99 protein-coding genes (2 of these 99 cut by a window edge) are annotated in these 113685 nt (G+C 63.3%); 66 read left to right on the forward strand and 33 right to left on the reverse strand.

The window, feature by feature from the left end; genetic code table 11:
• Positions 1-58 carry the final stretch of a hypothetical protein gene (locus tag CDPAHKCJ_RS08595; RefSeq protein WP_166019431.1) on the forward strand. The gene continues 164 nt to the left of window position 1, outside the view, so 58 of the gene's 222 nt are visible here — the last part of the coding sequence; its start codon lies beyond the left edge, outside the window; its stop codon occupies positions 56-58.
• 516 nt (positions 59-574) lie between these two features.
• Here CDPAHKCJ_RS08595 and CDPAHKCJ_RS08600 read toward each other — a convergent pair.
• A complete protein-coding gene (locus tag CDPAHKCJ_RS08600; protein WP_166019432.1) occupies positions 575-1744 on the reverse strand; it encodes a glycosyltransferase in 1170 nt (389 codons plus the stop codon).
• A gap of 282 nt (positions 1745-2026) precedes the next feature.
• On the opposite strand from CDPAHKCJ_RS08600, the gene CDPAHKCJ_RS08605 reads away from it, so the two are divergent.
• Positions 2027-2968 (forward strand): methyltransferase domain-containing protein, encoded by a 942-nt coding sequence (locus CDPAHKCJ_RS08605; RefSeq protein ID WP_166019433.1) that lies wholly within the window; start codon positions 2027-2029, stop codon positions 2966-2968.
• Between the two features lie 80 nt (positions 2969-3048).
• Positions 3049-4104 carry a methyltransferase gene (locus CDPAHKCJ_RS08610; RefSeq protein WP_166019434.1) on the forward strand — a complete coding sequence of 352 codons (1056 nt, stop codon included), beginning with the start codon at positions 3049-3051 and terminating at the stop codon, positions 4102-4104.
• Positions 4105-4164: 60 nt separating this feature from the next.
• On the opposite strand, the gene CDPAHKCJ_RS08615 is transcribed toward CDPAHKCJ_RS08610, so the two are convergent.
• Positions 4165-4704: a GreA/GreB family elongation factor gene (locus CDPAHKCJ_RS08615; protein WP_166019435.1), complete on the reverse strand. Its 540-nt coding sequence runs from the start codon at positions 4702-4704 to the stop codon at positions 4165-4167.
• A gap of 194 nt (positions 4705-4898) precedes the next feature.
• Between CDPAHKCJ_RS08615 and CDPAHKCJ_RS08620 the strand changes: the two genes are divergently transcribed.
• The 6 genes from CDPAHKCJ_RS08620 (at position 4899) to cysN (ending at position 11043) form a co-directional block, all read left to right on the forward strand.
• On the forward strand, positions 4899-5582 hold the full coding sequence (locus tag CDPAHKCJ_RS08620; RefSeq protein WP_064503367.1) for a hypothetical protein: 684 nt from the start codon (positions 4899-4901) through the stop codon (positions 5580-5582).
• A gap of 333 nt (positions 5583-5915) precedes the next feature.
• Positions 5916-6554, forward strand: a complete 639-nt coding sequence (locus tag CDPAHKCJ_RS08625) for an NUDIX domain-containing protein (protein ID WP_166019436.1) — start codon at positions 5916-5918, stop codon at positions 6552-6554.
• A gap of 338 nt (positions 6555-6892) precedes the next feature.
• Positions 6893-7339, forward strand: a complete 447-nt coding sequence (locus CDPAHKCJ_RS08630) for a DUF1249 domain-containing protein (protein ID WP_043337025.1) — start codon at positions 6893-6895, stop codon at positions 7337-7339.
• A 120-nt stretch (positions 7340-7459) separates the two neighbouring features.
• Positions 7460-8206 carry a metallophosphoesterase gene (locus CDPAHKCJ_RS08635; RefSeq protein WP_166019437.1) on the forward strand — a complete coding sequence of 249 codons (747 nt, stop codon included), beginning with the start codon at positions 7460-7462 and terminating at the stop codon, positions 8204-8206.
• Positions 8207-8507: 301 nt separating this feature from the next.
• Positions 8508-9419 carry a sulfate adenylyltransferase subunit CysD gene (gene cysD, locus CDPAHKCJ_RS08640; RefSeq protein WP_166019438.1) on the forward strand — a complete coding sequence of 304 codons (912 nt, stop codon included), beginning with the start codon at positions 8508-8510 and terminating at the stop codon, positions 9417-9419.
• Positions 9420-9591: 172 nt separating this feature from the next.
• Positions 9592-11043 carry a sulfate adenylyltransferase subunit CysN gene (cysN, locus tag CDPAHKCJ_RS08645; protein ID WP_166019439.1) on the forward strand — a complete coding sequence of 484 codons (1452 nt, stop codon included), beginning with the start codon at positions 9592-9594 and terminating at the stop codon, positions 11041-11043.
• Between the two features lie 165 nt (positions 11044-11208).
• On the opposite strand, the gene CDPAHKCJ_RS08650 is transcribed toward cysN, so the two are convergent.
• Positions 11209-12426 (reverse strand): globin domain-containing protein, encoded by a 1218-nt coding sequence (locus CDPAHKCJ_RS08650; protein WP_166019440.1) that lies wholly within the window; start codon positions 12424-12426, stop codon positions 11209-11211.
• 193 nt (positions 12427-12619) lie between these two features.
• On the opposite strand from CDPAHKCJ_RS08650, the gene norR reads away from it, so the two are divergent.
• On the forward strand, positions 12620-14383 hold the full coding sequence (norR, locus tag CDPAHKCJ_RS08655; RefSeq protein WP_166019441.1) for a nitric oxide reductase transcriptional regulator NorR: 1764 nt from the start codon (positions 12620-12622) through the stop codon (positions 14381-14383).
• Between the two features lie 153 nt (positions 14384-14536).
• Here the strand turns inward: norR and cmoB are convergent, their stop codons facing one another.
• Positions 14537-15565: a tRNA 5-methoxyuridine(34)/uridine 5-oxyacetic acid(34) synthase CmoB gene (gene cmoB, locus CDPAHKCJ_RS08660; RefSeq protein ID WP_166019442.1), complete on the reverse strand. Its 1029-nt coding sequence runs from the start codon at positions 15563-15565 to the stop codon at positions 14537-14539.
• A 31-nt stretch (positions 15566-15596) separates the two neighbouring features.
• Positions 15597-16343 carry a carboxy-S-adenosyl-L-methionine synthase CmoA gene (gene cmoA / locus CDPAHKCJ_RS08665; protein WP_166019443.1) on the reverse strand — a complete coding sequence of 249 codons (747 nt, stop codon included), beginning with the start codon at positions 16341-16343 and terminating at the stop codon, positions 15597-15599.
• 204 nt (positions 16344-16547) lie between these two features.
• On the opposite strand from cmoA, the gene pgi reads away from it, so the two are divergent.
• From pgi to CDPAHKCJ_RS08695, 6 genes are all read left to right on the forward strand, one after another.
• Entirely contained in the window at positions 16548-18251 is a 1704-nt protein-coding gene (pgi, locus tag CDPAHKCJ_RS08670; protein ID WP_166019444.1) for a glucose-6-phosphate isomerase, read from the forward strand.
• 273 nt (positions 18252-18524) lie between these two features.
• Positions 18525-19277, forward strand: a complete 753-nt coding sequence (locus tag CDPAHKCJ_RS08675) for a YqiA/YcfP family alpha/beta fold hydrolase (protein ID WP_233593451.1) — start codon at positions 18525-18527, stop codon at positions 19275-19277.
• A 214-nt stretch (positions 19278-19491) separates the two neighbouring features.
• Positions 19492-21372 carry a DNA topoisomerase IV subunit B gene (parE, locus tag CDPAHKCJ_RS08680; protein WP_043335172.1) on the forward strand — a complete coding sequence of 627 codons (1881 nt, stop codon included), beginning with the start codon at positions 19492-19494 and terminating at the stop codon, positions 21370-21372.
• 143 nt (positions 21373-21515) lie between these two features.
• Entirely contained in the window at positions 21516-23792 is a 2277-nt protein-coding gene (parC, locus tag CDPAHKCJ_RS08685) for a DNA topoisomerase IV subunit A (RefSeq protein WP_166019445.1), read from the forward strand.
• Between the two features lie 63 nt (positions 23793-23855).
• The gene (gene serB / locus CDPAHKCJ_RS08690) at positions 23856-25067 is read left to right on the forward strand and encodes a phosphoserine phosphatase SerB (RefSeq protein ID WP_166019446.1); all 1212 of its coding nucleotides are present in this window, start codon (positions 23856-23858) and stop codon (positions 25065-25067) included.
• 267 nt (positions 25068-25334) lie between these two features.
• Positions 25335-25583 (forward strand): TIGR02647 family protein, encoded by a 249-nt coding sequence (locus tag CDPAHKCJ_RS08695; RefSeq protein WP_043335179.1) that lies wholly within the window; start codon positions 25335-25337, stop codon positions 25581-25583.
• 178 nt (positions 25584-25761) lie between these two features.
• Here CDPAHKCJ_RS08695 and CDPAHKCJ_RS08700 read toward each other — a convergent pair whose 3' ends face one another.
• Complete coding sequence (locus CDPAHKCJ_RS08700; RefSeq protein ID WP_166019447.1) at positions 25762-26121, reverse strand: 5-carboxymethyl-2-hydroxymuconate Delta-isomerase; 360 nt, start codon at positions 26119-26121, stop codon at positions 25762-25764.
• A gap of 144 nt (positions 26122-26265) precedes the next feature.
• Positions 26266-27393 (reverse strand): EF-P beta-lysylation protein EpmB, encoded by a 1128-nt coding sequence (gene epmB / locus CDPAHKCJ_RS08705; RefSeq protein WP_166019448.1) that lies wholly within the window; start codon positions 27391-27393, stop codon positions 26266-26268.
• Between the two features lie 91 nt (positions 27394-27484).
• Between epmB and efp the strand changes: the two genes are divergently transcribed.
• Positions 27485-28051, forward strand: coding sequence for an elongation factor P (efp, locus tag CDPAHKCJ_RS08710; protein ID WP_043335182.1), 567 nt, complete (start codon positions 27485-27487; stop codon positions 28049-28051).
• A gap of 162 nt (positions 28052-28213) precedes the next feature.
• A complete protein-coding gene (epmA, locus tag CDPAHKCJ_RS08715; RefSeq protein WP_166019593.1) occupies positions 28214-29284 on the forward strand; it encodes an EF-P lysine aminoacylase EpmA in 1071 nt (356 codons plus the stop codon).
• 503 nt (positions 29285-29787) lie between these two features.
• Here the strand turns inward: epmA and asd are convergent.
• The 3 genes from asd to CDPAHKCJ_RS13475 all read right to left on the reverse strand — a co-directional run bounded on the left by asd (position 29788) and on the right by CDPAHKCJ_RS13475 (position 32235).
• Positions 29788-30705 (reverse strand): archaetidylserine decarboxylase, encoded by a 918-nt coding sequence (gene asd / locus CDPAHKCJ_RS08720; RefSeq protein ID WP_166019449.1) that lies wholly within the window; start codon positions 30703-30705, stop codon positions 29788-29790.
• 250 nt (positions 30706-30955) lie between these two features.
• Positions 30956-31819, reverse strand: coding sequence for a rhodanese-like domain-containing protein (locus CDPAHKCJ_RS08725; protein WP_166019450.1), 864 nt, complete (start codon positions 31817-31819; stop codon positions 30956-30958).
• 293 nt (positions 31820-32112) lie between these two features.
• A complete protein-coding gene (locus tag CDPAHKCJ_RS13475) occupies positions 32113-32235 on the reverse strand; it encodes a hypothetical protein (protein WP_277343446.1) in 123 nt (40 codons plus the stop codon).
• A gap of 183 nt (positions 32236-32418) precedes the next feature.
• On the opposite strand from CDPAHKCJ_RS13475, the gene CDPAHKCJ_RS08730 reads away from it, so the two are divergent.
• A complete protein-coding gene (locus CDPAHKCJ_RS08730; RefSeq protein ID WP_153635353.1) occupies positions 32419-33753 on the forward strand; it encodes an NCS2 family permease in 1335 nt (444 codons plus the stop codon).
• A gap of 131 nt (positions 33754-33884) precedes the next feature.
• On the opposite strand, the gene rsgA is transcribed toward CDPAHKCJ_RS08730, so the two are convergent.
• Positions 33885-34895 carry a small ribosomal subunit biogenesis GTPase RsgA gene (gene rsgA, locus CDPAHKCJ_RS08735; RefSeq protein ID WP_043335189.1) on the reverse strand — a complete coding sequence of 337 codons (1011 nt, stop codon included), beginning with the start codon at positions 34893-34895 and terminating at the stop codon, positions 33885-33887.
• 183 nt (positions 34896-35078) lie between these two features.
• Here rsgA and orn point away from each other — a divergent pair, with 183 nt between their 5' ends.
• Positions 35079-35651 (forward strand): oligoribonuclease, encoded by a 573-nt coding sequence (gene orn, locus CDPAHKCJ_RS08740; protein WP_107335235.1) that lies wholly within the window; start codon positions 35079-35081, stop codon positions 35649-35651.
• Positions 35652-35669: 18 nt separating this feature from the next.
• Here orn and queG read toward each other — a convergent pair whose 3' ends face one another.
• Positions 35670-36740, reverse strand: a complete 1071-nt coding sequence (gene queG / locus CDPAHKCJ_RS08745; RefSeq protein ID WP_240916733.1) for a tRNA epoxyqueuosine(34) reductase QueG — start codon at positions 36738-36740, stop codon at positions 35670-35672.
• 288 nt (positions 36741-37028) lie between these two features.
• Between queG and CDPAHKCJ_RS08750 the strand changes: the two genes are divergently transcribed.
• The 19 genes from CDPAHKCJ_RS08750 to CDPAHKCJ_RS08840 all read left to right on the forward strand — a co-directional run bounded on the left by CDPAHKCJ_RS08750 (position 37029) and on the right by CDPAHKCJ_RS08840 (position 60203).
• Positions 37029-38834 carry an NAD(P)H-hydrate dehydratase gene (locus CDPAHKCJ_RS08750; protein WP_166019452.1) on the forward strand — a complete coding sequence of 602 codons (1806 nt, stop codon included), beginning with the start codon at positions 37029-37031 and terminating at the stop codon, positions 38832-38834.
• Positions 38815-39300, forward strand: a complete 486-nt coding sequence (gene tsaE / locus CDPAHKCJ_RS08755; protein WP_166019453.1) for a tRNA (adenosine(37)-N6)-threonylcarbamoyltransferase complex ATPase subunit type 1 TsaE — start codon at positions 38815-38817, stop codon at positions 39298-39300. The genes CDPAHKCJ_RS08750 and tsaE overlap by 20 nt, the downstream gene beginning before the upstream one ends.
• Positions 39301-39421: 121 nt before the next feature.
• Positions 39422-40876, forward strand: a complete 1455-nt coding sequence (locus CDPAHKCJ_RS08760; RefSeq protein WP_166019454.1) for an N-acetylmuramoyl-L-alanine amidase — start codon at positions 39422-39424, stop codon at positions 40874-40876.
• A 184-nt stretch (positions 40877-41060) separates the two neighbouring features.
• Complete coding sequence (gene mutL, locus CDPAHKCJ_RS08765) at positions 41061-43334, forward strand: DNA mismatch repair endonuclease MutL (protein WP_166019594.1); 2274 nt, start codon at positions 41061-41063, stop codon at positions 43332-43334.
• A 60-nt stretch (positions 43335-43394) separates the two neighbouring features.
• A complete protein-coding gene (gene miaA, locus CDPAHKCJ_RS08770; protein WP_166019455.1) occupies positions 43395-44378 on the forward strand; it encodes a tRNA (adenosine(37)-N6)-dimethylallyltransferase MiaA in 984 nt (327 codons plus the stop codon).
• 114 nt (positions 44379-44492) lie between these two features.
• Positions 44493-44741, forward strand: a complete 249-nt coding sequence (gene hfq / locus CDPAHKCJ_RS08775) for an RNA chaperone Hfq (protein ID WP_043335203.1) — start codon at positions 44493-44495, stop codon at positions 44739-44741.
• A 15-nt stretch (positions 44742-44756) separates the two neighbouring features.
• Positions 44757-46127, forward strand: coding sequence for a ribosome rescue GTPase HflX (gene hflX / locus CDPAHKCJ_RS08780; protein ID WP_166019456.1), 1371 nt, complete (start codon positions 44757-44759; stop codon positions 46125-46127).
• Between the two features lie 370 nt (positions 46128-46497).
• Positions 46498-47721 carry an FtsH protease activity modulator HflK gene (gene hflK / locus CDPAHKCJ_RS08785; protein WP_166019457.1) on the forward strand — a complete coding sequence of 408 codons (1224 nt, stop codon included), beginning with the start codon at positions 46498-46500 and terminating at the stop codon, positions 47719-47721.
• Positions 47718-48599, forward strand: a complete 882-nt coding sequence (gene hflC, locus CDPAHKCJ_RS08790; protein ID WP_166019458.1) for a protease modulator HflC — start codon at positions 47718-47720, stop codon at positions 48597-48599. The genes hflK and hflC overlap by 4 nt, the downstream gene beginning before the upstream one ends.
• Before the next feature lie 362 nt (positions 48600-48961).
• Complete coding sequence (locus CDPAHKCJ_RS08795; protein WP_166019459.1) at positions 48962-50146, forward strand: ATP phosphoribosyltransferase regulatory subunit; 1185 nt, start codon at positions 48962-48964, stop codon at positions 50144-50146.
• A 202-nt stretch (positions 50147-50348) separates the two neighbouring features.
• Entirely contained in the window at positions 50349-51644 is a 1296-nt protein-coding gene (locus tag CDPAHKCJ_RS08800) for an adenylosuccinate synthase (protein WP_166019460.1), read from the forward strand.
• A 324-nt stretch (positions 51645-51968) separates the two neighbouring features.
• Positions 51969-52475: an SUF system Fe-S cluster assembly regulator gene (locus CDPAHKCJ_RS08805; protein WP_166019461.1), complete on the forward strand. Its 507-nt coding sequence runs from the start codon at positions 51969-51971 to the stop codon at positions 52473-52475.
• Positions 52476-52610: 135 nt separating this feature from the next.
• Positions 52611-54053: a Fe-S cluster assembly protein SufB gene (sufB, locus tag CDPAHKCJ_RS08810; protein ID WP_054557094.1), complete on the forward strand. Its 1443-nt coding sequence runs from the start codon at positions 52611-52613 to the stop codon at positions 54051-54053.
• 74 nt (positions 54054-54127) lie between these two features.
• On the forward strand, positions 54128-54877 hold the full coding sequence (gene sufC, locus CDPAHKCJ_RS08815) for a Fe-S cluster assembly ATPase SufC (protein ID WP_166019462.1): 750 nt from the start codon (positions 54128-54130) through the stop codon (positions 54875-54877).
• Positions 54877-56289, forward strand: coding sequence for a Fe-S cluster assembly protein SufD (gene sufD / locus CDPAHKCJ_RS08820; protein WP_166019463.1), 1413 nt, complete (start codon positions 54877-54879; stop codon positions 56287-56289). Before sufC ends, sufD begins: the two co-directional genes overlap by 1 nt.
• Entirely contained in the window at positions 56286-57530 is a 1245-nt protein-coding gene (locus CDPAHKCJ_RS08825; RefSeq protein ID WP_166019464.1) for a cysteine desulfurase, read from the forward strand. Before sufD ends, CDPAHKCJ_RS08825 begins: the two co-directional genes overlap by 4 nt.
• Positions 57531-57695: 165 nt before the next feature.
• Positions 57696-58271 (forward strand): putative Fe-S cluster assembly protein SufT, encoded by a 576-nt coding sequence (gene sufT, locus CDPAHKCJ_RS08830; RefSeq protein ID WP_166019465.1) that lies wholly within the window; start codon positions 57696-57698, stop codon positions 58269-58271.
• A gap of 256 nt (positions 58272-58527) precedes the next feature.
• Positions 58528-59133 (forward strand): YceI family protein, encoded by a 606-nt coding sequence (locus CDPAHKCJ_RS08835; protein WP_166019466.1) that lies wholly within the window; start codon positions 58528-58530, stop codon positions 59131-59133.
• 152 nt (positions 59134-59285) lie between these two features.
• Complete coding sequence (locus CDPAHKCJ_RS08840; RefSeq protein ID WP_240916704.1) at positions 59286-60203, forward strand: ElyC/SanA/YdcF family protein; 918 nt, start codon at positions 59286-59288, stop codon at positions 60201-60203.
• Positions 60204-60328: 125 nt separating this feature from the next.
• Here CDPAHKCJ_RS08840 and CDPAHKCJ_RS08845 read toward each other — a convergent pair whose 3' ends face one another.
• The 4 genes from CDPAHKCJ_RS08845 to CDPAHKCJ_RS08860 all read right to left on the reverse strand — a co-directional run bounded on the left by CDPAHKCJ_RS08845 (position 60329) and on the right by CDPAHKCJ_RS08860 (position 64279).
• Positions 60329-60787, reverse strand: a complete 459-nt coding sequence (locus tag CDPAHKCJ_RS08845; protein WP_043335223.1) for a hypothetical protein — start codon at positions 60785-60787, stop codon at positions 60329-60331.
• Positions 60788-61096: 309 nt separating this feature from the next.
• Positions 61097-62005 (reverse strand): 30S ribosomal protein S6--L-glutamate ligase, encoded by a 909-nt coding sequence (gene rimK, locus CDPAHKCJ_RS08850; protein WP_166019468.1) that lies wholly within the window; start codon positions 62003-62005, stop codon positions 61097-61099.
• 197 nt (positions 62006-62202) lie between these two features.
• Positions 62203-62712: a RimK/LysX family protein gene (locus CDPAHKCJ_RS08855; RefSeq protein ID WP_166019469.1), complete on the reverse strand. Its 510-nt coding sequence runs from the start codon at positions 62710-62712 to the stop codon at positions 62203-62205.
• Positions 62713-63154: 442 nt separating this feature from the next.
• Positions 63155-64279: a DUF3549 family protein gene (locus CDPAHKCJ_RS08860; protein ID WP_166019470.1), complete on the reverse strand. Its 1125-nt coding sequence runs from the start codon at positions 64277-64279 to the stop codon at positions 63155-63157.
• 777 nt (positions 64280-65056) lie between these two features.
• Between CDPAHKCJ_RS08860 and CDPAHKCJ_RS08865 the strand changes: the two genes are divergently transcribed.
• The 3 genes from CDPAHKCJ_RS08865 to CDPAHKCJ_RS08875 all read left to right on the forward strand — a co-directional run bounded on the left by CDPAHKCJ_RS08865 (position 65057) and on the right by CDPAHKCJ_RS08875 (position 67375).
• A complete protein-coding gene (locus CDPAHKCJ_RS08865; RefSeq protein ID WP_043335456.1) occupies positions 65057-65791 on the forward strand; it encodes an amino acid ABC transporter substrate-binding protein in 735 nt (244 codons plus the stop codon).
• A 148-nt stretch (positions 65792-65939) separates the two neighbouring features.
• Positions 65940-66614, forward strand: coding sequence for an amino acid ABC transporter permease (locus tag CDPAHKCJ_RS08870; RefSeq protein ID WP_043335389.1), 675 nt, complete (start codon positions 65940-65942; stop codon positions 66612-66614).
• Entirely contained in the window at positions 66611-67375 is a 765-nt protein-coding gene (locus tag CDPAHKCJ_RS08875; RefSeq protein ID WP_131431600.1) for an amino acid ABC transporter ATP-binding protein, read from the forward strand. The genes CDPAHKCJ_RS08870 and CDPAHKCJ_RS08875 overlap by 4 nt, the downstream gene beginning before the upstream one ends.
• Before the next feature lie 191 nt (positions 67376-67566).
• On the opposite strand, the gene CDPAHKCJ_RS08880 is transcribed toward CDPAHKCJ_RS08875, so the two are convergent.
• Entirely contained in the window at positions 67567-67833 is a 267-nt protein-coding gene (locus CDPAHKCJ_RS08880; protein ID WP_054556810.1) for a late competence development ComFB family protein, read from the reverse strand.
• Between the two features lie 144 nt (positions 67834-67977).
• A complete protein-coding gene (locus CDPAHKCJ_RS08885; RefSeq protein ID WP_166019472.1) occupies positions 67978-69966 on the reverse strand; it encodes a cation:proton antiporter in 1989 nt (662 codons plus the stop codon).
• Positions 69967-70041: 75 nt separating this feature from the next.
• On the opposite strand from CDPAHKCJ_RS08885, the gene CDPAHKCJ_RS08890 reads away from it, so the two are divergent.
• Both CDPAHKCJ_RS08890 and CDPAHKCJ_RS08895 read left to right on the forward strand, forming a co-directional pair.
• Positions 70042-70407, forward strand: a complete 366-nt coding sequence (locus tag CDPAHKCJ_RS08890) for a YqcC family protein (RefSeq protein ID WP_166019473.1) — start codon at positions 70042-70044, stop codon at positions 70405-70407.
• A gap of 146 nt (positions 70408-70553) precedes the next feature.
• The gene (locus tag CDPAHKCJ_RS08895) at positions 70554-71054 is read left to right on the forward strand and encodes a gamma-glutamylcyclotransferase family protein (protein ID WP_166019474.1); all 501 of its coding nucleotides are present in this window, start codon (positions 70554-70556) and stop codon (positions 71052-71054) included.
• Between the two features lie 137 nt (positions 71055-71191).
• On the opposite strand, the gene brnQ is transcribed toward CDPAHKCJ_RS08895, so the two are convergent.
• Entirely contained in the window at positions 71192-72532 is a 1341-nt protein-coding gene (brnQ, locus tag CDPAHKCJ_RS08900) for a branched-chain amino acid transport system II carrier protein (protein WP_200019312.1), read from the reverse strand.
• Positions 72533-72801: 269 nt separating this feature from the next.
• Positions 72802-74247: a DUF1853 family protein gene (locus CDPAHKCJ_RS08905; RefSeq protein WP_346773911.1), complete on the reverse strand. Its 1446-nt coding sequence runs from the start codon at positions 74245-74247 to the stop codon at positions 72802-72804.
• Between the two features lie 1093 nt (positions 74248-75340).
• On the opposite strand from CDPAHKCJ_RS08905, the gene CDPAHKCJ_RS08910 reads away from it, so the two are divergent.
• The 7 genes from CDPAHKCJ_RS08910 to CDPAHKCJ_RS08940 all read left to right on the forward strand — a co-directional run bounded on the left by CDPAHKCJ_RS08910 (position 75341) and on the right by CDPAHKCJ_RS08940 (position 80028).
• On the forward strand, positions 75341-75682 hold the full coding sequence (locus CDPAHKCJ_RS08910; protein ID WP_107335218.1) for a hypothetical protein: 342 nt from the start codon (positions 75341-75343) through the stop codon (positions 75680-75682).
• 86 nt (positions 75683-75768) lie between these two features.
• Positions 75769-76101, forward strand: coding sequence for a hypothetical protein (locus tag CDPAHKCJ_RS08915; RefSeq protein WP_043335406.1), 333 nt, complete (start codon positions 75769-75771; stop codon positions 76099-76101).
• Positions 76102-76191: 90 nt separating this feature from the next.
• Positions 76192-76524 (forward strand): hypothetical protein, encoded by a 333-nt coding sequence (locus CDPAHKCJ_RS08920; protein WP_166019476.1) that lies wholly within the window; start codon positions 76192-76194, stop codon positions 76522-76524.
• Positions 76525-76648: 124 nt separating this feature from the next.
• Entirely contained in the window at positions 76649-76981 is a 333-nt protein-coding gene (locus CDPAHKCJ_RS08925; protein WP_166019477.1) for a hypothetical protein, read from the forward strand.
• 529 nt (positions 76982-77510) lie between these two features.
• Positions 77511-77777, forward strand: coding sequence for a hypothetical protein (locus CDPAHKCJ_RS08930; protein WP_166019478.1), 267 nt, complete (start codon positions 77511-77513; stop codon positions 77775-77777).
• A 672-nt stretch (positions 77778-78449) separates the two neighbouring features.
• Entirely contained in the window at positions 78450-79136 is a 687-nt protein-coding gene (locus CDPAHKCJ_RS08935; RefSeq protein ID WP_240916705.1) for a haloacid dehalogenase type II, read from the forward strand.
• 208 nt (positions 79137-79344) lie between these two features.
• Positions 79345-80028, forward strand: coding sequence for a carboxylesterase (locus tag CDPAHKCJ_RS08940; protein WP_166019479.1), 684 nt, complete (start codon positions 79345-79347; stop codon positions 80026-80028).
• A gap of 138 nt (positions 80029-80166) precedes the next feature.
• Here CDPAHKCJ_RS08940 and CDPAHKCJ_RS08945 read toward each other — a convergent pair whose 3' ends face one another.
• A complete protein-coding gene (locus tag CDPAHKCJ_RS08945) occupies positions 80167-80733 on the reverse strand; it encodes a DUF6314 family protein (protein ID WP_166019480.1) in 567 nt (188 codons plus the stop codon).
• Here CDPAHKCJ_RS08945 and CDPAHKCJ_RS08950 point away from each other — a divergent pair.
• Complete coding sequence (locus CDPAHKCJ_RS08950; protein ID WP_166019481.1) at positions 80732-81607, forward strand: carboxylate/amino acid/amine transporter; 876 nt, start codon at positions 80732-80734, stop codon at positions 81605-81607. The two genes, CDPAHKCJ_RS08945 and CDPAHKCJ_RS08950, sit on opposite strands and share 2 nt — an antisense overlap.
• A gap of 42 nt (positions 81608-81649) precedes the next feature.
• Here the strand turns inward: CDPAHKCJ_RS08950 and CDPAHKCJ_RS08955 are convergent, their stop codons facing one another.
• On the reverse strand, positions 81650-83356 hold the full coding sequence (locus CDPAHKCJ_RS08955; protein ID WP_166019482.1) for a PLP-dependent aminotransferase family protein: 1707 nt from the start codon (positions 83354-83356) through the stop codon (positions 81650-81652).
• A gap of 156 nt (positions 83357-83512) precedes the next feature.
• On the opposite strand from CDPAHKCJ_RS08955, the gene CDPAHKCJ_RS08960 reads away from it, so the two are divergent.
• Positions 83513-84502 (forward strand): DMT family transporter, encoded by a 990-nt coding sequence (locus CDPAHKCJ_RS08960; RefSeq protein WP_166019483.1) that lies wholly within the window; start codon positions 83513-83515, stop codon positions 84500-84502.
• A gap of 131 nt (positions 84503-84633) precedes the next feature.
• On the opposite strand, the gene CDPAHKCJ_RS08965 is transcribed toward CDPAHKCJ_RS08960, so the two are convergent.
• The 3 genes from CDPAHKCJ_RS08965 to CDPAHKCJ_RS08975 all read right to left on the reverse strand — a co-directional run bounded on the left by CDPAHKCJ_RS08965 (position 84634) and on the right by CDPAHKCJ_RS08975 (position 87560).
• Complete coding sequence (locus CDPAHKCJ_RS08965) at positions 84634-85254, reverse strand: OmpW family outer membrane protein (protein ID WP_240916734.1); 621 nt, start codon at positions 85252-85254, stop codon at positions 84634-84636.
• Between the two features lie 487 nt (positions 85255-85741).
• Positions 85742-86335, reverse strand: a complete 594-nt coding sequence (locus CDPAHKCJ_RS08970; RefSeq protein WP_054556795.1) for an OmpW family outer membrane protein — start codon at positions 86333-86335, stop codon at positions 85742-85744.
• A 361-nt stretch (positions 86336-86696) separates the two neighbouring features.
• A complete protein-coding gene (locus tag CDPAHKCJ_RS08975; protein ID WP_166019485.1) occupies positions 86697-87560 on the reverse strand; it encodes a lipopolysaccharide kinase InaA family protein in 864 nt (287 codons plus the stop codon).
• A 584-nt stretch (positions 87561-88144) separates the two neighbouring features.
• Between CDPAHKCJ_RS08975 and CDPAHKCJ_RS08980 the strand changes: the two genes are divergently transcribed.
• From CDPAHKCJ_RS08980 to CDPAHKCJ_RS09025, 10 genes are all read left to right on the forward strand, one after another.
• Positions 88145-89758 (forward strand): cytochrome ubiquinol oxidase subunit I, encoded by a 1614-nt coding sequence (locus CDPAHKCJ_RS08980; RefSeq protein WP_166019486.1) that lies wholly within the window; start codon positions 88145-88147, stop codon positions 89756-89758.
• Positions 89759-89764: 6 nt separating this feature from the next.
• Complete coding sequence (gene cydB / locus CDPAHKCJ_RS08985) at positions 89765-90898, forward strand: cytochrome d ubiquinol oxidase subunit II (protein WP_166019487.1); 1134 nt, start codon at positions 89765-89767, stop codon at positions 90896-90898.
• 138 nt (positions 90899-91036) lie between these two features.
• Positions 91037-91138, forward strand: a complete 102-nt coding sequence (cydX, locus tag CDPAHKCJ_RS08990) for a cytochrome bd-I oxidase subunit CydX (RefSeq protein ID WP_024951692.1) — start codon at positions 91037-91039, stop codon at positions 91136-91138.
• A gap of 59 nt (positions 91139-91197) precedes the next feature.
• Entirely contained in the window at positions 91198-91503 is a 306-nt protein-coding gene (locus tag CDPAHKCJ_RS08995; RefSeq protein ID WP_166019488.1) for a cyd operon YbgE family protein, read from the forward strand.
• A 541-nt stretch (positions 91504-92044) separates the two neighbouring features.
• Positions 92045-93187 carry a glycosyltransferase family 2 protein gene (locus CDPAHKCJ_RS09000; RefSeq protein WP_240916706.1) on the forward strand — a complete coding sequence of 381 codons (1143 nt, stop codon included), beginning with the start codon at positions 92045-92047 and terminating at the stop codon, positions 93185-93187.
• The gene (locus CDPAHKCJ_RS09005; RefSeq protein WP_166019489.1) at positions 93177-93611 is read left to right on the forward strand and encodes a GtrA family protein; all 435 of its coding nucleotides are present in this window, start codon (positions 93177-93179) and stop codon (positions 93609-93611) included. The genes CDPAHKCJ_RS09000 and CDPAHKCJ_RS09005 overlap by 11 nt, the downstream gene beginning before the upstream one ends.
• Entirely contained in the window at positions 93608-94807 is a 1200-nt protein-coding gene (locus tag CDPAHKCJ_RS09010; RefSeq protein WP_166019490.1) for a hypothetical protein, read from the forward strand. The genes CDPAHKCJ_RS09005 and CDPAHKCJ_RS09010 overlap by 4 nt, the downstream gene beginning before the upstream one ends.
• Positions 94782-95477, forward strand: a complete 696-nt coding sequence (locus CDPAHKCJ_RS09015) for a hypothetical protein (RefSeq protein ID WP_166019491.1) — start codon at positions 94782-94784, stop codon at positions 95475-95477. The genes CDPAHKCJ_RS09010 and CDPAHKCJ_RS09015 overlap by 26 nt, the downstream gene beginning before the upstream one ends.
• Positions 95478-95684: 207 nt before the next feature.
• Positions 95685-96524 (forward strand): mechanosensitive ion channel domain-containing protein, encoded by an 840-nt coding sequence (locus CDPAHKCJ_RS09020; protein WP_233593456.1) that lies wholly within the window; start codon positions 95685-95687, stop codon positions 96522-96524.
• Positions 96525-96668: 144 nt separating this feature from the next.
• Positions 96669-98522, forward strand: a complete 1854-nt coding sequence (locus CDPAHKCJ_RS09025; RefSeq protein ID WP_166019492.1) for a glucosyltransferase domain-containing protein — start codon at positions 96669-96671, stop codon at positions 98520-98522.
• 130 nt (positions 98523-98652) lie between these two features.
• Here CDPAHKCJ_RS09025 and putP read toward each other — a convergent pair whose 3' ends face one another.
• From putP to CDPAHKCJ_RS09045, 4 genes are all read right to left on the reverse strand, one after another.
• On the reverse strand, positions 98653-100134 hold the full coding sequence (gene putP / locus CDPAHKCJ_RS09030) for a sodium/proline symporter PutP (protein WP_166019493.1): 1482 nt from the start codon (positions 100132-100134) through the stop codon (positions 98653-98655).
• A gap of 462 nt (positions 100135-100596) precedes the next feature.
• The gene (gene putA / locus CDPAHKCJ_RS09035; RefSeq protein ID WP_166019599.1) at positions 100597-103776 is read right to left on the reverse strand and encodes a bifunctional proline dehydrogenase/L-glutamate gamma-semialdehyde dehydrogenase PutA; all 3180 of its coding nucleotides are present in this window, start codon (positions 103774-103776) and stop codon (positions 100597-100599) included.
• A 736-nt stretch (positions 103777-104512) separates the two neighbouring features.
• A complete protein-coding gene (locus CDPAHKCJ_RS09040; protein WP_166019494.1) occupies positions 104513-105271 on the reverse strand; it encodes an AraC family transcriptional regulator in 759 nt (252 codons plus the stop codon).
• A complete protein-coding gene (locus tag CDPAHKCJ_RS09045; protein WP_166019495.1) occupies positions 105271-105636 on the reverse strand; it encodes a hypothetical protein in 366 nt (121 codons plus the stop codon). Before CDPAHKCJ_RS09045 ends, CDPAHKCJ_RS09040 begins: the two co-directional genes overlap by 1 nt.
• A gap of 200 nt (positions 105637-105836) precedes the next feature.
• Between CDPAHKCJ_RS09045 and CDPAHKCJ_RS09050 the strand changes: the two genes are divergently transcribed.
• Positions 105837-106502 carry a helix-turn-helix domain-containing protein gene (locus CDPAHKCJ_RS09050; protein ID WP_166019496.1) on the forward strand — a complete coding sequence of 222 codons (666 nt, stop codon included), beginning with the start codon at positions 105837-105839 and terminating at the stop codon, positions 106500-106502.
• A gap of 113 nt (positions 106503-106615) precedes the next feature.
• On the opposite strand, the gene CDPAHKCJ_RS09055 is transcribed toward CDPAHKCJ_RS09050, so the two are convergent.
• Genes CDPAHKCJ_RS09055 through CDPAHKCJ_RS09065 form a run of 3 tightly spaced genes read right to left on the reverse strand, consistent with a single transcriptional unit; the run spans position 106616 to position 109547 of the window.
• Entirely contained in the window at positions 106616-108136 is a 1521-nt protein-coding gene (locus CDPAHKCJ_RS09055; protein ID WP_166019497.1) for a tripartite tricarboxylate transporter permease, read from the reverse strand.
• Complete coding sequence (locus CDPAHKCJ_RS09060) at positions 108136-108573, reverse strand: tripartite tricarboxylate transporter TctB family protein (RefSeq protein ID WP_166019498.1); 438 nt, start codon at positions 108571-108573, stop codon at positions 108136-108138. Before CDPAHKCJ_RS09060 ends, CDPAHKCJ_RS09055 begins: the two co-directional genes overlap by 1 nt.
• Positions 108573-109547 (reverse strand): tripartite tricarboxylate transporter substrate-binding protein, encoded by a 975-nt coding sequence (locus tag CDPAHKCJ_RS09065; protein ID WP_233593457.1) that lies wholly within the window; start codon positions 109545-109547, stop codon positions 108573-108575. Before CDPAHKCJ_RS09065 ends, CDPAHKCJ_RS09060 begins: the two co-directional genes overlap by 1 nt.
• A gap of 603 nt (positions 109548-110150) precedes the next feature.
• On the opposite strand from CDPAHKCJ_RS09065, the gene CDPAHKCJ_RS09070 reads away from it, so the two are divergent.
• Entirely contained in the window at positions 110151-111827 is a 1677-nt protein-coding gene (locus CDPAHKCJ_RS09070) for an MFS transporter (RefSeq protein WP_205700821.1), read from the forward strand.
• 135 nt (positions 111828-111962) lie between these two features.
• Here CDPAHKCJ_RS09070 and CDPAHKCJ_RS09075 read toward each other — a convergent pair whose 3' ends face one another.
• On the reverse strand, positions 111963-113030 hold the full coding sequence (locus tag CDPAHKCJ_RS09075) for a tripartite tricarboxylate transporter substrate-binding protein (RefSeq protein ID WP_166019499.1): 1068 nt from the start codon (positions 113028-113030) through the stop codon (positions 111963-111965).
• Between the two features lie 379 nt (positions 113031-113409).
• Between CDPAHKCJ_RS09075 and CDPAHKCJ_RS09080 the strand changes: the two genes are divergently transcribed.
• Positions 113410-113685: the 5' portion of an adenosine deaminase gene (locus CDPAHKCJ_RS09080; RefSeq protein ID WP_166019600.1), read on the forward strand. 747 nt of this gene lie beyond the right edge of the window; only the first 276 of its 1023 coding nucleotides appear in the window; it begins with the start codon at positions 113410-113412; its stop codon lies beyond the right edge, outside the window.

A 113685-nucleotide genomic window follows, 5' to 3' on the forward strand; every position in this document is an offset into this window, starting at 1 on the left:
GGGGGACCAGATCACTGGTGTGGCGCCGAGCCTGCCGGTGGTGGTGGTCGAGGTGTGAGCTAGCGGTACTATGAGAATGTGAGAAGATCGATTCTCAAAGCCGTGCAGAGATGTCTCAGTCCATAGCTGTGCACCGTGTATGGTGACATGTATGGTAGAGGTATAAATATGCCCTTTAGGCCAGCAATGTCGGGCTTGTGCGACTCCTGCAGGGGGCGCCAGCAAGCCCACCTTCGGGGCGACGTTGTCTGTCCTGCCTTCTGCGTCATCGCCTTGTCGTCTTCTCTGTACCGTTCGTTGTGTGCTCGGCCCTTGCTCTGTGTGCAGCGCCCGTCCTGGCTTCAGGCTTGGATCAAGAACTGCCGCACTTGATCTTCCTATCCGATACTCGATCACCCATGCCCTGACTCTTGGTCTGGACATCGCATCGTCGTGTCTGTCGATTGTCTTTTCACTCAATCGTATTGTCAGCTAATCGTCTTGCCAGCCAATCGTCCTGCCAGTTCAGCGCCGCGGGGAGGCGCAAGCGCAAGCCCTGCAAGGGAGTCTTTCGACAAACGCAGGGCTTCAGGTGTCAGCGAGAATCTGCGGTCACGGCATCAGTGGGCAGGGACAGAAACTCCTGCATGATGCGGGTATCGCGGAAGCGTTCGATCAGCTCCGGGTCCGAGTCGAGTGCCGGCGGGTTGGCGAGGCCTTCGCGAATCTTGGCTGCCAGCGCCTCGATGGAGTCCTCGGAGATCAGGCGCGCCTGGTCATGGATCAAGACATTGCGAATACCGCCGGGGACATCCGGTGCCACGCACGGCGTACCGCAGCACATGCTCTCCACCAGCACGATGCCGAAGGCCTCACTGCGTGAACTGAGCACGAACAGGCGGGCGTGCTTCATCCACGGATAGGGATTCAGGCGGCTACCGATCAGATGGACCCTGTCGCCGATGCCCAGCTCGCGGATCAGCGCTTCGGTGGCTTCCCGCTTGGGGCCATCGCCGACGATGACGAGGTCTTCCTCGATGCCTGAGGCGAGGTATGCCTTGATCAGCACATCCTGACGCTTGACGTCCGATAGGCGACACACCTGTACCACGTAGGGGCGGGAGGGCAGTTCCACCTCTTCCTCTGCCATGGCGGTGATGGCATCCAGATCACAGACGTTGCCGATGGTCGCGAGTCTCGCCGCCTTGATCCCGTGATGGTCCAGCAGGCTTTCCAGTTGCTGGCGCACATTGTCGGTGTTGCACACGACCTGTTTGCCGCTATACAGGCGGCTCAACAGGAAGCGTTGTCGCCAGCCCTCTTTCAGATCGCCGGGCCATGACACCGCCACCTGCCACAGGCGAGGGTCGCGCCACGACCAGAAGGTCTCGAAGGCGCCCTGACCGCGCGTGATGACCCGATCGAGCGGGCCGTATTCCTTTTCCAGGCGCGCGACGAAACGGCGCAGGTAGTGACCCCCGTAATAGCCTCGCCAGACGTATCCTGAGCCCTTGATCCAGGGTGCCAGCAGCAGGCGGGTGAACAGGTCGTAGAACAGGCCGATGCCCGTCTTGCGGAATGCCTTGTCGAAATCGACCTGATGAAGGTGCACACCGGCATCCGGGACGAGCTCCAGTTCGCCCTTCAATACCAGTACATGGACCTCATGGCCTTCGCGGTGCAAGACATTGGCGAGATTGACGGTATTGCGCTGGATACCGCCGATGTTGAGCTTGCGGACGATTAGCAGGACGCGTTGTTTCATGGCTGAGGTCTATGTCGGAAGTGGAGTCGATGTGCTCAAGTCGATCAAGTGTCGGTCTTTCTCTGCCCCATGACCTCTTTCCTTGCCATGTGCCGTTCCTTGGCCCCTCGATGCAGGCGCCATTCTACGCCGATCCATTTGGCGGAGGAAATGCGTGGCGGCGGGCCGTCAGCGGCATCAGCGGGCGGTTCATCCGCACCGAGAAGTGCCTTTGGCGAGTGAGTGAGGCATTATCTGCACCATCGCTTCGTCAGTTCTTTCTCCTTCGCCAAGATATTCTTCATGCCTGAGCCGAAAACCTCGCCCCGCGCTGGCGCTTCTCGCGTTCGCCGTGCCACCGCTGATCGTCATTTCGACGGTCTGGCCGACAAGTTCGAACGTGGTTTCTACACCACGGAGCGCGGCCGTGTTCGTCTTGCGCTCACCCAGCGCCTGATGGATGAGCGTTTCTCGCATTTGCCGCCTTCACCGGTATTGGAAATCGGTGCCGGTCTCGGGCAGACAGCCCACTGGTGGCTCACGCGCGGGCATCATCTCACGCTGGTCGAACCCTCTGGCGAGATGCGTGAGCGCGCGGAACGCTTCCTGAGCACTGTTGCGCTACAAGGCCAGGGGCTGTCCGCTGGTACGACGGCTGATCAATCCTGGGCGGCTCAGGCGGCGTCAGATCCGCAAGTGCCAGGTCACGCCGACGCGTTGTCGAATGATAAGCCGTTCGCTGGGCGGCTGGTCTGGGAGGGGTGTGACCTGCAGGGCTTTGCCGCTGGGACGGACAAACAGTGGCCGGTGGTGGTGTGCCACGCCGTACTGGAGTGGCTGGTCGATCCCCGGGAGGGATTTGCCTTGCTCGCGCAGTTGCTGGCACCCGGCGGCGTCATGTCGCTGAGTGTCTTCAATCGCGATGCGTTGGCATTTTCCAATGTCAGCAAGGGCAATTTCGACAAGGTGCTGGAAGGGCGTCTGGCAGGGTGGGGCACTGGCAAGCGCTTGACGCCCATTTCACCGTTGCGTGATGGCGAGATACGCCAGTGGGCCGCGGAGGCGGGGCTTGAAGTGCGTGAGCTGACCGGGCTGCGCGTCTTCCACGACTATCTGCGTTCACGCGACCCGCTGAGCGAGGCTGATATGCAGAAATTGCTGGCGCTCGAGTGTCAGCACTGGCGCATGTCCCCCTTCGTCTATCTGGGCCGCTATCTGCACTATGAGCTGGTGCGCCCGGCCTGAGGCGGCCCCGCAAAACCGCATTGTTTCGATATCCGGCGCTCTCGCCGGTGTCCGTATCTTCCTACCCTGTTGGAGTCTTCATGTCTGCTCAAACCCCCGCCTGTCAGCTGCTTGAGCGTCAGGACAGTGATTTCCGTGATTGGCTGTGGGTCGCCGCACCGCGTGATGACTGGTGGCTGTCATCGGACCGTCAGCGGCGTGTCTGGGGTCATGATACCGGCATCGTGAATGCCGCGCGGGAAGCAGGGCACCGGGTCAGCCATGCGGTGTCCTTCGCCGATGCGCGAGCTGACGACACGATCGCGCAAGCCGCGGGCGCCATCGTGTTCTGGCCCAAGGCGCACGCGCTGGGCGAGTGGTGGCTGGTGGCGCTGTGCCATGTGTTGCCGGCGGGTACGCCGATCAAGGTGGTGGGCGAGGTCAACGGCGGCATCAAGCGAGCTGAGCGCATCCTCAAGGCGCTGGGGATGATGGCGCGCAAGGACGATACCGCGCGCCGTTGTCAGCTTTGGTCATCCGTTACGCGTGAGTTGACGGCCGAACAGGCTGCCAGCAGTGAATCGCCACTGGCAGTGGCTGGACAATGGACAGAAGGCTGGGGCGAATTCGAGGCGCTGGAGATGCGACTGACCAGCCATCCTGGGCTCTATGGCAATGCCAAGCTGGACCCGGGTACCGCGCTGCTGCTGGAGAACCTGCCGACCCGTGGCTACAAGCGTGCGCTGGATATCGGGGCGGGTGACGGCATCATCAGCTGCTGGCTGGCGCGTCACGGTGCGCGCGTGATGGCAGGCGACGTCAGTGCCTTTGCGGTGGAGGCGACCCGTCGCAGCCTGGCGCTCAACGGGCTTGAGGCGGACGTACGCCTGAGTGATGTCTTCGCGACGTTCGAGGGGGAGCGGTTCGAGGCCATCGTGGCCAATCCGCCGTTCCATCATGAGCGCGATATCGATTACGGACCGGCGGCGCGCCTGATCAGCCAGGCACCGGGTCACCTGATGCCCGGCGGCACTCTGACGCTGGTCGCCAACGCCTTTCTGCCGTATCCCGATCTGCTGCAGGCGGCCTTCGGCGAGTTTGAAGTGCTGGCCGAAACGCGCCAGTTCAAGGTCTATCGTGCACGCAAGGCGCGCTGATTCCCTGCGACCTGAGCCTCTGCGGCCTGATTCCCTGCGACCTGATACTCAGCTCGCCGCTTACGCCTCCGGCGACTGATAGCGGATGGCCGTGATGATGTAAGTCGTCTCGCCACCCGGTGCGGCCACTCTCACCTCATCATCCAGCCCCTTGCCCAGCAATGCCTGGGCAAGGGGCGCGTCGACGCTGATCCAGCGGCGCGGATTGTCGGTCTCGTCAGGGCCGACGATGCGAATCTCCATCTCCTCTCCCTGCTCGTCCTCCAGCGTCACGAAGGCCGCGAAATAGACGCGCTCCAGATCCGCGGGCAGGCGATCGACGACCGTCAGTTCATCCAGGCGCTTTTCCAGATAGGCGATCTTGGCGATGGTCTGATTGAGCGCCTTCTTGTTGTAGGTGTAATCCGCATTCTCGCTGCGATCCCCCATGGCGGCGGCCTCGCCTGTCTTGCGCGATAGCTCCGGGCGCCTCACGCGCCTCAGGTGGTCGGCCAAGCCCTTCATCTTCGCGTGGCCCTGCGGGGTAATCACGTTGCTCTTCTTTTCCTGGCGCGGGTCCGTCTTGGGGTCGCGCCAGCGTGTCATGTTGCGACCTTGCATGGTCTGCTCCGCTGGTTCTGTGGATAAGGCTCAAGCCGCCGTGTACGATTTCGATAGCGTTGAGACCTGCGACCAAGGGTGATTGGCGGCCGATTCAAACGTTCGTTACAGTCAATATGTGCTCGCCGGAGCACTTCGTGTCACCCATGCTGAATCTGCCAACAATAACGAAAATCAGGGAGCTGTCCATGCCCATGCTGCCATCTTCACACCCGTCTTGCCGTGTCATCTCCCGTTGCTGTCGTGTATTGCTCTCCGGGGGCATGGCGCTGGGCATCACGCTGGCCGGCATGACCGGCGTCCATGCTGCTCCGGGCGACGATGACGTCTTCCCGCTCTCCAAGCGTTGGGCGCAGATCAATTATCAGGTCTCCGGTGATGCTCAGGAGAAGGGCATGGAGGCCCTGGGCAAGGAGGTGCGCGCGCTGGCGGATCAGTATCCGGACAACGCTCACGTGCTGACTTGGGAAGGCATCATCCTGGCCTCATGGGCCAAGGCACGTGGTGGCCTGGGAGCACTGGACCTGGCCAAGGAAGCCAAGGCCACGCTCGAGAAGGCGATCTCGCTCGACCCCAAGGGTGACAATGCCTCTGCCTATGTGACGCTTGGTGCACTCTATGACAAGGCGCCCGGCTGGCCGGTAGGCTTCGGGGATGATGAGAAGGCGGGAGAAGTGCTGCGCAAGGGGCTTGAGGTCAACCCGACGGGCATGGATACCAATTATTATTACGCCGATTATCTGGCCTCCGAAGGCCGTGATGAGGAAGCGCTCAAGCATGCGCGGCTCGCTCAGGACGGGCCGCCACGTCCCAATCGTGAGCTGGCCGATCAGGAGTTGCAGAAAGAGATCGCCGCGCTGATCAAGCGCCTGCAGTAAGTTTCCACCACCCGTATCGCTTGCATGGCTGTCAGAGGCGAAGGCTGGCTGGAGCGACCATCATTGCGTCCGGCAAGTGAACGGCAGCGCTGGCGTCAGACGCTGATGTCACATCCCCGAATGAATTCCTGCATGACACGGCCCGAGCGGAGATCCCGCTCGGGCCGTGTCGTTTAGCGCTCTGTGGCTGAGAAGTCGCCCAGATGCCTTCAGGTGGCGCCTTGAATGGCGCTGATGACTGACTCGGTTCGGCGCAGCAAGCAAGTTTGCAGGTGACGGGCTGGCCAGTCTCATGGCAGGACAGGATAATGCCTGTTCAGCCAAGGAGGATGCATGAGCGAGCAACAAGAGCACGTCGCAGGGCAACAGGCCTTCGCACATGATGATGTCGAACTGGTCGAGGCCAGGGTGTTGCAGGACGGCTTCTTTCGCCTCGAGCAGCGCGAATTCCGCCACCAGCGTTTCAACGGTGGCTGGAGCGATGTGGTCCATCGCGAGGTGCATGTCCGTCACGACGCGGTAGGTGTGTTGCCCTACGACCCGGTCAATGACCGCGTGGTCTTCGTCGAGCAGATCCGGGCCGGCATGCTGGAAGACGAACGCACGCCCTGGAGCCTGGAGCCGATTGCGGGGCTGGTGGACAAGGACGAGCAGGCCCATGAGGTCGCGCGCCGTGAGGCGGTCGAGGAGGCCGGATGTGAGCTGACGGACCTGATCGAACTCTACCGCTATTACCCGAGCCCCGGCGCCTGTACCGAGGAGGTCACGCTGTTCATCGGTCTGTGTGACAGCAGTGGGCTGGGCGGCGTGCATGGTCTGGCCGAGGAGAATGAAGACATCCGTGTGCATGTGCTCGATTTCCAGGCGGCCCTGACGCTGCTGGAACAAGGTCGGTTGGGCAATGCGATGGCCATCATGGCCATGCAATGGTTGCTGCGTGAACGTGCTTCGTTGCGCGTCATGCATGCCTGAGGCAGTGAAGGCGAAGCTTGGCAATCCCCCGCGTCTCACGCAGGCTTCCTCAACCTGCGCGTCAGAGCTGCTATTCTAGAGGCTTGCTGAAAACCGGCAGCCAGCAACGATCACTGTCTGCGCCAGTGTCCGTATCAGTCTCGGTTCTCGTCTCAGCTTCAGTCCCGAGAGCTGGACTCGATAGCCGAGAGTCGATAGCCGACAGCTGATCGCCGTCAGCCTGAACGCTGGCGCAGTGCTTGATTTATCGCACGTTGCCCACATCTTGCCACGCACGATGGCGGGCGTGCTTTGACAGACAACATGCCAATGTTCTGAGATTCGCAAGGAGATCGCCCATGCAGGTCAAGAAAGCCTATGTGGCTGACCTAAAAGCACTCCATGCCGAGTGCGGGTCCAATTATCTGCGCCTCACGCGCATCCTCGGCAAGGCCGAGGCCGGTGACAGTTTCGCCTTCCCGCTGGCGGGCAATCAGGGCCACTTCGGCACGCTGCTGCTCGAAGTCGTCGAATGCGCGCCCTATACCACCATGGTCACGGTCGCCCAGACCGGCGTGCTGGACCACATCATCGATTCGCCGCGCATGAGCGTGCATCTGTACCACGACGTGCGCATGGCGGAGGTCACCGACTTTCAGCGCCAGCGTCATTTCTCAGGGCGCAACCGGTACCCGAATCCGCGCATGCACCAGCCGGACGAAAAGCTTCAGCTCAATCGCTTTCTCGGTGAATGGCTGACCCATGCCCGCGCTTTCGGGCAGGCGGATGTGCCGGAATTGCCGTGACGCTCAAAGCTGGCATGGCGCCCGGGCGCTGACACCCGATGTATTTCCCGTCTTGATTGACAGAACCGCGATGGCCCGGCCGTCGCGGTTCTGTTCATTTTCCTGCTGCTCGAGAGACCGATGCGACTGATTCAGATAAGTGATTGCCATCTGCGCGCCGACCCTGATGCGCGTTCACGGCTGGGCTTCCCCTGGCGTCAGCTGGAGGCGGTGATGGCGCATGCCTCGCGGCTTCGCCCCGATATCCTGCTGGTGACCGGTGATGTCAGCCAGGATGAGAGCCCCGCCTCCTATCGCATGGCGGCAGAGCTGTTCGATGGTCTGGGTTGTCCCTGGTTCTGGTTCGCGGGCAACCACGATCACCCTGAATTCATGCAGGAGCTGCGTCCCTTCCATCAGGAGCTGGATCTGGGCGACTGGCGACTGCTGTGTCTGGATTCGCGCGTCACCGGGCAGGCGGGGGGAGAGCTTGGCGAGGAGCAGCTGAGCGAGCTTGCGCGGTCACTGGCGCTTTCCGTCGAGCTGGACCCGCGTCCGATCCTGCTGGCCATGCATCATCATCCGCTGCCGATCGGCTCGGACTGGATGGATGCGCTGGGCCTTGCTGACCGCGATGCGCTGTGGGAAACATTGCGTCCGTACCCGCAGGTGCGGGCCGTGCTGTGTGGGCATATCCATCAGGCTTTCACGCAACTCATGCCGTGTGGGCAGGGTAGTGTGGCCGTCTATGGCGTTCCCTCCACCTCCGATCAGTTCGCTCCGCTGAGCCATGATTTCGCTGTGGATGAGGCGGCACGCCCCGGACTGCGCGTGGTGGACCTCGATGGTGAGCATCTCGAGACCTGGGTGGAGCGGGTCGATCCGTGAGCCACGTCCCACAAGCCACGCCCCGTTAGCCACGGCAAGATATCGAACGTGCTACTGCACGGCCGGTATGAGCTCGATCGTCATGGACTCGGGAGAATCAAATATTCTCTTTTGATCTTAAAAGATATTTTCTGATTCTTTGACGTTATCAAGGCGGCGCGGGTACCGTAATGGTATCCAGCATGCTCCGTGGGACGAGAGAGTGAGTCTCTCCTGGCTCGTCACGACCTTCGGGCATGCCCTGTCTGTCACGGGCCGCCTTTCGGGGCGACTCCCAGCGCTCATGAGGTTGCCGCACGCGATGCTTACCCCCGAACGTCAGACCCACCTCAAGCAGCTCGAGGCCGAGTCCATTCACATCATCCGTGAAGTGGCGGCCGAGTTCTCCAACCCGGTCATGCTGTACTCCATCGGCAAGGACTCTGCCGTCATGCTGCACCTGGCGCGCAAGGCCTTCGCGCCGGGCGTGCCGCCGTTCCCGCTGATGCACGTCAACACCACCTGGAAGTTCAAGGAAATGATCAAGTTCCGCGACGAGATGGCCGCGGAAGTGGGCATGGAGCTGATCGAGCACATCAACCAGGAAGGCGTCGCGGCGGGTATCAACCCGTTCGATCACGGCAGCGCCAAATACACCGATATCATGAAGACCGCCGGTCTCAAGCAGGCGCTCGACAAGCACGGTTTCGATGCGGCCTTCGGCGGTGCACGTCGTGACGAGGAAGCCTCGCGGGCCAAGGAGCGCGTCTACTCCTTCCGTGATCAGTACCACCGTTGGGACCCCAAGAACCAGCGTCCAGAGCTGTGGAACATCTACAACTCCAAGATCAACAAGGGTGAGTCCATCCGCGTCTTCCCGCTCTCCAACTGGACCGAGCTGGACATCTGGCAGTACATCTATCTCGAGTCCATCAAGATCGTGCCGCTGTATTACTCTGCCGTGCGTCCGGTCGTGAAGCGCGATGGCCTCGACATCATGGTCGACGACGACCGTCTGCCGCTCAAGGAAGGCGAAGTGCCGGAAATGAAATCCGTGCGCTTCCGGACCCTGGGCTGCTATCCGCTGACCGGCGCCGTGGAATCTACCGCCGCGACCCTGCCGGAAATCATCCAGGAAATGCTGCTGACCCGTACCAGCGAGCGCTCCGGGCGTGCCATCGATCATGACCAGGCGGGCTCGATGGAGAAGAAGAAGCGCGAAGGGTATTTCTAGGAATCGGTTTCAAGCGCCATTTGCGCGCTGATTCCCCCAGCGACGCTTTGCGGCGTTGAATAACCCGAACGAACAATTCGCCTGATGAATCGGCTCGGAGCCTCACGAGACACTGGCTCGTGATACCGGCTCGCCACCTCATCAGGCCCATGACAGCGGCAAGGAGAAGAGTGTGTCCCACGCGTCAGACAAGATTTCCGCGGATATCGAAGCCTACCTGCAAGAACACGAGCGCAAGGACCTGCTGCGCTTCATCACCTGCGGTAGCGTCGATGATGGCAAGTCGACCCTGATCGGTCGTCTGCTGTTCGATTCCAAGCTGATCTATGAAGATCAGCTGGCCTCCATCACCCAGGCCTCCAAGACCAGCGGCACCACCGGTGACGAGGTCGATCTGGCTCTGCTGGTCGATGGCCTGCAGTCCGAGCGTGAGCAGGGCATCACCATCGATGTCGCCTATCGCTTCTTCTCGACCGACAAGCGCAAGTTCATCATCGCCGACACGCCGGGGCATGAGCAGTACACCCGCAACATGGCCACCGGTGCCTCGTCCGCGAGCCTGGCGATCATCCTGATCGACGCGCGCTATGGCGTGCAGACCCAGACCCGTCGTCACAGCTTCATCGCTGACCTGCTGGGCATCCAGCATCTGGTGATCGCGGTCAACAAGATGGATCTGGTCGACTACTCCGAGGCGCGCTTCAACGAGATCGTCGCCGAGTATCAGGAGTTCGCCGACAAGTTGAATGCGCCGGATATCCGCTTCGTACCGATGTCAGCGCTCAAGGGTGACAACGTCGTCAATCGCAGCCCGTCACTGGACTGGTACACCGTCAATGGCGAAGCGGGCCCGTCACTGCTTGAGGTGCTGGAAACCGTCGAACTGACCCACGACCAGAACCTCAGCGATCTGCGCTTCCCGGTGCAGTACGTCAATCGTCCCAACCTCGATTTCCGCGGTTACTGCGGTACCCTGGCGGCCGGTGTCGTGCGTCCGGGTGACAGCGTCAAGGTGCTGCCGTCCGGCAAGACCTCGACCATCGAGCGCATCGTCACCTTCGATGGTGATCTCGAGATTGCCTATCCGGGTCAGGCCATCACCCTGACGCTCGACGACGAGATCGACATCTCGCGTGGCGACTGGCTGGTGGCGGCGGATGCCGAACTGCCGCTTTCCAATGCGCTGGAAGCGGATGTCGTCTGGATGCACGAGAAGCCGCTGCAGCCGGGCCGCCAGTACGATATCAAGCTGGCGACCCGCGACCTGACCGGTCAGGTCAGCGCCATCGACTACCTCTACGACGTCAACACGCTGGAGCATCACGAGGGTGACAGCCTGGCGCTGAACGCCATCGGTCGGGTGCAGCTCGAGCTGACCCAGGCGGTGCCGGTGGACGACTATCGCTCAAGCCCGGGCACCGGCAGCTTCATCGTCATCGATCGTCTGAGCAACGTGACCGTCGGCGCGGGCATGATTCGCGGCGTGGGTCGCTCCGGCACCCAGGCCACCACCCAGCAGACCGACTGGGCCGCGTTTGAAGCCGACCTCAACGCGCTGGTGCGCAAGCACTTCCCGCACTGGGAAGCGCGAGATGTAAGCGAGCTGCTCGGCCGCACCAACTGATTCCGTCCTGTAGCGACAGCAGAATGGAAGTCAGCGATATACCAACAACAACGCTGGACACGCAATAACAACACGGCCTGCTGGAATGAAGCCGGAGAACGCAAAAGCCCCCATGGCCGCAAGGCGATGGGGGCTTTTTGCATGGCGCGGCTCACCTCTGGCGCATCAGGCGACAGCAGTGTCGATGGCGAGCGGGGCGGAGGGGCCGAAATGCTCGTGGTGACACTGGCTGAGCGGTACGCCGATACGGCTGAGGTGCTGGATCATGCTCTGCATGAAGCCATGCGGGCCGATCACGAAGGCCTGCAGCGACTCGGCGCTGGCACCGGTCGCGGCGATCTGCTGCGCCAGCCAGTCGCGCTCGATGATGCCCAGCTGCGCATGGGGCGGCAGCGTCTCGGCCTGTTCGTAGCAGACCTGATAATGCAGCTGCGTTGGATACTGCGCGACCAGTGCCTTGAGGGTGGCGTCGAAGGCATGCACCTCGGGATTGCGCGCCGCATGCAGGTAGATCACCTGGCGGCCCGCCGCCAGCGCCGCCGTCAGCAGCGGCAGCATCGGCGTCTGGCCGACACCGGCCGACAGCAACAGCACCGGGGCATCGGCGCTCTGCGGGGCAGCATGCTCAAAGGTCAGCTCGCCGGCTGGCGGCAGCAGTTCGATCTCGTCACCTGCCTTCAGCGCATGCAGGTACTGGCTGGACTGGCCGTGGGCCTCACGCTTGACCGAGATGCGGCAGAAGCGCTCGTCCGGCGCGTGGGACAGGCTGTAATGGCGATGGATCACGCCCTGGGCTGTCGTCAGGCGCATGCCGATGTACTGGCCCGGCAGGAAGGAGAACATCGGGCCTTCCACCGGTGCCAGGTACAGCGAGCGAATCTCGCGGCTCTCGTCCTGCGTGCGCACGATGCGAAAGCGGCGCAGCCCCTGCCAGCCGCCGCGGGTGGCGGCGAAGCTGTCGTAGCGGCCCTGCTCGGCGGCGATCAGCACAGCGGCCAGTTCCCCGTAGAGGGCGCCCCAGGCATCGGCGATCTCGGGCGTGACGGCGTCCCCCAGTACCTCACCGATGGCGGCCATCAGGCACTCGCCGACGATGGGGTAGTGTTCAGGCAGGATATTGAGCGAGACATGCTTGCTGACCACGGGCGCCAGCAGGCGGTCCACCGCCTCACGTGAGTGGCGCGCGCCGACATAGGCGAGTACGGCGCCGGCCAGCGCACGTGCCTGGCCGCCACTGGCTTGGTGAGTCTGGTTGAACAGCGGCTTCACCTCGGGATAGCGCTCGAACATCAGCGGATAGAAGCGCGCCGTGATGGCATTGAGGTGCTCGGCGACGACGGGAGCGGTGGCGGCGATCAGGTCTTCCTGGGCGTTGGTCAGCATGACGATACCTCTGATTGATGTCCTCCTGTCCATGGCAAGGGGCGTGCCAACTCTCGAGGCCAGTCGTCATGCACTCTGCAGGCCTGTGATGTCAAAATGACATGGCCATGTGGCGTGTTTCAATGACATCAAGCGTGTCATGATGACATCAATTTTCAGCCCTCTCCCTCCCGATACCCGCAAGGATGACCGCATGCCCGATGCCCACTTGCCCCTGAACGATACGCCGGTCGCGGCCGTGAATGCCTGGCTCACCGCCTGGTTGTCCCGCGTGGAGGGCGGCGAGCGGCGAGCGCTGCCATGGACGCGTCTGCTGGCCGCGATCATGCAGCAGCTGCCCGGTGAGGCGGCGACCCTGATGCGCTACCTGCCCGAGCGTGACGAGCTGTTGCCACTGGCCACCTACGGCCTGCCTGCCGAGGTGCGCGGGCGACGCTTCGCGCTGGCGGAGCATCCGCGGCTCAAGGCGATCGCCGAGCACACGGGAGTGCATCGTTTCGCATTGGACAGCGATCTGCCAGACCCCTTCGATGGCCTGCTGGGGGACGTGCATGGGCCGGATCTGCTGGTGCATGACTGCGCCGGTACCGCGTTGCGTGAGGGCGATACCCTGCTGGGAGTGATGACCTTCGACGCACTGACGCCGGGGGTGCTGGACCCGCTGGAATCGCTGTGCGCCTTTGCGAGCACCGACGAGCTGACACTGCCGCTTAAGGAGTTGCAGGCCTGGTTGTCACTCCCCGCGCATTGTCTGTCGCTGTCACTGCGACAGGAGTGGGCCGCGGGGGCCTCGGCCAGCAGGTCAGGGCTTTCGGCTTCCATAGGCGTGCCACCGACAGGCATGGCATCACAGGGCGCCATGGCCTGCCCGCAGCGTGGCCCGGCGATGGCCAGGCTCGAGGCGCAGCTGGAGGCGGTCGCCGATACCGAGATGACAGTGCTGGTGCAGGGCGAGACCGGCGTGGGCAAGGAGGGCGTGGTCCAACGGCTGCACGACGCTTCCCGGCGGGCAGGGAGGCCGCTGGTGCGCATCAACTGCGCCGCCTTGTCGCCGGACCTGGTCGAGAGTGCGCTGTTCGGTCATCGGCGTGGCGCCTTCTCGGGCGCGACCCATGATCACCGTGGCCACTTCGTGATGGCCGATGGCGGCACCCTGCTGCTGGATGAGATCGGCGAGCTGCCGCTGGCACTGCAGCCCAAGCTGCTGCGGGTGTTGCAGGAAGGCGAGCTGCAGCCGCTGGGCAGCGATCGCGTGGTCAAGGTCGATGTGCGCGTCATCGCGGCCACCAATCGCGATCTCGAGGCGGAGGTCGCCGCCGGGCATTTCCGTGAAGACCTCTATCACCGCCTGAGCGTCTATCCGCTCAGGGTACCACCGCTGCGTGAACGCGGGCGTGCGGATCTGCTGGCGCTGGCCGGCACCTTCTTGGAGCACAACCGTACGCGCCTCGGACTGGGCAATCTGCGCCTGACGCCGGCGGCGGAGCGTCTACTGTGCGACTATCCTTGGCCCGGCAACGTACGTGAACTGGAGCACTGCCTGAGTCGCGCCGCCCTGCATGCCCGGCTCGCGCATGGCGCCCACCCGACTCGTCTGCGCGCCGATGGTCGCCAGCTGGTGGTGATCACGCCGGAACTGCTGGGACTGGAGGTCAACGCCGAGGTGTCACTTGAGCGGGCCAACAGCGTGGCGCAGGAGGTTCGGGGCGCGCAGGTGGGGCTGGTGGATCAGGCGGGAAGAGCGAGTCAGGCAGGAGGAGCAAGTTCTGCACCGCGCACCGCCTGGCAGGACGGCGACGAGACGCTGGGACTGCGCGATGCCACCGAGGCATTCCAGCGCGAGCACATCTCGCGGGTCTGGCAGGCGAGTGATCACAACTGGGCGGAGGCGGCGCGCAGGCTCAAGGTCGATCGCGGCAACCTGTATCGGCAGGCGCAGCGTCTGGGAATTGTCTGAGGCGCAAGGCAGTGTCTGGGGCGAGATGAAGTGTCTGATAAGAGAATACAAGAACGGCGATGCTCATGGAGCATCGCCGTTCTTGTATCTCTGCCGCCGCCGGCCCTGGCGCGACGAGAAGTCCGTGTCTCGGACGCGCGTTCAGACGCCAGCTCAGGCGCGAGTGGCGATCAGCACCGCACGCCGCGGCGCCGGGTGGCCTTCGCGGGTCAGGCTCGGGTCAGCGGGATCGAGGAAGTCGCTCAGCGAGTGGTAGGTCATCCAGTCGGTGGCACGCTGCTCGTCCAGCGTGGTCACGGCTTCATCGACGATGCGCACGTCCTTGAAGCCGGCGCGCTCGCACCAGTGGGCCAGTGCCTGCGAGGAGGGCAGGAAGTAGACGTTGGGCATCACGGCGTAGCGCTCGCCAGGCATCAGCACCGTCGTCACGTCACCTTCCACCACCAGGGTTTCCAGCACCAGTTCGCCGCCGGGACGCAGGGTGTCACGCAGCTGGAAGAGGTGGTCCATCGGCGAGGGGCGATGATAGAGCACGCCCATCGAGAATACGGTATCGAAGGCGCCCATCTTCGCTGGCACATCCTCGATGCCCACCGGCAGGAAGTGCAGATTGCGGCCCTGGGGGTGGTCCGCGCCGATGAAGTGGCGCACGGCATGGAACTGGCAGTAGAAGCGCGGTGAAGGGTCGATCACCAGCGTGAAGGCCGCGCCTGCACCGACCATGCGCCAGCCGTGGTAGCCATTGCCGCCGCCGACATCCAGCACGCGGCGATGGGTGAGATCCGACAGGTGCGGCGCGAGACGCTGCCACTTCCAGTCGGAGCGCCATTCGGTGTCGATATGGATCTCGTCGAGCTGATAGGGGCCCTTGCGCCACGGCATCATCGCACGCAGCAGGTTCTCGCTCTGGCGCAGCTGGCCGCTAGTCAGGCCAGTCGGAAAGCGTGCACCGACCCGGTCGGCATCCAGCTGCACATCGCGCGTGTCGGGCAGGGCGGGCAGCTTTTCCAGCGCGCCATGCCAGGCCTTGAGGTCGGCGTGACGCTTGCGGTCCAGGCCATTGGCCAGTTGCTCGGGCAGGGCGCCCAGCCAGCGGGCGAAGCCGTCGCCGACGGCGCCTGGCTCACAGGCAAGCTCGGTGAAGGCGCGGTAAAGGTCGCGGTCATACGGGGAAATGCTCATGCGCTGGGTCGGGTCCGTGCAGGCGTAGCGGTCATTCGGCGGCTTTGAAGGCGACCATCGATGCGAAATTCAGGTATTGCAGCCAGGTGTGGCTGCGCTGGAAGCCGGCGCGCGCCAGGCGAGCATGATGCGTGTCGAGGCTGTCGGGCTTCATCACGTCCTCGAGGGCCTCGCGTTTCTGGGAGATTTCCAGATCGGAGTAGCCGTTGGCGCGCTTGAAGTCATGATACCGTTCGATCAGCCAGGCATTCTCGACCGGGTCATCGCTGATGATCTTCTCGGACAGGATCAGCACGCCACCGGGCTCCAGTGCCGCGAACAGCTTGTCGATCACGGCATCACGATCTTCTGGCGGCAGGAACTGCAGCGTGAAGTTGACCACGATCATGCCGGCTGGCTGGTAGTCGAGGGTGCGGATGTCAGCCTGGCTGACCGTGATGCGATGCGCCGGGAAGGCGTCGGCCAGCTCACGACTGGCGCGCTCGACCATCGGTGCCGACAGGTCGACGGCTTCGATCTCGATATCCTCGGGCGCCATCTCGCGGGCCAGCGCCATGCTGGCAGCACCGAGTGAGCAGCCCAGGTCATAGACCCGCGCGCCGGGGCGCAGGTGAGCGCGGGCCATCAGGCCCAGCATGGCGATGATCTGACCGTACCCCGGCACCGAGCGGCGCAGCATGTCCGGAAAGCAGCTGACGACCTGCTCGTCGAAGGAGAAGCTGGCGACACGGTCAAGGGGTGTCGTAAATATCGCGTCACGGTAAGATGCATCACTCATGGATCAAGGCTTCATCGGGCAGTGGGCCAGGGCGACATGCCTGTGGCCGAGGACCGGCCGGGCAGAGCGCCCCGTCGGGCCCGCCATTCTACGCATTCGGCGCCCGTGACGCACCCGTCACGGCTGGCGGGTGAGGCCTCCATCAATCGATTTCAGGCCGGGCCATGCAGGGCCGGTCATTACACTTCAAGGAGAGAGGTGGCCATGTCCACTCAATCAGCGGCACGTTCTGCGCGTCGTAATACCCAGGCCTGGCAGGCTCTCGCGCGCCATCATCAAGAGCAGATGGCCGATGTGCACCTGAAGGACCTGTTCGCCGAGGATGCGGCGCAAGGGCGTGACCGAGTGGCGACCTTCACGCGCTCTGCCGCGGGACTGCGTCTGGATCTCTCCAAGCAGCGCCTCAAGGGCGAGACCCTGGAGCTGCTGCTGGATCTGGCGCGCGAAACCGGTGTCGAGCAGGGCATCAAGCGCCTGCTGGCCGGTGAGCATGTCAATCGCTCCGAAGACCGTCCGGCGCTGCACGCCGCGCTGCGTCTGCCGCGCTCCGCCAGCCTCGAAGTGGACGGCGAGGATATCGTGCCGGCCATCCACGAGAGCCTCGAGCACCTGGCCGAGATGGTCGATACCTTCCACAGCGGCCAGTGGCGTGGCGCTACCGGCAAGCCGATCACCGATGTGGTCAACCTCGGGGTCGGTGGCTCGGACCTCGGCCCGTTGATGGTCTCCAGCGCCCTGAGCGATTGCCGTCCCAAGGACATCCACGAGATCGGCGTGCACTTCGCCTCGACCATGGATGGCTCCCAGCTGGCGGATTATCTGGAATCCTTCAGCCCGGAAACCACGCTGTTCATCCTGTCCTCCAAGTCATTCTCGACCATCGACACGCTGTCCAATGCCCGCACCGCGCGCGACTGGCTCAAATCACGCCTCGACCCGGAAGGGCGCCTGGAAGCGCTGATCAACCGTCAGCACTTCATCGGCGCTTCCGCCAAGCCGGAGAAGATGACCGAGTGGGGCATCGCGCCGGAACATCAGCTGCTGTTCTGGGATTGGGTCGGCGGCCGCTATTCGCTGTGGGGCACCATCGGTCTGCCCATCGCGCTCAATGTCGGCATGGACAACTTCCGTCGCCTGCTGGCCGGGGCGCATGAGCTGGATGAGCACTTCCGCACCGCGCCGCTGGAAGACAACCTGCCGGTGCTGCTGGCGCTGGCGGGTATCTGGAACAACAACTTCCTCGATATCCGCGCCCACTCCATCCTGCCCTACGACGGTCGCCTGGAGTACTTCGCAAGCTACCTCGAGCAGCTGGAGATGGAATCCAACGGCAAGTCAGTGACCAACGATGGCGAGATGATCGACTACTCGACCTGTCCGGTGCTGTGGGGCCAGCTGGGGCCGAACGCCCAGCATGCCTTCTATCAGCTGCTGCACCAGGGCACCCAGGCGGTCGAGTGTGACTTCATCGCGCCGATGTGCCGTTATGACCATGTCGAGGACGCCGAGACACGCGCCCACCTCAAGGCACAGCACCGTCTGACGCTGGCCAACTGCTTCGCCCAGTCACGTGTACTGATGCTGGGCGATGACGCCATCCCCGGTGATGAGGCGCAGCCGAACCACAAGCGCTACCGTGGCAATCAGCCGTCGACCACGCTGCTGCTGGAGACGCTCACACCGGAAACGCTGGGTGCGTTGATTGCGCTCTACGAGCAGAAGGTCTTCGTGCAGGCCACCATCTGGGATATCAACCCGTTCGATCAGTGGGGCGTGGAGCTGGGCAAGCAGATCGCCACCGCCACCGAAGCGACCATGACCAGCGGCGAAGGCTTCGAGGCGCTGGACGCCTCCAGCCGTGCGCTGATCGAAGCGGTGTGGGCAGCCCAGGATCAGGACCCGCGTTGAGCCCACGGCGGATGTAAGCAAGGGTGTGAGTGAGAGAGTGTGTGAGGGCATGCTGCCATGCCAAGCAAGACGAGCGGCGGCGTCAGTCGTCGCTCTCTGTTGATTTATACAGTATTCTCGCTATCCTATAAGCGAATCAATCGTTTACACTAGACAGTACGACGCGGACCGTCGAAAACCCAGCCTCCAGCGCATGAACGCTCGAGAGATGCCCTGCCATCTTGAGGCGTGGGAGGGGAGGTGTCGCGGTCTCACGTGTTGTCGGGAGTGCTGATGGCCAATTCCCCCTTTCCGTCAGATACGGCAGCGATGCACGCCACCGCGCCCGTCAAGGGTCTGCTGTACTTGCACGGCTTCAATTCGGCCAGTTGTTCGCCCAAGGCGCGCTTGATGCAGCGCGCGGCAGAGCAGTTCGGCCTGCCGTGCGTGATGCCGGACATCCCCCCGGAGCCCGGCGCGGGTCAGGCGGCGGTCAACGCGGCCTATCTCACGTTGTGTGAGCGCCTGGCGCTGGATCCTGCAGACCCCGCCTGCGATGACGCCATCATGGTGATCGGCAGTTCCATGGGCGGCTTTCTGGCCACCTGGCTGGTCGCGCGTGAGGCTGCACGTCTCGAGGGGCCGGCGGGTCCTTCTCAGAGCGTCTGGCGTCAGGGGCCGCGCAGCGTGCTGATCAATCCGGCCGTGCGTCCCGCGCGACTGGTCAGCGAATGGCTCGGCTCGGTGCATGCCAACCCCTATACCGGCGTGACGTTCACCGTCACCGAGGATTTCGGGCCCGGGCTGCTCGCATTGGAAGCGGAACCGGTCACGGCGCAGCGCACCCTGGTGCTGTTGGCGACGGCCGATGAGACATTGGATGTCAATGATGCCGCAGGGCTCTATCAGGGAAGTCGCTTGATCATCACGCCGGGTGGCGATCACGGCTTTGCGCAGCTGGCGGAATATCTGCCGGCGATCATGGCGCATGGCGGGCACCGGCTGGCCCCCGCCACCGCAGCGGCGATGCATGTCGCGCCGGACTAGCAGGTCATGTGCGTGGTGCTTTCTGCTACGAGACACCACGACCTGGCTGGGCACGGCACCTCTTGGCACGACATGGATTGGCACGACTTGGCAGGGCGTTCGATGCTGTACGCCAGGCGCCGGTCTCTCATTTTTCAGGAATCCGTTGTCCGTCTCGCGCACGTGAAATGGCGAGTCGGATGGCGGACGTCAACACCAAGGACACAAGGCTGCGATGAGTCAGTACAGCGCCAGTTCCATTGAGGTCCTCTCCGGCCTCGAACCGGTCCGCAAGCGGCCCGGCATGTATACCGACACTTCTCGGCCCAACCATCTGGCGCAGGAAGTCATCGACAACTCCGTCGATGAGGCGCTGGCGGGGCACGCGAAGGAAATCCGCGTGCGTCTGCTCGAGAATGGCGGTATCGAGGTCGGCGATGACGGTCGTGGCATGCCCACCGACATCCACCCCGAGCATGGCGTGACCGGCATCGAGCTGATCCTCACCAAGCTGCACGCAGGGGGCAAGTTCTCCCAGGACAGCTATCGCTTCTCCGGCGGCCTGCACGGCGTGGGCGTCTCGGTGGTCAATGCGCTGTCGACGCGTCTGGAAGTGGAAGTGTGCCGCGATGGCCTGCGTCAGCGCATCGCCTTCGAGAATGGCGAGAAGGCCGAGGAGCTGACTCAGATCGGCACCGTCGGCAAGCGCAATACCGGCACCCTGGTGCGCTTCTGGCCGGACGAGAGCTACTTCGATAGCCCGCGCCTGGCGATGCCGCGCCTGCGCCACCTGTTGCGTGCCAAGGCCGTGCTGTGTCCGGGCCTCAAGGTCGTGCTCATCGAGACCGATGGCAGCGAGACGACCTGGCACTACGAGGATGGCCTGCGCGATTACCTGCTCGGCGCCACCGATGGTTTCGAGCGCCTGCCGGAATCGCCCTTCGTCGGCCATTTCGAGGATGAGGAGCACGGGGTCGACTGGGCGATCCAGTGGCTGCCGGAAGGCGGCGAGCTGGTGCAGGAACCCTACGTCAACCTGATCCCCACGCCGCTGGGCGGCACTCACGTCAACGGCCTGCGCTCCGGCCTGCTCGAGGCGCTCAAGGAATTCTGCGACTACCGCAGCCTACTGCCGCGTGGCGTCAAGCTGAGCGCGGATGACCTGTGGGAGCGCGCCGCCTTCGTGCTGTCGGTGAAGATGCTCGATCCGCAGTTCGCCGGCCAGACCAAGGAGCGCCTGTCCTCACGCAGCGTCGCCGCCTTCGTCTCCGGCGTGGTCAAGGACGCCTTCTCGCTGTGGCTCAACCACCATGTCGATCAGGCTGAAGCGCTGGCGGAACTGGTGATCTCGGCGGCCCAACGTCGTCTGAAGAGCGCCAAGAAGGTCGCGCGCAAGAAGGTCACCTCCGGGCCTGCGCTGCCGGGCAAGCTCTCGGACTGCTCAAGCTCCGACCCTGCCGACAGCGAGCTGTTTCTGGTCGAGGGTGACTCCGCTGGCGGCAGCGCCAAGCAGGGCCGCAACCGCGAGACCCAGGCGATCCTGCCGCTGCGTGGCAAGATCCTCAATACCTGGGAAGTCGAGTCGCATGACATCTACTCCTCCCAGGAAGTCCACGACATCGCGGTCGCCATCGGCCTGGACCCGGGCTCGGATGACCTCACCAAGCTGCGCTATCACAAGGTCTGCATCCTGGCGGATGCCGACTCCGATGGTCTGCACATCGCCACGCTGCTGTGCGCGCTGTTCGTGCGTCACTTCCCGGCGCTGGTGGATGCCGGGCGCGTCTTCGTTGCCATGCCGCCGCTGTACCGCATCGACCTTGGCAAGGAGGTGCATTACGCCCTGGACGAGAGCGAAAAGGCACACATCCTCAAGCAGCTCGAGAGCAAGCGTGGCACGCCCAATGTGCAGCGCTTCAAGGGTCTGGGTGAGATGAATCCGCTGCAGCTGCGGGAAACGACCATGGCGCCGGACACCCGCCGTCTGGTGCAGCTGACGCGTAGTGCGGATGACGGCACCCACGAGATGCTCGACATGCTGCTGGCCAAGAAGCGCGCCAGTGATCGAAAGAGCTGGCTCGAGGACTACGGCAACATGGCCGATATCGAGGTCTGATCATCGGTTGAGCTTTCACGGCCAGTTGAACTTCGAAAGCAGCTGAACTTCGAAAGCCAGACAAGCTGCGCGACAGCATTCTTTCGGGAGCGCCACAGTCAGGCGCTCCCCGGTTTTACGCTCGTAATCAAGGTCAAGCGCCCATGAGCATGGATATCCAGGTCGCGGAGGGTGACGTCGAACGTCTGGCCCTGCGTGACTACACCGAAAAGGCGTACCTCGACTACTCGATGTACGTGATTCTCGACCGCGCCCTGCCGCATGTCGGCGATGGCATGAAGCCGGTACAGCGCCGCATCGTCTACGCCATGCGCGAACTGTCCCTGACGGCCAACGCCAAGTACAAGAAGTCGGCGCGTACCGTCGGCGATGTGCTGGGCAAGTTCCACCCCCACGGCGACAGCGCCTGTTACGAGGCGATGGTGCTGATGGCGCAGCCGTTCAGCTATCGCTATCCGCTGGTGGATGGCCAGGGCAACTGGGGTAGTCAGGATGACCCCAAGTCCTTCGCGGCCATGCGTTACACCGAATCGCGGCTGTCGAAGTACTCCGAGGTGCTGCTGTCCGAGCTCTCCCAGGGCACCGTCGACTGGGTGCCCAATTTCGATGGCACCATGAACGAGCCCAAGGTGCTGCCGGCGCGTCTGCCCAATGTGCTGCTCAACGGCACCACCGGTATCGCGGTGGGCATGGCGACCGACATCCCGCCGCACAACGTGCATGAAGTCGTGGCCGCTACCCGCCATCTGCTGCGTCATCCGGACTCCGACAGCGATCAGTTGATGGAATACCTGCCGGCACCGGACTTCCCCACCGAGGCGGAGATCATCACGCCGCGCACCGACCTCGCCAAGCTCTATCGCACCGGTCGTGGCAGCGTGAAGATGCGCGCCCGCTATGTGCTGGAAGAGGGCGATATCGTGATCACGGCACTGCCGTATCAGGTCTCCGGCGCCAAGGTGATCGAGCAGATCGCCGCCCAGATGCAGGCCAAGAAGCTGCCGATGGTCGCGGACCTGCGTGATGAGTCCGACCACGAGAATCCGACGCGCCTGCTGATTCAGCCGCGCTCCAATCGTGTCGATATCGAAGGCCTGATGGCGCACCTGTTCGCCACCACGGACCTCGAGAAGAACGCGCGCGTCAACATGAACGTCATCGACCTCAAGGGGCGCCCGCGCGTGATGGCGCTGCACGAGATGCTGGCCGAGTGGCTGCGCTATCGTCGTGCCACCGTGCGTCGCCGCCTCGAGCATCGTCTGGCCAAGGTCGAGGATCGTCTGCATATCCTCGAGGGGCTGCTGACGGCTTACCTGAATCTCGACGAGGTGATTCGCATCATCCGCGAGGAGGAAGACCCCAAGGCCAGCCTGATCGAGACCTTCCAGCTTTCCGAGCGTCAGGCCGAGGCGATCCTCGAGCTGCGTCTGCGTCACCTGGCGCGTCTTGAAGAGATGAAGCTGCGGGGCGAGCAGGACGAGCTCAAGCGCGAGCGCAAGCACCTCAAGCATCTGCTGGGCAATGACGAGGCACTGACGGACCTGATCGACAGTGAGCTTGAGCAGGCCGCCACCGACTTCGGTGATCCACGTCGCTCACCGCTGGTCGAGCGCTGCGAAGCCAAGGCGCTGTCGGAAGTCGAGCTGATGGGCGCCGACCCGATCACCGTCGCGCTGTCCGAGAAGGGCTGGATCCGTGCCGCCAAGGGGCATGATATCGATCCCGAAGGCCTGTCCTACAAGGCCGGCGACCGCTTCCATCTGGCGGCGCGCGGCAAGACCAATCAGCCGCTGGTGCTGCTGGATGACACCGGGCGTGCCTACACCCTGGCCGCGCACAATCTGCCCAGTGCACGCGGGCAGGGCGAACCGATCACCGGGCGCATGAATCCGGCGGCGGGGGCGGCGATGGTCGGCCTGCTGCTTGATGCGCCCTCGGCGCGTTATCTGCTGGCCTCCGATGGCGGCTATGGCTTCGTGACCACACTCGAGCAGCTGACCGGCAAGAACAAGTCCGGCAAGGCGGCGCTGACTTTGCCGCGCGGCTGCGCGGTGCTGCCGCCGGTGGCGATCCCCGAGGTGCCTGAGTCAGCGCAGGGCGATGGGGCTGCGCTGGAAGTGGCGGTGGTGTCCAACGAAGGACGCCTGCTGGTCTTCCCGCTCGCCGAGCTGCCCGAGATGTCCAAGGGCAAGGGCAACAAGATGCTGTCGATTCCGGGTGAGCGCGCGGCCAACCGCGAAGAATTCGTGCGCTCGTTGGTGGTCTTGCCCGCCGGCGCGACCCTGGTGGTGCACGCCGGCAAGCGCAAGACGCTGCTCAAGGGTGCCGATCTCGACTATTACCGTGGCGAGCGTGGCCGTCGCGGCAGCAAGCTGCCCAAGGGCTTCCAGAAAGTCGATCGTCTGGCCGTCGACAGTTGATCGGCAGCTGATACGCTCTGGAGACAACACCGTGATGTTCAATAGCTCAGGAACGATTTTCCGATGACACAACGTATCTTGATCCGCGCCACCGGTGCGGCTCGTCCGGGACAGCTGGCAGGGCTCGGTCAGGCGCTGGCGCGCAGTGGCGCACGACTGCTGGACATCAATCAGAGCGTGACCTTCGGGCTGGTGTCACTGGAAGCGCTGGTGGCGCTGGGTGCGGAGTCTGATCTGGAAGCCGCGCTGGCCGCCGCCGGTGAACAGTTGGGGCTGGATGTGCAGGCCGTGCAGGTCGGTGCCGAGGAGTATGCACGCTGGAGTCATCAGGCGGAGCGCCCGCGCTGGATTCTGACGCTGCTGGCACCGCGCCTGCCGGCCGGCATTCTGGCCGAGGTCGGTGGTCTGACGGCCGAATTCGACATTACCGTCGAGCTGATGCATCGACTGTCGGGGCGCGAGCCGCTGGATGGCGAGTCACCGGCCGAAGGCGCCTGTATCGAGTGCTGGCTGCGCCTGCCGGAGCACGACACCGACATCAATGCGCTGCGCGAGAAGGCATTGGCATTGGGGGCACTGCACGGTGTCGATATCGCGATCCAGGAAGACGATATCTGGCGTCGTCATCGTCGTCTGATCTGCTTCGACATGGATTCGACGCTGATCCAGACCGAAGTGATCGATGAGCTGGCACGCCGTCACGGTGTCGGCGAGGAAGTCTCGCAAGTCACCGAGCGGGCCATGCGGGGCGAGCTGGACTTCCAGGAAAGCTTCCGTGAACGCATGAGCAAGCTCAAGGGGCTGGATGAGTCGGTGCTGGCGGATATCGCCGCCAATCTGCCGCTGATGGATGGGGTCGAGCGCCTGATGGCCAATCTCAAGGCGCTGGGCTACCGCACCGCGATCCTGTCCGGTGGTTTCACCTATTTCGCACGCCATCTCCAGGAACTGCTCGGGTTTGATGAGATTCACGCCAACGAGCTGGTGATCGTCGATGGCAAGGTCACCGGCGAGGTGCGTGAACCGATCGTCGATGCCGAGCGCAAGGCGCTGCTGCTGCGCGAGATCGCCGAGCGTCATGGCCTGCGCATGGAGCAGACCATCGCCGTCGGGGATGGCGCCAACGACCTCAAGATGCTCGCCGAAGCGGGCCTGGGCATTGCCTTCCGCGCCAAGCCACTGGTACGCGAAAAGGCGCGCCAGTCGATCTCGACCCTGGGACTGGATGCCGTGCTCTATCTGATGGGCTATCGCCAGCAGGATCTCGAGCATTGATCCGTGATTCAGCCGCTGAATGCCTGCGCTGAGTGACAAGTCAGTGTGTGAGTGACAACGCCCCCATTGCCGTCGTGGTGGGGGCGTTTTCGTGGGTGCGATCCGACCGCGCATCTAGTCCCAAAGCAGCACGGTCGTTTCAGGGCCGAGGGCTAGACTGGAAGAGAGTATCGACGATGGCGTCATTCGCTGGATTTGTCCGCCGGATGAGGCCGTCAGTCGATGCCATACCAGAACGCCACTCGCCACGCCGTCAGGAGTTTGCCCATGCCGTCACCCTACGACGATGAACTGCACCTGCTGTGTCTGTTCCCGCATGACGCCGCCCTCAAGGGCTTGAAGATTCGCCACGATGCCAGTCCCGACATGGTGGCCGCTGCCGAGCGTCTGCACGCCAAGGGGCTGACCACGCTGCCCGATGGCGGTTATCTGACCTCCGTGGGTCGCGAGGCCGCCGAGCATGCCCACCGTCTCAATGACCTGCTTCACGTCCCGATGGCCATGACGGGGACCTGAGTTCGCCCGTTGGCTTGAATCGCTGATCGCGAGAAGAAAAAACGCCCCATGGCCGAAAGCCACGGGGCGTTTTCATATGCGGCCTCAGGGGTGGTGAGTCACCCGTGTGCCGCGTGCGCGGGGATGTCACTCCTGACACGTCTTGCATGACATGCCTTGTGTGACACGCCCTGTGCGCTCAGGCCTTGTGCTTGCGATAGGTCGCGCGGGTGATCTCGACGATCTCCACGCTGACTTCACGTGCCGCCTCGCAGTGAGGCTTGAGGGCCTCCATCAGGATATCCGCGAGGCGCGACTTGTCGTCATCGCTGCGGCCTTCCAGCTGGTGGCAGTGCAGATTGACGAAGCCGTGCTTGTGCGCCAGTGGCGCCTGATTGCCGGCCAGTCGCCAGTGGCGCCAGCTTTCCGCGCGCACCTTGATGTCAGTTTCCTTGAACAGGCCGCTGTGCATGGCGGCGGCATGCAGGTCATCCATGATCGCGTCCATGTCGAGGCTGGGGGCCAGACTGTCGGCATAATCAATGACAAGGTGGGGCATGTGATGGGCTCCTTGAGCATGGCCACGCCTCTCGGGGCGTGTGCCAGGGGTGATAGTGACCCGCGATGGTAGCGAAATCAGGCGGCGATGCCAGCAGATTCTTGCTGGTGGGCCATGCAGAGTGTCGACAGTGAGGCAATTGCCTCAGCTGCTGGCGATCAGTGTGATCTGCGCGTGCTCATCTGGCTGAATGCCGCTCAAGGGTGTCTTGGAGCGTCGGCCGGGCACTTCACGTACCAGGCGCGGCATCAGGAAGCCGGGCAGATGCTCAAGCAGCGCTTCCATCAGGTTGCAGGCCTCTTCATCGCTGACCGCGAAGTGGGCGGCGCCCTGCACGGGGTCGAAGGCATGCAGGTAGTAGGGCAGTACGCCGCACTCGAAGAGACGCTCGGCGAGGGCCGTCTGCACTTCCACGCTGTCATTGACGCCGCGCAGGATGACGCCTTGGTTGAGCAGGGTGACACCGGCACTCTTGAGGCGAGTCATGGCGGCAGCGACGGCGTCGTCCAGCTCGTTGGCATGGTTGGTGTGAATGACCAGCACCTTCTGCAGGCGTGTAGCGCCCAGCCAGCCGAGCAACTCATCATTGACGCGGTCCGGAATCACCACCGGCAGGCGGGTGTGGATGCGCAGACGCTTGAGATGCGGTATCTCGCCCAGTGACGCCACCAGCCATGCCAGGCGCTTGTCGGGCGATACCAGCGGGTCGCCGCCGGACAGGATCACCTCGTGGATGCGCTCATCGGCACGCAGGTAGTCGAGAATATCCTGCCACTGCGCACGGCTGGGCTGATGATCGTCATAGGGGAAGTGACGGCGGAAGCAGTAGCGGCAGTTGATCGCGCAGCCGCCGCTGGCCATCAGCAGTACCCGGTTGGTGTACTTGTGGATCAGCCCCGGCAGCGGGGTATGCTCGGCCTCTTCCAGTGGATCGGTAACGTAGCCGTCGAGCACGTCGGTCTCGGCGTCCAGCGGCAGTACCTGGCGCAATAGCGGGTCGTCGGGATCATTGGCGCGGATGCGGCTGGCATAGGCCTCGGGCACGCGGATCGCGAACAGTTCATGGCCGTCGCGGGCGCCCGGCAGCCACTCGCGCTCAAGCCCCAGGCGCTCCAGCAGAGCCTGTGGAGAGCGGATCACGTCGCGGAGCTGTGCACGCCAGTCATTCGGGGTAGACGGGGCTTCAGCGGCAGTTGAGAAGGCCTCTGAAGCACGACTTTCGTGGCTGGTGTGCGGGATGGTATGCAAGGATGCAGGGGTTCGGGTTATCATGCGCATCACTTCTAGTCATGATTGCAGCCAATTGACTGCAATCTGGAATTCATGGCGGGCAAGACCCGTTAACGAGTCGAGAGCGAGCAAGATGGCCAACTATTCTACCAACGAATTCAAGTCCGGTCTGAAAGTGATGCTGGACAATGATCCCTGTGCCATCGTCGATAACGAACTGGTCAAGCCGGGCAAGGGCCAGGCCTTCAACCGCGTCAAGCTGCGCAACCTGAAGACCGGTCGTGTATGGGAGCGTACTTTCAAGTCCGGCGAGAGCATCGAAGCCGCCGATGTCATGGAAGTCGACATGGAATACCTCTACACCGACGGTGAGATGTGGCACTTCATGCGTACCGATGGCTCCTTCGAGCAGTACGCTGTCGATGGCAAGGCGCTGGGCGACACGGTCAAGTGGCTGAAGGAGCAGGTCGTCTACACCATCACGCTGTGGAACGACAACGCGATCGCCGTCACCGCGCCGAACTTCATCGAGCTGGAAGTCGTCGAGACGGACCCGGGCCTCAAGGGCGACACCGCCAACGGTGGCTCCAAGCCGGCGACCCTGTCTTCCGGTGCCGTGGTGCGTGTGCCGCTGTTCATCAACCAGGGCGAAGTCCTCAAGGTTGATACCCGCAGCGCCGAGTACGTGTCTCGCGCCTGAGCCCTTTCGCTCACGTCGTGAACACCCTGATGCCTCGCCTCGTGCGGGGCATCATCGTTTGTGCCGGTCACTCCTTCAGGTTGGCCTCAGTCCCTTGCCGTTCCACTCGTCGAGCTCGCCATGTCAGACGTCCATATTCCCGCTGATGCTTCAAAGTCCCCCTTGCCGCATGACTGGGCGCCCACTGCCACGCGCGAGCGGCTCGTCCAGCGCGCGCGTCTGATCAATGAAGTGCGGGCCTTCTTCGCCGAGCGTGAGGTGCTGGAGGTGGAAACCCCGGTGCTGGGGCAGGCCGGTTCGACGGATGTCGGTCTCGCGTCATTGTCCTTGACCGCGCAGTTGCCGGGCGAGCGGGAGCGTGTGGCGATGTGGCTGCAGACATCGCCGGAATTTCACATGAAGCGACTGCTGGCAGCCGGTAGTGGGCCGATCTTCCAGATCGCGCGTGCCTTTCGCGATGGCGAGGTCAGCCGCCGTCACAATCCCGAGTTCTGCATGCTGGAGTGGTATCGCCCCGGCATGAGCCTTGAGGCGCTGATGGCGGAGACCTGCGAGTTGATCCGGCGCGTGATGGCGCTCGGGGCACAGTTGACTGGCCAGCCATCGCTGCTCAACGAGCCACAAGGCTCCCAGGCCAGGCCTGTCATCACGCCTTACCGTGCGCTGTTTCGCCGTATGCTGGCGCTGGACCCCTTCACGGCCTCGCTTGAGGAGCTGCGAGCTGCCTGTGCGCGAGAATGTGAGGTCGCGGCTGACGACTGGTCGCATGAGACCTGCCTGGATGCGCTGATGAGCCTGGTGATCGAGCCGACTCTTGGCTCAGGGGCACAGGAAGCAGAAGTACAGGGCGCAGAAGCACAGGGACAAGCCACCGTGGAGCTGGTAACGGACTATCCTGCGGCTCAGGCGGCGCTGGCGCGCAAGCATCGGGATGCTGAAGGCGATTGGGTGGCCTCGCGCTTCGAGGCCTATGTGGCGGGCATCGAGCTGGCCAACGGCTATGACGAGCTGACTGATGCCAGTGAGCAGGCGGCGCGCTTTGCCGAAGACAATGCGGCGCGAGTCGCCCAGGGGCTGCCTGAGGTAGCGGCGGACCAGCGTCTGGTGGCGGCCTTGCAGGCGGGGTTGCCCGCGGGGAGCGGGGTGGCGCTGGGGCTGGATCGTCTGATCATGCTGGCGCTGGGAGAGCGCGATATCTCGGCGGTCATCGCTTTCCCGGCATCACGTGCTTGAGAGCCGACATGAGAGGCAGCTTTCGATGTGATTTGCGTGAATCCCAGCGTTTATTGCCAACACGCTTGCCGAGCGTGCGTCGACTAGACTGGAGAAGTCAGCGTGGAGGGTTGGCGCTTGCCGGCGAAGCCCGCAGGCAAGGGGATGGCAGGACCAGGGCAATGGTCGCAGCGGGTCTTCTTTTATCGGGCATGGTGAAAGAAGGCGACAGATGATGGCTCGAACCCTCGGAGCCTTCGAGGCATCATCCGGCAGTCGCGTCGTGAGAGCGTGACGCCCGTCATGGAGGACTCTGATCTGTTTGGGCACTGAAGGTAGTGATCACCCCGATGGCAGCGTTCATCGCGGGGCAAGTCAAGAAGGCAAGAAGACGAGGGGCGCGGTCAGGCTCCTGTCGTTAAGTCGTTAAAAAGGGAAGCCAGGGGCTTCCCTTTTTTTATGCCCGGGTTTCGTGTGCGGGCTTTATGCGCGAATGTTGCGCTCGCGCTGCGCCATGCCTGATGTCATTTCTCGTCTGTGGTCGGCGTGTCCCGTGCAGTCTCTGCCGCATGCTCTTCTGACTCGGTCGGGGCCGGCGCTGTCGCAGACGGACGCATGCCAAGTGACTGACCCATGCTGACCTTCTGGCCCGGTGTCAGGGCGTCATCGAACTCGACGCTGTCCGGGAAGCACATCACCACGGTGGAGCCGAGCTGGAAGCGGCCCATCTCGGCGCCACGCGCCAGCTCGATGAGTTGATCGAAACGGGTCGTCTCGACATCACCGGAAAGCGGCGTGACCTGACCGCTCCAGACGGTCTTGATCGCCGCGACGATCATCGCGCCCACCAGCACCATGGCCATCGGGCCATGCTCGGTCTCGAAGATGCACACCAGGCGCTCGTTGCGCGCGAAGAGGCCCGGCACGTGCTTGGCAGTGGCTTCGTTGACCGAGAACAGGCGGCCCGGCACATAGGCTGTCTCGACCAGACGTCCGGCCAGCGGCATGTGAACGCGGTGATAGTCCTTCGGTGACAGATAGACGGTGGCGAAGCGACCATTGCGGAAAGGCGCGGCGCGTTCTTCACTGCCACCCAGCAGCTGGGTCAGCGAGAAGGCCTGGCCCTTGGCCTGCACCAGGGTGCCATGCTCGATGGCGCCGAACTGGGACAGCACGCCATCGGCCGGCGAGACCAGCCCTTCCCCGATGGGGCGGGCATCGGCCTTCAGTGCGCGGGTGAAGAAGTCATTGAAGCAGGCATAGGCGCGCGGATTCTCTTCCAGCGCTTCGCTCATGTTGACGTCGTAGGACTTGATGAAGCGCTCGATGAAGGTGTTCTTGACCCACGGATTGGTGCAGGCGGCGACACGGCCGATGACACGTGAGATCAGGTGCTGGGGCAGTGGGTACTGGCTCAGGGAAAACAGCTTGGCGCGATCCACGATGGCGATCCTTGCAGGCACTCAGGAATGAAAAGCCCGCTCCTCGTGAGGGCGGGCGTTGGCCGGCTCAAGCGGCGGCCAGCAGTTGGGCTGCACCTTAGCCCATCGTCAATAACGGCTCAAGCCTGCGGATTGCCGCAGCCGTGGGCCTGGCGACAGTTGCCAGGCAGGCCATGCGCGTCATCCCGACATGGCCTGCCTTGGCGTGCCGGCGCTCGAAAGGGGCATTCCAGTCTGCGATCGAGCGCCTTCAGCGTTCGATGGGCGTGTCGTCACGGTTGCCCCATTCCTTCCAGGAGCCCGGGTAGGCGCGCACATCACTGAAGCCCAGCGCCTGACCCACCAGCCATGTCAGGCCAGAGCGGTGATGGCTCTGGCAGTGCGTCACGATATGTTGTTCAGGGTCGAGGCCACGTGCGCCAAGCTCCGTCACCAGTTCCGCATAGTCGCGGATACGCAGGTTGCGCTCACGGTCCATGGCCTCGGTCCATTCGAAATGTACGGCACCGGGGATATGACCCAAGCGTGCATTCTGGCCCTTCTCGCCACGGTATTCCTCCAGGGAGCGCGCATCCCATACCACGACACTGTCCTGTGGCTCATCGGCCGCCAGGCGATCGAGGATATCTTCTCTTGTCGCCATCACACTGGTGTTCAGGTAGGCGGCGTGATACTCGCTGGGGCTCCACTCGCTGTCGTTGTCGCTCATCGGGAGGCCATCGCCTTGCCATGCGTGCAGGCCACCATTGAGGTAGCTGTAGCGGGTATGACCGAGCAGCGCCAGGGTCCACAGCAGGCGTCCGGCCCAGCCGCCGCCTTCATCGTCATAGGCCACCACATGGCTGTCGCGGGTGATGCCAAGGGCTGACATCACGCCAGACAGTGCCTCTGGGCTCGGCACGCCGGGAATGTCGTCGTCATTGCTGCCGACCAGCTGCTTGAAGTCGAGCAGGCGAGCGCCGGGCACGTGACGCGCATGGCTCTCGGCTTTCAGCGGCACGTCGACGATCACGATATCAGGATGGTCGAGCATCTCCGCGAGCTGCTGCGGTTCGACGATCAAGGGCAGCAGGTCGGCTTCCGAAGGGGAAGGGTGTGAAGAGTCGTGAGACATGGCGTAATCCTTGCTTCTACGAAAAGAGTGATCCTTCCGGCATCATGGCACGTCGGCTGGCACTGTGGTCAAGTCACTGCGGTCAAGGCACTGCGATCAAGACACTGCAGTCAAGGCACTGCGGCGAGGCGAAGTGTCACCGCGCCAGATTCCTTGCCATCTTGTCCCCTGAAACGACATGTTTTCAGTATAATGCCGCGCGTCACATTCCGGGGCGAACGTGTGAATGCCCAGTGCGCGCCACGGCCTGACCTTCTGGACAGCCTTATGGACAGTTCAAGGACGGCTTCTGGTCAGCTGGCGAGGCCAGCCAGTCGCCCCAGCAGCCAGTAGATCCAGTAGGTCTTGTAGGTCTTGTAGGTCTTGTCGAAAGAAGCGCTTGTTTCAGCGCAGTAGGCCTTGGGCGAATGCCACATTCTGGCCCTCGGGAACACCCTCTTCGCGGCCTCAGGCAATACACTGTCTGTCGCCAGTGGCGCTGCTGCACTCTTCGAGTGCGGTACGGGCGCTCAACGTGTGTCATTTCGATGCAGCGTATCGGCGACTTGTCGACGCTTAGCTGCTACTCAATCGCTTCATCCTGAACGGGAGTCATCATCTTGCTCGAGCGCCTATTCTCACTGCGTGCCGAAGGCACCACGACGCGCACGGAAGTGCTGGCGGGCATCGCCACCTTCATGGCGTCGATGTACATCATCGTGGTCAACCCCGGCATTTTGTCAGCCGCCGGCGTGCCATTCAGTGCCGCCCTCACGGCGACGGTGCTGGTCAGCTTCTTCGGCAGCCTGATGATGGGCCTGTACGCGCGCAATCCGATCCTGGTCGCGCCGGGCATGGGCATCAATGCCCTGTTCGCCTACACCATGGTGCTGGGCGGAGGCATGAGCTGGGAGGTCGCGCTGGGCTGCGTGTTCTGGGCCGGCGTCATCTTCGCGGTACTGGCCCTGTTCAACGTGCGTCGTCTGGTGATCGATGCGATTCCCGCCCAGCTCCGCTACGCCATCGCCTGTGGTATCGGCCTGTTCATCACCTTGATCGGTCTGGTGAATGCCAAGTTGATCGTCTCCAATCCGGTCACCGTCGTCAGTGTCGCGCCGATGACGCCCTCGCTGGTGGTCTTCCTGCTGGGACTGGCGCTGACCGCCATCTTGGTCGCGAAGCGCATTCACGGCGCACTGATCATCGGCATCATCGTCACCACCCTGATGGCGACCACCATCGGGCGTCTGTGGGGGGATGGCAGCGCCTACTTCCCGCCGGAGATCGCTCAGCCGACACTGGTCAACTTCACCGGTATCTTCGCTGCGCCTGACTTCAGTGGCCTGCTGGCGCTGGACCTGCTCGGCTCCCTCAAGGTGGCCTATGCGCCGTTCATCTTCGTCATCCTGTTCACGGTGTTCTTCGATGCGCTCTCGACCTTCATGGCGGTGGCCGAGGCGGGCAATCTGAAGGACGAGAATGGCGACCCGCGCAACATCCGCCGCTCGATGATGGTCGATGCCTTCTCGGCGCTGGTGTCCGCGCCACTGGGCACCAGCCCGGCGAATGCCTACATCGAATCGGCGGCCGGTATCAGTCAGGGCGGTCGCACCGGGCTGGTCGCGGTGGTGGTGGCGCTCTGCTTCCTGCCGTTCCTGTTCCTGGCACCGCTGCTGTCGCTGGTACCGTCCATCGCGACTGCCCCGGCGCTGATTCTGGTCGGCGTGTTCATGATGGAGCCGATCGGCAAGATCCACTGGCACCAGTTCGATGATGCGATTCCGGCCTTCATCGCCATGGTGATGATTCCGCTGACCTACTCCATCACCCACGGTATCGTGTTCGGCTTCCTGAGCTTCGTGGTCATCAAGCTCGGCGTCGGCAAGGCGCGCGAGATTCGCCCGACCATGTGGGTGCTGTTCGCGCTGTCACTGCTGCTGTTGCTGGAAGGCTAGGCTTCGAAAGCGGCTGTGATGTGTCTCGAGAGGCTGTGATGTATCTCGAGGGCCTCGAGCATGAAAAAGCCCCGCCAGGCAGTGACTGCCTGGCGGGGCTTTTTGTTGACGGCTTTTTTGATAGCGCCTGATCAGCTCTCGGTCAGCGAGAGCAGGATCTTCTTGTAGCTCTCGAAGCGCACGCGGCCGATCTCACCGTTGTCCACGGCCTGAAGCAGGGCGCAGCCCGGCTCCTTCTCGTGCTTGCAGTCGCGGAAGCGGCAATAGCCGAGATAGTCGTGGAACTCGCGGAAGCCGTCGGTGACCTGTTCAGGCGTCAGGTGCACCAGGCCGAATTCACGGATGCCTGGCGAGTCGATCAGGTCACCGCCATCCGGCATGTGATAGAGCCAGGCGGTGGTGGTGGTGTGCATGCCCTGGCGTGATTCGGCCGACAGCGGGCCGACGCGAACCTCTTCCCTGGGCAGCAGCATGCCGATCAGGGATGACTTGCCGACGCCACTCTGGCCGACGAAGACCGAGGTGCGGTCGCTGAGCTGGGCCTTGAGGGCGTCCAGCCCCGACTCGCCACGCGTGGTGCAGGCGACGACTTCGTAACCGAGCGCTTCATAGCGCGCCAGCAGGTCGCGCAGCTCACCGCCGCTTTCCGGCAGCAGGTCGACCTTGTTGAGCACCAGCACCGGCGTGATGCCGGTGGCTTCCGCGGCGATCAGATAACGGTCGATCAGGTTGGGCTGCGGGGCGGGCTCGGCGGCGAACACGATCAGGATCTGGTCGATGTTGGCCGCGACCGGCTTGAGCACGCCACGCATGTCGGGGCGCTCAAGTTCGGTGGTGCGTGCACCACGTGCGACGACCACGCCGCTGGCGTCGCTGGCTTCGCGCCAGATGACCCGGTCACCGGTGACCAGCGTCTCGAGGTTGGCGCGCAGGTGGCAGCGGTGCAGGCTGCCGGACTCGCTCTCGACTTCCAGGCTACGCCCGTAGTGGGCGATGACACGGCCATGCTGCTCCGGGCCATATTCGCCGGCGTCGAGCTTGTCGCGGTCCTGCGTCTCGCGCTTTTCGGCGCGCTTGGTACGCTCGGCCTGCACCTTCTCGATTCGCCATTGCTGCTGGCGGCTTAGCTTGCGTTTACTCATGCTTGGCTGGTGACTCCGGTCGCCGTTCGTTCGCCAGGGATGGGAGAGTCTTCCCCCCTTTGCGGCGCGATTGTACCCTTTGCGCCCTCGGGTGTCGTGCGACGCCCCGGGATGGCGTGTGATACTGCTGTCATCGACTGGCGTCCCGCGCCATTCCATCATCTGCTCAGCAAGGAGTGACCCATGGCAAATCCCACCGCTCAGGCCGACCGCCTCATCTGGATCGACCTGGAAATGACCGGTCTCGACCCGGCGCGTGAGCGTATCATCGAGGTGGCCACGCTGGTCACCGACGGCGACCTCAACCTGATTGCCGAAGGCCCGGTGCTGGCCGTGCATCAGCCGGACAGCCTGCTGGAGGCGATGGATGAGTGGAATACGCGCACCCATGGCGAATCCGGGCTGGTGAAGCGCGTCAAGGAAAGTCAGATCGATACCGCCGAAGCCGAACGCCAGACCCTCGAGTTCCTTGCTCGGCACGTGGCGGCAGGCGCCTCGCCGATGTGTGGCAACAGCGTGCATCAGGACCGCCGCTTCCTGCAGCACGAGATGCCGTTGCTGGAGGAATTCTTCCACTATCGCAACATCGATGTCTCGACCCTGAAAGAGCTGGCCAAGCGCTGGAATCCGGCCGCGCTGGACGGCTTCAAGAAGCGTGCGACCCACCAGGCGATGGACGATATCCGTGAATCACTGGCGGAGCTTGCGCATTATCGCAAGACCTTCCTTAAGCTGACCCAGCAGGGCATCGTCTGAGCGATTCTGAGATGAAGGTCAGAGCGCGGTGGCCAGGCGGGCGCCGCGCTTGATGGCCTGCTCCTTCAGCGCCCAGCGCACATGCTCGCGCAGTGGCTCGCTGGGGTAGGCCAGGCGGGCGCGCAGCACATGCTCGACCTGCTCTGACCAGGGCGCATTTCCCAGCCCGATGGCGATGTTGGAGAGCCATTTCTCGTAGCCGATGCGTCGAATCGGGCTGCCTTCCGTCTTGCTGAGGAATTCCTGCTCCCCCCAGCAGAACAGGCGGATCAGCTCGATGCGATCCAGGTCATGGCGCGGCGAGAAGTCAGTCTCTTGGGTCGCCTTGGCGAACCGCGTGAAGGGGCAGAACAGCTGACAGTCATCGCAGCCGTAGATGCGGTTGCCCATCGGGCGGCGGAATTCCTCGGGGATGGCACCATCGAGCTCGATGGTCAGGTACGAGATGCAGCGCCGCGCATCGACGACCTTGTCCTCGACGATGGCATCCGTCGGGCAGGCGACCTTGCAGGCGTTGCAGCTGCCGCAGTGTTCCTTTTCAAAGGGGGCGTCCACCGGCAGGGGCAGGTCGGTGTAGAGTTCGCCCAGGAAGAACAGGCAGCCGGCCTGCTGATTCATCAGCATGGCGTTCTTGCCGAACCAGCCGATGCCGGCCTTCTGCGCCAGGGCGCGCTCCATCACCGGGGCGGAGTCGACGAAAGCGCGATAGCCGAACTTGCCGACTTCCTTCTCGATCTGCTTGGCCAGATTGGCCAGTCGCTTGCGCATCAGCTTGTGGTAATCACGCCCCAGCGCGTAGCGTGACACATAGGCGCGCTGTGGTTGGCTGAGCACCTGAGTGGTCTCGACCTCGGGCGGCAGGTAATCGAGGCGCACGCTGATGACGCGCAGTGTTCCGGGCACCAGCTCTTCAGGACGAGTGCGTTTGGTGCCGTGCTTGGCCATGAAGTTCATCTCGCCGTGATGGCCATTGGCCAGCCAGCGTTCCAGATAGGCTTCATGGGTCGAGAGGTCGACATCGGTGATGCCGACCTGCTGAAAACCCAGCTCGCGCCCCCATGTCTTGATGCGCGTCGCCAGTTCCGCCATGGCCTGTTCATCGGCAGCGGGGCTTCCGGTGTCGGCAGGCGAAGCGGCGGCGGTGGATGAGTGCGAAGCAGACATGGGGTTTCCAGCGAGATCAAGGGCAGAGGCGCGCCACCTTAGCGCAACTTGCCGGTCAGCCCAAGCGTGCTGCCTGAGGGCGCGAGCACGTCAGGTAAGGTGCAGTAGAAAGGAAGGCGGCACGCAATGCCATGCTTCACGCCAGGCAACGCGCCTCTATACAGGCAACGAACATCCAGTCAGGCAACGGATATCCAGACAAGGAGTGTAGGCATGACAGCGCACCAATCGACCTCTGACCAGACCTGCCCGCCGCCATCTTCGGCGACCATGACGCTGTGGCGTTCGGTCAACTGTCTGTGGCCGTTGGCGGCACTGCGTGATCTGGAGCACTGGATGCTCGCGGAGGAGACCGTCGCCGCTGACAGTGGCCAGAGCGAAGCGCCGGTGGAGAAGCGCCTGATGGGGCGCGCCGCGCAATCGGCGTTCGATCTGCTGCGTCAGCGTTGGCCGGAGACGCGCAGAGTGTGCGTGCTGTGTGGTGGCGGCAACAATGGCGGCGATGGCTATCTGCTGGCGCGTCTGGCATTGCTGGCGGGCTTCGAGGTGCGTGTCATCGCCTTGACGCCGGAGGATGCCTTGACCGGTGATGCGCAGCTGGCCGCGATCGCGGCGCGCGAGGCTGGCGTCGAGACGCTGGCATGGCCGAAGGCCGATGAGGAGGCGGCGGATGCGCTGCTCAAGGGCTGGCCCTTGCTGGTGGACGCGCTGACCGGCATCGGCCTGCGCGATGCGCCGCGCGGCAGCGTGGTCGAAGCCATCGAGCGCATCAATCACGCTCATCAGCAGGGCGTGCATGTCATGGCGCTGGATGTGCCCTCAGGCTTGAACGCCGCGACGGGCGCAGTCGCGGGTGTCGCCGTGGAAGCGGATGTGACGCTGACGTTTCTGGTCGACAAGCCGGGCCTGCACACCGGACGCGCCGAGCTGCACGCCGGGCATGTCAGTCTGGCGCGCCTGGGCGCGGCGCGTGTATTGCCAGAGGTGGTCGCGCAGTCGCGTACCGCGGCATTGCTGGCCCGGGACGGCGTGCAGCGCCTGACGCCGCGCTGGCTGGAGTCCGAGCTGGTGCCACGTTCGCCGCTGGCCCACAAGGGTGACACCGGCAGCGTGCTGGTCTTCGGTGGCGGCCCGGGGCTGGGCGGCTCGGTATTGCTGGCCAGCGAAGCGGCGGCACGGGCCGGCGCCGGCAAGGTCGCGCTGCTGACGGCGCCTGCGCATATCAGCGCCAGCCTGACGCGCTGCCCTGAGGTCATGGCGCGCGGCCTCAAGAGTGGCCCGGAGGGCAGCAGCCACGATGGCTTCGCCGTGCTTGAGTCACAGCTGGCACAGGCCAGCGTGACGTTGGTTGGCCCGGGCATGGGTACCGAGAGTCTCGAGAGCATGCTGTGGGGCTGGGGCGGCATGTCGCGGGTGCTGGCGGCGGGTCAGCCGCTGGTCGTGGATGCCGATGGCCTGAGCCTGCTGGCCTGGCGCGCGAGCGAAGGCGAGATCATCCGCCGCGACGACTGGGTGCTGACGCCGCATCCCGGCGAGGCCGCGCGTCTGCTCGATTGCAGTGTGGCGGACGTCGAACATGACCGGATCGCAGCCGCAAGAGCGCTCCAGCAGCGTTTCGGCGGCAGCGTGGTACTCAAGGGCGCGGGCAGTCTGGTGGCGAGCCCTGCGGGAGTTCTCGAGGGGCCGGCGGTGGCACTTTGCCCCTATGGCAACCCGGGCATGGCCAGTGGCGGCATGGGCGATGTGCTGGGTGGCATCATCGCGGGGCTGGCGGCGCAGGCGCTCAACGGCGGCTTCGATGCACGCCAGCCGCGTTCCTCCCCGGATGAAGCGGCACAGGCCCGGCGAGTCACGCGCGCCATGGCACAGGCGGCCAGGCTCGGGGTGCTGGTGCATGCCCTGGCGGCCGACCGGGCGGTACAGGAGCGTGGTGAACGTGGCCTGCTCGCAGGTGATCTGGCATCCTATATGCATTTATTGCTCAATCCACGGGCCCGAGATGCGCATACTTCTGTCTGATGAAAACGCCCAGGTTGCCTTCGGCACTCAATTGGGAAATATCCTTGCCGGCCGCGGGCTGGTGTTCCTGGAGGGCGAGCTGGGGGCGGGCAAGACGACCCTGACCCGCGGCGTGCTGCGCGCCTATGGTCACCAGGGCGCGGTCAAGAGCCCGACCTACACCCTGGTGGAGCCCTACGTGCTGCCACGGGCCGAGGGTGGCGAGTGGCACATCAACCACTTCGACCTCTACCGTCTTGCCGACCCTGAAGAGCTCGAGTTCATCGGAGGGCGCGATCTGCTCGCCGCCGACAGCCTGGCGCTGATCGAGTGGCCGAGCTGTGGTCAGGGCTTTCTGCCCACGCCGGATCTGCGCATCACGCTGTTCGTCGCCGACGAAGGGCGCGAGGCCGAATTGACGGCCATGACACCGCGAGGTGAGGGTTGGTTGGCAACACTGGCCGAGCGTCGAACCTCTCAGGCATGATGACGCCGATCCGCTTGCCATGTCTGGCGGCGCAGTGTCCGGTCATTCGTTATCTTCATTCATGTTCTTTCTGTCTGGGTCATCCTGTCTGATGCCTGAAATAGCGTCCAAAATTCCCCGTATGCGTCTGGCGCGCAGCTTCCGTAGCTGGCTGGCGGGTGGTCTCGTCTGCTCGCTTGCCAGTCTGGTGCTGGCGCCGCAGGCGCTGGCCGCCAAGGTCGAGAACCTGCGCCTGTGGACCGCACCGGACCACACGCGGCTGGTGTTCGATCTCGACAGTGCCGCCAAGGCCAAGGTCTTCGGCCTCGACAATCCGCGCCGTCTGGTGATCGATCTTGCTGGCAGCGAAGTGGCCAGTGCCGCGGTCGAGCGCAAGTTCGCCGCGCTGAATCTCGAAGGCAGCGCCATCAAGTCGATCCGCAGCGGACGTCAGGGGGATGCCCTGCGTGTGGTGCTCGACCTGACGCGGCCGGTCAATCCCAAGGACTTCACGCTGGCGCCGAATGCCAAGTACGGCAATCGCCTGGTGGTGGATCTCGAGTTCCCCGGCGAGTCGGCGGTCGAGAATCCCATCGACCCCATCGAGGCCCGTATCCGCGAGCAGGAGCAAGCCGCGGCCAAGCGCAAGCTGAAGGGCGAGCCGGCGGAACCTGTGGTCAATACCCAGGCGGCGGCACATCCCAAGCGCGACATCATCATCGCGATCGACCCTGGCCACGGCGGGGAAGACCCGGGCGCCAGCGGCCCCAGCGGGACTCGGGAGAAGGATGTGGTGCTCAAGATCGGCAAGCGCCTCAAGCGAATGTTCGATGCCCAGCCCGGCTTCAAGGCCATCCTGACCCGCAACAGCGATTACTACATACCGCTGCGCAAGCGCACCGAGATCGCGCGTGAGCAGAAGGCTGACTTCTTCGTCTCGATTCACGCCGATGCCTTCAACAGCCCGCGCCCGCACGGCAGCTCGGTCTTTGCACTTTCAAGCCGCGGCGCGACGTCCGAGACCGCACGCTGGCTGGCCGCCACCGAAAACCGTGCCGACCTGATCGGGGGCGTGGATGGCAATCTCAGCCTGAATGACAAGGATGAGATGCTGCGTGGCGTATTGCTCGACCTGACCATGACCGCAACGCTCAACGATTCGCTGGCGGCGGGTAGCGGCGTACTGGCCAACCTCGGACGCATGAATTCCCTGCACAAGCGTCAGGTGGAGCAGGCGGGCTTCGTGGTGCTCAAGTCGCCGGATATCCCCTCGCTGCTGGTGGAGACGGGCTTCATCTCCAATCCCCAGGAGGAGCGCAACCTCAACAGCGGCCCCTATCAGGAGAAGCTGGCGCGCTCGATCTTCTCGGGGATCCAGAGCCACTTCGAGCGCAATCCGCCGCCCGCAAGTCTGCTGGCGTGGCAGCGCAGCCAGGCACGCGGTGGCAATGGCGGCGAATATCGCGTCAAGAGTGGCGATACGCTGTCGGAAGTGGCCCAGCGCCACAACGTGAGCATGGCGGCCCTCAAGCAGGCCAACAACATGAGTGGCGACACGGTGCGCGTGGGTCAGCTGCTCAAGATTCCACGCAGCTGAACCTGACGTCATGAAGTCGCCTTGACCGCGCCTTGCGTTGGCAGGGCGCAGACACTGTCCGCTGATGCAGTTCCGGCATGCGTTGCTTGCCGTGGCTGGGTCGGCGGACAGTATCGTTTTCAGAGAAGCGGCGTTTTTCGCTCGTGTATCCAGGAGTCTATCGATGTCTGACGAGCTGACCGACATGCAGCCCGCTCGCCCTGGCGAGCGACGGATCCGAATCCTCAATCCGCGTCTTGCCAACCAGATCGCGGCGGGTGAGGTCGTGGAGCGGCCGGCCTCCGTGGTCAAGGAGCTGGTCGAGAACGCCATCGATGCCGGCAGCACCCGCATCGAGCTGGAGCTTGAGGGTGGCGGTGCGCGATTGATCCGCGTGCGCGACAACGGCTGCGGCATCACCGAGGAAGACCTGCCGCTGGCGCTGTCACGGCATGCGACCAGCAAGATCGAGAGCCTGGATGACCTCGAGGGCGTGGCGAGCCTCGGTTTCCGGGGCGAGGCACTGGCCTCGATCAGTTCGGTCTCGCGGCTGGAGCTGTTCTCGAATGTCTCGGAGGAACCAGCCAACGGCTGGCGCGTGGTGGCGGAAGGGCGCGAGATGGCGCCGCGTGTCTCCCCGGCGCCGCACCCGCGTGGCACCAGCGTCGCGGTGCGGGATCTGTTCTTCAATACGCCGGCGCGCCGCAAGTTCATGCGCACCGAGAAGACCGAGTTCGGCCATGTCGAGGAAAGCTTCCGCCGTCTGGCATTGTCACGCCACGATATCGGCTGGACGCTGCGTCACAACCAGAAGGTGGTGCATCAGCTGCGCGCCGGTGAAGATACCCTGACGGTGGAGCGGCGCATCGGTGCGCTGCTGGGTCGCAACTTCCTCGAGCATGCGCTGCACCTGGATATCGAGGCCTCCGGCCTGCGCCTGTCCGGTTGGGTGGGCTTGCCGACGCACTCGCGTGCCCAGGCCGATCAGCAGTACTTCTTCGTCAATGGCCGCGTGGTGCGCGACCGGCTGGTCGCGCACGCCGTGCGTCAGGCCTATCGCGATGTGCTGTTCCACGGTCGGCATCCGGTGTTCGTGCTCTATCTGGAGCTCGACCCGACGGTGGTGGATGTCAACGTTCACCCGACCAAGCACGAAGTGCGCTTCCGGGACGGGCGCCTGGTGCATGATTTCCTGTTCTCAAGCCTGCACAAGGCGCTGGCCGAGGTGCGCCCCGGTGACAACAGCGCCGCACCTACCGGCATCGAGGGGCAGGAGAAGGAGGAGGATCCCGGCTGGCAGCAGCAGGGCATGCGACTTGGCCGTCAGGAACAGGATGCCCAGCAGAATGCCGCCACTGAACAGCAATCGTCATCGGCCGGTCCGCAGGGCGGGGGCGGCTCGTCAGCCTCGCCGAGCGCGACTGCAGACGCTGCGGCCGTCTGGAAGCCTTCCTCTCAGCTGCCGCCTGCCGGTGATAGTCGCTCCAGCGAGCGCCTGAGTGCCGAGCGTGTGCGTCAGTTCATGGCCGGCTATCGGGCACTGCACCCCAGCGAAGATCATCTGCTGACGCCGGGTGGCGGCGCAGTCGGTGCGGGCGTGGCCAATGATCCGGCGGCGATCGCTAGTGCCGAACGTGAGGCGCGGCGTGCACCACGTGTCACGCTAGGCGAAGGTGGCCGCGAAAGTGACGGCGAAAGCGCAGGACAAGGGGATGCGCAGGCCGGTGTCGGGGAAGCTGCGCCCGGCTGGCGAGTCGACTCGCCTCCGGCGGGTGGGCCGTCCGTTGCCGCGCCTTCCAGCGACGCCGTGTCTGGCATGTCGGCGCCGTCTGGCTCTAGTGGCTCGGCAGTGGTGATGCGTGGTCTGCCGGCCCAGAGTGACGACGATGACACCCCGCCGCTGGGCTACGCCGTGGCGCAGCTGCATGGCGTCTACATCCTGTCGCAGACCTCGCGCGGGCTGGTGATGGTCGACATGCATGCCGCTCACGAGCGCATCACCTATGAGCGCATGAAGCAGCATGTGCATGGCGGCGGCCATCTGGAGGCCCAGCCGCTGCTGGTGCCGGTATCGCTGGCGGTCAGTTCGCGCGAGATGGGCACCTTCGAGCGCGAGTCCGAGGCGTTCACGCGACTGGGCGTCGAGCTGGACGCTGCCGGGCCGGAAACGCTGCTGGTGCGTCAGGTGCCGGTCGTGCTCGGCAATGCCGATGTGGAACCCCTGGTGCGCGGCATGCTGGAAGACCTCGAGCGCTATGGGCGCAGTGACCGCATGGAGGCGCACATGAATGAACTGCTCGCCGACATGGCGTGTCGCGGCAGCGTGCGCGCCAACCGCCGTCTGACGATTCCGGAAATGAATGCCCTGCTGCGTGACATGGAGCGTACCGAGCGCTCCGGGCAATGCAATCATGGCCGACCGACCTGGACCGAGCTTTCGATGCATGAGCTCGACAAGCTGTTCCTGCGTGGCCAGTAGATGACGCCCCGTGTCGTCGCGGTTCACCCCTGATTCACCTCCCAGCCCAGACAATAGGTCATGACCCAGATTCAACCCCCTGAAGATTCCCGACACCACGCGCCTGAGGTGGCTGACAAGCCGCCTGTCGTGTTGTTGATGGGGCCGACGGCCTCCGGCAAGACCGACCTCGCCATTCGCTGGCATGAGGAGCAGGGCGCGGAGCTGGTCAGTGTCGATTCGGCGCTGATCTATCGCGGCATGGATATCGGCACGGCCAAGCCGAGCGCGGCAGAGTTGGCCCGAGCGCCACACCGCCTGATCGACTTTCTCGACCCGCTGGAGAGCTATTCCGCCGCCGAGTTTCGTCGCGATGCGCTGGCGCATATCGCCGAGATCCAGTCCCGCGGCAAGATGCCGCTGCTGGTCGGCGGCACAATGATGTATTTCAAGCGTCTGTTGGAAGGCGTGGCGGAGCTGCCGGCAGCGGATGCCGAGCTGCGCGCGGAGCTCGAGGCGCGTATCCAGTCCGAGGGCCTGCCGGCGCTGCATGCGCAGCTGGCGCGGCTTGATCCGGCCACGGCACAGCGCATTCGGGCCACTGACCCCCAGCGGCTGACACGCGCGCTGGAGGTCTGTCTGATCAGCGGGCGCCCGATGAGCGAGCTGCTCGCGGAGCAGCCAGAGGCGGAACTTCCGTTCCACCCGATAGCGATCGCACTGGCGCCCCACGATAGAGCCGTGTTACATGAACGTATCGAGACGCGTTTTGATCAGATGTTGGAACAGGGCTTCATTGCCGAGGTCGAAGCGCTGAAGGCACGTCCGGAGCTGCATGCGGGCCTGCCCTCGATACGTTGTGTCGGCTACCGTCAGGTGTGGGATTTTCTCGATGGCCATCTGAGCCGGGATGAGATGCGCGAACGCGGCATCATCGCGACGCGTCAACTCGCCAAGCGACAGTTGACCTGGTTGCGGAGCTGGCAGGGGATTCACTCGGTGGATTCCATGGGTGTAGATCCTTACAGTGAAACCTTGAAAATCGTGCGCCAGACCTGCACTTAGCGTAACATGAGCGGTCACGACCCGCGCCCGTGAAGCCCCCTCAAGAGGGCAACCCGGAGCGCTGGCGAACATAACCATACTTACCTCGAACGAGACATTTTTACGGAGAGTCACATGTCCAAAGGTCAATCACTCCAGGACCCGTACCTGAACATCCTGCGCAAGGAACGTATCCCGGTCTCGATCTTCCTGGTCAACGGCATCAAGCTGCAGGGCCAGATCGAATCCTTCGATCAGTTCGTGATCCTGCTGCGCAATACTGTCTCCCAGATGGTTTACAAGCACGCTATCTCGACCGTGGTGCCGTCGCGCAATGTGCGTCTGCCGGCCCAGGATCCGAGCGTGCCGTCCACAGAAAGCTGAAGTTAGAGGCGCTGATTGTTCTTCGAACGACCCGAAGCCGGTGAAACGGCCGTCCTGGTGCATGTCAATTTCCGGGACGAAAAAGAACGCGAGGATGCCGGTGAGCTCCTCGAACTCGTACGTTCGGCAGGCGCCGTGCCGGCGACCCTCATCGAGGGTAGCCGGCCCCGCCCCGACTCCCGTACGTTCATCGGAGAAGGCAAGCTTGAGGAAGTGCAAGAGGCCCTGGCCGTGCACGAAGCCGAGCTGGTCATTTTCAACCATTCATTGAGTCCTTCCCAACAGCGTAACCTCGAAGCCACGCTCAAGTGTCGCGTCATTGACCGCACCGGTCTGATTCTCGACATCTTTGCCCAGCGTGCGCGGACCCATGAGGGCAAGCTGCAGGTGGAACTCGCACAGCTCGAGTACATGTCCACCCGCCTGGTGCGGGGTTGGACCCACCTTGAGCGTCAGAAGGGCGGTATCGGTCTGCGAGGTCCGGGGGAAACCCAGCTCGAGACTGACCGTCGCCTGTTGCGCGCCCGTATCAAGTCGATCCACAAGCGACTCGAGAAGGTGCACAAGCAGCGCGATCAGAACCGCCGTGCCCGTGCGCGTGCCGAGATCCCGAGTCTGTCGCTGGTCGGCTATACCAACGCCGGCAAGTCGACGCTGTTCAACGCGCTGACCACCTCCGAGGTGTACGCCGCCGATCAGCTGTTCGCGACGCTGGACCCGACGCTGCGTCGTCTGGAACTTGAGGATGTCGGCCCGGCAGTCCTGGCCGATACCGTCGGCTTCATTCGTCATCTGCCGCACAAGCTGGTGGAAGCCTTCCAGGCGACCCTGCAGGAAGCGGCGGAAGCGGATCTGCTGGTACATGTCATCGACGCCGCAGACCCGGAGAATGACCGCAATACCGAGCAGGTCAATCACGTCCTGAGCGAGATCGATGCCGGTGAAGTGCCGCGTCTGCTGGTCATGAACAAGATCGACCGACTCGACATGGTGCCGCGCATCGAACGTGATGGCTTCGGTCGCCCGCTGGCGGTGTGGCTGTCGGCACGCGACGGCAAGGGGCTGGATCTGCTGATGCAGGCCTTCGCCGAGCTGCTGTCCGACAACGTGATTTCCATGCAGCTGACGCTGGGGCCGGCCAAGTCCCGCCTGCGGGCCGGCCTGCATGAGCTGGACGCGGTCAAGGACGAGCAATATGACGAGCAGGGCAATGCGCTGCTGGACATTCGTCTCGAGAAACGCGACTTTCTGCAGTTGTTGTCGCATCTTGGTGAATCGCCTGAAGATTATCTCGGCGGTGAACATGACGACCGCGAAGCCTGGCAGCGTGAGCTGTCCGCCGAACGCGCGGAAAAGCATCGCGTGTCGGTCACGCACAAGTCCTGATACCGTTTGGTAACGCGACTTGCGCTGTCGCGCTGCGCAGCGGCTCGTTCAGTGGCAGCGCACGACGCATCGTGTCTAGAAAGCACTACCCGGCATCCATCGCCGCGCACGAATGACGATGGGTGCCCTCGCGCAGGGCCTGCCCTGCGTGTCAGAGCAGCGGGCATTCAGCAGGATTGGCTGGATGCCGCCCGACGGATGATGGCCGTCGGGCAGGGCCATGGCCTTCTCCCGCAAGGGACGCGTCGCCATGCCGTACGAGAGAATCGGTCGCCGGAGGCCATCAGGCTCAAGGCACGGAACCGGTCGCAGCTGGCAGGGCGGCGTCATCATAATGACGAGCGGAACATCGACTGAGTGGAGACGACGTATGGCTTGGAATGAGCCGGGTGGCGGCAACCAGCATGACCCGTGGAGCGGCGGTGGTCGCAACGGGGACAAGAAGGGGGGCGGGGGTAACGGCGGTGGCAATGGTGGACCGCCCGACCTCGACGAAGCGCTGAAGAAGTTCCAGGACAAGCTCAACGGCATGCTCGGCAATGGCCGCAAGCGTCGTGGTGGTGCCGGTGGCAATGGGGGTAACGGTGGCAATACCAATGCCTTCGCACTGCCGGGGATCATCGGTGTCATCCTGGTCGCCATCTGGGCGGCTTCCGGTTTCTATCTGGTCGATCAGTCCGAGCGTGGCGTCGTGCTGCGTTTCGGCAAGTACAACGACATCGTCGGTCCGGGCCTGCACTGGAACCCGCCGATCATCGACGATGTGCGTGAGGTCAACGTCACCAAGGTGCGTTCGCTCTCCCAGACCAAGTCGATGCTGACTCAGGACGAGAACATCGTCGAAGTCCAGATGTCCGTGCAGTATCAGGTGTCCAATCCGCGTGATTTCCTGCTCAACGTCCGCGCGCCCGAGATCAGTCTCGAGAACGCCATGGACTCTGCGCTGCGTCACGAAGTCGGCAGTGCCGACATGAACGACATCCTGACCTCCGGTCGTGAGCTGCTGGCCAGCAACGTCAAGTCGCGCCTGCAGTCCTATCTGGACAACTACGGGGTCGGCCTGACGCTGCAGACCATCAACGTCGAGTCCACCTCTGCACCGGCAGCGGTTCAGGATTCCTTCGATGACGTCATCAAGGCGCGCGAGGATCGTCAGCGCACGATCAACCAGGCGCTGGCCTACGAGAACTCGATTCTCCCGGAAGCCCAGGGTCAGGCGCAGCGCATCATCGAGGAAGCCGAGGGTTACAAGGAGTCCGTGGTCGCGAAGTCCCAGGGTGAAGCCAACCGCTTCACGTCCCTGCTGACCGAGTACCAGAAGGCGCCGGAGATCATCCGCGAGCGCATGTATCTGGAAACCATGGGCGAAGTGCTCGGCAAGACCAACAAGGTGCTGGTGGATGTCGAGAACGGCAATTCCCTCATGTACCTGCCGTTGGACAAGCTGGCCAACAAGTCCAGTGCTGCCGCCGAAGACAGCAGTGGCATGAGTCGTAGCGAGCTGGACCGTGTGTCCCGACAGGCGAGCGATGCCTTGAGCCGCAGCCAGAGCACTGACAGCAGCAACAGCATCCGTCGGGAGGGTCGTCAATGATCAACAATCGCTCACTGATGGCCGTCGCCGGTCTGGCCGTAGTGGCCTGGCTTGGTAGCAACAGCCTCTACACGGTTGATGAGACCCAGCGCGCCATCAAGCTCAAGTTTGGTGAAGTGGTGGAAGACAACATCCAGCCCGGCCTGCACTTCAAGCTGCCGGTCTACAACACGATCCGTACCTTCGATACGCGCGTGTTGACGCTGGATGCCCAGGCAAGCCGTTATCTGACCCGCGAGAAGAAGGCCGTCATCGTCGACTCCTTCGTCAAGTGGAAGATCGTCGATCCGAAGCGCTACTACGAAGCGACCTCCGGCGACGAGCAGATGGCCGAGCGCCTGATCGCGCCGCGTGTCGACGAGAGTCTGCGTAACGAGTTCGGCAAGCTCGAACTGGTGCAGATCATCTCCGAGCAGCGTGACGCGCTGATGAAGAAGCCCACCGAAGAGCTCGACGAGGTGATGCGCAAGGAGCTGGGGGTGTCGATTCTCGATATCCGCGTCAAGCGTATCGACCTGCCGGACGAAGTCTCCCAGGCGGTCTACGAGCGCATGAAGACCGAGCGTCAGCGTGAGGCACGTGAGTATCGTGCCCAGGGTCAGGAGCAGGCCGAGAAGATCCAGGCCAATGCCGATCGTCGCCGTTCCGTCCTGCTCGCGCAGGCCGAAGAGCAGGCGCAGACCCTGCGTGGTGAGGGCGATGCCTCCGCCGCTGCCATCTATGCCGGTGCCTACGGGGCGGATGCCGAGTTCTTCCGCTTCTACCGCTCACTGCAGGCCTATCGCGACAGCTTCAAGGGCGATGGCAACATGATGGTCATGCAGCCGGACAGCGAGTTCTTCCGCTTCTTCAAGGACCCGCAGGGCGGCAGCAAGTAAGCAGCATCATCAAGCCCGAAGGCTCGCCTTCGGGGATGTTGCGCGCGGCCTCTGGCAGCATTGGAGGCCGCGCAGTGGATGAACGTCGCTCGAGAGGTTCGCGGGGTTCATCCCACAAGGATTCATGCTAGACTCCTGCAACCGGGCACCGCCCGGTTTTTTTGTGGCCGCTTTTCATGCTCGGGTTTCATGTCCGGGCGCAAGGCCGACAGGAAAGCGTCGAGCAGGACCTTGCTTCACGGGTCTCGGTCGGCTGCTGTGAAATCCCCCGCAGGCGTCGCGTTTGTCACGCACGCCAGCCGGGTGAATTTCCTCGCGTCACGAGTCACCCCCTTGTCATAAATCTCTCGCAGGATAGCGCAATGACCATCGCAGATCGCTGGCTCCTCCCGGATGGCATGGATGAGGTATTGCCCCCTCAGGCAACCCGTATGGAGGCGCTGCGCCGCGCGCTGCTCGACCTCTATCATCGCTTCGGCTATGACCTGGTGCTGCCGCCGCCCGTCGAATTTCTCGATTCGCTGCTGACCGGCACCGGTACCGAGCTGGATCTGCAGACCTTCAAGCTGACCGACCAGATGACCGGTCGCATGATGGGCGCCAGCGCCGACGTCACCCCGCAGGTGGCGCGCATGGACGCTCACTCCTTGCACCGCGAAGGTCCGGTACGTCTGTGCTACTGCGCCAACGTGCTGCGTACCAAGGCGGACAAGCATCAGGGCGGCCGCAGCCCGGTGCAGGTCGGTGCCGAGCTGTTCGGTCATGCCGGCCTCGAGGCCGACCATGAAATCCTGCATCTGGCTCTGACCAGTCTCGAGCAGGCCGGCGCCGGTGAATTGCACCTGGCGCTGGGCCATATCGGTATCTATCGTGCCTTGATTGCCGAAGCCGGCATGAATGACGAGCACGAGCGTGAGCTGTTCGCTGCCATCGAGCGTAAACAGTATTCCGCTCTCGATGCATTGATCGATCGCGTGGTGGGTGACAAGGTAGTGGCGGGCATGCTCAAGGCGCTGCCGCACCTGCACGGTGATGACGAGATTCTTGCCCAGGCGCGTACCGCCTTCGCCGGCGCACCGACGGCAGTCGCCAGCGCTCTGGATCAGCTGACGGCGCTGAGCTGCGTGGTCCGCGAGCGTCATCCGCAGGTCACGCTCTATTTCGATCTCGCCGAACTGCGCGGTTACGAGTATCACACCGGTATGGTGTTCGCGGCCTACGTGCCGGGTTACGGTCAGGCGCTGGCCAAGGGGGGTCGCTACGACGATACTGGACGAGCTTTCGGTCGTGCGCGTCCTGCCACCGGCTTCTCGATGGACCTCAAGCAGCTGGCCTCGCTGGCCGTGCAGGCCCCGGCCTGTGACGGCATCTGGGCGCCGGCACTCAACGACAGCGCGCTGCGTGAGTGTGTCGATCAGCTGCGTGCCGCTGGCGAGCGTGTCATCGAAGCGCTGCCGGGCCAGACCACCGGCGCGGATGCACACCGTTGCAATCGTGAGCTGGTCAATGGCGACGGCGGCTGGCAGGTCGTCACACTCGATGCCTGAGCTTGTATGGCTGAGCTTGTCTGACTGAGCCTGGATGCCTGAGCTTGAATGATTGAGCTTCGGTGACCCGAGAGCGATGGCAGCGAGTGACAGATAGCAGAACAGCTGGGGCCACTGGGTCCCGAGGTGCAGCTGCCGACAGGGCAGCTGCACTTGTGAGTGGGTTTTCACCGACGGTTATTCACCGAAAGAGATAGGAACCATGGGCAAGAATGTAGTCGTGCTCGGCACCCAATGGGGTGATGAAGGCAAGGGCAAGGTCGTCGACCTGCTGACCGAATCCGCCAGCGCCGTCGTGCGTTTCCAGGGTGGCCACAACGCGGGTCACACCCTGGTGCTGGACGGCAAGAAGACCGTCCTCCACCTGATCCCGTCCGGCATCCTCCACCCGGGCAAGACCTGCGTCATCGGCAACGGTGTCGTGCTGTCTCCGGAAGCGCTGATCAAGGAAATCCGTGAGCTTGAAGCCAACGACGTGCCGGTGCGTGATCGCCTGCGTCTGTCGCCGGCCTGCCCGCTGATCCTGTCCTACCACGTGCGTCTGGACCAGGCGCGCGAGAAGGCCCGTGGCGTCGCCAAGATCGGGACTACCGGTCGCGGCATCGGCCCGGCCTACGAAGACAAGGTCGCGCGCCGTGGCCTGCGTCTGGGTGACATGCTCCACCGTGAGCGTTTCGCCTCCAAGCTGGGCGAAGTGCTGGATTACCACAACTTCGTGCTGCAGCACTATCACGGTGAAGCGCCGGTCGACTTCCAGCAGGTGCTGGACGAAGCCATGGAAATGGCTGAAGAGCTGCGCCCGATGGTCTGCGACACCGTGGATCTGGTCCACTCCGTGCGCAAGGCCAACGAGAACATCCTCTTCGAGGGGGCTCAGGGCTCACTGCTCGACATCGACCACGGTACCTACCCGTACGTCACCAGCTCCAACACCACTGCCGGCGGCACCGCCACCGGTTCCGGCGTCGGTCCGCTGTATCTCGACTACGTGCTGGGCATCACCAAGGCCTACACCACGCGTGTCGGCTCCGGTCCGTTCCCGACCGAGCTGTTCGATGAGTTCGGCCGTCACCTGGCCGAGCGTGGCCACGAATTCGGTGCCACCACCGGTCGTGCGCGTCGTTGCGGTTGGTTCGATGCCGTCGCCCTGCGTCACGCCGTGCAGATCAACTCGGTCAGCGGCATCTGCCTGACCAAGCTGGACGTGCTGGACGGTCTCGAGAACATCCGTGTCTGCATCGGCTATCGCAGCAAGGATGGTGACGTGCTGGACAACCCGGTGGATTCTGAAGGCTACGAAGCCATCGAGCCGCTCTACCAGGACCTGCCGGGCTGGAGCGATTCCACCATCGGCGTGCGCGAAGTCGACAAGCTGCCGGCCAATGCCCGCGCCTACATCAGCTTCCTGGAAGAGCAGGTCGGCGTGCCGATCGACATCATCTCCACTGGCCCGGACCGCAACGAGACCATCGTGCTGCGCAACCCGTTCCACGACTGATGATGACCACGTCGCTTTCCTGAGCGGCACATGATGTCGAGATGATGCAAGACCAAGACACCCCGTCGGGATTTCCGGCGGGGTGTCTTGCGTTCCAGGGCTGGCAGCAGAGGATCTTGTACAGTCTTGGGAGTGGCAGGGTGGGTGGACAGTAGGAATTTTAAATGGGAATGATTGTTATTTTTGTTGTGATCGGAGGCTATCTTGTCGGCAAACTGGTTGCCCAGGTCGCAATTCGACGTTTTCGGTGGGGTCCCCGCTTCACATCGTTCTGATACAGGACTAAAATGGTCCCCAATTAATCTTCCCGTGGTGGAGGCCAGCATGCTGAAGCTTTCCAAGATGACCGATTATGCCGCTGTCGTGATGGCGCGCATCGCCCGCGAGCCGGACTCGGCCCATGCGGCGATCGATCTGGCCGAAAGCGTGCAGCTGCCGCATCCCACCGTGAGCAAGACGCTCAAGGCGCTGGTGCGGGCAGGACTGCTTGAGTCGCGGCGCGGAGCGCTGGGCGGTTATCGTCTGGCACGCCCGGCCAGCCAGATCACGGCCAGCGACATCATCAGCGCCATCGAAGGCCCGGTGGCCGTGACGGAGTGCAGTCACGCCGACGGCGATTGCGAGCTGGTCAACACCTGCGGGGTGGCCGACAACTGGCAGCGCGTCTCGTACGCCATCAGTGAGCTGCTGGGCAGCGTGACGCTGGCGCATCTGGCGTCATCCGCGCCACTGCGCATGCCGGTGCAACTGCCGATTCAGGCCATCAGCCTGTACGGGGATGACGAATCGCCCCCCGTGGCCAGGGCAGCCAACAGCACTGGCAAACGCTAGAACCGGCAAACACTGAATCCGTTGCCGCGCGACACACATCGTCGTGGCAACACGAACATTCGAACTTCGCTGCGATTCGGGCGGGGTGATCAGGCATCTGAACAGACCCGGAGCTCTCCGGGAGAGGAGACCAGCATGGCGAGCCAGGAGATGGAGCAGCTTGTACAGCGCGAGTACAAGCAGGGCTTCGTGACCGATATCGAGAGCGACACCATTCCGCCGGGACTGGATGAAAGCGTGATTCGCTTCATCTCGGCCAAGAAGGGTGAGCCGGAGTGGATGCTGGAGTGGCGTCTGGATGCGTATCAGCAGTGGCTGAAGATGAAGGCACCGTCCTGGGCGCACCTGGATTATCCGGAGATCGACTACCAGGCGATTTCCTACTTCAGCGCCCCGAAGAAGCCGGAAGACCGTCCGCAGAGTCTGGATGAGGTCGATCCCAAGCTGCTCGAGACCTACGAGAAGCTGGGTATCCCGCTGCACGAGCGTGCCGCGCTGGCCGGCGTCGCGGTCGACGCGGTCTTCGACTCCGTGTCCGTGACCACCACCTTCAAGAAGGAGCTATCCGAGGCGGGCGTCATCTTCTGCTCCATCTCGGAAGCCATCCAGGACTACCCGGAACTGATCAAGCAGTATCTCGGAACCGTGGTGCCCAAGGCAGACAACTACTTCACCGCGCTGAACGCGGCCGTCTTCACCGATGGCTCCTTCGTGTTCGTGCCGGAAGGCGTGACCTGCCCGATGGAGCTTTCCACCTACTTCCGCATCAACGCCGCCAACACCGGCCAGTTCGAGCGCACTCTGATCATCTGCGAGAAGCAGGCTCAGGTCTCGTATCTGGAAGGCTGTACCGCGCCGCAGCGTGATGACAACCAGCTGCACGCCGCCGTGGTCGAGCTGGTGGCACTGGAAGACGCCTACATCAAGTACTCCACCGTCCAGAACTGGTATCCGGGCGATGAAGACGGCAAGGGCGGCATCTACAACTTCGTCACCAAGCGTGCCGACTGCCGTGGTGACCGCTCCAAGGTCTCCTGGACCCAGGTCGAGACAGGCTCCGCGATCACCTGGAAGTACCCGTCGTGCATCCTGCGCGGCAAGGACAGTGTCGGGGAGTTCTACTCCGTCGCCGTCACCAATGGTCGTCAGCAGGCGGACACCGGCACCAAGATGATCCACATCGGTGAGGGCACCAAGTCCACCATCGTCTCCAAGGGCATCTCAGCCGGTAATTCCGAGCAGTCCTATCGTGGTCTGGTCAAGATCGGCCCGCGGGCCAAGGGCGCGCGCAACTTCACCCAGTGTGACTCGCTGTTGATCGGCGACCGCTGTGGCGCGCACACCTTCCCGTATCAGGAAATCGGCAACGCGACAGCCACCGTCGAGCACGAGGCGACGACCTCCAAGATCGGCGAAGATCAGCTGTTCTACTGCCGTCAGCGCGGCATCAGCGAAGAAGATGCGGTCAACATGATCGTCAATGGCTTCTGCAAGGACGTCTTCCAGGAGCTGCCGATGGAGTTCGCCGTCGAGGCCGAGGCGCTGCTCAACGTCACCCTTGAAGGTGCCGTCGGCTGATCCCGCCGTCCCTTTCGCATTCACCCCATTCTTGAGGGCCGCTTGCGGGCGGCCTGTCAGCAAAAGGTATCAACATGCTCGTAGTCAAAGATCTGCACGTTTCGGTGGAAGGCAAGGAAATCCTCAAGGGTCTCGACCTGACCATCAACAAGGGTGAAGTCCACGCCATCATGGGCCCGAACGGCGCGGGCAAGTCCACGCTGTCTTCCGTGATCGCGGGCAAGGACGGCTATGAAGTGACCTCGGGCACCATCACCTATGAAGGTGAGGATGTGCTGGAGATGGAAGTCGAAGAGCGTGCGCGTGCCGGCATGCTGCTGGGCTTCCAGTACCCGGTGGAAATCCCGGGGGTCAAGAACGTCTACCTGCTCAAGGCGGCACTGAATGCCAAGCGCGAAGCCGAAGGCCTCGGCGAGATTCCGGCCCCGGAATTCATGAAGCTGATCCGCGAGAAACTGGCCTTCATGCAGATGGATGCCAGCTTCCTGCAGCGCGCCGTCAATGAAGGCTTCTCCGGTGGTGAGAAGAAGCGCAACGAGATCCTGCAGATGCTGGTGCTGGAGCCGAAGCTCGCCATGCTTGACGAGATCGATTCCGGCCTCGATATCGATGCATTGAAGATCGTCGCCAAGGGGGTCAACTCGTTGCGCAACGAAGACCGCGCCGTGCTGATGGTCACGCACTACCAGCGTCTGCTTGAACACATCGTGCCGGACCAGATCCACGTGCTGATGGATGGCCGTATCGTCAAGTCCGGCGACAAGTCGCTGGCCCTCGAACTCGAAGCCCAGGGCTATGACTGGCTGCAGGAGGAAACCGCGTAATGACAGCACTTGCTACCGCGTCCGTTCCCGGCAGCGAAGCCTTCGTCAGCGAATTCACTGCTCGCAAGGCTCGCTTCGCGGCTGATCCGAGCTGGATGGCTGCTCGCCGTCAGGCCGGCATCGCTCGCTTTGAAGCTCTCGGCCTGCCGACTCGCAAGGTCGAGGCCTGGAAGTACACCGACACCCAGGCACTGGGTCGTCAGGAGTATCGTCTCGCCGACGATGCAAGCCTCTCGCGGGCCGTGAAGGATGAGCTGGCGCTCGACGTCGATGCTTACCGTCTGGTGTTCGTCGATGGTCTCTACAACGCCGAGCTTTCCGATGTGGCTGGCCTGCCGGACACCGTGCGTGTCGTGCCGCTGTCCGATGCCATCATCAATCAGCCGGAAGTCATCGGTGGTTCGCTGAACCGCCTGACCGGTATCGACTTCACGCCGTTCGTGGCGCTGAACTCTGCCTTCACCGAAGAGGGTGCGGTGATTCAGGTCGGCCCGCGTACGGTACTCGACAAGCCGGTCTACGCGCTGTTCCTGTCGCGTGCCGCCGTCGAAGGTCAGCCCGTGACCATGAGCCACCCGCGCCTGCTGGTGCAGCTGGGCAGCCGCGCCGAAGCCAGCGTGATCGAGCATCACATCGGTGAGACCGGCGCGACCAACTTCACCAACATGGTCAGCGAAGTGATGCTGGAGCGCGGCGCCGTGCTCAATCACTACAAGCTGGGCGAGGCCGCTACCGGCGAGACGCACATCGCCTCGCTGCAGGTCGAGCAGCCGCGTGACAGCCAGTATCTCTCCATCAATCTGAATACCGGTGGTGGGCTGGTGCGCAACGATATCGTCTGCGACCTGAACGGCAACAACGCCCATGCACGTCTCGATGGTCTGTTCTTCGGACGTGATCGCCAGCACGTGGATACCCACTCGCTGGTCAATCACAACGAGGCACTGACGTTCTCCGACGAGAACTACAAGGGCATCCTGGCCGATCGCGCGCGTGGCGTCTTCAATGGCCGTGTGATGGTCAAGCGTGACAGCCAGCAGATCGAGGCGCATCAGAACAACGCCAACCTGCTGCTGTCGGACCGCGCCGAGATCAACACCAAGCCGGAACTCGAGATCTACGCCGACGACGTCAAGTGCTCCCACGGCACCACGACCGGTCAGCTCGACGAGACCGCCGTGTTCGCGCTGCGCGCCCGTGGCATCGATGAGCAGACCGCCCGTGGCCTGCTGACTCTGGCCTTCGCCAACGAAGTCATGACCGGTCTGGGCATCGACGCCATCGCCGAGCGCATCGAGCGCAGTGTCGCGGGACGCCTGCCGTCACGCTTCCACCTCGATGAGCTGGTCGATCTCAGCGTCGAGTTGGGCGGCGGCGCCGTGGCGGTGGCACGTGATGAGGACTTTGCATGAGTGCACTCGATAACCTGATGCTCGACGTCGTGCGGGTGCGCGAGGATTTTCCGATCCTCGAGCGTCGCGTGCATGGTGACGTGCCGCTGATCTATCTGGACAGCGCCGCCACCAGCCAGACGCCGACTGCCGTCATCGACGCGATGAGCGACTATTACCGCAATACCAATGCCAATATCCACCGTGGGTTGCATAGCCTGGCGGATGAGGCGACAGCGGCCTTCGAAGGCACGCGTGAGAAGGTGCGCAACTTCATCAATGCGCGCCTGACGCGGGAAGTCATCTTCACGCGCGGCACCACCGAGGCGATCAATCTGGTCGCCAACAGCTGGGGTGCCAACTGGCTGAACGCCGGTGATGAGGTGCTGATCTCGGTGATGGAGCATCACGCCAACATCGTGCCGTGGCAGCTTCTGGCCGAGCGTCTCGATATCGTCATCAAGATCATCCCGTGTGACGATGATGGCGTGCTCGACATGGCGGCCTACCGTGACCTGCTGGGCGAGAAGACGCGCCTGGTCTGCGTCAATCAGGTCTCCAACGCCCTGGGCAGCATCAATCCGGTGGCCGAGATGGCGACGCTGGCGCACGCTCACGACGCGCTCATCCTGGTCGATGGCGCCCAGGCGGTGCCGCATCAGCAGGTCGATGTGCGCGAGATCGATGCTGACTTCTATGTCTTCTCGGGCCACAAGATGTACGGTCCCACCGGTATCGGTGTGCTCTACGGCAAGGAAGCGCTGCTCGATGCCATGCCGCCGTGGCAGGGTGGCGGCGAGATGATCCGCACGGTGTCGTTCGAGAATGGCACCCTGTTCGCGGACCTGCCGCACAAGTTCGAGGCCGGCACGCCGCCCATCGCCGAGGTCATCGGGCTGGGCAAGGCCATCGACTGGCTGGATTGCACCCACATGGCGCTGATCACGCGCTGGGAGCAGCAGCTGATGCGCCATGCCAGCGAGCGCATGCGCGAAGTGGACGGCCTGCGCATCATCGGCAACTCGCCCGACAAGGCGGGGGCGATCTCCTTCGTGGTCGATGGTGCCCACGCCCAGGACATCGGGCTGCTGATCGACCAGCTGGGGGTCGCCATCCGTACCGGACACCACTGCGCGCAGCCGGTGCTGCGTCGCTTCGGTGTCGATGCCACCTGTCGGGCCTCCTTTGCGGCCTACAACACGCCGGAAGAGATCGACATGTTCGTCGATGCCCTGCAGCGTGTGCTGACCATGGTGCGCTGAGCACCCCCTGCGGTGGCCCTGATGGGCGCTGATCAATGAGGCTCGCGCATGGCGGGCCTCATTGGTATCGGCACTTGTCAGGGAATGTTGTCACCCGCACGTCTTGAGTGAACCAACAGAATTCTTGATCCGCATGCCTGTCGTGCGGATCGGCAAGGAGAGGGCATGAGCCACACTGAAGACCAGCTGGCCAGCCTCGGCAAGGGCCAGAAGATGCCGTTGCAGCGGGACGTGGAGGGCATCTCGGTACCGTTCGGCAAGTCGGTGACCCTGCATGAGGACTCGGTGGTCGAAGTCATGCAGGCCAAGGGCGGCACCGTCAGCGTCGCCTTCGAGGGGCGCATGTACCTGATCGAGAGCTTCAGCCTCGATGCGTTGGGGCTGGACGCCGTGCCGCGTCCGCATCTGCCGGCCGGCCAGAGCGATGCCGACATCGAGGCCTTCGTCTGGGCCCAGCTGCGCACCTGCTTCGACCCCGAGATCCCGGTCGACATCGTCGAGCTGGGGCTGGTCTATGGCTGTCGTATCGACACCCTGATCAGCGGTGAGAAGATGGTCAATCTCAAGATGACGTTGACCGCGCCGGGCTGCGGCATGGGCAACGTGATCGCCGAGGACGCCAAGCGCAAGATTCTCGGTGCTGATGATGTGTCCAAGGTGCATGTCGAGATCGTGTTCTCTCCCGCGTGGTCGCGCGAGATGATGAGCGAGGATGCACGCCTGGAGCTGGGCATGTTCTGAGCATCATCGGCGCGTCTTTGCCGTCTGCTGTTGTCGCCCCTTGTTGTCTGTAGCTTTCTGGTCGGCCTGTCATGGCCGTCAGTCGCATCATCACTCGGGCGAGATGCAGCAAACGCAACCGGATGGACGGGAACCTCTTGTCCATCCGGCTATCCAATTCACGTTGCTGAGCGTCCGGGCAAGTTGCTGCCTCGGGCCGTGTCGGCACGTCCGTTTGACGGTTTCCCGTATCACCTGCCTCAAGGAAGACTCCCCAATGCGATTCCAGACTGCGCTGCGCACCCTGACCGCCACCCTGATCCTGAGTAGCGCTGCCAGCGCGCAGGCCGCCTGGAAGCTGGATAGTGATGTGTCACAGCTGAGCTTCCAGACCACCAAGATGGCCAAGTCGGGCGCCAGCACCGTCGAGACGGATGCTTTCACCTCCTGGCGGGCGCGCGTCAATGACGCCGGTCAGCTGTCGGTGGAGATCGACCTCGACTCCGCCAGTACCGGCATCGACATTCGTGACCAGCGCGTCAGCGAGAAGCTGTTCGAGTCCGGCACCTATCCGTTGGCCGTGATGACCGCCAGTCTCGATATGCCGACCCTCAAGGTGATGGAGCCGGGCGATACCCAGCAGGTGGATATCGAAGGCCAGCTGACGTTGCACGACAATACCCAGAACCTGCCGGTGAGCCTGCAGGTGACGCGCCTGCGCGGCGATCGCTGGCTGGTGCAGACCCTCACGCCGGTGATGGTCGATGCTGAGCAGTTCGCGCTGGTCGATGGCATTCGCACCCTGCGTGACCTGGCCGGGCTCGGCAACATCGCGACCCAGGTGCCAGTCAACGTCAAGGCCGTGATGGTGCAGGAAGACTGAGCGGAGTCACCCGCATGCGTGGCCGGGAACAGTCAGTGCTGGCAGAGCCTCGGCCGCTTGGGTAGGCTGAGCGCTCATGCCTGCACGATGTGACGGTACCGGCAGGAAAGACAGGCAGGGATGGGCGTGGGGAAGTGATGCAGCGAGTGATCATGCGGGCTGGCTGGACCATCGTCGGTCTGCTGGCCGCCGGCGCAATGACGGTGGTCGGGCTCAACCTCTGGGTCGTGATGGCAACGCACGATCGCATTGCCACGTCACCGCTGACCTGTCAGAGCCGTGAGGTGGGGATCGTGTTCGGCACCTCCCACGGCCTGGTGGGCGGGGGCAGCAATCCGCACTATCAGGCGCGCCTCGATACCGCCGCTCAACTCTACCGCCTGCGGCGCGTCTCCAATCTGCTGCTTTCGGGAGACAACCGCACCCGTTACTACAATGAGCCGATGACCATGTGGCGTGATCTGCGAGCGCGCAACGTGCCGCAGGAGTTCATGACGCTCGATTACGCGGGCTTCTCCACCTTCGATACCCTCGTACGAGCCCACAAGGTCTTCGGCGTCGACGAGGCGGTGCTGGTCACCCAGCCGTGGCATCTGCCGCGTGCGCTGTTCATCGCCGATGCGCTGGGGCTCGAGGCAGTGGGCTGTCCGGCCATCTCCGAGCGCCAGCCGCCGGGGCTCAAGCTGATGTTGCGTGAGTGGCTGGCCCGTGCGGCGACAGTGGGTGACCTCTATCTGTGGGGGCGTAAGCCGCGCTTCCTCGGGCCGCAGGAGACGCTGCCGACGCCGGTGTTGTCATCGCACTCATCATCGCATCCCTCATCACCCCACTCCTCAGACAAGCACTCGATGTCGCCGGCGGAGGGCTCCGTGACAGTCGGGGCAGGGCAGCAGGCCACTGCCAGTCGTGAGATGGCGGATGGAGAGGATGTGGCGGATGAAGAGAATGCTGCCGGCACACCGGACCCGCATGCCCTCGCGCGTCAGGCGCGGGCAAGCCTGCTGGCCAGTCTGCCCGGAGTGAAGCAGGCATTGCTCCAATGGCTGTCTGTCAGGTCTGATACGAACTAGCCGCGCATCGGCCTTGCCAGATGCATATCGGCCTTGCCAGACGCACAGTGTCAACACGAAGACGCCCCGCACTTCCTTTGGAAGGCGGGGCGTCTTGCGTTCACGGTCTGGCGGCGGGCATGTGGCTAGCCGGCGCGGCGGCGGGCGGCCTGACCTGTCTGGTGACGGTACAGCTCGCGAATCAGATGACGGCAGTTGTGGAAGATGCCTTCCAGCACCTTTTCCATGCTGTCAGGCAACGGGTGCGTGAAGGCGGTCGAGCAGGCCTGCATCAGGACGCGTTCCTGTTCGAGCAGCTCGTTGATCAGCACCTGATTGTCATTGCCGACGATGCTTTTCAGGCGACTCCACAGCCACATGTAGTCATCGCGCTCGACATCGGCGTCGCGCGGCATCAGGCTCAGATGCTTGCGTGTCTCGACTTCCAGCGCCTGTTTGAGCTCGACACGGCTCGCATAGAAGGGCTCGAAGGCCTTCAGGAGCGCGGGACGCAGCCGTTCGGCGTTATCCTCGAAATAATCAAGACTGTCTGCCAGGGCTTCCTGGACGCTATCCATCGCCACCTGGCGATTGTCGAGAAACATGGGCGGTCACCTCCTCCGTCAGAAGAGATTGTGCGGGTGAAAACAGTGTTTTTCTACCCCTGTAGGGCAGAAAGTCAGGATATTTATTCACGCACTGTCAATCCCTGCAGTTTACGACAATACAATGACGTTCCGGTGACGATCATCGTTGCCTTTCAGACATTGTCCTTGCCCCTGTTTTCGCCGCCAAGCCCCCTGCCCGAAAAGCTGTCTGGCCCAGATGCGCCAGGGGTGCCGTCTCGATGATCAGCACCCCTGGTCGAGCGTTGCGTGCAATGCCCTGAGGCTTGAGCCCTCAGTCATCAGCCCTCAGCCCTTGGGCTTGGGCGGAATCTTCTTGGACGGTGCGGCAGATTTGGCGATGTGATCGATGATCAGACCGGCGATGTCCTTGCCGGTGGCAGTCTCGATGCCCTGCAGGCCCGGTGAGGAGTTCACTTCCATGATCACCGGCCCGTGGTTGGCACGCAGCAGGTCGACACCGGCGACGGCCAGGCCCATGGCCTTGGCGGCGCGGATGGCGGTGGAGCGCTCTTCCGGCGTGATGCGGATCTCGCTCGCGGTGCCGCCACGATGCAGGTTGGAGCGGAACTCGCCATCAGCCGCCTGACGTTTCATCGACGCCACCACCTTGTCTCCCACCACCAGGCAGCGGATGTCGGCGCCACGCGCTTCCTTGATGTATTCCTGCACCATGATGTTGGCTTTCATGCCCATGAAGGCCTGGATCACGCTCTCGGCGGCCTGGTTGGTCTCGGCGAGCACCACGCCGATGCCCTGGGTGCCTTCCAGCAGCTTGATGACCAGCGGCGCGCCCTTGACCATGGTGATCAGGTCGGGGATGTCATCCGGCGAATGCGCGAAGCCGGTGACCGGCAGGCCCAGCCCCTTGCGCGACAGCAGCTGCAGCGAGCGCAGCTTGTCGCGTGAGCGGGAGATGGCCACGGAATCATTGACCACGTAGGTGCCCATCATCTCGAACTGACGCAGCACGGCGCAGCCATAGAAGGTGACGGAGGCACCGATGCGCGGCACGACAGCGTCGAAGTGCTCGATCTCGGCGCCCTTGTAATGGATGGACGGGCGGTGCGAGGCGATGTTCATGTAGCAACGCAGCGTGTCCACCACGCGTGCGGTGTGGCCACGTGCCTCGGCGGCCTCGATTAGGCGGCGGGTGGAGTAGAGGCGTGAGTTACGCGACAGGATACCGATATGCATGAAATCCTCCGGAGCCGAATGGGCCAGACAGAGATAGGAATGAATCAGAAGAAGACTGACGTGATGCCCGTCAGGAGGCGTGGTGTTCGACGGTGAGGCCTTTACTGTCTTGAGGCGTCACGCGATGCAGATGGCACCGGCGCCAGCGTCTTGAGGCGAGATGCCGAAGCATGCCGCCGCGCGCACGCCTGATGCCGTCAGGGTTCGCCGTGCAGATAGGCAGCGCCCGGTGCGACCAGCAGGCGACGCAGGGCACGGCGCCCCAGCAGAATGGGGTGACGCATCTGGGAGCGGTCCACCAGCGTCATGTCGATATCGTAGTCGAGCCCAGCCAGCTTCATGCGCGAGCGGATCGCGTAGCGCCACTCGGCCTGACCATTGGATGAGCGCACGCGGCGGCGATCATGCACCGGCGTCTCGATCGTATGCGGTGGGGAGTCGCTACCGCCAGTCCGGGTGATGAAGCGAACCCACAGGTCATCGTGCTGCTCAAAGACCTCGATGCTCTCGGCATGCAGCGCACTGGAATGCGCACCGGTGTCGATCTTGGCATTGAGGTGCAGCTTGAGCTCCGGCAGCTCGATCAACTCACGCCGACCCACCACGCCACGCGGGCGAAAGCCCAGCAGGTCATGATTCAGTGTCTTGAGATCGAGGGGCGGTGCCTTGTCGATGTGATGACGCGAAGTGTTCTTGTGATGCGACATGTTTCTTCCTGAATCAGAGGGCGTGAGCGAAGCGGGCAGCAGCTCACGGCATGAAGACACCGGGCAGGCGCGGCACAGGATAATGTGCGTTGCCTGCCTGGCGGGGTAAGGGCCAGGCGGGCGCGCAGCATAGTCACTTAACGTACTGACAGCAATCCTTGCTGAAGCCTCTTTTTTCGCGTCACGAATCCGGGGGTGACGGCGACGCTGACAGCGTCCGGCAAAACCGCCTCGGGCATGCGGTCCTGGCACGCATCCATCGCTGCCAGCCGCCTCGCTTGAGGGCGCTGGCGCGTGAGATATCGTGTAGGTGGCGCGTCGCAGCGCGCCCTGTTCATCTCTGCCGATCAGCCCCGATGCCGTCGCTAGACCAAGTGCTCTATCAAGTGTCGTGGGTTATGCGCATGATCTCAAGCACTGTCACCTGCGGGCATGCCCGACGTCAATGACGCGGGGCCGGATTGGCGGTATCGGCCTTGCGGGTCAGGGCGGCAAGCGCCTGCCCCAGCGGGCTGTCCGCGCTTGCGTTGCGCAGCGTCATCAGTACCGGCAGACGCAGACGCGGAATCAGGGCGAGGTCGCGGGCCAGCGCGGCGAAGTTGGCCTGCGGACAGCTGGCCAGGCGGGTCAGGAAGGCCGGCAGACGTTCGGCATCTTCCAGGTGGGCGTAGCCGCGTGCGGCGATCGCGACCAGCACGTCGACATTGACGGCCTGGTCGTCGGCCAGCAGGGCATCGATCCACTCCGCCGCCGCAGGCCGTGGGCTGGCACCGGCGGCCCGCAGGCAGGCGCACAGCGTTTCCAGGTCCCCCAGGTCACGTGCGGCCTGGCCACGCGCGATCAGGGCGGTGAGCAGCTCGGTCTCGTATTCTTCCGTCAGTGAGGCAGCCAGCTGGGCATGGGCGGGTGGTGCCTGCTCCAGACACAGCGCGATGGCGCGCAGCGGCGTATCCGGCAGGTCAGCCAGGCGCTGCACGAAGGCCGCGGCAAGCTCGCTGGACAACTCGCCGCGCCGTGTCAGCACGTCGGCGATGCCCTGCAGGCCCAGTGACGGCCAGTCATCCAGCGGTAGCTGGGCGGTGAGATACTGCTCGGCGAGCTCGTAGTACTGGCTGGCAGGGCGGTCGCAATCGAGGCTGGCGCGGGCGTGCAGCATGGCGCGCAGGCTGTCGTCCGGCGTGAAGGCCAGCGGGTTGTCCTGCATCAGGTTGTCGATCTTGCCGGCCTCGGCCTGCTGAAGTTCAGGGCGACCGACGGTCAGCGCCGTCTGACCCAGTGTCGTGATCAGACGTTCGAGGAAGGCGTCGCGTTGCGCGGGAGACAGACGACCTTCCTCATCCAGCGGCAGGGCCAGAAACCACACCAGCGGATCGTCGAGCCCCGCTGGGCGGAACACGCATGCCAGGCGTGCCTGACCCTTGAAAGGCTGCTCCCACGGCTGCTGTTCGGTCTCGAAGGCTTCCAGCTGCTCAAGGCTGAGCGGGGCCAGGGAGCGCCCCAGGTGATAGAGGTGCAGCTCGGCGCCGGTGCGTGTGAAGAAGTTGCTCAAGGAAGAGAGAGGAGTCATGAGGCTCACCACGGCTGTGTCTCCCTCACGTCCTGGCTGGACGTGGCGGAGAGCGGAAAAAAGTCTTGTCGAGCATCATTGCCAGGCGTGGCATGTGTCGTCGAGCGACAGCTGCCGGCGCGTGACATGTGCCTGAGCATGTCTGGAATGGCAGCGACTTTAGCGATTCACCGGCTGTCATGCCACCCGCTGGCGTGTGATGGTGGCCAGAGGGAAGAGGGCGACCTGTTCCTATTATGGCCGCTCTTTCGGCCCGTGATGGCTTGACAGATGACGCGGCACCTCAAGCCCCGCTGAGCGTCTTGCAGGTTGATGATTTTTTGATCAATTTTCGTCATCCCACGGCTGACGCGGCTTGCAGCGTGACCGAGACGGGTTATCCACAGCATCGTCCACGGATGGCGTGAATAACTGTCATCCACTTGTCGTCAGACTGACATCCAACGCAGCAGGTAGCCCATACGGCGTCACTGGCCCGTCGAGACAGGCATGCTAGAATCGCGCTCATTGACACGATTGCTGTCTTATTCCTTATGGTTATGTACTTAAGGGATGAAATGATTGGGAATGCGGGGCAGTCCCGTTATCCTATACAACCAAATCACATATAAAAGGCTGTGCTTATGCCTGTTCTGTTGGCATGACATCCGCGATCAGCCGAATGTCAGCGACCGTCCAGCGCCAATGGCTCAGTCTTGCGATCCATGAGGAATCCCGATGCGCCAATCACGTTCGCTCGCAGCTGTCTTCTCTTCCACCGCTCTCAAGGGCGCCGTGATGGCTGCCGCGCTGGGTGCGACTACCCTGGGCAGCCTGGCGGCACAGGCTGATACCCTCAAGGTCGGCATGTCGGGCGGCTACTTCCCGTTCACCTTCGTCAAGCAGGACAAGCTGCAGGGCTTTGAAGTGGATGTGCTCAACGCCGTCGGCGAGATCACCGGCGACGATATCGAATTCGTGACCATGAGCTTCTCCGGCCTGATCGGCTCGCTGGAAGCCGGCCGCATCGACACCGTGGCCAACCAGATCACCATCACCGATGCGCGCAAGGCCAAGTTCGCCTTCACCCAGCCCTACGTCTATGACGGGGCTCAAGTGGTCAAGCGTCGCGGCAATGACGAGATCACCGGCGTCGAGTCCCTCAAGGGCCACAGCGTGGCGGTCAACCTGGGCTCCAACTACGAAGCGCTGATGAAAGAGCTGCCCTACGCCGACCAGATCGACATCAAGACCTATGAGTCCAACATCGAGCAGGACACCGCACTGGGCCGTGTCGATGCCTTCGTGATGGACCGCGTCAGTGCAAGTCAGGTGATCCAGAAGACACCGCTGCCACTGGAACTGGCAGGCAAGCCGTTCTCGCGCCTGGAGAACGCGCTGCCGTTCCGCAAGGACGCCGAAGGCGAGGCCAAGCGTGACGAGGTGGATGCCGCGCTGACCGAGCTCAAGGAAAATGGCCGCCTGGCCGAGATTTCCAACAAGTGGTTCGGCAACGACATCACCACGCCTTGAATATTGCCCGCTGCGCCCTGATACCAGGGGCGCATGCAAGGATGTCATGTGCAAACGGGGTGACGGCTTGACCGTCGCCCCGTTGTCGTCATGTCGACGGGTGTCTTTCCAGACCCTCAGCCAAGCCCCCAGCCTGTCCGGATAACGAATGGATACTCTCAATATCGATTACATGCTTGGCCTGTTGCCGGTCATGCTCAAATACCTGCCACTGACACTCAAGATGGCCTGTATCGGCATGGTGGCCGCGCTGGTGCTGGCCTCGCTGTTGGCGGTAGTGCGGGTGCTCAAGGTGCCGGTGCTGAATGCGCTGACCATCGTGTTCATCTCCTTCTTCCGTGGCACGCCGCTGCTGGTGCAGTTGTTCCTGTTCTATTACGGCCTGCCGCAGGTGATGGCGTTCCTGACCCAGATCGATGGCGTCACCGCGACGATTCTCGGCCTGACGCTGCACTTCTCGGCCTACATGGCCGAATCCATCCGTGCCGCCATCGTCGGGGTCGATCGCAGCCAGACCGAAGCGGCGCTCTCCATCGGCATGACCAATGTCCAGCTGATGCGGCGCATCGTGCTGCCTCAGGCGGCCCGCGTGGCGGCCCCCACGCTGATGAACTACTTCGTGGACATGATCAAGTCCACGTCGCTGGCCTTCACGCTGGGGGTGACCGAACTGATGGGCGCGACTCAGAAGGAAGCGGCCAGCAGCTTCCTGTACTTTGAATCCTTCATCATGGTGGCCATCGTCTACTGGGTGATGGTGGAAGGGCTGTCCTTCGTGCAGCGCTGGATGGAGAAACGTCTCAACAAGGCCTATCAGCGATGATTGCAGTCAGAAACCTGGTCAAGAAATTCGGCGGGCAGGCCGTACTCGATGGCATCACTCTGGAAGTGAAGCAGGGTGAGATCATCGTCGTCATCGGCCCGTCGGGCACCGGCAAGTCCACGCTGCTGCGCTGCATCAACTTCCTCGAGCAGCCCGATGGTGGCGAGATCCAGATCGGCGAGCGCAAGGTCGAGGCCACGCGCGCCAGCCGTCACGACATTCTCGGTCTGCGTCGCAGCAGTGCCTTCGTGTTCCAGAACTATGCGCTGTTCGCCAACAAGACGGCGCTGGAGAACATTGCCGAGGGCCTGATCGTCGTCAACGGCTGGCCCAAGGCCAAGGCGCACCAGCGGGCGCGCGAGATTCTCGAGCGTATCGGCATGAGCGAGAAGGCGGATGCCTTCCCGGCGGCTCTCTCCGGTGGTCAGCAGCAGCGGATCGGCATCGGGCGCGCCATGGCGGCCCAGGCCGAGGTGATCCTGTTCGATGAGCCGACCTCGGCACTGGACCCGGAGTGGGTCGATGAGGTGCTGGAGCTGATGAAGCAGCTGGCGGTCGAGCGCCAGACCATGATCGTGGTCACCCACGAGATGCAGTTCGCGCGGGAAGTCGCGGATCGCGTCATCTTCATGGAAGGCGGGCGGATCGTCGAGCAGGGGCCGCCGAGCCAGCTGTTCAGCGCGCCGAAGGATGACCGCACGCGCGCCTTCCTGCGCAAGGTGCTGGATGAAGTGCCGCCGCAGTGCGCCGAGGGCATCTGATACTTCTCGCTTGAGGTAATGACCCTCAGGTCACGTGAGGTAGTGCCTCGGGCTGTACCTGCGACAGACACAACGGCCACCGCGACAGATATCGCGGTGGCCGTTGTCATTTCTCTGGCGGTGATCATTGATCCGCGTCTGGTGTTGCAGGGCGCGTTCCAGAGCGACGCGTCATGGGCCGCAACGTGTGACTAGCCGTGGCGGGGCATCGAGCGCACCTTGTCGAAGGCTTCCTGGAGTGCCATCGAGACGCGCTCTTCCAGCAGCTCCTGTTCGGCGGGTGCCATATAGAACGCCATGTCGACGTCGTGGCGAATATAGCGGGGCGCCAGCTGATTGAGCGCGATGCAGGCCACGTCTTCGCGGCTGTCGACATCCATGGCGTGGCTGTCGGGATGCAAGCGCAGCTGGTCGAGCACCAGCTGCTCCATGTAGTTGTGTACGCCTGCGCTTTCCATGTGTACTGCCTCCTTGTGATAGGTGCTATCTCCCATGCAGGGCCGTGCCCCCTGGCATGTCGATCCCTTCAGTGTGCTCATCAGCATGTTCATCCGAGCTGACTCTGTGACGCTCTCCCCTCTGAACGCCAGTGGCCGATGGCCTCAGCCGGTCAGCAGGCGGGTTTCCGCCTCTTCAATATGATCAGCCAGTCCTGATAATACCAGTGTATCGCCACACGCCAGCGTCAGGTCGCCGGTGGGTTCTTCCAGGTTCTCGCCACTGGCGCGTACCACGCGTGAGACAAGAATGCCGCACACTTCCGGCAGGGCGATGTCGTCCAGTCGTCGGCCACAGGCCCAGGCATCGGCGGTCAGCGTCAGCGGATGTCGCCGCAGCAGCGGGTTGCCGCGTTTGTCGGTCAACTGGGACTGCTGACCATGGAAATAGCCATGCAGCATGCTGTAGCGCGCCTCACGCGCATTCTGGATCGAACGCGCCACGCGGCGAAAGGGCACCTCGAGATTGACCAGCACATGCGAGACCAGCATCAGCGAGCCCTCGAGCACTTCGGGAATCACTTCGGTGGCCCCGGCGGCCTTGTAGGTCTCGAGGTCCGCGTCATCCTGTGTGCGCACCAGCACCTTGAGGTTCTCGAGTTCCAGCGGCTGGATGGCGCGTAGTATGGCCAATGCGTGCGAGAGCTGATTGACGGTGATCACCACCTGCCGGGCACGTTTGATGCCGAGGGCGCGCAGGATTTCCAGACGCTGCGCATCACCGAACACCACCGGCTCGCCGGCGCTGGCGGCCTCGTGGACGCGGATGGGGTCGGCATCGATGGCGATCCACTCAAGCTTCTCCTGAGTGAGAAATCGCCCGACTGTCTGGCCGACACGCCCGAAGCCGCACACGATGACATGGCCACTGAGCGGGGCGGTGGCGGCGCTCAGCTCCGCGGTGGTGTGCGGGTTCTCCTGAGTAGGCGTGGTGGAGCGGCACAAACGGCGCGTCAGCTGCTGGTTGTGGCGAATCAGGCTCGGCGTGACCACCAGCGAGCCGATGATGATCGCCACCACCAGGCCCACGGTCTCGTTGTCCATCAGGCGTTGCTGACTGGCCAGCGCCAGCAGCGCGAAGCCGAATTCGCCGCCCTGGGACAGCACCAGGCCAGTGCGCAGCGCGCTGTCCAGCGGGCGGCCGGAGAGGCGTGCCAGTCCGGTGATCAGCAGTGCCTTGGCCGCCAGCAGGCAGGCCACGCCGATGACGACCCAGTACCACTGCGCCAGCAACACCTGCGGGTCGAGCAACATGCCCACCGAGACGAAGAACAGCCCCAGCAGGATATCGCGGAAGGGCCGGATATCGGCCTCGATCTGATGGCGGAAATGGCTCTCGCCGAGCATCATCCCGGCCAGGAAGGCACCCAGTGCCATCGACAGGTGCAGGCTGTGGGTCAGCCAGGCGGAGAACAGTGCCACCAGCAACACGGTGAGCACGAACAGCTCTTCCGAGCGCGCGCGCGAGATCTCCTGGAACACGAACGGCAGCACCCACTTGCCGATCATCAGCATCACCGCCACCAGCCCGAGCCCCTTGATGAGCATCAGACCCAGTTCACTGAGCAGCTGGCTGCCATCGCCGGCCATGGCCGGAATCAGGATCAGGAACAGCAGGGCGGCGAGATCCTGGAACAGCAGCACGCCCACGGCGGCGTGGCCGTGGGGGCTGTCCAGCTCATTCCAGCGTGCCAGTTCCCGCGTGACGATGGCAGTGGAGGAAAGCCCCAGCGCGCCGGCCGCGACCAGCGCCGCCGCTGGTGACAGGCCCAGCGCCGAGCCCAGCGCCCAGAACAGGCCACTGCATACCGCCACCTGACAGGCGCCCAGCCCGAACACCGTGGTCTTGAGGGCGCGCATGCGCGGCACCGAGAATTCGAGGCCGAGCGAGAAAAGCAGAAACACCAGCCCGAATTCCGACAGGAAGGCGAGTTCTTCCGGGCGACCGATCCAGCCTGCCAGATGAGGGCCGACCAGAAAGCCGACCGCCAGATAGGCCAGCACCGGTGGCAGATGCAGGCGGCGGAACAGCACTGCGGCCACCACCGAGGCTCCCAGCAGTATCATCACATCATTGAACAGCGTGTCTGCCATGCGGCCTCCTGGCCTTCGGTGAGCATCATCGGGATAATAGCGTGAACGAACCCTGCATGATTTGACGGAGGTCGCATGAATCCGACTGAACCACCCCGGGACGGCGAGATCGCCGGCAATCCCTACGACGAACTGCGCGCGCTGCTGGCACGTCTGGAAGCGACCATGAAGGCAGCAGACCTGTGGCGCATGGACACGCCATCCCCACAGGCCTTCATGAGTGTGGAGCCATTCTGTGTCGATCGCATGGACATGGGCCAGTGGCTGCGCTTCGTGTTCATCGCTCGCCTGGAAGCGCTGTGTGATGCCCGTGCGCCATTCCCCGTCAAGTGTGAAGTGGCCCCGGCCATCGAAGCCTGGCTGAAGGATGCCCGCCCGGAGCGCCGCGTGGCGATGACGGAAGTGATTCGCGAGATCGACACGCTGGTCACGACGCACTGATCGTGACGCATTGATCGTGACGCACTGATTGCCGGGCAGGAATCTCACCTCGCACTGAGTCTCCTCTCCCCGGCACCTCCCACAGTGCTCCCCTATGCAGGCGTGATGCCCTCGCATTGCGCCACGAGACCCCTTCAGGAGCTTGCATGGCCTATTACTTCGCCTACGGCAGCAACATGAATCCGGCGCGTGTCGTGGCACGCATCGGCGAGACGCGACGGGCCGTGCATGGTTGGCTGGAAGAGCATCGCCTGAGTTTCGACAAGGCCTCTCGGGTTGAGGGTATCGCGCATGCCAACGTACAGTCTGCGCCGGGTGAGCGTGTCGAAGGCGTGCTGTACGAGCTGCTCGAGGCTGAGCAGATCACGCTGATGGATCCCTTCGAAGGCCGCCCGCATGAATATGAGCGTTTCCTTCACCCCATCGTCACCCGCGAAGGCGTGATCGATGCCTGGGTGTATGTGGCGCTGCCCGAGCGCACCGCCGAGGGCCTCAAGCCGGCACGCGAGTATCTGGAACATCTGCTTGGCGGGCGTGACTTCCTGACACCGGACTACTTCACGGCGCTGAGCGGCGTCGAGGCCGTGCATGCGCTGGATGACGCCACCCTGGCTCAGCTGGGCCTGTCGCGCAGTACGCCGCGCTGACGGTCGCCTGATGGCTGACAGGGTGCCTGTCATCTGTTTTCTGTCAGCTGTCTTGTGGCAACAAAAAAGCCCGCCTCTCGCTTGAGAGGCGGGCTTTCGCGTTTCTGGTCACGCTGCGCGACTGATTGGCATAAGCCTCAGTCCTGAGCGGCCAGTGCCGGGTCCAGGTTCGTCTGGTCACGACGGCTGGCCAGCATGCCGATGATCAGCCCCGCCAGTGCCGGCGCCAGCCAGCCCAGATTCATCGAGGCCAGCGGCAGCAGCGGCTCGATGCGATGCGAGATGGCCATCAGCGAGTCAATGCCGCTGGCTTCGAAGCCATCCAGCAGACTGACCAGCAGTGTCAGGCCCAGGGACCAGGCGAACACGCGCGGAGCATCATGCAGGCGCGGACGCAGGTAGGACAGCAGCGTCAGCACCAGCACCAGCGGATAGAGCGTCACCAGTACCGGAATCGAGACGCTGATCAGGGTCGAGAGGCCCAGATTGGCGATCAACGCCGAGGCCACGGCCATCACGATCACCAGCAGGCGGTAGGGCACGCTCGGCAGCAGGCGATGGAAGAACTCGCCGCAGGAGGTCAACAGGCCCACCGCGGTGGTCAGACACGCCAGGGTGATGACCAGCGCCAGGATCAGCTTGCCGGCATCGCCGAACAGCGCCTCGACGTAGACCGGGATCAGCTCGCCCTTGGCGGCTTCGCTGACCAGTGCATGGCTGGTGGCGCCCATGTAGGTCAGCGGCAGGTAGACGGCGGCCAGGCAGATGGCGGCGATGGCGCCGGCCCACAGAGTGTAGCGGGTCACGTCAGCGGTCGCGGTGATGCCGCGCGCCTTGATCGCCGAGACGATCAGGATGCCGAACACCATCGAGGCCAGCGCATCCATGGTCAGGTAGCCCTGCTGGAAGCCGGTCATGAACGGCGCCTCGGCCCACTCGGGGCTCACCGGCCCCAGTGGCCCCTGCGGGTCGATGATGGTGAACAGTGCGATCAGCGCCAGCAGCGCGATCAACAGCGGCGTCAGCCACTTGCCGACCACATCCATCAACTTGCCCGGGCTCAGCGCGATCAGGGTGGCGATGCCGAAGAACAGCACCGAATGCAGGGCCAGACCGCTCTGTGCCGACATGTCGATGAAGGGACGCATGCCCATCTCGAAGGCCACGGTGCCGGTGCGCGGAATCGCGAACATCGGCCCGATGGACAGGTAGATGGCAACGCCGAAGGCGGCGGCCGCCCACTTGGGCAGCGGCGAGGTGATCTTGTCGAGGCCGCCACCGATCACGGCAACCGCCACGATACCGGCCAGCGGCATGCCGACGCCGGTGGCCAGAAAGCCCAGTGCCGCAGGCCAGAATTCGGCACCCGCGCCCTGACCCACCTGGGGCGGGAAGATGATATTGCCTGCGCCCAGAAAGAGGGCAAAGGTCATGAAGCCCAGCGCCACGATATCGAGGCTGGAAAGTCGTGTTTTCACTATGACGTCCTACGGATTCAGCAGATGCGTTGCAGCAGGCGCCATCAGGTGACCGATGAGGTGGTCGGTCAGGCAAGAAGACGTGCCGAGAAGCCGTTGGCTAGCGACAGGGGTGGGTCACCAGCAGACCCGGGAGCAGCGGGGTAGTGTTGCGCGCGGGCCGAATGGCGAGAGCAGGGGGACGGATTGTCGCCACCCTGATCTGACGCGGCGCATTATCGTTGATTTCACGTAGCAAGACAAAGCCACCAGCAAGCCAAGCGGCAGGCTCACTGCGCAGCAGGTGGCGGTGGCGGCAGGGGAATGAAGCTCGGCCAGTCGTCCGGCACCACGAATATCCGCCACTGCTGGCGGGGCGTGCTGGCGGTGGTCGGCTCGCCGTCAGGCGCCGCCACGCTGCGCTCCAGCCATAGCTGGCGGGGGTGTTGATGCGTGCGTTGGTGGCTGTGTTGCTGAGCCGCCGCCTCTTGCACAACCGGTTCGTCCGGTCTGAGGTCGTCAGCGGCGCCGGGTGGCACGAAGTGATCGCGCAGCCAGCGGTCCAGTTCATGCCATGGCTGTAGCGACGCCACGGGCGGGGCGGCCAGCCAGGCAGGTTTTTCCCTGACACAGCCCAGCAGCGGGCCTTCATGTCTCGGGGAGGCCTCGAGGGTCTGACAGAAAGCGGCAAACTGGTTGACGCTCATCCACCAGCCGGCCTGGCGCGCACTCTCGGGATGGCAATGGCGGGGCGGGGGCAGCCAGTCGGCGGGCGCCTGGTCTGGCTGCCAGGGGCGAAACAGGCAGCCGGGCAATGCCAGTTGCTGGCCTGCGAGTAACGGGGCACTCGGGTCTTCTGTCGGCGGCGGGTTCATCTCGCTCGCGCCTGCCTGTGTGGCCAGTGCCTGTCTGGTCAGTGCTTGTCTGGTCAGTGCCTGGCGAATCGTCTGCTGTCCGCGCTCGGTATAGGCCAGAGGCAATTGATGCTCAAGGCTGCGCTGATACTTGATGGCGAGGCTGTCGGCGCCGCCGGGACCTATCCAGCGTGCCGGGCTGTCGGCCGCTTCAGGGCCTTCGGGCAGGCCGAGATAGAACTTGATCGCGACCTCCAGGTGCGTGGGCGCCGTGTCCTGCGCCGCCAGATAGAGCATGTCCAGCTCTCCCAAGGTGATCTTGCCTTGGGAAATCCTGAGGTTGTTGACCAGCAGGCGACTGCCGGGCGCGTATGCCAGCACGAATTGCCAGAGCAGCTCGTGGTAGTGGCCCAGGCGATAGTGGCGGCGCTCATTCACGGCAGCCTCGAGTGCGTGGGGCGCCTGCTCCAGCGTCATCAGCCAGCGGTGGCGGACGTGGTCATCCTCCAGCCCGAGTGCCGCCAGGGACGGGCGCGGGTAACGTGCAAGCTGCAAGAGGTCCGGGGCACTCAGAAGCCAGGCGATATCCCTGACGCGTGGGTGACGGTAGCGCGCGCAGTCGCGGCGCAGGTCGCAGCCGGTCGCACAGGGGGAGTCGCCCCATTGGGCAAAAGGGGGCGATGACGCGGCTGCACCGGGCGATGCATGGGACGGGGCTTCGGGCTCGATAGGCATGATGCCAGTGTATCCCACGTCGGATGACGGTCGATAATGCGTGGCGCCGCTCGGGCCTGGCCCTGTGTGAACCGAGCCGAGTGCTGCTTGCCGGCCGTGGTGTCCTGCTGGCGCTCCTTCTCTCCCTCTATCTACTCCCTTCTCCATTCCCTCTGTCTTCTCGCACCTTTTCCTCACTCGCCACTATTACCCGACCCTTTACGCCAGTCTTGCGCTGCTCACGCGACACTTTCTCGCCGCTTTCTTGACGCTCTTCCAACACGTTCTGCTGTCCGCCGACGGAAATACGACGGCCGTCCCCAGGCTGTCATCATTTTGACATCGTTGCATGGGTCGCCTAAGCGATTGAAAACGTTGGGATTACTTCGCGTGGGTGGGTGAGGGTGCTTCAGTCCGGGTGGGAAGAGCGCTGAATTGATTCGCTGGAGGAATCAATCCTGTTCCGGCGCGGGGATATATCCCGCAGCTCGCGAGGTTCACAATGCACTCCATCAACGTTGCAGCAAATATGCAGGGCTGATGAGGCGGGGTTGACCTCGAGCTCTTGGTTGTCGAGCGACATGAATCTTCTCGACATCAGTGGGCAAGGCGTCACCGACTGACAGTGTGAGGGGCAAGATCCACCCCCTGAACAATCGGTCAATGAATATTCGCAAAAATTGATGTGCACAATTTCTTGCTGTTGGACGCTGTTTTCAGGCGCCTCAGCCAAAGCAGAAAGAAAAATACGCATTTTCTTGTTTTTGTGGCATCCAGTTCTGCTGTGGCGACGTATAACTCATCAGCACAGCAAGACACACCCTGTAGCGTGCAGCATGCTCGACCAAGGTGGTGGGTGAGAGACAGTCTTCCTCAACCAAAGTCGCTAGCGATCTGCCAGGCCAAAGCGCCGCTCAAGGGGGTGGGATAGCACGCAAACAAGGAATTCTTGCACTCTCCGTGTTGTACAAGACTTTTTCAGAACCGCTTCAATAGCTTTATAGGTGATGAGAAAGGCAGGAGGGTCAAGCGCTGGGGAAGGCCGTTCGTTTCCAGTGATGTTGCTCAAAGAGAAACAGTGAGCTTCCAGTTGTACGGCTAGTTTGAACGCAGCATAACGATTAGTCTGTTAATCATCGAAACGCAGCACGCACCACAGTCAGTGAAGGCCAAGGCCCGGACAGGGGTCAGCAAACCACTCCTTCACTGACTGACAACGACTCAAAGCGGAAGCATCCGCACCAGGACCAGGAGATACACCATGAAAAACATTTCCCTCAAGACTCTGATCGCTACCGTCGCCATCGCCACTGCCAGCACCTCCGTATTCGCAGCTGACGATAGCCCCGCCGCCGTGCGCGTCCAGAATGCCATCAGCAGCCAGCAGATCATGGGCCAGACTCAGCCGGCTGCCACCAGCCAGCAGAGCTTCTCCGAAACGGGCATGAGCGTTGCTGCCGGTCGTGTTGAGCAGGCACTCAATGCTGACCACATCCGCGGCGTCGATACCGCTGCCGTGTCCCAGGCCAACGCCACCGTCAATGATCAGGGCAAGAGCGTCGCCGCTAGCCGCGTTCAGCAGCACATCAGCGACAACGCCTGAAGCAGAGAGGGTCACGCTGACAGCTCAGTGACCCCCGAACATCGCCTCACCTGACATTCGACCTTGCCCATTTCTGGAGAATCATCATGAAAACCCTGACTTCCCTGATCGCCGCCGCTGCCATTTCCATTGCTGCCACCGGCGTTGCCACCGCTGATGAAAGTGTTGCCGATGCCCAGGTGCGTGCCGCACTGAGCGAACAGGTCATCCACGGCCAGGCGCAGCCCGCCGCAACGCAGCTGAATGCTGCCGAGTCCGGCATGAGTGCTGCTGCCAACCGTGTCGAGCAGTCCCTGAACGCCGACACCATCAAGGGTGAACAGACGCATGCTGTCTCCCGCGGCCAGAGCCTGAGCAACGACAACGGCAAGAGTGTCGCGGCATCACGCTTTGAAGATGCGTTGAACGACAACGCCTGAGTCTGCAGGGCCTGATTCATGGCCCCGGGACCACAGCAGCACTGTTCTCCCTTTTATCCATTCGCTATTCACCTTTTCTGGAGTCATCTCATGAAAACCCTCAATGCCCTTATCGCCGCCGTTGCTCTGTCCGTGACCGCCACTGGCGTCGCCAATGCCGATAGCGTTGCCGACCAGCAGGTTCGCGCCAACCTCAGTGAATCCGTGATCCACGGTCAGGCCCAGCAGGCAGCCACTCAGCAGCAGGCCATCACCGATGCAGGCAAGAGCGTTGCGGCCAGCCGTGTCGAGCAGGCGCTGAATAGTCAGACCATCAAGGGTCAGCAGGCGCAGGCCACTCGTGACACCCAGCAGTTCGTCAATGATTCCGGCAAGAGCGTTGCCGCGTCACGTGTCGAGCATACCCTGAACGACAACGCCTGATGCGTGGCGCCGCCACGCTGACGGCACCCAAGACAGACCCTGCTTGCAACCTGGCTGACCTGGTGGATGTTGTTGATCCGGTTGGCCTAGTTGACCCGACAAAAGATTTCACTGGAGATATCTCATGAAACTGCTCAATACCCTCATCGCCGCCACCGCGCTTTCCGTTGCTGCCACCGGTGCTGTCTTTGCAGACAGCGTCGCTGACCTTCAGGTGCGTTCTGCGATCAGCGAATCCGGCATCCATGGCCAGACCCAGTCCGCCGCCGCCGATCAAGCCACCTTTGCCGATACCGGCATGAGCGTCGCCGCGGGCCGTGTCGAAAGCTCCCTGAACGATGCTGCGATCGAAGGTCAGCGCGAGACATTGGCGTCCGACTCCCAGCAATTCGCCAACGATGCCGGCAAGAGCGTGTCCGCGACTCGCGTCCAGCATGCTCTGAGCGAAAGTGTCTGATTCAGATCATCCGAGACAGATTGTCTGATTCAGGTTGTCTGAGCCCCGCTCTGATTCGTGGCCACGCATTGCAGCGACCGACTCAAGTGCCCTCGCAGCAAGTGCCATCATGAGCAGCAGCCAGAACAGAAGTAGTAAGAGCTCGAAGACCCAAAAACGTGAACAAGCCAGTCGCTAAGCAGTGTCACTGACACTGATCACCAGGTGACACCCCGTCACGAAGTGAAACGACAGCCAGACCCTTCAGAAAATGGCCGGTACTTGTGGGGAGCCATCCCACGCAGCGACGCCCCGTGCCTCGTAAGATGACGTAGAAGAGCCCCTTCATGGACAAGCCTGAACAGCGCGCCATCGTAAGTCGCATTCTTGTGGGTAGTGCTTGTTGAGGGTCTTTATCAATGGTTCACGTGGGTAGTGTCAGATATCAACTCTGATAAATAATCCGCCTGGATATACGCAGTACATGAAGTGATCAATGATGTGTCACTGCATGGCAACTCGATAGTGAAGATGAACGGAGGATGGAAAGATGATCAAGTCATTCATGACTCACGGCCTGGCAGCGTTTTCCCTCGCCACCAGCGGTCTGGCCAGTGCCGATATCAGCACTGATGACAGCAGTAACGCGCGCTTCAATAGCGCCCAATCACATGGTATTCACAGCGAAATGCGTGATTACCAGAAGAGCGAAAAGCGCTACGCCGCAAATCCTGACATTCTGATCACCAGCCGTGGCAATGTGTTTGCCGATAGTGATGTACATGGTGCAGTCGATATCGACGCCGATCACCGCTGAGCTTTCGATGATGATGGTTCACACGACTCGGTACACATGACTCGCTTCACATGACTTCATGCCGTGAGTTGTCATTGCGAAACGATTGAAGTGCTGTGAATTGATTGCCGCTTGAATCATTGCGCAGCGACGATCAAAGGCGCAGGCACTGATGCGTAAGCCATTGACTGCCGAAATTCAGGGAGAGCGAAAGGAAATATCCCAGACGTAGAGACACTTGGATAGTGAGCAGAACGCTTGAGCAAGGGCTTTGGGCCCCTCCACCAGCCCGTCTTGTACGACCCGGTGGCAAAACCCTTTCTCAAACGCTTTCCTGTCCTGGGTGTCGCTGTCCCGACATTCATTGCCCGCCATCATGGCGGGTTTTTTTATGCCCGGATTCTGGATGGGCGCAGCATGTGGTGGGTCGACTCTGTGCATGACACCTTGCTTGATGCCCGCAATATGCTGAGGGTTTTTCAGGTTATTCGTAAAGATTCATCGGCAGTTCACAGTGTAGGTGCCATCATGTGTCACGGTGGTTAAACGTTGTTATCTACTGGCCTGCATGTCGATATACCGAGGCAGGATGCCATGAAATCAATCAAGTGGAGCCCCATGATGGTGCGCGGAAAGCTCAAGAAAGTGGCAGGTTCATTGGTGTTGGGTGTTGGTCTGATGTCAGGAAGTGTGATGGCGGATGATGTCGTTGAAAAGCCCAAGGTGCTGATCTTCGATGTCAATGAAACGCTGCTGGATCTTGCCTCGATGCGCAGCTCCGTCGGTGAGGCACTGGGGGGAAGAGAAGACCTGCTGCCTCTGTGGTTCTCGACCATGCTGCATTATTCTCTGGTGTCTACCGTGACCCGGGATTACCACGACTTCGGACAGATCGGTGTCGCATCGTTGCGGGTGGTCGCGGAGAACAACGGTGTCGAACTGACGGATGAGCAGGCTAAGAAGGCCATCATCACCCCGTTGCTGACACTCCCGCCTCACCCTGATGTCAAGGAAGGTCTGGCCAGGCTAAAGGCTGAAGGTTACAAGATCGTCAGTCTGACCAACTCGTCCAACAAGGGCGTCCAGGCGCAATTCGGAAATGCGGGATTGCTGCCGTATTTCGATGCGCGCTACAGCATTGAAGATATCCAGATCTACAAGCCGGACCTGCGTTCCTATGAATGGGTGCTCGACAAGCTGGATGTCGAACCCGAGGAAGCCATGATGGTCGCGGCACATGGCTGGGATGTCGCCGGCGCCAAGGAGGCGGGCTTGCAGACTACATTCATCGCCCGCCCGGGCAAGGCACTGTTCCCGCTGTCCAAGAAGCCGGATCATGTCGTGAAGGATGTGAATGAACTGGCCGACATTCTGCAATAGCACCAGAACCCTTGATTGACAGACCCCTTGATTGACGGATGCTGAAGATATCCTGTCATGGCGTCAGTGGCATTGGTGAGGCTGGCGGGCGTCGAGTGACAGGGCAATTTGCCTGTTCATGGTGAGATTGCCAGCCTCATCGCATGGCAGACGCCAGCGTCAATGGTAGGCTGGGCGGCATTCCCCTTCTTACCGACCGGAGCTGAATATGAGTGACGCATCACAGCAGCATGGCCACCGTGCCCCTCAGATCATCGAGCCGAGCGCCCAGGCGGATGCCTGCGTGATCTGGCTGCACGGCCTGGGGGCTGACGGCAGTGATTTCGTGCCCGTGGTGCCTGCATTGGGTCTGCCTGAGAACCACGGCGTGCGTTTCGTCTTCCCGCATGCGCGCGAACTGGCCGTGACCGTCAATGGCGGCATGCGCATGCCGGCCTGGTACGACATTCTCGAAATGAATCTCGGGCGGCGCGTCGATGAGGTACAGCTGCGTGAATCCGCGGCCTACGTGCATGCCTTGATCGAGGAGCAGATCGCCCTGGGTATCGCCAGTGAGCGCATCATTCTGGCCGGCTTCTCCCAGGGCGGCGCGGTGGTCTATGAGGCGGCGTTGAGCTGCGAGCGCCCGCTGGGCGGCTTGCTGGCGCTTTCGACCTATTTCGCCACCAGCGCGACCATTGCGCCGAGTGCCGCCAATCAAGGCCTGGCCATCAGTGTGCATCACGGGACCCATGACGATATCGTGCCGCTGGCACTGGGTGAGGCGGGCGCCGAGAGTGCGCGTGCGCTGGGGCATCCGCTTGAGTGGCAGACCTGGCCGATGGCGCACGCCGTGTGTCTCGAGGAAATCGAGGCGATCGGTGAGTGGTTCAAGGCGCGTCTGCTGGCCTGATCGGCTGTCAGTATCGACTGTCAGTATCGACGCCAGAGCAAAAACGCCGCTGACGGAGTGATTCGTCAGCGGCGTTTTCATGTGCTGCCAGCGGCCCCATCATGCGCCGTCAGTGGTCTTTTCCAGTGCTGGTCGCATTCAGCAGCGATAGCGGTAGGCGAGGTGTTCATCCTTGCGCGGGCCGGTGATGCGCCAGTCGAGATCGAAGCCCAGGGCATTGCCCGCCTCATCGCGCACGATGACCAGCGTGGCGGCGTAGAGATCATCGATGCACAGATGCGCTTCACGACTGACGAAGTGATCTTCGCCTCGAGCGCTGTCGGCCACCAGGTCGAACAGGAAGACGGCGGCATCACGGCCACGGCGTTCATGACTGAGCGACAGCGCCTCGCCATCTGCGGCCAGCTGCCAGCGATAGCGGTTGTGGAAGTTGACGCTGGATGACTGGCCCTCGAGCTGGAACTGGCCCTGCTCCAGAAATACCACGCTTTCCGCTTCTTGCTGAGCCGCCTGTCGTGACCCGTCGTGGGGGGAAGCTGCGGCTTCGCGGGTGACCGTCACCTCGCCGCTTCCCTGGCCAGACCAGGCATTGCGTGAGGCCGGGCCGGAACGTGACGAAAAATCCAGCCGGCGGATCTGCGCGAGCAGCGCATAGAGGGTTACAATTGGTGTCAACTTCTTCTGGCTACCGGGTTTACTCGTCATGTCCTACCTGATTGGTGTCACGGCCCTCTGGGCCTTCTCGTTTTCCCTGATCGGCGTCTATCTGTCCGGTCAGGTCGATAGCTATCTGGCCGTACTGACGCGTATCGCGCTGGCGTGCCTGGTCTTCGCGCCATTCATGCGCCCGCGGGCGATCAGCGGCCGCCTGCGCTTCCAGTTGATGGCCATCGGCGCGATCCAGCTCGGCCTGATGTACATCTTCTTCTATCGCTCCTTCCTGCTGCTGCCCGTGCCGGAAGTACTGCTGTTCACCATCTTCACGCCTATCTACATCACCTTGCTCGATGACCTGATGAACAAGCGCCTGTCGCCATTCTACCTGTTGACCGCCGCGATTGCGGTGCTGGGCGCGGCGATCATTCGCTACGACGGGGTCAGTGACGGCTTCTGGCTCGGCTTTGCGGTCGTGCAGGGCGCCAATCTGTGCTTTGCCATCGGGCAGGTGGCCTACCGTCAGATCGCTCCGCAGCTGCCGGCGGATGTCGCCCATCGCCATGTGTTCGGCTGGTTCTATCTCGGCGCGCTGGCGCTGGTGGTCGTGATGTTTCTGCTGTTCGGCAGTACCGACAAGCTGCCGTCGCAGCCGGTGCACTTCGTGGTGCTGGGCTGGCTGGGCATCGTGGCCTCGGGGCTGGGCTATTTCCTGTGGAACAAGGGCGCGACGCGGGTCGATGCCGGCACGCTGGCGATCATGAACAATGCACTGGTGCCGGCGGGTCTGCTGGTCAACCTGCTGATCTGGAACCGCGACGCCGACCTGGCGCGTCTGGCGCTGGGTGGGGCGGTCATCGTGGCGGCACTGGCAATCAATCAGCTGTGGGCACGTCGCCGCGAGCAGGCGCTGCGCATGGCCTGACAGCCGACTGTGTCATTGAGGAATTCAGGCATCGCATCTCAATCAGCCCTCGCCCTGTGCGAGGGCTTTTTGCAGGTGAGCGGTGAGGCGCGCCAGTATGTCCTGCTGGCGGGGGGCCGCGTCAGAGGGCCGCGCAGCGTTCTGCGTCACTTCCTCGCCGAGCTGGGCCGCATTGAGACGCAGGCCGGATTGTTCGGCATTGAACAGGCTGCCGGGCAGGGTGGCGATGCCTGCGTTCAGCAGGTCCTGATGCAACTGCTCCAGTTGCTGGGCCTCAAGGCTGGGCAGGCCACACCATTGCAGATAGCCGCCACTCGGCGGCGGCAGCCAGACGCTGTCTCCCAGCGCCGCGCTCAGGTGTGCACGCAGACGCTCCAGGCGTCGCGCATAGCAGCGTCGCATGCGCTGCACGTGGCGGCCGTAATCCCCGCTGGTGATCAGTTCGCTCAGGGCAGCATGCATCCATGGCATGTCGCCCATGCCATTGGCCCAGCGCGCCCGAATCATCGCCTGCAGCCCCAGTGGTGAATCCTGCTCGGGCCGTGACAGCCACAGCCAGCCGCAGCGGGTGCGGGGGTCCAGCGTCTTGGAGAATGATCCGACGCTGATCAGCGCAGGCATCGGCCTGTCGGCATGGCGGTGGGCGAGGTCGGCCAGCCACGGATGGCGGGTATCGAAGCTCAGCTCGGCAAAGGTGGTGTTCTCGACCAGCAGGATGGCCTGGCGGGCCGCCAGTGCCAGCAGGCGGTGGCGATCTGGCGTGCTCAGCTGCCCGCCCAGTGGATTGTGACCATCCGCGGTCACGATCAGGGCGTCCAGCGTCAGGGCGGGCGTCTTGTCATCATGACGTTCGAGCAGACGCTCGAGCGCCTCGACATCCAGCCCCTGGTGCGCGCGAGCAGGAATGGCGATCGCCTGATGGCCCTGGGCTTCGATGGCGGCCACGATACCGAAATAGCCCGGTGCTTCGACGCCGACCCGACAGCGACCCTTGGCGGCACGCAGCTGGCCGAGCAGCAGTGACATGCCATGCTGTGCCCCCTGGCTGATCAACAGGGCGTCGCTGTCACAAAGATGGCCGTGGTGGCTGAGGTGCTGGGCGATGGCAGTGCGCAGCGCACTCGAGCCCGGCGGCAGGGCGTAGGCGCTGGGGTGCTGGGCATGGGCCCCGAGCTGAGTGCGCGCCAGACGATACAGGCGTCGCACGGCGGGGGCGTCCAGCTCCGGGTGAGCGGCACCCAACGGTGCCAGGTGCGGATCACTGGCATTCGCCATCGCCTGCCAGGCCGGGTCACTGATGGTGAGGGTGGTGATGGCACGCGGCCTGTGATGAGACTCTTGTTGCCCGTGCTCCAGCTCACCGGGATGACGTGAGGAAGCCGGGCGGGTCTGCGAGCCGCCATTCAGGGCGGAATCCAGACCATTCGTGTCGTGAGCAGCCCCCGTCGATGGCGCGACCCGATAGCCGGCACGCGGCTCGGCGATGATCAGACCCGCCGCCTCCAGTTCGCCGTAGGCACGAATCACGCTGTTGAGGCCGAGTCCCGACTGCGCCGCCTGCCGCCTGAGCGAAGGCAGGCGCTGTCCTGCGCTCAGTTTTCCCGTCGCCATCTGGGCCTTGAGTCGCTCGACCAGCTGCTGATAGCGCGGCAGCGTCGCGGCTGTGGCACCTGAACTGGTGGCTGAGTCGATAGAGGAGCCGGCAAGCGAAGGGCGGCTGGCGGACGAAGCGTGCTCGGCGGATGACATGCCTGTCTGTACCCCTTGAATTGGTGATTATCTGTATCTTGTGCCCCCTTGAGGGTTCGCGGCAAGCTGAAGACTCTTGTCGTGGTCCCGTCGGTGCACGTCCTGTCTCTGCCCCCGGACCGTCCGCTTGTCATTTCTTTCGCTGGAGTCTGCGTGATGTGGATGCCACTTTGCTTCGTGTTTCTGTTCGCCAGCGGCTTCATCGCCGCGCGCTTCGGTACCCTGGACGCTGAACCCTTCACCTTGCTGCTGGTGCGCAGCCTGTTGGTGCTGCCGGTGCTGGGAGTGATTCTGTGGCTGCGCCGCAAGCCGCGTCAGTGGGGCAGGCGCAATGACCGTCTGGCGCAGATGGGCATTGGCATGCTGTTGCACGGTGCCTATCTGGGCGGCGTGTTCGCGGCGGTCAAGGCGGGGCTGCCAGCAGGCCTGACGGCGCTGCTGGTCAGTCTGCATCCGCTGGTGACGGCGGCGTTGTCACTGCCGTTGTTCGGCGTGCGTCTGGGGGCCAAGCAGTGGGCCGGGCTTGGCTGTGGCGCCATCGGCGTCAGTCTGGTGCTGGGGGCAGGGCTTGCCAAGGACGGAGCAGGCACTCTGGACTGGCCGCTGATCGGGCTTGCCTGGTGCCTGGTGGCGCTGATCGGCGTGTCCAGCTCGACACTGTGGCAGAAGCGGGTCTCCGGTCGCATGGGGCTGGTCGAGGGGCTGATGTTCCAGTATCTCGGTGCGGGCGCGGTTTTCGTCGTCGCGGCAACCAGTGTCGGCAGCTTTGCCTTTGACCCCACGCCGCGTCTGCTGATGACCATGGCCTGGCTGGTGATCGCCATCTCGGTCGGTGCCATCTGGCTGCTGATGCTGATGCTGGAGCGGGGCGAGGCCCATCAGGTCGCGCGCACCTTCTTCCTGGTGCCGCCGTGTGCCGCGCTGATGGCATGGTGGCTGTTCGACGAGCAGTGGACCGCGCTGATGGTGGCGGGCGCGGCACTGGTGGTGCTGGGACTGGTGCTGGACCGCCCACGTCCGGGCAAGGTGAGCAAGGCGCCGGCCGACGACGCCACGCCGCCTTCGCCCTCAACGCCCTCAACCTCAACAGCCTCAGCAACTTCCAATGCCTCGGCAACGAACAGTGGGCAAGCCGCCCCGCGCTGATGCGTGCCGAGCGCATTACTCACCACGCACAGCGTATAGATAAAAAAGGACAACGCCCCGCCGGCCCGAGATGGGCTGGCGGGGCGTTGTCGTCTCTGACCAGTCAGAAGTGCTAGCCAGGAAGTGGCTGATCAGAAGCGATAGCTGATCCCGGCCATGGTCACGATGGGGTCGATCTCGACCTTGTCGTTGACGCTGCCTGCCACGGTGACATCGGAATCGATATCCAGATACCAGGCAGCGACGTTGGCCGCCCAGTGCTCGTTGATCACCAGATCGACGCCGATCTGTGCGGCCGCGCCCCAGCTGTCATCCATCTCGAGCTTGGTGCCATCGTCGAGGGTTTCATCGGAGAAGTGGGTGTAATTGACCCCCGCGCCGATGTACGGCTGGATGCGCGATTCACGTCCGCCAAGTGGATAGTACTGCAGTGTCAGAGTCGGCGGCAGGTGATCGACGGAGCCGGCCTTCTGGCCATTGAGCGAGATGTCGTGGTCGAAATCCTGCGCCGCCAGCAGTTCGATACCGAAGGTATCGGTGAAGCGATAGCCGAGAGTGAAGGCAAAGGCGCTGTCATCATCGACGTCCACGTCGGCACCGATGGCATCGATGCGACCGTTGTCACTCTTCGGCGAGACCTTGGCGACACCCGCACGCGTCCAGAACTGCCCGGCGCCGTAGTTGAGAGAGTTGAGAGAGCTGAGAGAGTTGAGAGAGCCATGAGAGCTGGCATTCAGCGAGTCGGCGGCCATGGCAGGTGCGGCGCCGAGAGTCGCGAGGCTGGTGAGACCTGCCAGTGCCAGAATCTGCCACGGGCGTGCTGCAGAGCGCGGGCTACGCGAAGTCAGGTGCGCGGGGAGGGAGGCTGAGCGAGTGACGACGTCGGACATGATGGCTCCTGAAGGATGGCGGGAAACAATGCCCTCATTCTAGGTAGCCGAATTTCGAGAAATTTGATCTGAGGCAAGAGTTTACGGGCGTTATTGCACGGTGAGGGGCAGGGTTGATCCAGGTCAATTTCTGCGGCGCGCCGCTGAAGATCCGCCGTGTAGCCGTTGGCTACCAATAACGAAAACGCCGCAGACCCGAAGGTCTGCGGCGTTCCTGTGTGATGTCCATCTATCGCCTGGATTGCTCAGCGTTGCCGAGCTTCGTCGTCCACGATGTCGTTGTCACGGCGTGGCATCACACGGCTTGCCAGGTGCTTGTTGGAGGCATGTTCACGCCTCGCGCAAGACCTTAGAAGCGGTAGGTGACACCGGCACCGACAGTGACCGGGTCCAGCTCGGTGTCGTTCACGTCCTGACCGGCGATCTTGGTATCGGCCTTGACGTCGGCGTAACGAGCGAAGCCGTTGACGGCCCAGGCTTCGGTGATCTTGAGGTCCACACCCAGCTCGGCAGCGGCGCCGTAGCTGTCATCGATGTCCATGCTCTGGCCACCGGCAGACTCACCGGAGAAGTGGGTGTAGTTCAGGCCGACACCAGCGTACGGCTGGACGCGGGCTTCAGTACCGCCCAGCGGGTAGTACTGCAGCATCAGGTTGATCGGCATCTGATCGAAGCCGCCGGCGCTGTTTTCCCAGTCAGTGCTGAATTCTTCAGTGGACTGCAGGGCGATGGCCAGGTTGTCGTGGAACATGTAGCCCACGGAACCGGCGAAGCCGGACTCGTCCTTGGCGATCAGACCGTTGCCGTTGTTGCTCTTGCCGTCAACCTTGGCAACGCCACCGCGCAGGAAGATATCGCCCTTGCCATATGCCATGGCGGATTGTGCGCCCATTGCCATGGTGCCGGCGATAACAGTAGCGGTCAGGATCTTGATAGCTTTCATGTGTAGTTCTCCTTGAAGCTTGGCTTCGTGAGCTGCCTGTCAGCAGTGCCTCGCTACCCTACGGCTTGGGCCGTGTGCTCTGCGTGGCTGCGTCGATCAGGGGACGCTGCGAACTATAAAAAACAGCGTTCTGTTTGGCAAGCATTTTTTTAGAACGTTGTTTGAAAACTTATTAGCCGTCTTGTTAGCGGATGTTACCGATTATTTCAGGGAAGTTTAATGTCTCATGAGTGAGACTTCCCATGACGCATTTGAGCGACATCGTCATTCACTATTGCGCAAGGTGACCAAGACCTTGGTCGCATGCCGTGCGCGAGGTTAGTACTCACTACGCCAAAGATCATCGCCGGGCTCTGCAGACTCAGTGACGCTTGCGTGCGGCGCGTGCTTCCAGCTGTTCCAGCCACTGACTGACCTCGGTGCTCTGTGCCTCTGCATCACGATAGACGGCAAGAAATTGTCGCCATTCATCGTGCTGCCAGCCCTTCAGGCGGCGCCACAGCACGTAGAGATCGCGCAGGCACTCGTGGCGGCGCAGCACGAAGCGGCGCGTCTTCTCGAGGTCGATGATGACGGCGTCCATCTGCCAGGTGCTGTCCGGCGACTCACTCGGCGGGCGACTGAGGAAGATGTGCTTGGGAAACAGGCAGCCATGCATCAGACCAGCCTGATGTATCTCGCGAACGAGGCGGGCGCTGGCGGTGATGACCTGAGAGCGCATGCCGGCATCGAGTTCCGCCCAGCGTTCATGCCAGTGATCCAGATCATCGCGCCCGGCGAGATCGAAGGTGATCAGAATGGCGCGCCACTCCCGGCCTGCGCGCCGCTCGCCGTACCAGCCGGCGTCCACTGACGGAATCCCCCGCGCATGATAGTGACGGATGGCGCGCCATTCACGGGAAAAGGTCGGTTCGCCCAGCGGGCGCGCCAGGCTGCGGGCCAGGTGGTTGGTCTGGCGCTTGAGATAGAGGCGATGACTGTTGCCGTCCTCATCCTCGAGCGTCAGCAGCGAGACCGTCGAGACGCCGCCGCGTTCACGATTCGGCGCGTCGACGTCGTGGGCTGCCACTTGCCACAGGGCATCGAAGCTATTGAGGTCGTGCTGCTCCAGCAGGCGGGCAAGCCCGGCTTCGCAGTAATCGCGGTGGCCGCGCGGCGCCGTGGCGCTGGGGCTGGTAGTGCCGGTGTGACCAGCAGGGGGATGAGTGGGGGAGCGATGCGTCATGTCAGGTAGGAATCACGGTCTCGGGTGATAGGCGGTAACGTTCACTGGCAATCCTTGTCGGTGAGCGCTGCGATGACTGGCCATGATAGTTAGCCTGCTGGGGAAGTGACAGGTCTGCAGCACAAAACTCTCCTTCCCACCGCGGCAATGGCGGGAGGGCGTGATGGCTTTCTGCGCGGCACCTGGCGCCGCTCGGGTGCGCCAGTCGGTCGCAGCGTGGCGCGACGTCGCAGTGTGGTCGATGGTCGCAGCGCGCGCACAGGTGCGCAGAGTCAGCGTTGAGATGGTGCCAGGCCAGTGGTGCCCGTAGCTTCAGCATCCATGCGGCTTGCAGCGGAGTTGTCCAGTGACGACAGGCACTTGGCGGAGGTGACGAGTGCGACATTCGCCCGGTGAGTGCGACAACCTGACATCTGGAGACTGGCGCGGGAGGGTAGACAATGCCGACCAAGGTCTTGGTGCCACGGTACCATTGCCTGTGTGCTTGCCGGCGAGAGTCGGCCTGATATGTCCCCCGACGTCGGTGGCAAGCGCATGCAGGGACGGCAGCCTGACCGTCCGCCTTATCGCAAAGGGGTTAAGACATGATCTCCGATACCGTCGTGGAGCTGTCGCGGTTCCAGTTCGGCATGACCGCGCTCTACCACTTCCTGTTCGTACCACTGACCATCGGCATGGCCTTCCTGCTGGCCATCATGGAATCCCTGTATGTCATGACCGGCAAGCAGGTCTACCAGGACATGACCAGGTTCTGGGGCAAGCTGTTCGGTATCAACTTCGCCCTTGGCGTGGCCACGGGGCTTACGATGGAATTCCAGTTCGGCACCAACTGGGCCTACTACTCGCATTACGTCGGTGACATCTTCGGTGCGCCGCTGGCCATCGAGGGCCTGGTGGCCTTCTTCCTCGAGTCCACCTTCGTCGGCCTGTTCTTCTTCGGTTGGGACCGCCTGACCAAACGCCAGCACCTGATGGTGACCTGGCTTGTGGCCTTCGGCTCCAACTTCTCGGCACTGTGGATCCTGATCGCCAACGGCTGGATGCAGAATCCGGTCGGTGCGGCCTTCAATTTCGAGACCATGCGCATGGAGCTGACCAGCTTCGCGGATGTCATCTTCAATCCGGTCGCCCAGGCCAAGTTCGTGCATACCGTGTCGGCCGGCTATGTCACCGGCGCCATGTTCGTGCTCGGCATCAGCGCCTTCTATCTGCTCAAGGGGCGTGATCTGGGCTTTGCCAAGCGCAGCTTCGCGATCGCCGCCGCCTTTGGCCTGTTCTCGGTCGCCTCCGTGATCGTGCTGGGCGATGAATCCGGCTACGAGGTCGGGGATGTCCAGAAGGCCAAGATGGCCGCCATCGAGGCGATGTGGGAAACCGAGCCGGCGCCGGCGTCCTTCACGCTGATCGGTCTGCCCAACGAGGAGACCCAGCACACCGATTACGGCATCCATATTCCCTATGTGATGGGCCTGATCGGCACGCGCTCGCTGGATACCGAGATTCCCGGCATCAAGGAGCTGACCGAGGAGCACCGCGGACGCATCCTCAATGGCATGCAGGCCTATGACCTGCTCCAGCAGCTGCGTGATGGCCAGGACGACATCGCCACCCGCAAGGCCTTCGATGCGGTCAAGGATGATCTCGGTTACGGCATGCTGCTCAAGCGCTATGTCGAGACCCCCTCCGATGCCACGCCGGAGATGATCGACAAGGCCGCTGCCGACTCGATTCCGCCGGTTGCGCCGATGTTCTTCTCGTTCCGCATCATGGTGGCGTGTGGCATGGCGATGCTGGTGATCTTCATTGCCGCCGTGTGGATGACCGCCAAGCATCGCTTCGACGTGCGCCCGTTCCTGTGGATCTGCCTGCTGTCGATTCCGCTGCCGTTCATCGCCGTGGAGACTGGCTGGTTCGTGGCCGAATTCGGGCGTCAGCCGTGGGCGGTGGGGGAGATTCTGCCGACCTTCATGGCGGCCTCGAGTCTGGATGAGTCGGATCTGTGGTGGTCCATCGGTGGATTCCTGGCCTTCTATAGCCTGTTCTTCGTCATCGAGATGTGGCTGATGTTCCACTTCGCGCGCAAGGGACCGTCTTCCCTGCACACCGGTCGCTATCACTTCGAGCGTACCGGCGCGAGCACCTCTCTGAGCGAACAGGACGGCATGGCGCTCAATCCTTCGCTGTCATTCAAGGAGTAACGGATCATGTGGGATTACGAGATCCTCAAGCTGTTCTGGTGGGTGGCGGTCGGGCTGCTGCTGATCGGCTTCGTCATCACCGATGGCATGGACATGGGCGCGGCGATGCTGATGCCGCTGGTCAGCCGCAATGACAGCGAGCGCCGCGTGGTGATCAATACCCTGGCCCCGCACTGGGACGGCAATCAGGTATGGCTGGTCACCGCCATCGGCGCGGTGTTCGCGGTGTGGCCGGTGGTCTACGGTGCCGTGTTCTCCAGCTTCTATTTCGCGATGCTGACCATCCTGTTCTCGCTGTTCTTTCGCCCGCTGGGTTTTGACTATCGCTCCAAGCTCGAGAACACCCAGTGGCGTGGCTGGTGGGACCGCGGCATTGTCGCCGGCAGTCTGATTCCTACCGCCTTCTTCGGGCTGATCTTCGGCAATCTGCTGCAGGGCGTGCCGCTGGAAGTCGATCAGTTCATGCGTGCCAGCTACGACGGCAGCTACCTGGGCCTGTTCAATCCCTTCGCGTTGCTGTGTGCGGCACTGTCCATCGTGATGGTGATGCTGCATGGCGGCACCTGGCTGGTGGCACGTGCCGATGAGGCCGTCGCCGCACGCAGTGCGCGTATTGTGCAGCCGCTGGGCCTGCTGACCCTGGGGCTGTTCGGTCTTGGGGGGCTGTGGGTGTGGTTGTCCGGCATGGGCTACAGCATCGATCAGATGGGGGATACCGGCACGGCGCTTCAGCTGCTGGACAAGCAGGTCGGGCCGGGCAGCTGGCTGGATGTCTATGCACGTGAGCCGCTGACGCTGCTGGCACCGCTTAGCGCGGTAACCGGTGTGCTGGCCGCGATGGTGCTGTCGGCTCGGCGCAAGGGCGGCGCGGCCTTCACGGCAAGCTCCGTCGGGGTAGGGGGGGTGGTCGCCACCGCGGGCATCAGCATGTTCCCGTTCATCGTGCCGTCCTCGCGCATGAGCGAGGCCAGCCTGACGCTGTGGGATTCCGTTTCCAGCGAGCTGACGCTCTCCATTGTCACCGTGGCGGGGCTGGTGATGGTGCCGACCATCATCCTCTACACCACCTGGTGCTACGTGAAGATGTGGCGTCGTGTCACCGTCGCGCACATCGAGCAGGACGGTCACAGCCTCTACTGAGGTGCGCTGACCTGACCTGAGTTGTGCTGACCTGAATTGGCCTGGCCTGAATTGAATTGTGTTGAGTTGAGCTAGCTGGGCCAATTGCTTCCATTTGCCAAACAGGCGAGGGCAGTGCCCTCGCCAGGAGACGACACCATGTGGTATTTCGCCTGGATTCTCGGTGTGTTGCTGGCCTGCTTCGCGGGCATCATCAATGCATTGTGGCTTGAGCAGACCCACACCTTTGACGATGATTGAGTGAGGCGGCCCCCAACGTTGCTTCTGCGCCGCTGACCGTTCCGATCAAGGAGAGCTCGATGTCACGACCCTGGTACGCCTCACGACCGCCGGCCTGGTGCCGAACTCGACCTGCCCACCTGGCCTCGCTGCTGCTGTCTGCCATGGTGGCCATCTGGATGCTGCTGGGGCCGGATGCGATCGCCTCGATGCAGACAGGGCCGCGCTATCTGATGTTGCTTATCGCGCTGTGGGGGCTGGGCGCCGGCTTCACGCATGGCGTCGGCCTGGTGCCGCGCCACGCGACTCGCGCCTGGCTGCTGGGGGCGCCGCTGAGCTGGTGTCTGCTGCTCATCACGCTGGTGACTCTCGCGTCCAGTCAGTGACGCGATTGCGCAGGCGCTTTGCATTGCGCTCCTGTTCATTGCGCTTCTGTTCATTGCGACTCCTGTCATGGCACAAGCAAGCACGGCCGCTCCCTGGAGCGGCCGTGCCTGTTGATGGCTGATGTCATGATTCAAGGGGCATGGCTTGCGAGCCCTTGTGTGATTCAGGCTTTACTTGATGAGGTCGCAGGCTCTATAACGCAGCGAGGTTGCGGCGCGCTCACCGACCCGCGCAGAACGCTCTCGCAAGCTCTTGCCGGCCCTCGCAGGCCCTTGCCGATTCCTGACGTTGCTCGGGGCCTTTCACGATTCTTGCCGCTGGCAGGCCCGTTCGTGCTGGCGGCTCAGCATTGACGCTGCGTTGTATTCGTCGCCCTCGGCCCCAAGAGGTAATAAAGCGGAGGGAGAAGAGGCGCCGATCAAGAGGAGGAGCGTGTCTGGTAAGCGTTGGTGCAGCACTTGTGTCCTCTTCTCTCCCACCTTGTCAGATGATGATGCCCTGGCGTGCAGGAATGACGGGGCTCTCGATGGAGGAAATACCATGCGGTCCTCAGCTGATGCATCCTGCGGCCAGGCGTCTGGCAAGCAGTCCTCGACCTCGTCGGGGCATATTCCCCGCGACATGTCGCGCCGCCTTTCCGGTGATTGGGTCTTGTCATTGGTGGTGCCGGTGATGAACGAGGAGGAGACCATCGGTCTCTTTCTGGAGGCCATCGAGAAGACCCTGGGCTCGCAGGTGCCGCATCTTGAAGTGCTGTTCGTCGATGATGGCTCGACCGACGGCACCCTGGCGTGTCTGGAGGCCGCGGCGGCCGGCGATGCTCGCGTGCGTTACCTGAGTCTGACGCGCAATTTCGGCAAGGAAGCGGCCATGTCTGCCGGGATCGAGCAGGCGCGTGGCGATGCCGTCGTGCCGATGGATGTCGACCTGCAGGACCCGCCGGAGGTAATCCTCGAGTTCATCAGCCAATGGCAGGCCGGCTATGACATGGTCTATGGCGTGCGCGCTGCGCGCGACGAGGACACCGCCACCAAGCGCAAGACGGCTGGCTGGTTCTACCGCGTCTTCAACCGCCTGACCTTCACCGAGATACCGCGCGATGCGGGCGACTTCCGCCTGCTGGACCGCCGTGTCGTCGAGGCGCTGCGGCGCCTGCCCGAGCGCAACCGCTTCATGAAGGGTCTGTTCTCGTGGCCTGGCTATCGCTCGGTGGGCGTCACCTACCAGCGCCCGTCGCGCACGGCCGGCACCACCAAGTTCAACTACTGGAAGCTGTGGAACTTCGCCCTCGATGGCGTGGTGAGCTTCTCGACCTGGCCGCTACGGGTCTGGACCTATATCGGCAGTGTCGTCGCCGCCATGTCTTTCCTCTATATCCTGGTGATCATCAGCAAGACCGTGCTGTTCGGCGCCGATGCGCCGGGCTATGCCTCTCTGATGGTCGCGATCCTGTTCTTCGGCGGCATGCAGCTGATCTCGATCGGCGTGCTGGGCGAATACCTCGGTCGTCTGTTCATGGAAACCAAGCAGCGTCCGCTTTACCTGATCGACCATGACAGCTTGCACGACAGCCCGCAGGGCAGCGTGTCACCGGACAGAGGGCTCGACAGTGGTCTGAGCACTGCGCGAGTCGTGCGCGGTGCGTCACGCGACGCGGCGCGAGGTGAATCACTTGAGCGCTGACCGTGAGAGCGTCACCGAGGCTGACAGGCCAGTCGCTACGCGCGCCAGGGAGGAGGCGGGCACCGCGACTCGTTTCGGGCTGGTCGGGCTGGCCGCGACGGGAGTGCACCTGGGCGTTGCTGCCTTGCTGCTGTTCCTGTGGCCGCAGCTCAATGAGTTCATCGCCAATATCATTGCCTTCTGCGTGGCGTTTCAGGTCTCACTGGTCGGCCATCGCCGGCTGACCTTCAAGCGCCAGGGCAGTGCCTGGCGCTTCGGGCTGGTCGCGGCGGGCGGCTTTGCGCTCAACAATGGCCTCTTGGCACTGTTGATGCAGGGGCTGGATCTGTCGGGCTTCGTCGCCATCGCGATCGCCACGCTCTCGGTGCCGATCGTGACCTATCTGGCCTCACGGCTGTGGGCCTTCAAGGAAGACCATGCATGAATGACAGCGTCACCGCAGGACCGCGCTCGACGCTGGGAGAGCGCCTCAAGACACTGGCGGCCGAGACGCCGCCCCCCGCTGAGGCACTCGCGCGGGCGCAGGCCGTGCGTATCCCCTGGGGACACATCCTGCTGGCGTTGCTGGTGACGCGCGCAGTCTGGCTCGCCATCGCGCTGTGGGGCGATCACAGCTATCTGCACGCCATGGCGCAGTTCGATGGCAGCTGGTTCAAGGGCATCATGGCGCGCGGTTACGATGTCGAGGCGCGCGGCATGAGCGATGGCGACGCCGCCAACTGGGCGTTCTTTCCGCTCTATCCGGCGCTGCTGTGGCTGGTGACACTGGGCGGTCAGCTGGACCCCGAACTGATGGGCGTGCTCTTGAGCAATGCCCTGCTGGCCGTCGCGTTGGGGCTGGGCTGTCGTTATCTGGCCATCACGCGTCCCGGCGCGCCCCTGCTGCTGTTCGTGTGGCTGGCGGCCAGCATGCCCTACAGTTTCTACTTCAGTGCGCTCTATTCCGAGTCCCTTTTCTGGCTGCTGTGTCTGGCGTCATTGATCGACTGGCGCTGTCAGCGCACCGGCCGCGTCATGCTGTGGACCTTCCTGCTGTCGATGACACGCGCCACCGGGGTGTTCTGGGTCATCGCGATGGGGATCGAGCTTGTGGCGCGCCTGCGCCTGCGCGCCTTCGCCGAGCTGTGGCGGCGGTCCGATTGGCTGCTGATCGGCGTGGTAGGACCATTGGGGCTGTTTCTGTTCATGGCGCTGCTCTATCACCGCACGGGCGACGCGCTGGCCTTCAGCCATGTGCAGATTTCCTGGGGCCGTGAGATGGGTAACCCCCTCGCCAATCTCATTGAAGGGCTGAGCTACTGGCAGAGCGCACCGGAGACGCTGCGTCCGGCGTGGCAGGCGAGCATGGCACTGGTCGGTGTTGGTCTGATCGGCTGGCTGGGCCTGCAGCGGCGCTGGCTGGAGATGGGGCTGGCGGGTTTCACGCTTCTCATACCGCTGGCGACCGGGTTGGACGCCATTCCGCGCTACATGATCGGCATGCCGGTGTTCGTGCTGGCCTTGCATGACCTGCTCACTCGTCTGCCACGCACGCTGGCCTGGGGCCTGGTCATGCTGGGCGCGCTCGCTAATCTCTGGCTGGTGGAGAACTGGTATGACACCGTCTTCTGGCTTGTCTGATGCGCTGTATGGCGCGCCACGGCCACGGCGCAGTCAGCGGGGTTGGTGGCTGCTGGCCACCGTCGTGGTGCTGGCCTTCGAACTCACCCTGCTGTGGCTGGCGCGCACGCCCAAGGTCGATGAGCACTACCGGCGTTACTTCATCGAGCATGCCACCACCTGTTATCGGCCGATGGGCGAGGTGCCGGTACTGACGCCGGGTGAGCGCTACCCCATCCGCAAGGGCGAGCCGCTGGGCAATTGCGGCGTGCTGTGGGCTGGTTTCTACTCGCCCAAGCAAGACGTGCCGGTCAGTGCGCGGCTGGCGGAGGTCACGCTGCGCCTGCGGGTCGCGCCCGATGTCTCACCGGCAGGCTCGCAGGCCGTGGTCGTGGCGCTTGAGCTGTCACGCTTTCCGGATTCGGCCGCCGCACAGCCGGTGGAAGTCATGATCGGGGAGCAGACCGTCACGCGTTGGCCAGTGGGCGGCCGTTATGAGCGCTTCGAGGTCGAGGTGCCCGCCGCGCTGATCGCAAGCGATGGCAGCTTCAGCCTGACCCTCAAGGGGCCGCCGCCCATCGCGCCGCGCGATGCGGGCCTGGATGCCAACAAGTTTCCCGTGGGCCTGCGCCTGGACGCGCTGACGCTGCGCTCGCCGCTGGGACTGACGCCCGCTCGAGCGCAGCCCTGAATGGATGAATGGCCTGGCAGGGCGTGCTGCTTCAGCGGCAAGAGCACTGACGTGACGCCAATAGTCAGGTAAATTGTGCGCGCGTGAATACCCAATGATCCGTTCGGCCGAGTGCCTGTGCGTCCCTGGCGCACGCCTCGTGCCCTATAACGATAAAGCACCCGGTAGTCTGCTGACTGCCATGCAAGGGCTGCTCAAGGAGTTGTCGTGGAATTTTTGAATGCCATTCCCATGGATACCAGTCAGCTGTTCGAGATAGGGCTGCAATGGGGCGGAACCCTGCTGTCGGCGCTGGCCGTGCTGGTCTTCGGCATGTGGGTCGCCAAGCGTCTGACCCAGTGGGCGACCTCGCTGCTGCACCGCAAGAGCATGGACGAGGCGGCAGCCGGTTTCGTCGGTCAGATCGCCTACGCCATTCTGGTCGTCATGGTGCTGCTCACCGCCCTGGACCAGCTCGGTGTGGATACCACCTCCATGATCGCTGCGCTGGGTGCGGCGGGTCTGGCGATCGGTCTGGCGCTGCAGAGCTCGCTGTCCAATCTGGCCTCCGGCTTCCTGCTGGTCACGCTGCGTCCGTTCAAGAAGGGCGATTACGTCGAAGCCGCCGGGACCTCCGGTAGTGTCGATCAGATCACCATGCTGCAGACCCGCCTGGTGACGCCGGACAATCGCAAGGTCACCGTGCCGAACTCCAGCGTCATGTCCAACACCATCACCAACTACTCGGCGCTGCCGACGCGTCGTCTGGACCTGGTCGTCGGTGTCAGCTATGACGACGACATCCGTCAGGTCAAGGCGGTGCTCGAGGAGCTGGTCGCCGGTGACGAGCGCATCATGAAGGAGCCGTCCTACCTGATCGCCGTGGCGGAACTGGCCGACAGTTCGGTCAACTTCAACTTCCGCATGTGGTGCAAGGCCTCCGACTACTGGGCGCTGAAGTGGGACATGACCGAACGCATCAAGCTGACCTTCGATGAGCGCGGCATCAGCATTCCCTATCCGCAGCGCGATGTGCACTTCCATCAGGCCAGCACGCCGGCCGAGTAACTTACGCATCACGTATGCAGGTCGACAACGCCACCCTCGGGTGGCGTTTTTCATGGGCTTTCGTCGGGGCATTCCATCGCGCCCCGAGTCAGGTACTCTCGACGTCATCCGTCCTGCGTGTCGTTCTGATCGGGAGTCCAGTGCATGACAAGGTCGCAGTCGTTGTCCCAAGCGTGTGATGCCGCTGATGTCAGGCGACGTCAGGCATGGCGCATTCTGCTTGCCAGTCTCGTGGTGATCGGCCTCGGGCTTGTGCCATTGATCGCCACGCGCGCGCTGTATCTGGATGACATGAGTCGTGCGCTGGATGGCTATTTCGGCTGGATGCTCAATGCGCGCCCGGCCGCCGAGGGCATGATGCGCCTGCTGGGCTTCGGCGATGTGCTGGTCAATATCGCGCCCTTGCCGCAACTGGCAGCCTGGGGGCTGGCGGCGGGCATGGCGCTGGCCTGGTGGCGATGGCTGCCGGGGCTTTCGCTGGTGGGCTGCGTAGCGGGCAATGCGCTGATCTGGCTGACGCCCTTCACCCTGCAGAATTTCAGCTATGTCTTCGACAGCCTGCCGATGAGCGTGGCGCTGGCCAGTGCCATACTGGCAAGTCTCGTGTTGCGTCCTGGCGGGAAAAGCGGGGTAGAGGGAGAGCCAGCCGGAGGGATAAGCGAAGGGCGAGGCCCATGGCCAGTCTGGCAGCCACCGCTGAGCGCCTTGCTGCTGTTGTTGCTGGCGCTGTGCTGCTATCAACCGGCCCTGAATGCCTTTCTGGTGCTGAGCCTGCTCGAAGCCCTGTTCGCGGGTGCTGCCAGTACTTCATTGTGGTCGCGCTGGCGGATGCTGTTGCAGCGAGGGGCGCTGGCCTTCGTCGCCTTGCTGCTCTATCTGCCCATCACGCGCCTGCTGGTGGCGGGCGAGTACAGTCAGCAGCATGGTCAGATGCTGCCCTTCGCTGACCCTCAGGCCTTGCTGGCGGGACTCGAGCACAACCTGAGTGTGGCGCTGGTCGCGCTGCGTGAGGGGATGGGGCAGGCCACGCTGCTGCTCAGTCTGGCACTGCTGGCCGGGGTGGCGCTGTCGCGACTCCTGCCTCGTGGCGCGCCTGTGCGTCAGGTAGAAGCCGCTGGCGCACCCGAGGGCAGGTCTCGCTCGACGCGCCAGCTATCCCTGCAGCGCATGAGCTCGGCCCTGTGGGCGCTGCTGCTGGTTCCTGCTTTGTGGGGGCCGATGCTGTTGCTGGCTGAGCCGGTATTTCATTCGCGCACCCTGATCGCCTGGGGGCCGCTGCTGGGTGGCGTCCTGATGCTGGCTCAGAGTACGAGTGAGAGTGTGAGAGCGAGCACGGAAGCAAGCGCGACGCAGAGCATGACTGAAACGGCCGACACGCAGTGCAAGACACCTGTCTTGCGGCGTCTGATGCAGTGTCTGTTGGTCATCGCCGGCCTGTTGCTGGTGCGCCATGTGGTGATCTTCGCCGCCTGGAGCAATGCGCTGGCCGCCCAGCAGGCTCATGAAACGCAGCTGGCTCGCACGCTGGTGGCTCAGGCGCGGGAGCAGGGCCTGCCGCTGGACTCGCCCCGCGACGCCGAGCGCTACCAGCCGCGCGATGCCTTGCCGGTACTGGTGCTGGGCGAGGCGCCAGTGGCGCCGCTGGCGCGGGTCGCCCGCCAGCAGGTGGCGGCCGTGGGCCAGAATCTGGTCGCCGCCTTCACGCCCGACAACTACTGGGCCGTGGTGCGGCTGCGCCTGGCGGGCGCCAGCGCGGTGACCTTGCTGCGCGATGAGGCGCTCAAGGCACGCCTGCAAGCGCATTCGCCCTGTGCGCCGGGCGATGCTGCCAGTCAGTCCTCCGATCAGCCCACCAGTCAGTTTACCGGTCAGTCCTCAGCCCCTTCATCCGCTCAATCTCAAGCTCTGTCGCAAGTGCAATCGCCAGCGCTGTCACTGCAAGAGGGCGTCTGGGTGATCGATTTTCGCAAGCCTCGCCAATGTGATCAGGCCATTTGAGAAAGCCATGACAGCGTGAGTCAGTGAGGACCAGTTGCCATGAACGACAACGCCGCCCCGAGGGGCGGCGTTGTCGTATTCCCGATATGAACGGCAATACAGGCGTCAACAGTGTCTTGTCACACCTCGATCAGGCGTGGTTCTCGACCTTGTCGAATTCCGTGGTGATGTCATCAGCCGGTGCGGCGCTCATGATGCTGACCACGTAGATGGCGATGTAGGCGAAGATGACGCCCGGCACGATCTCGTAGAGATCGAAGATGCCACCGGACAGCTGCTTCCAGACCACCACGGTCACGCCACCGACGATGATGCCGGCCAGCGCGCCGAAGCGGTTCATGCGACGCCAGTACAGCGACATGATCAGAGCGGGGCCGAAGGCGGCACCGAAGCCGGCCCAGGCGTAGGACACCAGACCCAGCACGCTGGAGTTCGGGTCAAGCGCCAGGATCCAGGCGATGATGGCGATACCGACCACCGCGAAGCGACCGACCCACACCAGCTCGGACTGGGTCGCATCCTTCTTGAACAGCGCCTTGTAGAAGTCATCGGCCAGCGCAGAGGACGACACCAACAGCTGGGAGTCAGCGGTGGACATCACGGCAGCCAGGATGGCGGCCAGCAGCACGCCGGCAACCGCCGGGTGGAAGATGAAGTTCACCATGACCATGAAGATCTTCTCGCTGTCGGCCAGGTCCTTCGGCACGTAGACGAGACCCAGCAGGCCGATGCAGATGGCCGCGAACAGACCCAGTGCGGACCAGACGACGGCGATGGTGCGTGCGGTACCGACGTCCTTCTCGCTGCGGATGGCCGCGAAGCGCGCCAGGATGTGCGGCTGACCGAAGTAGCCCAGACCCCAGGCCAGTGAAGAGATGATGCCGACCAGGGTCAGCGCTTCGCCGGTGGAGGCGTCACGGAACCATTCCAGCAGCAGCGGGTTCTCGGCGGTGATGCGCGAGGTCGCTTCCGCCACGCCGCCCATGTCGGTGAGTGCCACGATGGGCACCACGATCAGGGCAGCAGCCATCATCAGGCCCTGGATGAGGTCAGTCCATGACACGGCGAGGAAGCCGCCGAAGAAGGTGTAGGACACGATGGCGATGGTACCGACGGTCACGGCGATGGTGTAGTCGAGGCCGAAGACGGTCTCGAACAGCTTGCCACCTGCCACCAGACCGGAGCTGGTGTAGAAGAGGAAGAACAGCAGGATGAAGACGGCCGAGATGACGCGCAACATCTTGGAGTTGTCACGGAAGCGTTTCTCGAAGTAATCCGGCAGCGTCAGCGAGTCGCTGGCGATGAAGCTGTAGATACGCAGGCGCTTGGCGACGATCAGCCAGTTGAGCCAGGTACCGGCCAGCAGACCGATGCCGATCCAGGCAGCGGACAGGCCGCTGAGATAGGCAGCGCCGGGCAGGCCCAGCAGCAACCAGCCGGACATGTCAGACGCACCGGCGGAGATGGCGGACGTCCAGGGGCCCAATGAGCGGCCACCCAGGATGTAATCCGACATGTTGGAGGTGCGCTTGTAGGCCAGCAGGCCAATGCCGAGCATCACCGCCAGATAGATAGCGAACGTGATGAGTATGGTGGGGCTGTTATCGACCATCGTGGAGTAAATCCTTTGCATTTATTGTTGTCGGACGGCGAGCGTCGTGATGATTCACTGCCAGTGACGGTTCCTGTCAGACCGTCGCCGGGAGTCCTGCGTCATGCATCGAACGTCCTTCGAGGGCCATGTCGCGCGGCTCTCGCAAGTTCCTGCCAATCTTGTACGTTCAGACTAGCGCATAAACGAATCTTCTGACGTTCATCCGTCCCCGCATATTGCCGTCGAGTCAAAAGGAAAAACGGCAACGGACACCGCAGGGCACGAGCATGAGGGGCCAGTCGCTGGCGATTCATGTCCGTGGGCGTCCCTGTCGGTGTCCGGGGCAGACGACGGCTTGCTCGCCGTCATCCACTGGGCATCGTCCTGATGCCCTGTCACCTGGCTACCTCATGCACGTCCAGCATGCAGTCTTCCGCCAGGCATGACCTCTGCTGCTGCCGCGAGAGCAGGCAGCGTCGGTCATTCGTCGCCCATGGCGAGAAGAGACGCGTTGCCGCCGAGAGCCGTGGTGTTGACGGTACGGGTCTTCTCGGTAGCGAAGCGGTGCAGGTAGTGCGGGCCGCCGGCTTTCGGGCCAGTACCAGAGAAGCCCTGACCACCAAACGGCTGTACACCCACCACAGCACCGATGATATTCCTGTTGACGTAGACATTACCAACACGAATTTTCTGTGCAACGGCATTAGCAAAACTTTCGTTTCGCGAATGCACACCGAAGGTCAGGCCGTAGCCGAGGCCATTGATGGTATCGATGACCTTGTCCACTTCGCCGCCTTTCCAGGTCGCGATGTGCAGTACCGGACCGAACTGCTCGCTTTCCAGGCTATCGATGCCGTCGATGCGCAGGGCGACCGGCGCGACGAAGGTGCCGTGCTCGGTGATGGTCTTGTCGACGGCGGCTTCGGCGATCACGCGGCCCTGGCTGCGATATTCCTCGATGTGCTTGAGCAGACCGGCACGCGCTTCCTCGTCGATGACCGGGCCGACATCGGTGCCCAGGTCACGCGGGTCGCCGATCTTCAGCTCGTCCATCGCGCCCTTGAGCAGGCTGATGACGCGCTCGGCGACGTCTTCCTGCACGTAGAGCACACGCAGGGCGGAACAGCGCTGACCGGCACTCTGGAAGGCGGACTGCACCACGTCATTGACGACCTGCTCCGGCAGGGCGGTGGAGTCGACGATCATGGCGTTGAGGCCACCGGTCTCGGCGATCAGCGTCGGCAGCGGGGCGTTTTCACGCGCGGCCAGCGAGCGGTTGATGATCTGCGCGGTCTGGGTGGAGCCGGTGAAGCACACGCCAGTGATGCGCGGGTCGCTGGACAGCACGCTGCCCACGGTCGGGCCATCCCCCGGCAGCAGCTGGACGACATCGTGCGGCATGCCGGCTTCGCGCAGCAGCTCGACCACGCGGTGAGCGACCAGCGAGGTCTGCTCGGCGGGCTTGGCGACCACGGTGTTGCCGGTGACGGCGGCGGCGACCATCTGGCCGCAGAAGATCGCGACCGGGAAGTTCCACGGGCTGATGCAGGCGAAGACACCCTTGCCACCGAGCATGATCTGGTTGTGCTCGCCGGTCGGGCCCTGCAGTTCGGTCGGCTCGGCGAAGTCGGCACGCGCACGGTTGGCGTAGTAGCGGCAGAAGTCGACCGCTTCACGGATCTCGGCGATGCCGTCGGTCAGCAGCTTGCCACCCTCGCGGGAGCACAGGGTCATCAGCTCGGCGGTGTGGGTTTCCATCAGGTCACCGAAGCGCTCGAGAATCGCGGCGCGTTCCTCGACCGGCGTCTGTTCCCAGCGCGGGAAGGCAGCCCAGGCGGCGTCGATGGCCCTGGAGGCTTCCTCGGCACTGGTCCACTGCACATGGCCCAGGGTGTCACGACGGTCGAATGGGCAGGTCACGGCCTGACGACGCTCGGCATTGACCTCGACCTCGAAGGCCAGCTGCGGACGCACGTCGTAGGTGGTGTCCATGTGCGTGGCCATCTCGTCGATCAGCGGCTGGTACTGGCTATTGATGTTCAGATTGATGCCCCGTGAATTCAGGCGGTCTGCGCCATAGATGTTCGGCGGCAGCGCGATGCGTGGATTGTGATAGGTCTTGTACTGATTGAGCGTGACCACCGGGTGGGTGCACAGGCTCTCGACCGGCACGCGCGGGTCGACCAGCTGGTGAACGAACGAGGAGTTGGCCCCGTTCTCTAGCAGGCGACGCACCAGGTACGGAAGCAGGTCCTTGTGCGCGCCGACCGGCGCATAGATACGGCACCAGGTCCCCTTGGGGGCGCGCTTGAGCGCGGCTTCATACAGGGCTTCGCCCATGCCGTGCAGACGCTGGAATTCGAACTGACGCGTCTCGCCTGCGTTGGCCACATCCAGGATGGTGCTGATGGTGTGGGCATTGTGGGTGGCGAACTGCGGGTAGATGCGGCCGCGAGTGTTCTCGGACAGCAGGAAGCGCACGCAGACCAGGTAGCTGACGTCGGTGGAGGCCTTGCGGGTAAACACCGGATAGCCTTCGACACCCAGTTCCTGGGATTCCTTGATCTCGCTGTCCCAGTAAGCGCCCTTGACCAGACGCAGAGGGATCTCGTCGCCTTGCAGGTCGGCGATGCGATTCAGATACTGCAGGGTCGGCAGGGCGCGCGTCGAGTAGGCCTGCACGACGAGGCCGAACTTGCCCCAGCCGCGGCAGGTGTCGCTCTCGTAGACGGCGCGGAACACTTCCAGCGAGATCTCGAGGCGATCGACTTCCTCGGCATCGATGGTGATGGCGACGTTCAGCTCACGGGCGATACCGGCCAGTTCACGCACGCTTGCCACCAGCTCTTCCAGCACCTGCTCACGACGGCCGAATTCATAGCGCGGGTGCAGGGCGGACAGCTTGATGGAGACGGACGGTGACGGGGTGCCTTCCTTCAGCTTGCGCGAGGTGTCGCCGACGGTGCGGATGGCACGTGCGTAGTCGTCGAAGTAGCCCTTGGCGTCGGCACGCGTGCAGGCCGCTTCGCCCAGCATGTCGTAGGAGTAGGTGTAGCCCTTGTCGAACAGCGGCTGGGAGCGCTTGAGCGCTTCCTTGATGTCACGGCCCAGCACGAACTGCTTGCCCATCACCTTCATCGCCTGGTACATGGCGCGGCGGATGACCGGCTCGCCGAGACGATTGACCATGCGGTTGATGAAGGTGGCCGGCTTGCCGTCACCCTTGGGCAGATCCATCTTGATGACGTTGCCGGTCATCAGAAGGCCCCAGGTGGAGGCGTTGACGAACCAGGACTCGCTCTGGCCCAGGTGGGACTTCCAGTCGGCCACGCCGAGCTTGTCCTCGATCAGCGCATCGGCGGTTTCCTTGTCCGGAATGCGCAGCAGCGCTTCGGCCAGGCACATCAGCAGCACGCCTTCCTGGGTGTCGAGGCTGTACTGCTGCAGCAGCTCGTCGATGGAATCGACGGCGGTATCCATGGTGCGAATCTCGCGCACCAGCTCGGCCGTCTTGTCGCCGATGCGCCTGGCATCCTTGTCTTCGGCGTTCAGCAGCCCGACCAGCTCGCTGACGTAGGCGCTTTCATCGACCAGGTAGTGGTCGCTGACGCGCGCGAACAGCGCCTCCGGAGACTGCTGCCAGGTGCTGGCGGCCAGCATCTGGTCACTGCGCAGGATGTTGTCCTTGAGCACATTGCCCTTGAGCACCCCTTGCTTGCCGTTTGTCGAGGACTGGGGGGGCGTGGCTGTGGACGTGGCCGAGGCGATCGCGGCAATCATTGCACTGGACTGATCGGAGGGAGTGGAGGTGGTCATGGTGCGAACCCCTTGCTGCTGGGCGTCGAAGCGCCGAATGGGATTGCCGAGTCACAGCGCCGGGAGTGATGCAGAACGCATCAGAAAGCGCGACAGCGGCACGTCTGGATTTATGACTGAGAATGTAGGGTGGCGCAGGGGGGCGGGTCTTTCCAATTTCTCGGCTGCGCATGTCAAATTCACGGGCATGTCCGAAAAGTGACACGCTTCTCCGACCTTTGTCGAAGGCTGTGTCGCGAAATGACGCGATCTTGTTATACCAAGGTCGCAGAGGGTTGAAGGTGAATTGGCTTGCAGCAGACGGTGGGAGCGTCGTTGAACGGCGTGCGACTCCCAAGGGGCGTAATTCTAAAAGGGATGTACTTCTAAAAGGTATGTACTTCTAAAAAGGACATGCTTCCTCGAGAGGAGCATTGTTTTGAGAGGGACGTTTTGGAGAGGGACGTTCTGGAAAGGGCTGTATTGGAGAGAGCGTTCAAAAGAGCGGCGTGTCAGAAACAAGGACGTGCAAGAGAGAAGCGAAAGCAATGGCTGGAACGCGGTTCAGGCACGCGATCATCACCGGCTCCTGCCGACTCGATCAGGACTTGCGCAGTGCCGAAGGCGGGAAGCCGAGATGCTTGCGGAAGGCGTGGGAAAGGGCGCTCTGGTTGGCAAAGCCGCAGCGATCGGCGATCTGGGACAGGGAAAGCTCGCTGGTGCCCAGCAGCTGGCGCGCCTCTTCGAGCCGACGGCGCAGCAGATACTGATAGGGCGAAAGGCCGGTCAATACGCGGAAGCGCTCGCTGAAATGCTGCTCGGAGAGATGCGACTGGCGGGCAAGATCCGCCACGCTCATGCGTTGGCCGAGATTGGCGTCGATGAAGCGGTTGAGCGCGACCAGATCCAGCTGACGACCACTGGTGCTCAGCGCGCTCATCGGCTCTTCGATGCGGGTGTTCAGGCAGGCGAGGAAGGTGGCGGCGAGCAGATCACCCGGTGCCTGCTGGTAGTCGTTGACTTCCGCGAGCATGAATTCGAGATAGCCGCGCAGGCGGGTGTCCAGCGTGAAGAAGCGTGGACGTTCGAACAGACGCTTGAGCTCGCGGTGATGGCCGGTCAGGTAGGGCGCATCATCGGGCAGGTCGAGAATCAGCTGGCGGTTCTCGCCGATGCCCGCGTAGTAGTGGACATGATCGGCCGGCACGATGCAGCCGGTCAGCGGGCGAATCTCGCCGCCCTGGCCCTCTATCTCGAATTCGGCCAGGCCATCGAGGCCGATCACCAATTGGTGATAGCTGTGATCATGGTGCTCACGCAGGTTGGAGAGCGGGATCAGGCGCATCTCGCTGGCGGCCATCAGGCGCGAGTCTCCGCGACACCGGTGCGGGCACGCAGATGGCCCAGCAGCACGTTGAGCTCATCACGACCGGCGCGCGAGAACAGCGCACCGCCCTGGGCCAGCTGCCACGGCCTGGCATGGTTGTCGAAGATGCCCTGGCAGCGGCGACGCAGACTCTCCAGATACTCATCATGGCGAATCGGGTAGCCGATCACGCTGTGCCACTCGTTCTCGTTGATCTCGCCGCTGATCGCCTGGTCCAGTACGCGGGCGATATCGCTGTAGTCGGTACGAAAGCGCGGTGTACGCGACATCATCAGCATGGCCACGGTGCCGACGGTGACGATCAGGCAGACCACGAAGGTGATGATGAAGATGGACATGAGCGAACCTTGTGCGGACGTAACCGGAAATAGTGTCGTAGCTCACCATTCTACCACGCTGCACGGCCAGTATCGTCAGTGCGGCAGATGCGTCATGTTCTGTCTGTCAGAACGTTATGGCATGATTCAAGTCCATTGAGACGGCTCGGCGCACCTCGCCTGCCGGCCTCGTTCTTCACCTGCCGTGGGAGTCCCGCCGCATGGCCAATCAACGTGTGGAAGCGGTCGAGCGTGCCTTGACGCTGCTGGAAGCCTTTACCCCCGCGACGCCTCGCCTGACGCTCAATGAGCTCGCGCAGGCCAGTGGGTTCTACAAGAGCACGATCCTGCGGCTGATGGGTTCGCTTGAGCACTTCGGCTATGTGGCGCGTGACAGCCACGGCATCTATTCCATCGGCGCGGCGCTGGGGCGTTTTGCTCAGCTGGCACCGGCATTGCCGGCCCGCGAGGCTCAGCTGCGCGGCTGGTTGGCGGCGCTGAATGCCGCCAGTGGCGAGACGGCCAGCCTGATGCTGGTCGAGCATGGCCCCCAGGCCGAGGCGCGACCGGTAGAGGGCGTGACACGCCCGCGTCAGGCGATGTGCCAGTACGCGCATGTCAGCCAGTGGCCGCTGCGTCATCAGCTGGAGGAGGGCGAGCTGGTCGATGAGGCGCTGTCCGCCTTGCTGCAGCAGTGTGTCGACAGTGGCGAGATCGAGATCGGCGAAGCCGACGGCCTGTCGGTGGCGGCGCTGGCGGTCAGCGTCGCCCAGCATCACGACGAGGGGCTGGCACCGGCGGAAGTCATCGTGCTCAGTGGCCCGACGGCGCGCCTGACGCCTGCCCAGGCCCACCACCTGCTCACGCAGTGGCAGCAGGGCGACTGACTAGGCGACTCGCCAGTGACATGTTGTGGGAAGCTCTGAAATGACGACGCCCCCGTCGGGAAACCGGCGGGGGCGTCGTGTCTTGCGGGTCGCTTGCCATGCAAGCGGCGGGATCAGGCGTCGGTGGCAGCCTTGGCGGCACTCATGCGGCGACGCAGGATGGGGCCGACGATCACCGGCAGCAGCAGGCCGGCGATGGCGATGCACCACAGGGTCACGGCCAGCGGGCTGCCGATCAGGATGGTCCAGTCGCCGTCGGACAGCTGCATGGCGTGACGCAGGTTCTTCTCCATCTCCGGCCCCAGCAGCATGCCGAGAATGACAGGCACCAGCGGGATATCCAGCTTGCGCAGGAAGTAGCCGGCGACCCCGAAGGCGACCATGAAGTACAGGTCGAAGGTCGAGTGGCTGATGGAGTAGATGCCCACGAAGGCGACCATGGTCACCACCGGCAGCAGGTACTTGGGCGGCACGGACAGCAGCTTGACGAAGATGCCGACCATCGGGATGTTCATCAGCAGCAGGATGACGTTACCGATCAGCAGCGCCGCGATCACGCCCCACACGATGTCGCCGTGCTGGGTGAACATCAGCGGGCCCGGGGTGATGTTGAGCGAGATCAGCATCGCCAGCAGTACCGCCGTGGTACCGGAGCCCGGTACGCCCAGCGTCAGCATCGGCACCAGCGCGCCAGAGGCGGCACCGTTGTTGCCGGCTTCCGGGGCGGCCACGCCGCGTGGGTCACCTTCACCGAAGTTGCCCTTCTTGCCGACGACCTTCTTCTCCAGGGTATAGCTGATGAAGCTGCCCAGAGACGCACCGGCACCCGGCAGCACGCCGGAAATGAAGCCCAGCACGCCTCCGCGGAAGGAGGTCGGCAGAATGGCGACGATATCCTTCAGCTTCAGGGTCATCTTGTTCATGGCGATCATCGGCTTGCCTTCACCGGCATGCTGTTCGATGAAGAACAGCAGCTCCGAGATGGCGAACAGACCGACGATGGCGATGATGAAGTCGATGCCCTCGAACAGCTCCAGCACATCGAAGGTATAGCGCTGGGTACCGGTAGAGGCATCGATGCCGACCGTGGCGATCATCAGGCCGATGGCGGCTGCCATGATGGTCTTGACCGGATTCTTGCCGGTGATGCCGCCCAGGGTAGCGAAGGCCAGCACGAACAGCGCGAAGTATTCCGCCGGACCGAAGGTCAGCGCGAAGCTGGCCAGCCACGGCGCCATCACGATCAGGCCGATGGTGGCGATCAGGCTGCCGATGAAGGAGGCGATCGCCGAGATGGCCATCGCTTCGGCGGCCTTGCCTTTCTGGGCCATCGGATAGCCATCGAGACAGGTCATCATCGCCGGCTCGTCGCCCGGGATGTTGAGCAGGATCGAGGAGATGCGCCCGCCGTACATGGCACCGGCGTAGACCGAGGTCAGCAGGATCAGCGAGGTTTCCGGGCTAAGGCCCAGGGTGAAGGCCAGCGGAATCAGGATGGCCACACCATTGGCCGGGCCCAGGCCCGGCAGCGCGCCGATCAGGGTGCCCAGGAAGGCCCCCAGCACGGCGAACATCAGATTCTCTGGCTGCAGGGCGATGCCGAAGCCCTGCATCAAGAAGCCAAGACTTTCCATTACGCCACCTCCAGGATGCCCAGCGGCAGTGGTAGCTCAAGCACGAAGTTGAACAGGGCGAAGACGGCGATGCCGCCGATCAGGCCTGTCACGTAAGCGCGAACCGGCTTGGAGCCCATGCGCCAGCACAGTGTGCCGACAGCGAGGGTGGTCGTGACGATGAAGCCCAGCGGCTCAAGCAGTGCGGTATAGAGGCACAGGATGACGATGGCCAGCACCATCTCGGCGCCGGTGCGGCTCCACGGCCATTGCTGGTCCGGGTCGGGGCGCACGATCAGATACAGGCTGCTCAGCGCCAGCACGATCGAGAGTACCGTGGGGAAGGTTTCGGGCCCGATGGACTCGGCCCCGCCGAAGGGTTCGGGGAACTGCTGGGCACCCCAGCCGTACGCGACGGCCAGGGTGAGCATCAGCAGACCAAAGATGCGGTCATTCATCAGCGAATCAGCCCAATGTCCTTGGAGAGCGTCTGGATGTCCTTGATCTGCGCCTTCACGAAGGCATCAAACTCGGCACCCGATTTGTGGAACGGCATCAGGCCGCTCTTGGTCATCACGTCTTTCCATTCTTCGCTTTCATAGACGCTGTCCAGCGTGGTGGTCCAGTACTGCTCGGCATCGTCGCTGACACCGGCCGGGATGTAGAAGCCGCGCCAGTTGGGGGCGACGGCATCGATGCCCTGTTCGCGAGCGGTCGGTACGTCAGCCAGCTTGCCCGGCAGGCGCTCTTCTGAGAGCACGGCCAGCACTTTCAGGTCGCCGGATTCCATGAAGCCCTGAATCTCGGAGATATCACCGGTGAAGGCCTGCACGTGGCCGCCGACGACCTGGGTGATGGCTTCGCCGCCGTTGTTGTAGGACAGGTAGGAGACCTTGGGCAGGTTCTCGACATCGGCTGCCTGGGCGGCGATCAGCACCTTGAGGTGATCCCAGCCACCTGCGGCACTGCCGCCGGCGAACTTGACGGATTTCGGGTCTTTCTTCAGCGCGTCCATCACCTCGCTCAAGGTGTTGTACGGCGAATCCTTGGAGACGGCGATGGCACCGTAGTCCGCGCCCAGTGCGCCGATCCACTCGACCTGGTCCTGATTCATGCCCGGGAACTGGCCCTGGGCCAGACGGGTGGTGGTCGCGGTGGAGGCTGCCACCAGCAGCTGCTCGTCACCGGCACGCTTGGACACGGTGTGCGCGAAGGCGACGCCGCCACCGGCGCCGGCCATGTTGATGGTCTGCACGTTGCCCGGCACGAAATCGAGTTCAGACAGGATCTTGCCGACGCTGCGGCAGGTGAAGTCCCAACCGCCGCCCGGGTCAGCCGGGGCGATGCAATCAACCTTGCCTTTCGGTTCGAAGGCGAAGGCCTGGGCGGACATGGCGGTGACCACCGCAGCTGTCAGGAGTTTGAGTGTCATATGACGTGTCATGGCGACCTCTAGTGTTATTGGATTGTGGTAGCGGCACATGTCGTGGGTCAGGCGCTGGCAGCGGTTGAGCGAGAAGCTCGCCCTGCAGCCGCGAACCTGACAGCAACCTTACAATTCTGTAAGGCGGAACTTTATTCTGTATGGTGAAATTAGACTGCCCCCCGATGGCTCGCAAGATACCCATTCGTCGCACCGACCTTGGTCGAAAGGGGTATTTGCGCACCTTTGCGGTGCATTTTTGTGAATGATCCGCCTGGATATCGTGTCGGAATCTGGCGGTGTCCAGCGCTCTCCTGCTCCTGTTTCGCTGCGCTCCTGCTCCTATTTCGCTCCGCTCCTGTCTCTCTCTCGCTTGTCTTTCATGCCTCCCTCGCACCTCTTCCATCAGGCCCGAGCGAGGCGCTTGCGCTGGCCGCGTGAGCTGTTCGTCCATGGGTCCATGGCTTGCCTGTCGTGTTTGAAACGTTATGCGGCGTTGCAGCAGAAGCGTGGCCCTCGGGCTTTGGTCTAGCGTGTAGCCGGTGGCCAGACTGCGTGCTGAGCGGGTGCCATCGGCAATCGTGCAAGGGGACAGGGGAGGGGAGAAGACTCATGGCCAAGGTGTTGGGCAGCGTGTGGGCGTTGTTGCTGGGTATCGTGCTGATCATGCTCGGCAATGGCATGCACTTCACGCTGATCGGTCTGCGCGGCGGCATCGAGGGCTTCTCCTCGGCGGAGCTGGCGATCGTCACCTCAGGCTACTTCGTGGGCTTTCTCTCCGGTGCGCGCTATACGCCGGTGCTGATCCAGCGGGTCGGGCATGTGCGGGTGTTCGCGGCGCTGGGCAGCTTCATCTCGGCGGCCTTGATCGCCTTGCCACTGCTGACCGAGCCCTGGGCCTGGACGCTGCTGCGCTTGCTGATCGGCTTCTGCATGTCGGGCATCTATGTCACGGCGGAAAGCTGGCTGAATGCGGCTGCCAGCAACGAGACGCGCGGCAAGGTGCTATCGGCCTACATGATGGCGCAGACGCTGGGCATCATCGGTGCTCAGGGCCTGTTGACACTGGGCGATGCCGCGACGCCGGTGCTGTTCATCTGTGCCTCCATTCTGGTATCGATCTCCTTCGGGCCGATTCTGCTGTCGGCGGCCGTGGCACCGGCGGTCGAGGTGTCGCGGGCCATGTCGTTTTCGAAACTGTTCAAGGCCTCTCCGCTGGGCGCCATCGGCATCTTCCTGCTCGGCAGTGTCTATGCGACCCAGTCGGGGATGGGCGCGGTATTCGGCACCCAGGTGGGCCTGTCGGGCTCACATATCGCCCTGTTCATCGCCATGCTGTTCGCCGGTGCACTGGTGTTGCAGACCCCGATCGGCTGGCTGTCGGACCGCATGGACCGCCGCGTGCTCATCTGCGGCCTGTCCGCCGCCGGGGCAGGCTCGTGTCTGTTCGGCTGGATGGCGGGCGATGCGCTGTGGCCGTTGATCGCCTCGGCCTTCTTTGCCGGTGGCGTGACCACACCGCTGTATGCGTTGCTGCTGGCCTTCACCAATGATTCGCTGTCGGCCGAGGAGATGCCGGGTGCCTCAGGCGGGCTGGTGTTCGCCTTCGGGCTGGGCGCCATCGTCGGGCCGCTGGCGGCAGGTGGCGCGATGGAGGTGATGGACCCCTACGCCTTCTGGCTGGTGCTGGCGACCACCTTCGTGGCCATCTCGCTGTATGCGCTCTATCAGATCACCCAGCGCGAGATGGTGCCGGTCGAGGAGACCGACAGTTACCTCAACATCCTGCCGACGGCATCACCGATGGCGGTCGAGGTGGCGGTGGAGTGGGCGCATGAGCACGCCGAGGATGAGCAGCTGGCTGCCGAGGCAGCCGAGGCGGCGGCGCAGGAAGAAGCCTTTGAGGTCGCGCTGGAAGAAGCCTTCGAGGAGGCCCTGGAAGAGGCGCTGGAGGAGGCATTCGAGGCCAACGTCGCGCCGCTGGAGGAGGCGGAACTGGTGGCGTCGGACCACGAGTACGTGGCAGAGCCGCTGCTCGAGGCTGACGCAGATACGGACATCGCGTTCGAGACGGAGCAGTTGTCCGAGCTGTTTCCGGAAGCGGGAACGGATCCGGGGAAAGAGCCGGCAACAGCAACAGAGTCTCGCTCTGAGACAGGTTCTGAGACAGGTTCCGGCGCTGAGACAGGCTCGGACTCGGAGCCGCATGAAGAGCGCGACCAGGCATTGCCCTATCAGTTCGACCCCGACCATCAGCCGCCCAAGGGGCCGTGGCCCTCCATGCCCTGAGGTCGTTGGGGAAAGCCAGTCAGTCGCAAAGACGCCACCCCGTTATCCGGGGTGGCGTCTTGCTTTCGGCAGTCGTGAGCTCTGCCAGGCGAGTGCGTACTGGCTCTCAGTGCCCTGGCGCTGTGCCTCAATGCCTTATTGCAGGCCCAGCTCCTGCGACAGCTGCTCCACATCGCTGACCTGTTGGGTGATGAAACGATCCAACGCCTTGCCGGACTTGTGGAACGGCATCAGGCCGTTGTCCTGCATCACCTGCTGCCACTCGGGCGTCTCGGCCATGCGGTTGAGGGTCTGCTCCCACCAGTCGAAGGCGGCATCCGATGCGCCGCCCGGCAGGTAGAAGCCGCGCCAGTTGGGTGCGACCACATCGATACCCTGCTCACGCGCGGTGGGAATGTCGCTGTACTGGCCGGGCAGACGCTCTTCACTGAACACTGCCAGCAGACGCAGATGGCCGGATTCGACGAAGCCGCGGGCCTCGGTCATGTCGCCGGTGAAGGCCTCCAGGTGGCCACCCATCACCTGGGTGATGGCGACGGAGCCTGAGTCGTAGGCGAGATACGGCAGGGCGCGCAGATTGTCGATGCCCGCTTCACGCGCCGCCATCAGTACCTTGAGGTGATCGAAGCCACCCGCGACATCGCCACCGGCGAAGCGCACCGCCTTGGGGTCTTCCTGCATGGCGGCCAGCAGCTCGTTCAGCGAGTGATAGGGCGAGTTCTCGGCCACGGCAATCACGCCGTAGTCGGCGCCGAGGGTCATCAGCCAGCGCACATCGTCGACCTTGCCATCCTGATAGGCGTGCTGCCCCAGGCGGGTGGTGGTCGCGCTCGAGGCGGCGACGATGACCTGCTCATCGTCATGGCGCTTGGACTTCACATGTGCGAAGGCGACGCCACCGCTGGCACCGGGCACGTTCAGCGTCTGCATGCCGGCGGGAATCAGGTTCTGCTCATCCAGCAGACGGGCCACGCTGCGACAGGTGAAATCCCAGCCACCGCCGGGCTTGGCCGGCGCGATGCACTCCGTCTTGCCCTGCGGGGCGAAGTCGGTCTGTTCGTTCTGCTCCTCTTGGGCGGCGTTGGCGCTCAAGGGCGCCAGCAGGCCAAGGCTGAGCAGCAGGGCAGCGGGCAGGCCGCCAGTGTGCGGTCGAGATTGCTTTCTGCGTGAGAAGGGATGGCGAGCAGGGGATGTAGCGTGCATGGCATTCGTGTCCTTGGTGTTCAGCGTCGATCGTTATGGTTATGTCAGTCAGCGCGGCATCGGGCTGGACGTTGCTGGCTGTCGCACGCTCATGACTGTTGTGATGAGCTTGTGTCGTGAGCTTGTGTCGTGAGCTTGTGTCGTGAGCTTGTGTCGTGAGCTTGCGAGAGTGCGAATGAACGAAAATAGCCTATTTCGGCGAGTTGCGGAAAGGCACGGCAGGCGGGCAGTGCGCAGAGAAATCGCATTTCCCGCGCCGTCACTCCTCAAGGTGGTCCCGGGATTGCTAGAATTGCGCCATCAGGCTGTGGTGAGCGCTCCGCGATCTTCCAGCCGCCGCCTTTCATTGAGGAGACGGGCCATGACCCTTACCCCGCGCATGCACGACTTTCTCGCCCGCCTGCCCAAGGTGGAGCTGCACCTGCACATCGAAGGCTCGCTGACGCCGGCCTTGATGTTCGAGCTGGCGGCGGAGCAGGGCATCACATTGCCCTACGCCACCCTGGAGGAGGTCGAGGCGGCCTATGACTTCGCGGATCTGCCCGCCTTCCTCGCGCTCTATTACCAGGGCATGGGCGTCTTGAATGACGAGTCACATTTCTACCGCCTGGCGCAGGACTACTTCCGCCGTGCGAGCGCCGATGGCGTCAAGCAT

The organism is Cobetia sp. MB87 (assembly GCF_011319755.1).
Taxonomy (GTDB): Bacteria; Pseudomonadota; Gammaproteobacteria; order Pseudomonadales; family Halomonadaceae; genus Cobetia.

Excerpts from the sequence above, each read along its gene's own strand:
- CDPAHKCJ_RS08600 (WP_166019432.1), bottom strand. The coding sequence starts at position 1,744 with ATGAAACAACGCGTCCTGCTAATCGTCCGCAAGCTCAACATCGGCGGT.
- CDPAHKCJ_RS08605 (WP_166019433.1), top strand. The coding sequence starts at position 2,027 with ATGCCTGAGCCGAAAACCTCGCCCCGCGCTGGCGCTTCTCGCGTTCGC.
- CDPAHKCJ_RS08610 (WP_166019434.1), top strand. The coding sequence starts at position 3,049 with ATGTCTGCTCAAACCCCCGCCTGTCAGCTGCTTGAGCGTCAGGACAGT.
- CDPAHKCJ_RS08615 (WP_166019435.1), bottom strand. The coding sequence starts at position 4,704 with ATGCAAGGTCGCAACATGACACGCTGGCGCGACCCCAAGACGGACCCG.
- CDPAHKCJ_RS08620 (WP_064503367.1), top strand. The coding sequence starts at position 4,899 with ATGCTGCCATCTTCACACCCGTCTTGCCGTGTCATCTCCCGTTGCTGT.
- CDPAHKCJ_RS08625 (WP_166019436.1), top strand. The coding sequence starts at position 5,916 with ATGAGCGAGCAACAAGAGCACGTCGCAGGGCAACAGGCCTTCGCACAT.
- CDPAHKCJ_RS08630 (WP_043337025.1), top strand. The coding sequence starts at position 6,893 with ATGCAGGTCAAGAAAGCCTATGTGGCTGACCTAAAAGCACTCCATGCC.
- CDPAHKCJ_RS08635 (WP_166019437.1), top strand. The coding sequence starts at position 7,460 with ATGCGACTGATTCAGATAAGTGATTGCCATCTGCGCGCCGACCCTGAT.
- cysD (WP_166019438.1), top strand. The coding sequence starts at position 8,508 with ATGCTTACCCCCGAACGTCAGACCCACCTCAAGCAGCTCGAGGCCGAG.
- CDPAHKCJ_RS08650 (WP_166019440.1), bottom strand. The coding sequence starts at position 12,426 with ATGCTGACCAACGCCCAGGAAGACCTGATCGCCGCCACCGCTCCCGTC.
- norR (WP_166019441.1), top strand. The coding sequence starts at position 12,620 with ATGCCCGATGCCCACTTGCCCCTGAACGATACGCCGGTCGCGGCCGTG.
- cmoB (WP_166019442.1), bottom strand. The coding sequence starts at position 15,565 with ATGAGCATTTCCCCGTATGACCGCGACCTTTACCGCGCCTTCACCGAG.
- cmoA (WP_166019443.1), bottom strand. The coding sequence starts at position 16,343 with ATGAGTGATGCATCTTACCGTGACGCGATATTTACGACACCCCTTGAC.
- pgi (WP_166019444.1), top strand. The coding sequence starts at position 16,548 with ATGTCCACTCAATCAGCGGCACGTTCTGCGCGTCGTAATACCCAGGCC.
- CDPAHKCJ_RS08675 (WP_233593451.1), top strand. The coding sequence starts at position 18,525 with ATGGCCAATTCCCCCTTTCCGTCAGATACGGCAGCGATGCACGCCACC.
- parE (WP_043335172.1), top strand. The coding sequence starts at position 19,492 with ATGAGTCAGTACAGCGCCAGTTCCATTGAGGTCCTCTCCGGCCTCGAA.
- parC (WP_166019445.1), top strand. The coding sequence starts at position 21,516 with ATGAGCATGGATATCCAGGTCGCGGAGGGTGACGTCGAACGTCTGGCC.
- serB (WP_166019446.1), top strand. The coding sequence starts at position 23,856 with ATGACACAACGTATCTTGATCCGCGCCACCGGTGCGGCTCGTCCGGGA.
- CDPAHKCJ_RS08695 (WP_043335179.1), top strand. The coding sequence starts at position 25,335 with ATGCCGTCACCCTACGACGATGAACTGCACCTGCTGTGTCTGTTCCCG.
- CDPAHKCJ_RS08700 (WP_166019447.1), bottom strand. The coding sequence starts at position 26,121 with ATGCCCCACCTTGTCATTGATTATGCCGACAGTCTGGCCCCCAGCCTC.
- epmB (WP_166019448.1), bottom strand. The coding sequence starts at position 27,393 with ATGATAACCCGAACCCCTGCATCCTTGCATACCATCCCGCACACCAGC.
- efp (WP_043335182.1), top strand. The coding sequence starts at position 27,485 with ATGGCCAACTATTCTACCAACGAATTCAAGTCCGGTCTGAAAGTGATG.
- CDPAHKCJ_RS08725 (WP_166019450.1), bottom strand. The coding sequence starts at position 31,819 with ATGTCTCACGACTCTTCACACCCTTCCCCTTCGGAAGCCGACCTGCTG.
- CDPAHKCJ_RS13475 (WP_277343446.1), bottom strand. The coding sequence starts at position 32,235 with ATGTGGCATTCGCCCAAGGCCTACTGCGCTGAAACAAGCGCTTCTTTC.
- rsgA (WP_043335189.1), bottom strand. The coding sequence starts at position 34,895 with ATGAGTAAACGCAAGCTAAGCCGCCAGCAGCAATGGCGAATCGAGAAG.
- orn (WP_107335235.1), top strand. The coding sequence starts at position 35,079 with ATGGCAAATCCCACCGCTCAGGCCGACCGCCTCATCTGGATCGACCTG.
- queG (WP_240916733.1), bottom strand. The coding sequence starts at position 36,740 with ATGGCGGAACTGGCGACGCGCATCAAGACATGGGGGCGCGAGCTGGGT.
- CDPAHKCJ_RS08750 (WP_166019452.1), top strand. The coding sequence starts at position 37,029 with ATGACAGCGCACCAATCGACCTCTGACCAGACCTGCCCGCCGCCATCT.
- tsaE (WP_166019453.1), top strand. The coding sequence starts at position 38,815 with ATGCGCATACTTCTGTCTGATGAAAACGCCCAGGTTGCCTTCGGCACT.
- CDPAHKCJ_RS08760 (WP_166019454.1), top strand. The coding sequence starts at position 39,422 with ATGCGTCTGGCGCGCAGCTTCCGTAGCTGGCTGGCGGGTGGTCTCGTC.
- mutL (WP_166019594.1), top strand. The coding sequence starts at position 41,061 with ATGCAGCCCGCTCGCCCTGGCGAGCGACGGATCCGAATCCTCAATCCG.
- miaA (WP_166019455.1), top strand. The coding sequence starts at position 43,395 with ATGACCCAGATTCAACCCCCTGAAGATTCCCGACACCACGCGCCTGAG.
- hfq (WP_043335203.1), top strand. The coding sequence starts at position 44,493 with ATGTCCAAAGGTCAATCACTCCAGGACCCGTACCTGAACATCCTGCGC.
- hflK (WP_166019457.1), top strand. The coding sequence starts at position 46,498 with ATGGCTTGGAATGAGCCGGGTGGCGGCAACCAGCATGACCCGTGGAGC.
- hflC (WP_166019458.1), top strand. The coding sequence starts at position 47,718 with ATGATCAACAATCGCTCACTGATGGCCGTCGCCGGTCTGGCCGTAGTG.
- CDPAHKCJ_RS08795 (WP_166019459.1), top strand. The coding sequence starts at position 48,962 with ATGACCATCGCAGATCGCTGGCTCCTCCCGGATGGCATGGATGAGGTA.
- CDPAHKCJ_RS08800 (WP_166019460.1), top strand. The coding sequence starts at position 50,349 with ATGGGCAAGAATGTAGTCGTGCTCGGCACCCAATGGGGTGATGAAGGC.
- CDPAHKCJ_RS08805 (WP_166019461.1), top strand. The coding sequence starts at position 51,969 with ATGCTGAAGCTTTCCAAGATGACCGATTATGCCGCTGTCGTGATGGCG.
- sufB (WP_054557094.1), top strand. The coding sequence starts at position 52,611 with ATGGCGAGCCAGGAGATGGAGCAGCTTGTACAGCGCGAGTACAAGCAG.
- sufC (WP_166019462.1), top strand. The coding sequence starts at position 54,128 with ATGCTCGTAGTCAAAGATCTGCACGTTTCGGTGGAAGGCAAGGAAATC.
- sufD (WP_166019463.1), top strand. The coding sequence starts at position 54,877 with ATGACAGCACTTGCTACCGCGTCCGTTCCCGGCAGCGAAGCCTTCGTC.
- CDPAHKCJ_RS08825 (WP_166019464.1), top strand. The coding sequence starts at position 56,286 with ATGAGTGCACTCGATAACCTGATGCTCGACGTCGTGCGGGTGCGCGAG.
- sufT (WP_166019465.1), top strand. The coding sequence starts at position 57,696 with ATGAGCCACACTGAAGACCAGCTGGCCAGCCTCGGCAAGGGCCAGAAG.
- CDPAHKCJ_RS08835 (WP_166019466.1), top strand. The coding sequence starts at position 58,528 with ATGCGATTCCAGACTGCGCTGCGCACCCTGACCGCCACCCTGATCCTG.
- CDPAHKCJ_RS08840 (WP_240916704.1), top strand. The coding sequence starts at position 59,286 with ATGCGGGCTGGCTGGACCATCGTCGGTCTGCTGGCCGCCGGCGCAATG.
- CDPAHKCJ_RS08845 (WP_043335223.1), bottom strand. The coding sequence starts at position 60,787 with ATGTTTCTCGACAATCGCCAGGTGGCGATGGATAGCGTCCAGGAAGCC.
- rimK (WP_166019468.1), bottom strand. The coding sequence starts at position 62,005 with ATGCATATCGGTATCCTGTCGCGTAACTCACGCCTCTACTCCACCCGC.
- CDPAHKCJ_RS08855 (WP_166019469.1), bottom strand. The coding sequence starts at position 62,712 with ATGTCGCATCACAAGAACACTTCGCGTCATCACATCGACAAGGCACCG.
- CDPAHKCJ_RS08860 (WP_166019470.1), bottom strand. The coding sequence starts at position 64,279 with ATGACTCCTCTCTCTTCCTTGAGCAACTTCTTCACACGCACCGGCGCC.
- CDPAHKCJ_RS08865 (WP_043335456.1), top strand. The coding sequence starts at position 65,057 with ATGGCTGCCGCGCTGGGTGCGACTACCCTGGGCAGCCTGGCGGCACAG.
- CDPAHKCJ_RS08870 (WP_043335389.1), top strand. The coding sequence starts at position 65,940 with ATGGATACTCTCAATATCGATTACATGCTTGGCCTGTTGCCGGTCATG.
- CDPAHKCJ_RS08875 (WP_131431600.1), top strand. The coding sequence starts at position 66,611 with ATGATTGCAGTCAGAAACCTGGTCAAGAAATTCGGCGGGCAGGCCGTA.
- CDPAHKCJ_RS08880 (WP_054556810.1), bottom strand. The coding sequence starts at position 67,833 with ATGGAAAGCGCAGGCGTACACAACTACATGGAGCAGCTGGTGCTCGAC.
- CDPAHKCJ_RS08885 (WP_166019472.1), bottom strand. The coding sequence starts at position 69,966 with ATGGCAGACACGCTGTTCAATGATGTGATGATACTGCTGGGAGCCTCG.
- CDPAHKCJ_RS08890 (WP_166019473.1), top strand. The coding sequence starts at position 70,042 with ATGAATCCGACTGAACCACCCCGGGACGGCGAGATCGCCGGCAATCCC.
- CDPAHKCJ_RS08895 (WP_166019474.1), top strand. The coding sequence starts at position 70,554 with ATGGCCTATTACTTCGCCTACGGCAGCAACATGAATCCGGCGCGTGTC.
- CDPAHKCJ_RS08905 (WP_346773911.1), bottom strand. The coding sequence starts at position 74,247 with ATGGAGAAGGGAGTAGATAGAGGGAGAGAAGGAGCGCCAGCAGGACAC.
- CDPAHKCJ_RS08910 (WP_107335218.1), top strand. The coding sequence starts at position 75,341 with ATGAAAAACATTTCCCTCAAGACTCTGATCGCTACCGTCGCCATCGCC.
- CDPAHKCJ_RS08915 (WP_043335406.1), top strand. The coding sequence starts at position 75,769 with ATGAAAACCCTGACTTCCCTGATCGCCGCCGCTGCCATTTCCATTGCT.
- CDPAHKCJ_RS08920 (WP_166019476.1), top strand. The coding sequence starts at position 76,192 with ATGAAAACCCTCAATGCCCTTATCGCCGCCGTTGCTCTGTCCGTGACC.
- CDPAHKCJ_RS08925 (WP_166019477.1), top strand. The coding sequence starts at position 76,649 with ATGAAACTGCTCAATACCCTCATCGCCGCCACCGCGCTTTCCGTTGCT.
- CDPAHKCJ_RS08930 (WP_166019478.1), top strand. The coding sequence starts at position 77,511 with ATGATCAAGTCATTCATGACTCACGGCCTGGCAGCGTTTTCCCTCGCC.
- CDPAHKCJ_RS08935 (WP_240916705.1), top strand. The coding sequence starts at position 78,450 with ATGGCGGATGATGTCGTTGAAAAGCCCAAGGTGCTGATCTTCGATGTC.
- CDPAHKCJ_RS08940 (WP_166019479.1), top strand. The coding sequence starts at position 79,345 with ATGAGTGACGCATCACAGCAGCATGGCCACCGTGCCCCTCAGATCATC.
- CDPAHKCJ_RS08950 (WP_166019481.1), top strand. The coding sequence starts at position 80,732 with ATGTCCTACCTGATTGGTGTCACGGCCCTCTGGGCCTTCTCGTTTTCC.
- CDPAHKCJ_RS08945 (WP_166019480.1), bottom strand. The coding sequence starts at position 80,733 with ATGACGAGTAAACCCGGTAGCCAGAAGAAGTTGACACCAATTGTAACC.
- CDPAHKCJ_RS08955 (WP_166019482.1), bottom strand. The coding sequence starts at position 83,356 with ATGTCATCCGCCGAGCACGCTTCGTCCGCCAGCCGCCCTTCGCTTGCC.
- CDPAHKCJ_RS08960 (WP_166019483.1), top strand. The coding sequence starts at position 83,513 with ATGTGGATGCCACTTTGCTTCGTGTTTCTGTTCGCCAGCGGCTTCATC.
- CDPAHKCJ_RS08965 (WP_240916734.1), bottom strand. The coding sequence starts at position 85,254 with ATGGCCGCCGACTCGCTGAATGCCAGCTCTCATGGCTCTCTCAACTCT.
- CDPAHKCJ_RS08970 (WP_054556795.1), bottom strand. The coding sequence starts at position 86,335 with ATGAAAGCTATCAAGATCCTGACCGCTACTGTTATCGCCGGCACCATG.
- CDPAHKCJ_RS08975 (WP_166019485.1), bottom strand. The coding sequence starts at position 87,560 with ATGACGCATCGCTCCCCCACTCATCCCCCTGCTGGTCACACCGGCACT.
- CDPAHKCJ_RS08980 (WP_166019486.1), top strand. The coding sequence starts at position 88,145 with ATGATCTCCGATACCGTCGTGGAGCTGTCGCGGTTCCAGTTCGGCATG.
- cydB (WP_166019487.1), top strand. The coding sequence starts at position 89,765 with ATGTGGGATTACGAGATCCTCAAGCTGTTCTGGTGGGTGGCGGTCGGG.
- cydX (WP_024951692.1), top strand. The coding sequence starts at position 91,037 with ATGTGGTATTTCGCCTGGATTCTCGGTGTGTTGCTGGCCTGCTTCGCG.
- CDPAHKCJ_RS08995 (WP_166019488.1), top strand. The coding sequence starts at position 91,198 with ATGTCACGACCCTGGTACGCCTCACGACCGCCGGCCTGGTGCCGAACT.
- CDPAHKCJ_RS09000 (WP_240916706.1), top strand. The coding sequence starts at position 92,045 with ATGCGGTCCTCAGCTGATGCATCCTGCGGCCAGGCGTCTGGCAAGCAG.
- CDPAHKCJ_RS09010 (WP_166019490.1), top strand. The coding sequence starts at position 93,608 with ATGAATGACAGCGTCACCGCAGGACCGCGCTCGACGCTGGGAGAGCGC.
- CDPAHKCJ_RS09015 (WP_166019491.1), top strand. The coding sequence starts at position 94,782 with ATGACACCGTCTTCTGGCTTGTCTGATGCGCTGTATGGCGCGCCACGG.
- CDPAHKCJ_RS09025 (WP_166019492.1), top strand. The coding sequence starts at position 96,669 with ATGACAAGGTCGCAGTCGTTGTCCCAAGCGTGTGATGCCGCTGATGTC.
- putP (WP_166019493.1), bottom strand. The coding sequence starts at position 100,134 with ATGGTCGATAACAGCCCCACCATACTCATCACGTTCGCTATCTATCTG.
- putA (WP_166019599.1), bottom strand. The coding sequence starts at position 103,776 with ATGCTGGCCGCCAGCACCTGGCAGCAGTCTCCGGAGGCGCTGTTCGCG.
- CDPAHKCJ_RS09040 (WP_166019494.1), bottom strand. The coding sequence starts at position 105,271 with ATGGCCGCCAGCGAGATGCGCCTGATCCCGCTCTCCAACCTGCGTGAG.
- CDPAHKCJ_RS09045 (WP_166019495.1), bottom strand. The coding sequence starts at position 105,636 with ATGTCCATCTTCATCATCACCTTCGTGGTCTGCCTGATCGTCACCGTC.
- CDPAHKCJ_RS09050 (WP_166019496.1), top strand. The coding sequence starts at position 105,837 with ATGGCCAATCAACGTGTGGAAGCGGTCGAGCGTGCCTTGACGCTGCTG.
- CDPAHKCJ_RS09055 (WP_166019497.1), bottom strand. The coding sequence starts at position 108,136 with ATGGAAAGTCTTGGCTTCTTGATGCAGGGCTTCGGCATCGCCCTGCAG.
- CDPAHKCJ_RS09060 (WP_166019498.1), bottom strand. The coding sequence starts at position 108,573 with ATGAATGACCGCATCTTTGGTCTGCTGATGCTCACCCTGGCCGTCGCG.
- CDPAHKCJ_RS09065 (WP_233593457.1), bottom strand. The coding sequence starts at position 109,547 with ATGACACTCAAACTCCTGACAGCTGCGGTGGTCACCGCCATGTCCGCC.
- CDPAHKCJ_RS09070 (WP_205700821.1), top strand. The coding sequence starts at position 110,151 with ATGGCCAAGGTGTTGGGCAGCGTGTGGGCGTTGTTGCTGGGTATCGTG.
- CDPAHKCJ_RS09075 (WP_166019499.1), bottom strand. The coding sequence starts at position 113,030 with ATGCACGCTACATCCCCTGCTCGCCATCCCTTCTCACGCAGAAAGCAA.